The sequence below is a fragment of the Pseudarthrobacter phenanthrenivorans Sphe3 genome, assembly GCF_000189535.1.
Classification (GTDB): Bacteria; Actinomycetota; Actinomycetes; order Actinomycetales; family Micrococcaceae; genus Arthrobacter; species Arthrobacter phenanthrenivorans.
In genome coordinates this window covers 3,794,432-3,906,397 of the sequence record NC_015145.1, presented here as the reverse complement: position 1 = coordinate 3,906,397, position 111,966 = coordinate 3,794,432, and the positions used below count along the sequence as shown (strand labels likewise).

Genomic DNA, 111,966 nt, shown 5'->3' with positions numbered 1-111,966 from the left:
GAGGTGCACCGATGAGCCCGGGGATGGAGTCGGTGGCGGCGCTCAGCGGCTCACTTCCCGGCCAGATCCTGCTGGCCCTGGGGCAGACGATTGTGGTGGTGTGCGTCTGCTTCGACATGGTCCGTGCACTGTCTGTTCCGAGGTCACACCGCCGCTACCTCGCGAGCACCGTCTTCCGGACCCTCGCAGTGCCGTCCATCATTGCGAACGGACTGACCGTCCTGATTGCCCTGGTGCTGGCGTCCTGGATTGACGTGGTGATGGGGATGTTCGTGCTGGTGGCCATCATCTTCCGCCTCCACCACGACAAGGACGAGGACAACTGGTGGAAGGGCAAGGGCAAGAAACTGGCCCGTTGGGCCCGCCGGCAGCTGTCCGGCCGCACGGCCGCCGCGCCCGCCATGGGGTAGGGCCGGCAGGTGGTGCCGGATGGTCAGGTTGGGCGGTGGTCTCCGCCGCGCATCCGCATGGCCACCAGTGCGCCGGATGCCGCGGTGATGGCGGCAACGGCCGCCACCGCCGCCGGTATGCCGTAAGCGTCCGCAAGTATGCCTGAGAGCAGCGCCCCGACGGCGAAGCCCGCATCACGCCACAGCCGGTAGATGCCGATGGAGCGTGCCCGCCACAGCGGGTGGGCCACGTCGCCGATGGCGGCCAGCAGCGTGGGATACACCATGGCCGTACCTGCGCCCAGCAGGACGACGGCGGCGAGCCAGGTTTCGAAGTCCCGTCCGACGGCGACCATCGCCAGTGCGGCGGCCTGGAGGAGCATGCCCCCGGCGATGAGCGGTTTGCGGCCGATCCGGTCCGAGAGCGGGCCCGTCACCAGCTGCCCGGCACCCCAGACAGCGGGGTATACGGCGGCGAGGATTCCGACGCGTTCCAGGCTGAGCCCTCCTGCCGTCACAAAGAGGACGGGGAACAGGCCCCACGCCAGTCCGTCGTTGAGGTTGTTCACCATGCCGGCCTGGCTGACGGAGGACAACGACTTGTCGCGGAAGCTGGTCAGTGAAAAGACCTCCCGGGAGCTGAGGCTGCCGTGGGTTCCGGCGTGGCTGGAGATATGGTGGGCGGCCTCTGCCTTCACGTGGTGATGCGTCTCCCGGACAGCCAAAACGGACAGTCCGAGGCCGATGGCGATGAACGCCGCACCGAGGAGGAAGGGCCCGGGGCGCAGGCCGAAGGTGGAGGCGATGTAGCCGGTGGCCAACGCAGTTCCGGCAACGCCAAGGTAGCCGGCCGCTTCATTGAGCCCCATTGCCAGGCCGCGGCGTTCCGGTCCCACCAAATCCATTTTCATCATGACGGTGGTGGACCAGGTAAGGCCCTGGCTGATGCCCAGGACAACATTGGCTGTGACGATCAGGGCCCAGGAGTCTCCGAAAATCAGGAGGAACGGCACCGGGAGGGCAACAAGCCAGCCTGCGATGAGCACAGGCTTGCGGCCGTAGCGGTCGGACAGGGTCCCGGCGAAGTAGTTGGTGGCGGCCTTGGCTACCCCGAACGCCAGGATGTACGTCAGGGCGCCCGTGTAGTGATCCAGCCCAAACACTTCCTCGGCCAGGAGCGGCAGTACCGTCCTTTCCTGCCCAAGGGTGCCGCCCACCAGTGCGTTGACCGCCACAAGAAGCATGAACTGCGCCAGGTTTTGACGCAGCCCCAGGCTGATGCCTGGCGGGCCGCCGGCGTGATGGCCGATCGTTCGTCCCTGCATGGTCTGGCTCCGTTCGTGGCGGGTGGCATGAAGGTGCCCGGGCGCGCTGGGGAACGCGCCCGGGCTTGTTGCCCGGGCCGGAGGGGGGTCCGGCCCGGGCAGTCTGGGGGTTACTTGGCCGCGACGGCGTTCTGCCGTGACTGCTGCCACATGTTCCAGCCGGCGTAGCTGCCGTCCAGTTCGACGACGTCGTACCCGGCCCTGCGCAGGGCGCTGGCCGCAACGGAATTCCGGACGCCTGACTGGCAGTAGGTCACGATGGTGCCTTCGGTGGGCAGTTCGTCCAGGTGCCACATCACCCGGCCGCCGCTGAGCTGGTAGGAGCCGGGGATGTGCCCGGAGGTGTGCTCCGTCTTGTTGCGGACGTCCAGGATCATGACGGCGTCAAAGCCTTCCAGTTCCTCGGGCTGGATCAGCTTCGGGGTGGTCATGGGGAGCCCTTCAATGCTGGTGACGTAGCCGGCGACGTTGTCGATGCCGACCCGTACCAGGTGGTCCCACATGTCCATGGCCTGTTCCTGGTCCTGGGCCAGGAGTACCAGCGGGTTCTTGTCCGTCTCGGGGTTCACTACCCAGGCGCCGTAGCTGGCCACGGACTTGCCGGCCGGTACGTTCAGGGAACGGGCTACCGTGCCTTCGTGGACCTCGCTGTTGGGACGGGTGTCGATGAAGGTCAGGGTGTCCTCGGCCAGGCCTGCAGCAACAATGCCTTGTGAGAGTTCAGGCAGCGGCGTCCGCTCACCCATCACTGCGGGGCCTTCGCGGTTTTCCCGCTTCATGCGGCCGAAGTAGGCGTGGGCGTCGGGCTGGCCGTCGAGGAGTTCGTTGATGAAGCCCTGCTCGTCGTTGGCTGCAAGGTAGGGGCCCCACCAGGAGTAGAGCCGCTCGTAGCCAACCGTGGAGGAAGGGATCGCGCCGAGTGCCTTGCCGCAGGCGCTGCCGGCGCCGTGGGCGGGGTGGACCTGGACGTAATCCGGCAGGGTCAGGAACTTGTCCCGGAGGCTGGCGAAGAGCTGCTTGGCTCCCTCGAAGCGGGTATCGATGCCGCCGGCGGCTTCGTCCAGCAGGTCCGGCCGGCCCAGGTCGCCGGAGAACACGAAGTCGCCGGAGAGCAGGTAGCCGGGCTGGTCGCTGAAGGCGCCGTCCGTGACCAGGAAGGACAGGTGTTCCGGCGTGTGGCCGGGAGTATGTACTGCCTTGATGGTGATGTTGCCCAGGGTGATCTTGTCACCGTCGTAGAGGCGCTCGCCGTCGAATTCGTACTGCCAGTCCGGGCCGCCCTCACCGGAAACGTAGATCTTCGCGCCGGTGGCGGCAGCGAGTTCACGGGTGCCGGAGAGGTAATCGGCGTGGATGTGGGTTTCGGTGACGGCCACGATCGTCATGCCGTTCTTTGCGGCAAGGTCCTGGTACACGGCGATGTCGCGGCGGCCGTCCACCACGATCGCTTCACCCTTGGCCTGGCAGCCAATCAGGTAACTGGCCTGGGCGAGGTCTTCATCGTAAATGCGCTCGATAAGCATCGGGTGCTCTCCTTCGGTTGAAAGGGGGTTAGGTTTTCGGTTCTGCATTCAGTATAGATACCCCCGGGGGTATCCTGCAAGCCGACTGCGGCCTAGGGGGATTGTCTCTGGAACAGCCGGTGCAGGAGCCTGCGCAGGCCAGATGGGGAATGGCCCCGTTGTTGTCGGGGCGGGTTTTCCGGGGCAGGTTGGTACGTCACCGGGTGCCCTGCGCGGTACCACTCGGTTATACCGCCGGACACGTTGACCGTTTGGTATCCGTGGCCGGTAAGGATCCGCGCGGCCTGGCTGCTGCGCTTTCCGGACCCGCACATGAGGTAAAGCGTGCCGCCGGGCAGGTCGGCAAGCCGGGAGGGCAAGTCGTCCAGCGGGATGTTCAGGCTCCCGGGGACGTGCGCGGTGGCATGCTCTTCCCGGCTCCGCACGTCCACCAGCGTGGCGCGGGGCCACACCGTGGCGAATTCGTCTGCCGTTACAGTGCGGTAGGCCTGGCCCTCTGGTATCCCATCAGGCGTTCTGGTGTCCGGCCTGGGCGCGGAGTTCATCCATGTCCAGGTTCTTTACGGCCTGGATGACCTCTTCCAGGCCCGTGGCGTTGAGGGCGCCTGGCTGGGAGAACACCAGGGTCTTGTCCTTGAATGCCATCAGGGTGGGAATGGACCTGATGCTGGCCGCGGCGGCCAGCGCCCGCTCAGCTTCCGTGTCCACCTTGGCGAAGGTGATGTCCGGGTGGCGTTCCGCTGCGGCGCCGTACGTGGGCGCGAACATCCGGCAGGGTCCGCACCAGGCTGCCCAGAAATCAACGAAGACTATCTCGTTGCTTTCCAGTGTTTCAGCGAAGCTTTGCTCGGTGACGTCGATGGTTGCCATGGTTTTGCTGTCCTTTCGGGGGTTAGCTGCGGTGATTGTCTTGGGCGGTGGCTGAGCGGGCTGCAGGGTCAGCTGGTGGGGAGGCCCGCGCGGGTCCACGCGATCATGCCGCCGGCCATGGTGTCCGCGCTGAAGCCGGCTCCGTTGAGGGCGTCGGCCACGCGGGCTGAACGGTTGCCGCTGCGGCAGACCGCGATGACGGGGACTGCGGGGTCCAGTTCGGACAGGCGTGCCTGCAGTTGGCCCATGGGGATGTGCAGGGCGCCGGGGATCATGCCCTCGGCGACCTCGAAGTCCTCGCGGACGTCGAGGATGCGGGCGCTGGTGCGCCGCTGTTCTGCTTCGGTGACGGTAATTTCAGCCACTGGTTTCTCCTTTGAAATGGTGATGTTGTTCAGCGGACCGGCTCGCCGGCCTGGCGCCAGGCGGCCATTCCGCCGCGGATCGAGTAAGCCCGGTATCCCTTCGCCGCGAGCAGCCGGGCGGCCGAGGCGGAGCGGACGCCGGACGCGCAGATGGCGACGACTGGCCGGGTCTTCTGGATTCCCGCGGTGCTGGCCTGCAGCCGGTCCAGCGGGACGTGCTTGGCCTGGGGAGCCCGTCCGGAGCGCCATTCCTGGGCGGAGCGGACATCGACCAGGGTGGCGCCCGAGGACAGGAGTTCCTTGGCCTCGGCAACCGACACCGTTGTGTAGGGCTTGCTGAAGGCCCGCTTCAGGGAGCTGATAAAACCCATGATGTTTCTCCTTGGGAAGGGGTAGTTGGTTTAGGCGGGTGAGGGGATTTTGCTGCGGCGGCCGCTGCGGTTGCGAAGGGGGCAGGAGCTGATGAAGAACCAGCAGACTCCCGCAGTGGCTGCCGTGAGGGCGGCGACGCCGGCTGCGATGAACCAACGCAGGTCGGCCGGTGCCTGCTGGACAAGGACAAAGGTGCCCATCGCCAGGACGAACCAGCCGAAGGCCTTGCGAAGCACGGCCTCCGGGATCCGGCCGGCGAGCTTTGCGCCGATGAGCGAGCCAACGACTGCTGCCGCCGTGACACCGAGGGTGACACCCCAGTCGAGCTGGACGGTGGTGAGGTATCCGGCAAGTCCCGCGAAGGACTTCATCGCGATGACCACCAAAGACGTGCCCACGGCAACGGACATCGGCAGGCCGCCCAGCAGTGCCAGGGCCGGCACCACGAGGAATCCGCCGCCGGCACCCACCAGGCCTGTGACCAGCCCGACGACCGCCCCGTCCAGGAGCACCCTGCCAAGGGGAAGTTCGTGCTTGGCCGGTGCGGCGCCGTCGTCGTTCTTCCTCTTCCGGCCGCGGAGCATGGCCACGGAGGTGGCCACCATCATGACGGCGAAGGCGATGAGCAGGATCTGGCCGGGGATATGCCCGCCGAGCAGTCCGCCGACGAACGCGCCGGCCATGCCGGCGGCACCGAAGATCAGGCCAGTCCGCCACATCACCCTGCCCCCGCGGGCGTGGCTGAACACGCTCACTGCCGAGGTCACGGCGACGACGAACAGCGACGCCGCGATGGCCTCCTTGGCCTCGAAGCCGGCCACGTAGACCAGGATCGGCACGGTCAGGATGGACCCGCCGCCGCCCAGGACGCCGAGCGAGAGCCCGATGACCACCGACAGCGCAAGGACCAGGATGAGGGTGAGGGTCATGATGCCTTGGCCTCTGCGTTCACCTCGGTGTTGACGGGCAGGGCAAGGATGGCGCTTTCGCGGGTGGGTTCCTTGGCGGCCTTGTTCCACGGCATGGCCGAGATGGCCTGGCCCATAGCGCAGGTGTTGGTGGCCGCTGAGAACGTCAGGCCGGTGCCGATGACCCCGGCAAGCGTCCGGATCTTCGGGGAGACGAACTTGCCCCCGGCCAGGCCCAGGACCACCAGGGAACCGGCCACAAGGCGGACCTGGCGCTCAAGGTCCCAGCGGTTCTTTCCCTTGACCACGTCGCCGCCGGCAGCGGCGAAGCCGGGTGCGCCGCCCGTCAGGACGTAGGCGGTGTCAATTCCGGCCTTGGCAAGGCGCTGGCGGGCCTGCTCGGCGCGCACGCCGGACTGGCAGACCAGGACCACGCGGGAACCCAGCCGGGCGGCGAGCTCGTCCGTATGTTCGGACAGCAGCGGCAGGGGCACGTTGTAGGAGCCGCGGATGTGCATGGACTCGAACTCGGCGGCGGAGCGGACGTCGATCACCACGAGGTCCTGGTGCTCTTTGATCCAGGACTGGAGGGTCTCAGGGGCGAGTGCGGTGAAGGCGGTTGCCGTGGAAGGGGAAGTCATTGCTGGCCTCTCGATAGGTGAAGGGTGAATACCCCACCGAGTATTGCACATACCCCCGGGGGTACACAAAACACCCCAAGGGGTATATAGTTGGAGCCAAGAACCCCCACCTACGGAGACCCCATGGAACTCGACTCGACTGAACTGGCCCCAGTGGTCAACCGCCTCAAGCGCGCCCAGGGCCAGCTTGCTGCCGTGACCCGCATGCTGGAGGAAGGCCGGGACTGCAAGGACATCGTCACGCAGCTCGCCGCCGTATCGAAGGCGCTGGACAGGGCCGGCTTCGCCATCATTGCCAGCGGCCTTGAGCAGTGCATTGTCCGCGAGGACAACACCATGGACAGGAAAGAGCTGGAGAAGCTCTTCCTCTCCCTCGCCTGACCGGGCGGGAATGTGCCCGCCTGACCGGGCGGGAATTTTGAGGCTCCGTGCCGGGCGCAGGTCCCCCAACCTGCGCCCGGCACGATCGTTTCCCACGGCTCGTCCCTGCGGCAAGGGTCGAGGCCCTGGACGTGGCGGTGGCGTGAGATCGCCCACCTTATTATGAGCAGATCAAATTAAGCCGGTAAGATTGTTGATAGGCCACCGAAGCCCTTGAGTGCCCCGCGGGTGAACCGTCCCCGCTGCAGCAACGCCGGCGCCCACCCTCCCTGCAGGCACCCCCGCCCCCTCCCCGCACCGTGCAGGGATTGAAGTATGGGCAGCGGCACTCACCTGGCACGCCAGCAACCAATCCGCGACCACGAGGAGAACCCCCATGACCTTGCTCATCGAACGCCCTGTATCCCATAACGCCAACGCGACCCGCCTTGACGCTGCCCCGCGCCGGGACAGCTACATCACCCTGCCCAGTGCGGCGGAAGCTTCATTCCCCGCCGCAGGAAGCTATGTCACTCTGCCGGCGGGCCTCACCGCCAATGGCAGCAAAGCCCAGGGCAGCTACGTGACCCTCCACTCGGCTCCGCTCGGAGAGACGGAGATCAGCTACACCCGCGTGGGCTAGAAGCAGACGCGACGGCGCCCGCCAATCTTCCCGATGGAAGGTTGGCGGGCGCCTTTGTTGTGCCTGCGTTCCGGTCGTGGCCGGGGTCAGGGTGTCTTTTCCCCTCGCGGCCCCTTTCGCCAGCCTGCTCGCCGTGCCTTGTAGTCCAAGTCACAGGTGGCGTACAGTGGTGCTCAATCGGTCGTTTTCTCATATGGAAACCGAAATTCTATTATCGAACACCGTTCCTGGCCAGGCCACCACACAACGAAGTGAGGATTCCCGTGCAGTTCCACCACCACGGTTACGTATCAGGCGACCCGCGGGTCAAGCCTGCAGCAGGGGTAGGCGTCAACCGCCCTGCCGACCTCCCGGACGAAGTTGACGTGCTGATTGTGGGCACCGGACCTGCCGGCATGCTCGCCGCCGCCCAGCTTTCACAATTCCCGAACATCACCACCCGCATCATTGAACGGCGGCCCGGCCGGCTGGCCATCGGGCAGGCGGACGGCATCCAGGCGCGCAGTGTGGAGACCTTCCAGGCCTTCGGCTTCGCTGAAAGGATCACCGCCGAGGCGTACCGGATCACCGAAATGGCATTCTGGAAGCCGGACCCCGCAGACCATACCCGCATTGTCCGGGCGGCCCGCGCTGTGGACGACGAGATGGGCATCAGTGAGTTTCCGCACCTGATCGTCAACCAGGCACGCGTCCTGGACTACTTCGCCGAATACGCAGCGAACTCGCCCTCCCGATTGACACCGGACTACGGCTACGAGTTCCGCGGCCTCGAGGTGGGTGAGGGCGAGTATCCGGTCACCGTCACACTGGCCCATGCCTCCGGCGCCGAGGAGGGGAAGGAGCGGGTGGTCCGTGCTAAATACGTCATCGGTGCGGATGGTGCCCGCAGTAAGGTGCGGGAGGCGATCGGCTGCCACCTTGCCGGCGACGCCGCAAACCATGCCTGGGGCGTCATGGACGTGCTGGCAGTCACCGACTTCCCCGATATCCGCACCAAATGCGCCATCCAGGGCGAGAAGGGCAGCATCCTGCTCATTCCGCGCGAAGGCGGCTTCCTTTTCCGCATGTACGTAGACCTGGGGGAAGTGGACCCAAACAACAAGGGAGCGGTCCGCAACACCACCATCGAGCAGATCATCCACAAGGCCAACGAGATCCTGCACCCCTACACGCTGGATGTGCGGAATGTTGCGTGGCACAGCGTCTACGAGGTGGGGCACCGGCTGACGGACAGGTTCGACGACGTGCTGCCGGAGGACCGCGGCACGCGGACTCCGCGGGTGTTCATCACCGGGGACGCCTGCCATACCCACAGCGCCAAGGCCGGCCAGGGCATGAACGTCTCCATGCAGGACGGCTTCAACCTGGCCTGGAAGCTCGGGCACGTGCTGGAGGGCCGCAGCCCGGAGAGCCTGCTGTCCACCTACTCCGAGGAACGCCAGGTGGTGGCCAAGAACCTGATCGACTTCGATAAGGAATGGTCCACCATGATGGCCAAGAAGCCAGAAGAGTTCGAACACCCCTCGGACCTGGAGGACTTCTACGTCAGCACCGCAGAGTTCCCCGCCGGCTTCATGACCCAGTACACGCCCTCGCTGGTCACCGGAAGCTCCGCCCACCAGGACCTGGCCACGGGCTTCCCCGTGGGCAAGCGCTTCAAGTCCGCGCCCGTCATGCGGGTGGGCGACACCAACCCCGTCCACCTGGGCCACCACGCTACGGCCGACGGCCGCTGGCGGATCTACGTCTTTGCCGACGCTCCACTCCCAGGGACCGGCTCAGCCGCCGACAAATTCGCCGAGTGGCTCGCGAACTCGCCGGAATCGCCGCTGGCCGCGACGCCGTCGGACGCTGATCCGGACGCCTGGTTCGACGTGAAGGTGGTCTACCAGCAGCCGCACACGGCCGTTGACATCAACGCGGTTCCGGCGGTGTTCAAGCCGCAGGTGGGCCCGTTCAAGCTGACCGACTACGAGAAGGTCTACGCCACCGACCCCAACGCGGACATCTTCGAGCTGCGCGGCCTGGACCGCGGCGGCGTGGTGGTGGTGGTCCGCCCAGACCAGTACGTGGCGCACGTCCTCCCACTCACGGCGACAGCGGAACTGGCGGGGTTCTTCGGGCCCCTCCTGAAGGGCCAGGAGTCAGGTCAGCCGCTGACGGTCTGACCTGTCCTGTAGTCTGCGGCTGCGTAGACGCCGAGGATCCGCACCTCGGTGGTGAAGAAGTCCAGTTCCTCGAGGGCCAGCGTCAGCGGCAGGTCCTCGGGGTGGCCTTCGACGTCGGCCATGAACATGGTGGCGGCGAACTCGTTGCCCACCATGTAGCTCTCCAGCCTGGTCATGTTCACGCCGTTGGTGGCGAAACCGCCGAGCGCTTTGTACAGGGCGGAGGGGACGTTACGGACGCGGAATACGAAGCTGGTAACTGCCGGTCCGGGAAGTGCGTCCCGGGCGGGCAGTTCCTTTTCGCGGGCAAGGACCACGAAGCGGGTGGTGTTCGAGGGGTCGTCCTCAACCCGTGACGCCAGCACCTCCAAGCCGTAGATCTGCGCGGCCAGCGGGGGAGCGAGGGACAGCTTGCGGGGATCGTTCCATTCTGCCACCTCCCGGGCAGACCCGGCGGTATCGCCGGCGATGACCGGTTTGAGGTTGTGTTCGCGGATCAGCTTCCGGCACTGGCCCAGGGCGTGGATATGGCTGTGGACTTCGGTGGCACCCTCAATGGTGCTGCCCGGGATGCCAAGCAGGTCGAAGTGGATGGGGAGGAAGAACTCGCCCACGATCTGCAGGTTGGACTGGGGCAGCAGGATGTGGATGTCCGCTACCCGGCCGGCAATCGAGTTCTCGATGGGGATCATGGCAAGGTCCGCCTCGCCGCTGGACACGAGTTCAAACGCGTCTTCAAAGCTGGCGCACGGGACGCTTTCCATGTCCGGGAACATCTGCTTGCACGCGATATTGGAGTTGGCGCCGGGCTCACCCTGGTACGCAATCTTCGAGGCCATGATCCGTATGGTTTCACGCGCTACGCCCGGCTGCCCAACTGGGTAGCGCTAAGTGTCGTTTTGGGCGGTCAAAACGACACTTAGCGCTACCTAGTTGGGAGGGCGCGGGGCTAAACGGGAGTGACGCGCAGCCAGACGTACTGGCGGGGCAGGAGCGTGACTCCCTGGTCCAGCTGCAGCGAGGCTTCGGAGAGAAGGTCGACGGCGGCGGGCAGGAATCCGCCGAAGGTCTCCGCCGCCAGGGACTGCGGGGAATCGCTGAAGTTGGCGAGCGCGAGGATGCGCGTTTCGCCTCCGGCGGCGGCGGCGCCGGCCGGGCGCTGGTAGGCCAGGACGCCGGGGTTGTGGGTATGGAACGGGATCAGCGTGGTCCCCTCGAGTTCGGGGGTGGCCGACCGGACCTCGATCATCCTCTGCAGTCCGCCATAAACGGCCCCCTCCGGCGTGGAGGGATCCGTGCGGCGGGCATACTGCTCCGCCGGGTAGTGGGGCCGGTGCACCCAGCGGCTGTCATCCTCGTGGCCGGGTTCCCGCGCGTAGCTGTAATCGTTGACCTGGCCCACCTCGTCACCCAGGTACAGGAGCGGAATCCCGCCGGTACTGAAAGGCACTGAATGGGCCAGGAGGATCCGTTCCACCGCCTCCGCCGGGTCGACCTCCATCCCGCACAGGGACGCCGTCGTGCCTGAAATCCGGCAGTCGCCGGTCTTCGGATTGTCCTGGAAGGGGACGCCGCGGGCGAAGCTGCCCGGGAAGCGGTTGACGTAGAAGGAGTTCAGGAAGCGGCGGTGGTCGAAGCCGTTGATGCCCAGTTCGGCGGCGTCCTCGTCCGCGAAGGTCCAGCCGATGTCGTCGTGGCTGCGAACATAGTTCACCCAGGAGGTACCGGCAGGAATGTTGTGCCGCCGCTCCAGGGCCTGGGCCAGGAGCGAGACGTCGCGGGTGGCCAGTGACTCCCAGATCAGCGCCATCTGCAACGGGTTGTAGGAAAGCTGGCATTCCGCCGGGTCGATGTAGAGCGCCACCTCGTCCGGGTGCACGATCGCCTCTGACTTGAACAGCAGCGACGGCGCCGCGAGCCGGCATACAGCGTTGAAGGCCTGGAGCAGGGTGTGGGCTTCGGGAAGGTTTTCGCAGGGCGTGCCCAGCTGCTTCCAGATGAAGGCCACGGCATCCATGCGCAGGATGTCCACGCCCTGGTTCGCCAGGAACAGCATCTCCCCGGCCATGGCGCGGAAGACGTCCGGGTTGGAGTAGTTCAGGTCCCATTGGTACGTGTGGAAGGTGGCCCACACCCAGCGGCCATCCTCCATCTGGATGAACGAACCGGCATGGTTCTCCGGGAAAATTTCCCGCACGTTCTGCTCGAAGGCGTCCGGCATGGTGCGGTCTGGGAAGATCCAGTAGTAGTCGCTGTATTCCGGATCGCCCGCGGCGGCCCTGAGCGCCCACTCGTGCTCGTCCGACGTGTGGTTGAAGATGAAGTCCACCACCAGGCTGATGCCGTTGCTCCGCAGCTCGGCGGCCAAGGACTGCAGCTGCTCCATGGTTCCCAGCTTCGGGTTGACCTTACGGTAGCTGGAAACAGCGTACCCGCCGTCGGAATGCGGTTCGGGCGCAAGGAACAGCGGCATGAGGTGCAGGTAGGTGAGGCCAAGTTCCTTGAAGTAGGGGATCTGTTGCCGGACCCCTTCCAGGCTCTCGGCATACCTGTCCACGTAGCAGACACCGCCGAGCATCTTGTTCGACTGGAACCAGTCGCTGTTGCCTTCCCGCTCGGCGTCCAGCGCCTTCAGCCCTGCGGGCCGGTCCTGCCACGACCTTGCGGACTGGACAACCAGCGCAGCGAGCTGGTCCGTCCAGTCCGGCCGTCCGCCGTACAGAGAGCCGAACAGGCCGGACAGTGTTGGGAAGTGCCGTTCCAGGCGCTGGTCGAACGCCGGATCCGGAAGCAGGCCGCGGCCCCGTTCACGCGAAAGCGCGGCCTTCACATGCTCCAGCGGCGTTTCCTCCACCCTGACGGATTCCTGCATGCCCACAGCCCCTTCCCACGTCCGCCGGGACTTCCGGCGGCACGGTTGCTATGGAAGTATGCCACGTCACACGCCAGCGCTGCCTTGCCCCTCGTCGTCGTCGTCATTTTGCGGCGTCAGGAGAAGCGTGGTGCCCTGGTACGCGGGCAGGTCCAGGAAGAAGCTGTGCAGGTCGTCAACGTGACCCACCGGTTCCCCGCTGAAGAGATCAGCCACACTGGAGCCTGGCGGCAGGTGCGCGGACTGGATGCTGCCTGAGATGTCCTGGCCGGAGAAGTTCAGCACCGTCACTGCCAGTGCCCCGTCGCCGAGTTCGATGACCAGGACCAGCAGCCCGCGGTGGGAGACGTCCGGGACGTCGAGCAGCTTGCCCGTGGCAATCCCGTTCTCTTCGCGCACAGCCAGGATCTGCTGGATCCGCCGGGCGAACGAGCGGGGGTTCTTCAGCTGCTCGGGAAGCGGGCCGTACAGGCTGCGGGCCCTGGGCATTCCGGACGATGACGTTGTTGCCTCGGGGCTGATGCCCATGATGTCGTGCGCCCCGCGGTTGATCCACCGGGTATCGCCCTGGGCGATAAGTTCCTCCACACTGCTGCGGTCCAGGACGGTTATGCCGGCCAGGTCCCAGCCGGACAAGGCGAAGACGCCGGGCTGCAGGGCGTTGTACATGGACAGGAGGATGTGGACATCGAGCACCTGGGCTTCCTGCTCGGGAGTGATGTCCGCAGGATCCTGGATTCCGAGCGCCGCCATGATGAAACTGACCGACGTGCAGGCGATGCCGTTGGTGGTGAAGACGGAGTTGTAGGGGGCGTTCGGGCCAGTGAGCCGTTCCCGCATGGTCTGCTGGACCTGTTCCGCCAACTGGGCGCCCGTCAGTTCCTGCCCGTTCAGTTCAAAGATCTCGTCCCGGTGCCCGGCGGCGAAGTGCATCAGCTCGTACGTCAGTTCGTCGTGGTTCTGCAGCGCGTGGACCAGGGACGCCTGGTCCACGCCGATCTCCATGGACAGGCGGAGCGTCAACCGGAGGAACTCGGTATCGGCGGTCACCAGTGCGTAGTGGTAGGCGGGCCGGGTAATGAAGTCGTAGGAGAGATCAGGGCCGGATTCCGAGGTTGCCTTGATGTCGTCAATGGTCAGGTTGAGCTCCTGGAAGGAGAAACCACCCACCTTGCGGATCATGGAGCCGATGAGCTGGTTTGCGGCCTGGGACAGGGGATGCCCTTCCGACCATCCCGGCTGCTCTTCAGCGCTCTTTTCCACGCCCAGGAAGCCGTTGGCATCGAGCCGGAGCGCCCCGGTGCCGAGGTCAACCAGCGAGTGCAGGGCGTCTCCCACCACCAGCCGCATCCCCGCGAAGGTGGGATCCAGCCAGTTGATGGACGGCTGGCCCGCCTTGAAGTAGTGGAGGTAAACCCAGCGGCGGGTCTTTCCCGTGGTGTCGATCACCGGCCGGGTTGCGCTCCAGTTGGTTTCCTTGACGCCGGGTTCATAGAAAATCACCCGCTGCAGCCGGCCAATGATGTATCCGGCCTTCTGCAGCGACTGCTCGGATTCAGGGCTCAGGTTCACCGAATCCTGCCCCTCCGGGACATCGGGCAGTAGGTGCCAGTCCTCCTCGGGGATATCCACCATGTGGTAGATCCCCGGGTAGTCCCGGAAGTTCATCTCGGCCAGGCGGAAGTCGGCACCCTTGCCCGTATGGCCGGGCACGATATCGTCAATGATCGTTCCGCCGTGGTCGGCCGCCACCTCGCACATCCGGCGGAACTCATCCTCGTCGCCGAAAACGGGATCGATGGCCATGCTGATCCTGTCGAAGTGGCCATCGACGCTGGGGGTCTGGGACCAGCCGCTGATACCGCCTGCCAGCTTCACCGGCCCGGTATGGATAGCCCGGATCCCGATCTCCCGGAAGGCGTCCCACATGTCCTTGTCGCCCAGGGCGGCGAGGAAGGACTCGCCGGGTTTGGTGATGAAGGAGAGCGGGTAGGCGGTGAACCAGACCGGGGCCTTTTCGACGGCGGCCCGCGGGTTGGGATGCGCATAGGCGTTCTGCCACATGCTGGCCTGGCCGGAGAGTTGCCGGGCCAGGACATTGGCATCGCCGAGCATGGCCTGGTTCCGCAGCCATTCAACATAGGCGGCGTTGCGGCCGTCGAACTCAAACGATGGCCTGGTGGCCAGGTACTGGCGCCTGCGGGCCACCGGCCTCAGGGCTTTGGGACGGGCCGGATAAAACTGCTCGTCGTAGTTGAGGTCCGGATCCACTGCCGAGCCAAGGGCGGTTGGCTCTCCGTGCTGGTCTTCGCCGGCCAGGGCATCGGGTCCAGGGATTCCCTGGCCCGTCATCGATTCGCTCATCTGTTCCTCTCCGAAGGTTGCTTCCGTGATCCGGGCAATGCCCGGACACCTCGCGCACTCTTCACCGTACCCCGGTAGAGGGACTATTCAACGGGTGTCCGTTGTGGCGCGGCTCCTTCGGTCAACGCCTGCGGGGGAATAGCCGCTGTTCCGCGCCGGGAAAGCACAAGCGCAGCCACAAAAAGGACTCCGAGGACGGCCGCGGCCGTCCCTGCCGCCTCGGGACCCCGCGGCCAGAGCCCGGCGAGCCCCAGGAAAGCGGGGACGGTTGCCGTGGTTTGGCTGGCCAGGACCAGCGACCAGCCGGTGAACCGGTCAAGCCGGCCCAGTCCCAAGGCCATGGAAGCGAACATCTGGCCCCAGAGAACCGCCCATCCCAGCCAGAGGACAGCGAGCAGGGGATCCGGAAGAAGCCAGGCGGCGGCCAGCAGCACGGCAACAACGGCAACCATGCCGCTAAACCAGCCCAGGCCCTTGGAGCCGAGGCCCAGGAGGGCGTCCAGGCCTGCGTAGGCATACGTGAGGCCGAACAGGAAGATGCCGGCTGCGGTCAACGGCGTCCCGGCGGAATTGTCCAGGGACAGGAGGACGACGCCGAGCACCAGTTGGGCGGCCCCCACCGTCACGCCCAGGACAGCTGCGTCACGGCGAGGCACGTGCCCCAGCGCGGCCAGGCCGTTCACCAGGAGCGCGGCACCGGAGAGCAGGAGGCAGATGTATGCCATCAGCGAACCCTCGGGAATCGGAATTCGTGGCATGGATTTCTCATGCAGTGGAATCTTGCTGTCACAATACGAACATTAGGGCAGGGTATTGTGTTGGCCTAACAGTGCCCAGTCGCAATCGGTTAGGTTGAAGAATAAAGCTATTGGACGGTGCTGCCTTTAAGTTGGCCGTCCTCTTTTCGGTCCACGGTAAGGAAAAATTCATGGATGCACGGCTGGAGGCCATCAGGGACACCGTCCTGGCAAGGAACCCGGGTGAAGCGGAGTTCCACCAGGCGGTGATCGAGGTCTTCGAAAGCCTGGGCCCGGTCCATGACAGGCATCCCGAACTCCTTGAGGCCGCCATCCTTGAACGCCTCTGCGAACCCGAGCGGCAAATCATCTTCCGCGTGCCTTGGACTGACGACCAGGGCCGGGTACAGATCAACCGCGGCTTCCGGGTGGAATTCAACTCGGCTTTGGGCCCGTACAAGGGCGGGCTCCGGTTCCACCCCTCCGTCTACCTGGGCATCGTCAAGTTCCTCGGTTTTGAGCAGATCTTCAAGAACGCCCTCACGGGCATGCCCATCGGCGGCGGTAAGGGCGGCTCCGATTTTGACCCCCGCGGCCGCAGCGACGCCGAAGTGATGCGCTTCTGCCAGTCCTTCATGACTGAGCTGTACCGGCACATCGGTGAATACACGGACGTTCCTGCCGGGGACATCGGGGTGGGCGGACGCGAGATCGGCTACCTCTTCGGCCAGTACAAGCGCATCACCAACCGCTATGAATCCGGTGTCCTCACCGGGAAGGGGATCTCCTGGGGCGGTTCCCTGGTCCGGCCCGAAGCCACCGGCTTCGGAACAGTGATCTTCACCCAGGAAATGCTGAAGACCCGCGGCACGTCCTTCGACGGCCAGCGCGTGGTGGTGTCCGGGTCCGGCAATGTGGCCATCAACGCCATTGCCAAGGCACAGGCGCTGGGTGCCGCGGTGGTGGCCTGCTCCGATTCGTCCGGCTACGTGGTGGACGAGTCGGGCATCGACGTCGCACTTCTGCGCGAAGTGAAGGAAGTTGAACGGGGCCGCCTGAAGGATTATGCGGAACGCCGCGGCGGAGTCTCCTACGTGGAAGGGGGCTCCGTGTGGGACGTGAATGCCACCGTGGCGCTGCCCTGCGCCACCCAGAACGAGCTCGACGGCGATGCTGCCGCGCGGCTGGTCCGCAACGGCCTCCTTGCCGTCGGGGAGGGCGCCAATATGCCGTCCACCCGTGACGCGGTGGCGGTGTTCCAGCAGGCCGGCGTGCTGTTCGGCCCGGGCAAGGCTGCCAACGCCGGCGGCGTTGCGACGTCGGCGCTGGAAATGCAGCAGAATGCCAGCCGGGATTCCTGGTCCTTCGAGCACACGGAGGAGCGGCTCACCGAGATCATGGTGGGCATCCATGACCGCTGCGCGTCCACCGCTGACGAGTATGGCGACCCGGGCAACTATGTTCTCGGAGCCAATATCGGCGGCTTCGTGAAGGTGGCCGACGCCATGCTGGCGCAGGGGCTCATCTAAGCCGCTGCCCGCCGTCGGACGCGACCCGTGCCGCACCTGCCCCGGTGCGCGGGGGGACGGTGATTTCCGCGACGCGTTCGAGGCGCGGGTGAAGGTGGTCGGCGGCGTTCAGCACGCCTTTTTGCCACCACATCTTCAACCCGTCCGGCACCACTTCAAGGCAGGCCAGGTTGTTGTCGAACCAGGGTCCCTTGATGCCGGACCAGCGGAACGGCGGGTCGGGCACCCGCGCCGACCGTGCTGCCAGCGCTCCAATGGGTGCGGCCATGCCGTAGGACATCACGGCCCCGAAGGACCGCAGCAGCCGCGGCAGGGGGTTGCGGATGGGCGAGCAGACGGCTTGGATTATGCGGCTGCCGGACGTCCGCTCCACCTCGGAAACATAGGAGAAGTGAACGTCGCCGGAGAGGAAGGTGACGGTTTCCGGCGCATGGCCGCGCAGGCCATCGGCAACCTCCACGGCCATGGCAGCCACCTTGCGGAAGCTGTCCTGGAACGCCGCCCAATGCTCCAGGTCCGCAGCCTGGCGCAGTTTTTCGCCAACGCGCGCCGCCCGTTTTCCCCAGGCGCCCTCGGAGACTGCCTCGTCCCAGGCCTCAAGGTGGTGCAGGCCCATGGGAAGCAGGAAGGGCAGTGATGTGGCCACCAGGAGATGCCGGAAGCCTCCGCGCATCCGCTCGTCCAGCCAGTTCATCTCGGCCTTGTCCACCAGCGCCCGCCGGTCAGGTGCCAGGTTTCGGGCAGCGCGGGAATCCACCACGATCAGCCGGACATCCCCGAAGTCCCGGCAGTAGCTCCACCGGTACGCCTCCGGATCCTTGTCCGCCTGTTCCGCGAAACGGTCCAGCTCGGCGCTCAGGTCCGGTTCACCGCCTCCGCTGTGGTTGGCCACTTTCTGCCAGAGGGGGTCCGCGGCACGCTCCCGCGGCGACAGGTTTCCCAGGTGCTGGTACACCCAGTACGAACCCAGCCCGGCCACGATCCGGTCATGCCACCAGTCAGCGTCCTGCATGGCCTCCCGCCAGCTGCGCGAGGCGTTCCAGTCATCCCGGATGTCGTGGTCGTCGAAAATCATGGCGCTGGGGAGCGTGGACAGCAGCCACCGGTTCGCCGGATCGGACCAGGCCAGGTAGTAGAGGTGGGCGTACTCCTCGTAGTCCTTAAGCTCCTCGCCGGGCGGCTCCTTGATGTCCCGGCGGTTCTTGATGAACTCCTGCATCTCCTTGCTGGTGGAGTCCGCATAGACCTGGTCCCCAAGGAACACCACCAGGTCCGGCCACGGCTCGCTTCCGCCGGAGCTCATCGCCAGGGCATAGGCACGCAGTGCGTCCACCCCGTGGCTCCGGTTCCCGGCCTCGTCATGGGGGACGCTGGTTCGGCAGGAACCGAAGGCCAGGCGCAGCGGCTTGTCGTCGGGCTCCAGCGTGGCGATCAAGGGCGGCGGAAACCCGCCGCCCGGTGGAGGCCAGGCCTGGATCCCGTCCACCGCAACGCTGTAGGGCGTTTCAGATCCGGGTTCCAGGCCCTGCACTTCCACCAGGGCGTAGTGGTGGCCATGGACGGCGAAAGTCCTGGCGTCCCACTCACCGGAGCCCGCGCTGACAGTCACGCGGGCAGTTCCGCGGGTCTCCACCCAGATGCTCGCCGAGGTTTCGTCCACGTACCGCATCATGGGGCCTAGCACCAGTGCCGGGGTAGTCATCTCTCAGTTGTACTCCCTTGGCTCCGCACCGGCTATGGGGAAATCCGCAGCAACTTCAAGGGCGGGAGGGAACTGCAGCTAGGCTTCCTCGAACCAGTTCCGCGACGGGTTGGTGACCTCCGGGACAGCGCGGCGCAGTTCGGGCTGGGCAGCCCACTTCACGCCGTTGGCCAGGACCCGCTGGATCTGCGGGTGGTGGTACACGGGGTATTCCTGGTCGCCGGGGCTGAAGTAGAAGATCCGGCCCTTGCCGCGCGTGAACGTGACACCGGAACGGAACACCTCGCCGCCGGCGAAGGAGCTGATGAAGATCAGGTCGTCCGGGTCCGGGATGTCGAAGAGCTCGCCGTACATCTCCTGCTCGGGGATGACGATGGGGCTGTCCACGCCTTCGGCGATGGGGTGCGAGGGCTTCACGGTCCACACGAGTTCGCGCTCGCCGTCGTTCCGCCACGCAAGCGAGCAGGTGGTGCCCAGCAGCTTGGTGAACACCTTGGCGAAGTGCCCTGAGTGGAGCACGATCAGCCCCATCCCGCCCAGGACGTGCCGGTGGACGCGTTCGACGACGGCGTCACTCACCTCGTGGTGGGCCATGTGTCCCCACCACAACAGGACATCTGTCTCTGCGAGCACCTCCTCGTCGAGGCCGTGCTCATCGTCGGTGGCCAGGACCGCCGTCGTGATTTCCGCCTCGGGGTAGTAGGAGCGGAGCCCCGCGGCGATGGCGCCGTGGATGCCCTCCGGGTAGATCTCGCCAATGTGGGACGGCTCGTTGATGGCCTCGTGGACACCCTCGTTCCAGACCCGGATTCTCAGTTTGCCGTTCATTAGAGCCGAACCTCCCTCTGCTCCAGCGCTGACTGGTAGCACGCGTCGATGATCTGTGCCCGGTAGAGCGCCAGGGACCCGTCATGCTGCCCCCAGACTGCCTCGCCGCCCCGGACTGCCGTGACGAAGTCTTCCACTACTGCATCGTGGGCGCGGCCCGGCAGCACCGGCGGAACGTAATCCGCGGATTCGCCGTCCTTGTCCGTGAACACCCTGAGCTGGCCGACGGGCGGGAAGGGCGCGCCCTGCACCTTGAGTTCGGCTCCGCCGTCGGTTCCGTAAATGGTGAAGTCCAGCAGATCGTCCGTCTCGCGGTAGGTGGCCCAGCTCGCCTCGATCAGCAGGGTTCCGCCGCCTTCCAAGCGTAGGAACGCGGAGGCGAAGTCCTCCACCTCGAACGCGTGGCTGGTGGCCTGCGCCGAGTAACGGCTTCCGCCGCCCCTCCCCTGCGGGCCCAGCTCCGAATGGGTGGCAGCGGAGACGGCCACGACCTTTGGCTCGCCCAGCAGGTGCAGGGCATAATCCAGCGCGTGGACGCCGATATCGGCCAGCGGTCCGCCGCCGGCGAGTTCCGGGTTGGTGAACCAGCTGCCCAGGGTGGGGATGCCGGAGCGACGGAGCCAGGATGCCTTGGCGTAGTACGGCCGGCCCAGTCCGCCGTCGTCAATGACGCTCTTTAGCGCCTGGATATCGCCGCGGCGGCGGTGGTTGAACGCGACGTCCAGGACGCGCCCCGCCTTGCGGGCCGCATCCACCATGGCCTGGCCTTCGACGGCGTTGCGCGCGATGGGCTTCTCGCTCAGCACATGGATTCCGCGTTCCAGTGCAGCGATGGTGATGGGTGCGTGGAGGAACGTGGGTACCGCCACGCTAATGGCGTCCAGGCCGCCGTGGTCCAGCATCTCTTCCCAGTCAGCGAAGGCGTTGGGAATGGAATATTCGGCCTGCAGGGAGTCGCGGAGTTCCTGCTCCATTCCGGCCAGCGAAACGATTCGTACGCCGTCCAGGGCGTGGTAGGCCATCAGGTGCTGCTGGCCGGCCCAGCCGATGCCGACCACGCCCACCCTCAGTTCCTCGGATCGCGGTTCTTCGCGGGAAGCGGCATGCTGTCCTGGGGACTGCTCGTGGCTCACGGATTTTCCTTATCTTGTGTGGTGTTACTGGTACTTGGGTTGGGTTTTCTAGCCTTTTACGGCACCGGCAGTCATGCCGGACACGATACGCCTTTGGCAAAGGAGCACAAGGATGACCAGCGGGACGGTGATGATCACCGACGCTGCGCTGATGGTGCCCAGCGGCTGGTCGAACTCGCTGGTACCGCTGAAGAACGCGATTGCCACCGGAACGGGACGGGACTCCGGCGAGGTGGTCAGCGTGACGGCCAGCAGGAATTCATTCCACACCGAGATGAACACGAGGATCGCGGTGGTTGCCAGGCCCGGGACAGCCAGCGGCAGAATGACCTTTCGAAAGGCCATGAAGGGCGTGGCCCCGTCAATGTACGCCGATTCCTCAAGCTCGCGCGGGATTTCCCTGAAGAAGGACGTCAAGGTGTAGATGGCCAGCGGCAGCGCGAAGGTCAGCTTCGGGATGATGAGGCCCAGCAGCGTGTCATAGAGCCCGATCTCCCGCCAGATGGAGAAGATCGGGGCCGCGATGGCGATGGCCGGGAACGTGGTGACCGAGAGGATCAGGGTCAGGATCATGGCCTTGCGGCGCATCTTGAGCCTGGCCAGGGCGTAGGCGGCGAAGGACGCGAACACCAGCGCCACCGTAGTGGTGACGACGGCGATAATCACCGAGTTGCGCAGGGCCAGGAGGAACTCGGGGTTCTGGAACACCGCCAGATAGTTCTCCAAGGTGGGCTGGCTCGGGAAGAGTTCCCCCTTGGACAGGCTGGGGCCGGTCTTCAGCGAAGTGTTGACCAGCCAGTAGAACGGTATGAGCGAGAAGCCCATCACGGCCACCACAAAGACCCAGATAACAGGGTGCAGTTTTGCCTGGCCCCGGAGCCGCCGTTTCGGTGCCTTGCGCTCGGTGGCCGGTGCCGCCGTCGCCCGCTGTGCTGTCAGGGTGCTCATTGTTCCTCCTTGGCCACTTCGCGGATGTTGCCGCCCGCGAAGCGGATGTAGACCACCGAAACTGCCATGACGGTGAGGAAGGTCAGGATGGACAGGGCCGATCCCTCGCCCACCAGGCGGTTTTCGCGCAGCTGGGTGTAGGCCAGCATTGACATGGACTCGGTGCCGTTGGCGCCGCGGGTCAGCACGAAGGGAAGGTCGAAGACGCGCAGGGCGTCCATGGTGCGGAAGATCGCCGCGAGCACAATCGCCGGACGCAGCAGTGGCAGGGTGATGTGGGTGAAGGTCTGCCACTTGCTGGCCCCGTCAAGTTCTGCTGCCTCGTAGGTCTCGGCGGAGATGACTTGAAGGCCGGCAAGGATGATCAGCGCAGCGAACGGCGTTGTCTTCCAGACGTCGGCCAGGATGATCACCGCCATGGCGTAGCCATGTTCGCCGAGCCACACCACATCCCCGCCAGGCAGACCCAGCATCGAAAGGACGTTCGTGACGAGTCCCAGGTTGGGCTGGAACATCGTTTCCCACGTGATGGCGCTGACCACCGTCACCACCGCGTAAGGCAGCAGCACAACGGTGCGCAGCAGTGCACGGCCCCGGAAGGCCAGGTTCAGCAGCAAGGCCATGGCCGTCCCAAGGACCAGTTCCAGCGAGACCGAGAGTCCGGCGAAGAGGAAGGTCTGGCCGAACGCAGCCCACCATTGGGGGCCGCTGAGGGCGCTGATGTAGTTTTCCAGGCCCACAAACCGGGACAGGCCTGCGGTGCGGACGCTGTACTGGTTCAGCGACAGCCAGAGCGCGTAACCAATGGGGACCGCCGCCACCAGGGCCATCAGGACCAGGGACGGGGCGGTCATCCGGAATGCGAGCCGCCGCTCCGCCCGGTCGCGGCCGCTCACGCCGCGGGTGACCACCCCGTGACTGTTCCCGTTACCGGGGGAAAGGGACTTGGTGGCCATGGTCAGAAGCTCGCCTTTGCAGCCTTCAGCTCTTCGGCCATCGTCTTCACAGCGTCTTCAGTTGTGGCGGTGCCGGAGAGCACGGCGTACACGTTCTTGTAGATCGCCTGCGAGATCTGCGGGTAAACCGGGGAGATCGGGCGCGGCTTGGCACCCTTCACAGAGGCGAGCAGTTCGGTGGCAAACGGCATCTTCGCCAGGACCTCGGGGTCTGCGTAGGCTGCCTCGTTGACGGGAGCCTGCGAGAAGTCCATGGCTACGTGCTTCTGCCAGTCCGGGGTGGTGGCGAAATCAATGAAGGCCACAGCGCCGGCCTGGTTTGTCGAGTGGGCCGAGATGGCCAGGTTCCAGCCGCCCAGGACGCCGGAGGCCTTGCCGCCTTCCCAGGCCGGAAGCGGGGCAACGCCGAACGTCCCGGCCAGCGGGGTGGCGTTGAGGAGGCGGTAGACGTGCGGCCAGTTGCGCTGGTATCCAAAATTGCCGGACTCGTAGGCCAGGCGTGCCGGGTCCTCGTTGTAAGTCAGCACCGCACGGTCCGCGGCGCCGTCCTTGAGGCCCTGCACCATGAAGTCGAGAACTTCACGGGTCTCCGGGGAGTCGATCTTGACCTCGCCGTTCTCGTCCAGCACCTCTCCGCCGGCGCTGTAGAGCATTTCAAGGAAGTTCACGGTGAGGCCTTCGTACTGCTTGCCCTGGTAGACGAAGCTGTTGCCCGGCGCACCGGCTGCCTCACTGTAGAGCTGCTGCCAGGTTTCCGGCTTGGCCACCTTGTCCTTCTGGTAGTAAATGAGCCCTGCGTTCGTGAAGAACGGGGAGGCCCAGTATTTGTCCTCGTACTTGGTGGTCTCGACGGTGGACGGAATGAGCCTGTCCTTGTTGGCCTCGACGAGGTTGGTCTGGTCCAGGAGCCAGCCCTGCGAGGCGAATTCCGAGGTCCAGATGACGTCGGTGAGGAAGATATCGCACTCGGTGGACTTGCCCTCAAGCCGCTGCACGGCCTGCGTACGGGCTTCATCGGTGGTGGCCCCGATTTCGGTGTATTTGGCTGTGACCTTGCCGTTCGCCTTGGTGAAGGCCTCTGCCGTGCCCTTGTAGATGCCGGAGGCGTCCTTGCCGCCGCACACGTTGAGGTTGCCGGCTGCGTTGGCCGCCGACGACGGATCGGCGGCAGCCGGCTGGTCGGCACCCGGGGTGGCCGCGCCGCCACCGCAGGCGGTCAGCAGCAGGCCGGCAGCCAGTGCCGCAGCTGCGGCAGCAGTAATGCGTGTGCGCCGCCCGGACGCGCCGCTGGCTCCGGTCTTGGACGCGCTGGGCAGGGATACGGCGGTGGTGTCCTCCTGCAACCGAGAGGAAGGTCGAATCAAGTCCACGAATGGCTCCTTTGCCTGGCTGGCTTCATTTTCGAGGTTGGTTTTGGAATCGATTCCACAGCAGAGGAAAAGCGGCGTCTGCTGCGTTTGGAATCGATTCCAAAGAAGTGTGACAGGAGCCACGTTGGGCTGTCAACCCTTGGCCTCAGCCGTTGGTGGAGTCCCGGACCACCAGTTCGTGCGGGAGGAAGGTCCGCCCGCGGCGGTACGCTTCCGGCTCGGTCATCCGTGCCAGGAGTGCTTCGAAAGCCACCTGCCCCATGGCGTAGGCCGGCTGTCTGATGGTGGTGAGCTCCGGAATGCACATCTCCGCCTGGATGGAGTCGTCAAACCCTGCCACGGCAATGTCCTCCGGAACCCGCAACCCGGCGTCGGTAATTTCACGGACGCAGCCTGCAGCCACTGTGTCGCTGCCGCAGAACACGGCGTCGGGCAGGGGGCTCAAGCCGAGGAGCTCCTTGGCCAGGCGCCGGCCGGCATGGAAATCAAAGTCCCCGTCCGTGAAAAGCATGTGATCGGGAGACAGCCCGGCTTCGGCAACAGCCCTGCGGAAGCCTTCCTCGCGGAGCCGGCCGGACCGGGCTGCCCTGGTGCCGATCATCGCCATCCGCTGACCGCCGGTCCTGATGAGGTGCCTCGTGATATCGAAGGCTGCCTGCCGGTCGTCGATGGATACGCCGAATGCTGCCTCAGCGTCAGCGATCTCGCAGACCTGGACCACGCACAACTGCTCCGCCATCTCCTCGACGTCTTCATCCGGCATTGTTGGCGAAAACATGATCAGCCCATCCACCGAGCCGTTTCGCAGCATGTCCACCAATTGCTGTTCCCGTTCCCGGTCCCCGGCTGTTGGGGCGATAAGGGTGACGTAGCCGGACAAGGCGGCAGCATCCCCGGCGCCCCGGAAGACTTCGCTGATGACCGGCGAGTATAGGTTCTTGGCCAGGGCAAGGATCCGCATGGTGCGGTCCCGGCGCAGATCGCGCGCGGAAGCGAGGGGCCGGTAATTGAGCTGGCGGATGGCCGCGGCCACCTTTGCCTTGCTCGACTCACTGACGGCCGGACTTCCGTTGAGGACGCGGGAGACGGTCCCCACGGAGACGCCAGCAGTCCGTGCGACGTCCTGCACTGTCGCTCGCGCCATTAGTATTCCTCCCGCGGCCAGAGGCGAGGTTCCCCCCAGCCGGGTACCTCGCTGTACCGGCGCCGTGCACATGCCGTGCTGCCGGGTTTTTCCTCAGCTTAGCCGCAGGCCGGAGGCCTGCCGGCATCCGCTGGGCGGTGGTGCTGCTCCCCGGGCCGCCCATGCCGTCACGCGGGGCACGCTTTTGGCCTCCCCGGCCGCTCCGGCCGCCGTGATCCCGGGGCCGCTGTCCATCGAGGCCCCTAAAAACGTGCTTCGTGTGACAGGGGGTGCCCAGAAGCGTCAGATGCGAACCATGCATTCCGGGTCCTGCTTTCACGCGTGGTTTTCCCTGCTCCTGCTTCCAGCGGGACGGCTGAAACTCGGGCGTGGATGACTGAAACCATCATTTAACACCCCGGAAACCCAGTCCAAAATGCCCGCCCTACAGTTGGAACCAGACGGCAATTGCCTCCCTCCGATGAACGTGGAACTGACTTCACGTCCTTCCTCCGGAGTGGCTCTGACGGGCACATTCCGTTCTCTCTTCGCATCACGAAAGGGGTTTCCCATGGATTCGGGAAATGTCGCTTGGGTTCTGGCCAGCTCCGCGCTGGTTTGCATGATGATCCCCGCCCTGGCCCTGTTTTACGGGGGCATGGTGGGATCGCGCCGCATTCTTAACATGATGATGATGTGCTTTGGCGGCGCCAGCCTGGTGGCCGTCCTGTGGGCGGTCTTCGGCTACTCCATGGCGTTCGGCAATTCCGTCGGCGGCTTGGGGCTGATCGGCGACGTCACGGAATTCCCGGGCATGGGACAGCTGCTCGCCGCGGATGAAGAGGCGTCCATCCCGGTCATCCTGTTCGCCGCCTTCCAGCTCTTCTTCGCCTGCGTCACCACGGCACTGGTTGCCGGAGCGGCAGCCGGACGCATGAAGTTCGGTGCCTGGATGCTCTTCGCCGGGATCTGGGCCACCATTGTCTACTTCCCCATCGCGCACTGGGTGTTCGCCTTCTCCTCCGCGGACGGCAGCGTGACCGGCGGCTGGATCGCCAGCGGCATCAAGGCCATCGACTTCGCAGGCGGCACCGCAGTTCACATGAACGCCGGCGCGGCCGCATTGGCCCTGGCCCTGGTCCTGGGCAAGAGCTCCGGCTGGCCAAAGGTGGAACACGCCAAGCCGCACAGCCGGCCGCTGGTGCTGGTAGGTGCAGGCCTGCTCTGGGTGGGCTGGTTCGGCTTCAACGCCGGTTCCGCGCTGTCTGCGGGCCAGTCGGCATCCGTCGTCCTCCTGAACACCGCCGTCGCTGCCTCCGCCGGCCTCCTCGCCTGGGCCCTCGTTGAGCGGCTCCGGCACGGCGCAGCCACCAGCATGGGCGCAGCATCCGGCCTGATCTCCGCCCTCGTGGCCATCACCCCCGCCTGCGGCTCGGTCAGCCCGCTGGGCGCCGTGGCCATCGGCCTGATTGCCGGAGCAGTCTGCTCCCTGGCCATCGAACTGAAGTTCCGGCTCGGCTTCGACGACTCGCTGGACGTTGTGGGCGTCCACCTGGTGGGCGGCATCCTGGGAACCCTGCTGATCGGACTCTTCGCCACCGACGCTGCTCCCAACGCGGTCAACGGGCTCTTCTATGGTGGCGGCGTTGAGCTGCTCGGTGTCCAGGCCCTTGCAACGGTCACGGTCCTGGTCTATTCCTTCGGCATCACCTGGATCCTGGCGAAGATCCTGGACAAGACCATCGGGCTCCGCATCAAGCCCGAGGACGAGATGCGCGGCATTGACCTTGCAGCCCACTCGGAGCTCGCATACCTCACGGATGAGGATCCGGTGGAGCTGGGCTCACCTCAGCGCGGCTAGCGAGGCGGAAGAACTCCGGGGCCACGAGCCCGGGGTACGAGTCAGGCAAAGGGCCAATCCCTGGACCGGTGCCAGCACCCGCTGGTTTATAGTTCCAGGGTTTGGCCCTTTGCTGCGCATCGGCTGCGCTGCCTGCCCAGGGGTTCTTGCTCAGGCGGCGCCTGTTCAGTGCTCGGTGCAGACCAGGGTGCCGTCCCGGACTTCCAGCATGGCGGCCCTGACATGGCTCAGGCGGGTTTTCGGGGCGGGCGCCATGGTGTCGATGTCCTCGCCGCCCCAGTGCGGGTGGGTGAAGTAGGCCAGCAGTGCCTGCTCCGTCCCGTCCTCCCGCGGCTCAAGGGGAACCACATCCGCGTGGCGGCCGACGACGGGCCGCCCGTCAACGCGTTCCGGTTGCGTGAGGATGAGCCCGTCCAGGTGCTCCTGCCGGGCCCAGCTGCCCGCGGCGTCCTCCGAGCGATACACGGCCTGGCCCCGCCATTCGTCCACGATCATCCAGTAGGTGCCTCCAAGCCGGAAGACCTTGGGCCCCTCATGCGGGCGGCCGGGGATCGCCACTCCTTCCAGGATCCACGATGCCGGGTCCGCGGGCGTGTCGCTGACCGCACTGTAGGTGTTGGAACCGCGTGCCTCGTCCTTGTACCAGAGCCGGTAGCGGCCGTCCCCGCATAAGGCGACGGCGGCGTCGATGACCCTGGGCGAATCGAGGTCCACGGAGCCGAGGTACTCCCAGTTCACCAGGTCGCTGCTGGACAGCTGGACGATCCCGGCCGGGCCCGTCCAGTCCTTCCGCACCCCGTCCAGGACGGTCAGGTACATGATCCACTCATCACCAATGCGCACGACGTCGGGCGCCCAGAGGGTGGCGGGACCTTCAGTTCCGGGCGGCACCAGTCCGTCCAGGGTCCCTGCGTAGGTCCAGCTGGCTCCGGCGTCGGAGGAGCGGGCAACGCCGATGGCCGTGCCATGCACCCACTCCACGCCGCCCAGGTCAGGGGCAGTGGCCCGGCGCTGGGTGTAGAGCAGGACCCATTCGCCAGTGCGGTGGTCCGGAACCAGGACAGGGTCGGTGGGGCCGTCCCAAACGGGATCGCGATAGGGGACGGTGAAGGCGTCCGCGCGCAGGGGGAGCACAATCTCTCCAACGTTGTAGGTCCGTGGGACCTCCAGCTTATGCCACAGCCCAGGAACCTCTCCTGAGATGCACCCCAGCTAGCCGTGCGTCTTTTGCCGGCCGTTGTTCCGGGCCCGGTACGCGTAGACGAGCAGCCCGATGCCCGCCAGGATCATGACCGTCAGCACCACGACGTCCGCGGCGATAAGCAGTGCCGTGGACTGGAGTGCAAAGATCATGCCCAGAACCGCGAGGACGGAGGCGGGAATCAGGGGCCACTTCATCCGGCTTGAGCGGCCGCCTGACTGGACCGGGACAACGGAAAGCACGCCGAAGGTGGCGGCCAGGCCAAGGAACAGGACTGCTGCCGTGGGCGTGCCCTGCAGCTGCTGCGGAATGGCCACGACGACTGCCAGCGTGAGCATCACCCCGGACGGGATCAGTGCCCACCAGTTGGCCGGCTGGCGCAGATAGACCGCGGCAAATCCGGCTGCCATGAACAGGAACAGGAAGCTTGCGCCCGCTCCGCCGTCAGTGAACTGGGTGGCCGTGATGACCGCAGCCAAACCCAGGAACACCGAGCCGGGGATTGCCGCCCACCAGTGCTCCCGGCTGCGCAGGAAGAGGGACAGGAACACTGCTCCTACTGCTGCGAAGATCAGCGCCGGCACATATGCGGCGCTCTCCATTACGTCGAGCAGGTCCATCAGTAACAGCACGCCGACCGAAATCAGGACGATGCCCGTGATAATGCTGGTGTTTGCCGATGTCACGCTTTGCCTCCCGGAACTGGCCAGGCGCCCCCGTCGCTCTGCTGATCCCAGCGTAAGGTGGCGCCGGGAGTGGGGCGTAGGGCACAAAGCCCCCTGATTCCGGGACCGTGGTGCCAGGACAGCCCTGCGCGGGGCCTACTCCTTGAACAGTCCGGCCAGGTCCTCGGCGGTGATGGCGCCGCCTGCAAGGGCGTCGCCTTCCATCACGTCGGAGAACAATTGGGACTTCCGGGCTTTCAGCGCCATCACCTTTTCCTCGATCGTGTCCTTCGCGACCAGCCGGTAGACCATCACGTTCCGTGCCTGCCCGATCCGGTGCGTCCGGTCCACGGCCTGCGCCTCTGAGGCCGGGTTCCACCAGGGGTCCAGCAGGAACACGTAGTCGGCCTCGGTAAGGTTCAGCCCAAATCCGCCGGCTTTGAGCGAGATCAGGAACACCGGCGCGCTGCCGTTCTTGAATTCATTGACCACGTCGGCACGGTTGCGGGTGCCGCCGTCGAGGTAGCAGTACTCGATCTTTTCCTCGTCCAGCCGCTCCCGGACCTTGCCCAGGAATCCGGTGAACTGGCTGAAGATCAGCGCCCGGTGACCCTCAGCCACGAGGTCCTCCAGCTGCTCGAACAGCACGTCCAGCTTGCTGGAGCGGACAGCCGAGAGCGAGGGGTCCACCAGCGAGGCGTCCAGGCTCAGCTGCCGCAGCAGGGTCAGCGACTGGAAGATGGTGAACCGGTTCTTGTTGACGTCCTCGATCAGGCCCAGGATCTTTTGCCGCTCACGCTGCAGGTGCGTCTGGTACACCTTCTGGTGGCGCGGGTTCAGCACCACCTCCAGGATCTGCTCCTGCTTGGGCGGCAGGTCCTTGATCACCTGGTCCTTGGTGCGGCGCATCATCAGCGGACGGACCCGACGGCGGAGCTTGTCCAGCTGCCCCTTGTCGCCGTTCTTTTCCACCGGCTTCTGGTAGTACTCCGCAAACCGCTTGGGGCTCGCGAACAGTCCCGGCGCAACAATGGAGGTGAGCGCCCAGAATTCCATGAGGTTGTTTTCCAGGGGCGTGCCGGTGATGGCCAGCTTGAAGGCGGCGGGAAGTTTGCGCGCGCACTGGTATGCCTTGGACTGGTGGTTCTTCACGAACTGGGCCTCGTCCAGCACCAGCCCGGCCCAGGTGCGGGATGCGTAGGCCTCGTAGTCAATCCGGAACAGGGCGTAGGACGTGATCACGATGTCCGCACCGGCCAGCGCCTCGGCAGGGACTTTGCTGCTCTTCGCGAAGGTCTCACTGACCGTGTGGACCTTCAGGCCGGGAGCGAAGCGCGCGGCCTCCGCGGCCCAGTTGCCCACTACGCTGGTGGGGGCAACCACCAAAAAGGGGGCACCGGCGTCGGACGTTGAAGCGTCCGCTGCCGCCAGCGCGAGTTCCTTTGCCGCGCACATCAGGGCGAGCGCCTGCACGGTCTTGCCCAGGCCCATGTCGTCGGCCAGGATCCCGCCCAGGCTGTGCCGGTAGAGGAAGGTGAGCCAGTTGAAGCCTTCCAGCTGGTACGGGCGCAGTTCCGCGTTGAGGCCCGCGGGCAGCGGCAGTCCGTCCGTGCCGCCTTCCAGCAAACCCCCCACAGCAGAACGCCAGGCGGCCGCCTGCTCGTCCACGATGCCCAGCTGCGCCAGCTCGTCCCACAGCCCGGCCTGGAACCGGCTGATCTGCAGCGGTGCGTCCTTGTTGTCCTGCAGCGAGCGGGCCTCCTCGATGAGCGCGCGCAGCTGGTGCAGTTCGGGCAGGTCCAGGGAGAAGTAGGCGCCGCTGGGCAGCAGCATCTTTGTTTGGCCGGCGGCCAGGGCGGAGAACACCGCGGCGAAGGAGACCGGCTGGTCCTCCAGGGTGATCTGGATGCCGAGGTCGAACCAGTCGCGCTGCTCCGTTGCCTTGGTGGAGATGGAAACCACCGGGGCTTCCTCTGCCTCGCGGTAGTCCGCGATGTCGCCGGCGGTGTCCACCTCGACGTCGGGAGCTTCCCGCAGCCGCGGCAGCACTTCCTCCGTGAAGGCGAGGGTGTCCAGGCCCTTGAGCTCGGCGGATGCGGCGAGCCGGGGGGTGCCCCAGCCGTCCGTGGCCGATTCGCCCAGCGCGGGAACTACGTCCCAGGGGTGGCCGATGCCTTCCAGGATGCGGGCCTCGGCGGTGTCGTCCCTGTAGCCGTGGTCGCCGGGATGGCGCCAGAGCGGTTGGGCGGTCACCAGGTTGCCGGTTTTGTAGTGCCATTCCCAGTGCAGCCGGACCCGGTGGTCGGCGCCGTAGTTGGCGAGCAGCGACAGTGTGGGGATGGCAAGGGCGGGCAGTTCCACGGATTCGTCCCGCGCGGTGACCCTGGCGGTCTGTTTGAGCTTGGGGTAGAAGCCGGTGAGGAAGCGCGATTCGTCCTTGGCCGGAATATGCAGGGTGGTCCCGGCTGTGACGAAGGCCAGCAGTTCCTCACTCAGGCCGTTTTCCAGCGGTGCAAGGGTGATGGCGCCGTCCGGGTCGGGGACACCAGGCAGCGAGGCCTCGCCGGTGGTGTAGAAGATGCCGTGGGCCGGGCGGCCGATCGTTCCCACTGCCGCGGGATCAATCTCCACGCCCTCAACGGCGATGGTGGGGGCAAGTTCCAGCCCGCCGTCGTTGTCCTTTGCCCCCGCACTGCCGCCTGCCGGTTCAGTTCCGGGGGAGCCGTAGCGGGCCAGGTTAAGGCCGACGGCGGCGGGCGCCTCGGCGAGGCGGACCGGCTCCGTGCCGCGCGAGTGCACCAGCGCCAGCCCGATCTTCCGGGCGTCGGCCAGCATGCCCCACAGGTTTTTTCCGGCGTACGAGTTCAGGCCCAGCCAGAGGCCGGAGGAGTTGAAGGACCGTCCGGCCGCCGCGGAGTGCCCGGCCAGGAACTCCTGCATCCACTCCACGTGGGACGGGTTGCATTCGCGGCGGAAGTTCAGGTAGCTCAGCGTGTTCCAGGAGACGTCGCCGCGGATCCACTTGCCCTTGGCACCCATGATGACGGGACGTGCCTTCAGCTGGCGGACGCTGCGCTGCGGATCCCGGCGGCCCGTGTAGGAGAAGTGCGGGGCCGGTTCTTCGATTTCGAACTGCAGCGCCAGCGGAACGCCGCCGGTGGAGGGGGTGTTTCCCGGCTGGGTGATCAGCGGGCTGAGCGCCTGCTCCCAATCGGACAGCGCGGCGCCGGAGGCGTTGCGGGAGAGCTGCGTGGCCGTGGACGGGGCCAGCAGCTGGACCCGGATGGCGGGGTTGTCCTCGGCGGCAAAGAGCAGCGCCGCCACATGCTTGCAGTCCTTGCGGACCGGGCAGCTGCACACGCCCACGGTGCAGCTCCAGCCGCCGCCCTTGCGGACCAGCTTGGCGGTGGTGGAATAGGGGACCTCTGCGCCGCCACGCACCTTGCCCAGCATGAGCCCGGTGGCAGCGTCGAAGGACATACCCGAGACGCGGCTACCCATGGCATAGGCCAGTCCGGCCGCCAGGGAACGGTCGTTAATGGCGGGGGTCTGAATTGCCAGTGCCGCACTCTCGTCCGGTTGGGATGGCATGGAGCGCGCTACTTTCAGCAGGCCACGGCAGGGCAGTGGCCGGTGGTTGGTTATCTGATCCATCTTAGTTCGCCTGCGGGGCGGAGGGCGCCGCCCGGCTCTTTGCGGGCGGCAGGACGGGATCAGGTGGACAACCAGGGACACAAACGCAGCCGGAATGCCGCAGCCGGCCCGGGAGGTGGTGGGGCGCCGGCCCGCACCACCACCCGGCCTGCTAGCTCTGGTGCACCGGCGCCCAGGCGCCCGTCCCCACGGCTCCCCTGGCGGGGGCGCCGGCGTCGAACCGGTCGAGCCGGAAGGCGGCGAGTACGGGAGATGGCGTTCCGGTAAGGATTTCCTCTGCGAGGAGCTCACCGAGGATCAGCCCCAGCGTTGCGCCCGAATGGGTGAAAACCGTGTGCAGGCCCGGTATCGAGGGCACCGGGCCCACCACCGGTTCACCGTCGCCGGGAATGGGTTTCAGGCCTGCAGCCACCCGCTGGGCGGTCAGCCGGGGATTCCCCGCGAGTACCTTCGAGGCTTCCTCGAGCAGGCCCTGGACGGACTCCTCGGGAACCGTGAAGGATCCGTCATCTTCGATGATCACAGACTGCTCTGCCCAGTCCGCGTCAAGTACCAGCCCGCCGTCAGGCGTGGGCCGCACAGCGACGCGCGGGGTGTTCAGTACGGTCTGCACATTCACGTCGAGCGGTTCGGTGAACACCACGAAGGCGGCCGGCGTGGCATCTGGAACCGTTACACCCAGGGCTGCGAGCTGGGCCGGGACCTCACCGCCGGTTGCCAGCACCACCTGGTCGGCTTCCAGCCGCCTCCCGTCGCCGAGGATGACGCCGACGGCGGCGCCGTCCCGCACATCCACCCGAACATCCCCGGCATCCTTGATGATCACCGCCCCGTTGTCCGCTGCCTCGGAAGCCAATGCCCTAATGAAGTCGGGCATGTTGACCCAGCCTTCACCAGGGTTGTAGATGGCACCCTCGTCGGCCACCGCAGCGGCGTCCACATCCGGGGCGATCCGGGCGACGTCCCTGCTGTCCACCCAGACGGAGTGGTATCCGCCCGAACGCTCGAAAGCGAAGGTTTCGCGGAAGGTTTCGTCTGGGCCGGCCCATTTCAGCGCACCATCGAACCTCAGGTAGTCGCGGCTTTCGGGGTGGTGCGCGCTCCAGGTGCGGTAGCGGTCGATGGCGAGCATCCGGAGGTAGTGGTACTCGGCGGATCGCGCTCCGGAGGAGTTGAGCCATGCGATCGAGCGGCCGGAGGCTCCGCTTGCCAACGGACCGGACGTGACGAGTGTGACGTGCGCGCCTCCCTTTGCCAGGTGGACGGCGGTGGAAACGCCAAGGATTCCGCCGCCGATGACGGCGATTTTCCTGGCGGGGCTTGCGGAGGACATGGTGTCTCGCTTTCCTGGGTTGGAAGGTACGTGGTTGGAAGGTGTGCCGTGGCGCGATACGTCATGCGAGGGCATGGACTTCTTCAATGACTTTCAGGACGTCGACGGCGTCTGACGGGTCAACAGGGACCGGCCCGCCGTGCAGGAGGGCGCCGGCAAGGAGCCGGTAGAACTGGGGGTACGCGCCCCGCTCGGCCGGCACGGCCGTTGAGCGGCCGTCGACACCCAGGAGCCCCCAAGACTCCTGGGGCTCTGCGCCATACGTCGGGTCCGACGGCGGGAGTCCGGCGTCGAGGGCGGGTTCCTGGCCGTCCAGTCCCCACTTTGTGTAGCCGGCGAGGGAGCCCAGGACGTGGAAGCGGGGGCCCGCCTTGGCGGCCATGCCGTTCATCCACAGCCGGGAGCGCACCCCCGAGTCATGCAGCAGCGACACGAACGCTTCCGTGTCGGCCGCCTCCGGGCTCAGTCCACGGTGCGCTGTTTCGCCGTAGCTGCGCGCCACGGGGCCGAACAGTTGAACGGCCTGGTCAATAAGGTGGGCACCCAGGTCGTGGAGGATTCCTCCGCCCTCGGCTGCCGTGGCCGAATCGCGCCAGTTCCCGAAGCCCTCGGGGCGCCACCATTCGAACCGGGATTCAAAGGTCCGGACCTCGCCCAGCGCGCCCTCATGGAGGAGCTTGCTGAGGGTGAGGAAGTCCGAGTCCCAGCGGCGGTTCTGGAAAACCGTCAGCTGCACGCCGGCGTCGGACGCCAAGGCCAAGAGTTCCTGCCCCTGGGCGGAGGTGGTGACGAACGGCTTGTCCACCACCACGTGCAGCTTGTGGGCGATCGCCCTCGACGCCATGCCAAAGTGCGTGGCCGGCGGGGTTCCCAGGACCACCAGGTCGAGGTCCGCCGCCAGCGCGAACATGGCCTCCGCCGTCGGCACGATTCGCGCGTGCGGGTAGCGGGCAGCCGCTGTGGCGGCGCGTTCCGGGTCTGCGGTGACAATGACATCAAGCGAAAAGGAGGGATCTGCCTCAATCAGGGGTGCATGGAACACGCGTCCGGAGATGCCAAAGCCGACGACGGCGGTACGGATGGGTCCCTTGCCTGCGGACCCCATCAGAGGACCTCGGACAGGAAACGCTGGAGGCGCTCGCTGTGCGGGTTGTCGAAGATCTCCGCCGGCGTGCCGGCCTCCACCACCTCGCCTTCGTCCATAAAGACCACCTGGTCGGCCACCTTTCGGGCGAAGCCCATCTCGTGCGTGACCACCACCATGGTCATTCCCCTCTTGGCCAGCGACGCCATCAGGGTCAGGACTCCCTTGACGAGCTCGGGATCCAAAGCGCTGGTGGCCTCGTCGAAGAGCATCACTTCCGGCTCCATAGCGAGTGCGCGGGCGATGGCGACGCGTTGCTGCTGCCCGCCGGAAAGGTCCCGGGGGCGGTGGTCGGCGCGTTCGGCGAGGCCCACTTCGGCCAGTCGGAGGCGTGCGCGTTCCCGCGCCTCGGCCTTGGACATCTTCTTGACGCTCCAGAGGGCGAGTGCCACGTTTTCCAGTGCGGTGTGGTCAGGGAAGAGGTTGAAGTGCTGGAACACCATGCCGATCCGGCTGCGCAAAATGTCGGGGTTGACGTTCAGCGCACTTTCACCGGCGAGGACAACGTCACCGCTCTTGGGCTCATGCAGCCTGTTGACGCCCCGCAGGAGGGTTGACTTGCCTGAGCCGGACGGCCCGATGATGCAGGTGGTGGTGCCGGGTGCCACGGCCAGGCTGACGTTGCGGAGGACCTCGATGTCCCCGTAGGCCATGGTCAGGTTCTTCAGCTCCAGGCTGGAGCCGTGGAAGGTTTCGATGTCAGCGGTGGGATTCGCGCTGGTGCTGGTGATCATGTGTTGCTCCCGGTGGTGAGCGGCGAGGCCGCGTCGAGTTCCTTGACTTCATTGAGGCCGCTGGTGGGGGCCGAGGGGCGGCGCTTTCCTGCCCGGAAGCGGCTGTCGAAGTAGTTGACAAGGTGGGTGAGCGGCACGGTGATGATGAGGTAGAAGACGCCCGCCATCACCAGGGGGGAGAGGTTCCCGGAGAGTACCGCGGCATCCTGGCCAACACGGAAGAGTTCGCGTTCGCTGACCAGCAGCCCCAGGAAGTAGACCAGCGAGGAGTCCTTGACGATGGCGATGAACTGGTTCACCAGGGCCGGCAGCACGCGACGGATGCCCTGCGGGATCACCACCAGTGCCATGGATTTGCCGTAGGTCATGCCCAGGGCACGGCATGCTTCGCCCTGGCCCTTGTCCACGCTTTGAATGCCGGCGCGGAAGATTTCGCCGATGTAGGCGCTGGCGATCAGGCTGAGGGCGATGATGCCCAGGGGGTACGGCGAGGGGCCGAAGATCGACTGGCTGAGGCGGGCAAAGCCCTGGCCGATCAGGAGGATGGTCAGGATGGCCGGCAGGCCGCGGAACAGGTCCGTGTAGATGCGGGCCGGGATGCGCAGCCACTTGGACGGTGAGATGCCCATGACAGCCACCACCATGCCGAGTACGACGCCGATCACGGTGGCGGCAACGGAGATGATGAGGGTGTTGAGGAGGCCTACCGCCAGGAGCTGGGGCAGGACTTCAGCCATGGCGCCGAAGTCGAAGAAGGTGCGGATGATGGTATTGAGCCAGTCCATTGAATGCTCTCAGGTGTTAGTTGTTCCGGTAGCAAGCCGGGCGGGCCGTGGCGTGAGGCGTCGGCCCGCCCGGACATGCCCATGGTCTACTTGCTTGCTGTCGGGGCCGGGGTTGCGGTCCGTTCTGCCTTCGGGAGGTACTGCTCGGGCATCGGGGAACCCGGGAACCACTTCTCGTAGAGCTTCTTCCAGGTGCCGTCCTCCATGGCTTCGGCCAGGCCCTTGTTGAGGGCCTCCTTGAGGGCGGTCTTGCCCTTGGCGACGGCGAAACCCGCCGGCGCGTCGAAGGACGGGATATCCGCGGCGCTGACCAGTCCGAACTGTTCCTGGTAGGACTTTGCAGCTTCGTAGTCCAGGAAGTGTGCATCCACTGAACCGCTGTTGACGGCAGAGATTGCAGTGTTGTTGTCCGGGAACCGGACCAGGCTGGCCGAGGTGAAATTCTTCACTGCATAGGCTTCCTGCAGTGTCCCCTGCACTACGCCCAGGCGTTTTCCGGAAAGGCCGTCCGCGTTGCTGATGCCGGAGGACTTGGTGGTGATGACGGTGAGGTAGCCAGCCAGGTATCCGTCAGAGAAATCGACAGTTTCCTTGCGCTTGTCCGTGATGCCGATGGCGGCCACTCCGGCGTCGAACTGCCCGTTGGCCACGGCGGCCAGCAGGCCAGAGAAGTCCTGTCCGGTGAAGACCACGTTGTCTACGCCGGCGCGGGAGGCAACGTCCGTAAAGAGTTCCACGTCGAAACCGGTGAATTTACCTTGGGCATCCGTGAACGTATAGGGCTTGGAATCGCCCAGGCTGGCAACCCGGATGGTCCCCGGCTCAATGAGGCCATAAGGGTTCTCGGCCGGCGAGGAGGAGGCGGTTGAGGAGCCGCCGCAGCCGGAGAGTGCCAGGACAGCGGCAACAGCCGCGGCAATAAGCGCTGCGGGGCGCACAGTAATTCGAGTATTCACAGCGAGTTTTCCAATCGTGAGGATGCGGGAGATGGAGGATCAAGATCCGCCGTGGCGGGTTTGCCGGAACCCTTGCTGAGTCCGGTCTCAATGCCTAGGATTGAGACCGGACTCACATCGATGGATAGAAATGTAATCGACGCCACTAAGGGCGTCAAGAGTCCGTTACGAAAGGCCGACATGAGTACTGATACTTCCCGCCGACGCGACGTCACTGTTGCCGACGTCGCCAAAGCCGCGCAGGTATCCAAGGCCCAGGCAGCCCGCGCCTTGGGAAACTACGGGGCTGTGAGCGACGACGTGCGGGAACGGGTGCTGGCTGCCGCTGAGCAGTTGAACTACCGGCCCAACGAGCTTGCCCGCAGCATGAACACGGGGAAGTCCAACACCATCGGCGTAGTGGTGGGCGACATCGAAAACCCGCACTTCGGCCTGGCCACCCGTGGAATCACGGACACTGCCAAGAAAAGCGGCTTCAACGTCATCCTGGTCAACACGGACGAGGACAGGGCGGCGGAGGTGGACGCCGTCAGGGTGCTGCTGGACAAACGGGTTGACGGGCTGATCGTGGCCCCTGCCTCCTCCGTGGAGACCCAGCACCTCCAGGACGTCCACAGCTCGGGAAGGCCGCTGGTCCTGCTGGACCGCAAAGCGCAGGGTCTGGCGGTGGACACGGTGGCAGTGGACATGGAAAGCATTTCCTACGAATCAACCCGCTACCTGATCGGGGCGGGACACAGCCGGATCGCCTTCATCTCCACCCTTCGGACGGATGACTCCTACTCCACAGGTTTGTCCCTGGGCTCCTCCCAGATTTCGGACCGGCGGGACGGGATCATGCGGGCGTTCCGGGAAGCGGGCCTAAGGCAGCCTGATGACCTGGTGCGCTTCAACGCCGACGGACCGGAAACCATCAAGAAGATTACGCGTGAACTGCTGCAGCGGCCTGATCCCGCAACGGCCATTATTGCCTCGGACGGCCTGATCGGACTCAGTGTGGTGGAGGCCATCCAGGACCTCGGACTCGCCATTCCAAACGACGTCTCCTTCCTCATGTATGACGACTTTGCATGGACTCGCCTTACCACGCCTCCTTTGACGGTGATCGCCCAACCCGTTTACGAGATGGGCGTGGCAGCAGCCGAGGCCCTCATCCGGCAGATCCAGGGCAGGAAAGGACCGGCGGACAAACCTGAATTCGCCGCGACCCTCGTCAAGCGCGGATCGGTGGGCAAGCTGTCCGGCGGACAAGGCAGCCACGATGGCCGGCGGAAGGAAAACCCGCCAGCGACATAATCTTCGCCGGACGTTCATTTTTTCCTCAACGGCGCACTGACCCGGCCCACGTAGCGTGAAAAGAGTTCGAGCAACACCCGCAACAGCCGTGAGGATTGCCATGATCACCAGCCAGCAGCCCGTCGTCCTGACCAGCAGCAGCATCGACTCAAGCGACGAGGACGTCGTCGAAGCCAACGTCAGCATCGTGGATGCCATGCACGCCGCCCTGCTCCGCACCGAGGAAATGTCGCCCGTCGCCGTGCGCAGCTACTACGTTGACTTCTACCTCACCCAGGTGCTCGAGGGCGGCTTCGCGCAGTACGTGTTCACCGCCGTCGACCGCTCCGAAACGGACACCCTGATCCGTGAGGGCATGGCCGGAATGGGAGCCGACGCCCACCTGGACCTCTTCAACCGCGCAGTGGAGGCATTCGACGGCCTGTCCGAGGCAGACGAGGAGCACTACCTGGACGGCGGCCTGGACGACTCCGAGGACACGCCCGACGGCGTCCTCCGGATGGAGGAGCTCGATGGCGAGTTCGAGGAGCTGCTGGAGAGCGAAAACATCACCGCGCTCAACGCCGCCTGGCTGCGGGCCCAGCCAGAACTGCTGGTACTGGACGACGAAGAGATCGGCGCGTATATCGAGCGGCTCGCGGAACAGATCCCGGACCTCCCCGAGCGCCAGGCGCAGGCCGGCGCAGAGGCATTGGAGGACGCCCCGGACTTCGAAATTATCATCCGCGAACTCTGCAGCATCGCTGGATACGAGTTGATCGGGATCACCATGGGCGACCCCAACTTCGTGCACGGTGGCGAAAAAACCCTCGCCTGGCACTTCTCCACCGACCACGGCGACTTCCTGATGGTCGAAGAAGACGACGAAGCCTTCATGATCAACCCGGAAACCCGGGAAATCGTTGCCGCAGTGGAGTTCGAAGAGGCGGATGCCGAGATGGTCGAAGCCTAGGGCCGGTTCCGGTTTCCTTCGCCGGATTCGCGGGAAGGCCGCGGGTTCGCTGGAAATTTACAGCGTCCCCGGGGCCTTCCGGCGTCTTCGGGCGGCCGTGCTCCGAGCCCTGTCAGCTGTTCTGCTCCAAAGCCATTGCCAGGATGTCCAGCAGCCCGTCGTCCACCTGCTCTACCGACGTCAGGCGGACCTTGCGGGTGAATGGATCGTCCGCCCGGGTCCTGATGGCCTCGATGCGTCCGTCCGCAGGGGCATCGAGCCGGAGGGTGACATCCACGGCCGTATTCGTGGTGCGGGTGACCTGGGCGAACTTGCGCCGCGGGCTGTGGAGCGACACATAGCCTTTCCGCATCTGGATGGCCACGCCGTCGGTTGCGGACGCCCAAGCCAGGAGGGCGTCCGCAATCGGCCGCAGCCGGGGGTGGCTGGCGTACTGGCCGTCGATCAGCTCATCCGCGTCCCGGAGCATGAACTCCGGGTAGCCGAACATTTCCCACGACACCGCGTACTGCGCGTACCCCGTCACCCCGAAGGTGTCGCGCATCCAGGCCCGGAGTTCGCTGTCGTTCTCTATGCCGGCGGCCCGGGCCTTTTCCGCCCAATGGGTGGTGTCCTTGCCGGTTTTCCGCAGCAGCAGCGCCTTGTTGCTGTCCACCATCGCTTGCCAGGTGCCGGCCTTCTTGGGGGACGCGGGGGCTTGGTTTTCATGCTGTTGGGACTGGTCACTGGGCATGCCTCGATCGTAGTGCGGCAGGCTTTGGCAGGCGCGCAGGAGCGGTGGCAGAAAAAGGTTTCCGGGCACCCGTAACCTTTCTGCTGCCGCCGGCGATGTAGGAGGTGATGGGTCCGCACGCCGGGCCCGAAACGAACGTGTTATCTAGGTTTTGGAGTGTCTTATGTCGTTGTTCACCGTTCTCGCCACCAGCAAAGTCGCCGCCGGAGTACTGGCTGCCGGCACCATCGCCGTGGGCGGAACCGGCGCCGCCGCTGTTTCCGGTGTCCTCCCCGCCGAAGCACAGCAGACCGCCCACGATCTGTTCGGCGCACCGGCCCCGCAGCTGGCAGCTGAAGCAGCAGCGGAGGGCCAGGCAACTGCCGAAGCCGCTGCTGATGCTGCCGCAGACGCCAACGCTTCCGCGGACGCAGACGCCGCAGCCGCTGGTGACGCCGCCGTCACTGACGAAAACGTCTCCGCCCAGGCTTCTGCCTCCGCAACCGCGGGCACGGCAGTTGACGCCGCCGGCGCCGCAGCCTTCGGCCTGTGCACCGCGTTCACCAACGGCGGCCTGAACGCCTCCTCCGAGGGCTTCTCCTCCCTGGTGATCGCCGCTGAAGGCGAAGCAAACGTCGAAAGCTTCTGCGCCGACGTCGTTGCTGAAGCTGACGCCGCCGCGGAGGCCGGTGCTGCTGCCGCCGGTTCCGCCGCCGTTGACGTTGAGCGCCCTGAGCTGCCTGCCGCTCCGGCCGTGCCTGCCGTTCCGGGTGTAGACGGCGAGCCCGCCGTTCCCGCTGTCCCGGCTGTCCCCGCCGAGGGCGGCAACGTCGTGGACGCTCCCGCAGTTTCGGTCCGCTAAGGACTGTTGGCTAGGCTGTACTGCGGGAAACGGCACGTTCCGTTTCCCGCAGTACTGCACTTCCGGGCTGCGCGGACCCCATTAAGGGCCCTCCGACAGACCCGGAACGGTTGCCTGCAGGCAGCACGCAAAATCACGGGAACTGGCAGTCCGAAGCGGAAACCCGGACAGGCGCGAGGCGCGTCCGGGGATGGAGGAGCCGCTGGTGCTAAGCACGTTGGCCCAAGAAGAGATCGACATATTCGACAGTGCGGCCGGAACAGATCCGGCGGCGCTGTTCGGTGCTGCCTATCGGTCCTTTGCCGGCCCAGTGCAGGGATACCTCAAAGCCCGCGGGGTGGACGATCCTGAAGCGGTGACCCAGGACGTGTTCCTGGCGTTCTACCCAAAGATTGACGGCCTCACCGGCGGGCTCCAGGGCGCCAAGTCACTGTTGTTCTCCATCGCCCACGCGCGGATGGTGGACTACTACCGCAGGATTGAGCGACGGCCGCAACTGAGCCCGTACGATCCGCAGCACGATGCCAGGACCACGCCCTCGGCGGAGGACCACGCGGTGGACCTGAACGGCGGAGCGGCCGCCCTGCTGGAGGGACTCAGCGAGGAGCACCAGGAAGTACTGGCCCTCCGCGTGGTGGCCGACCTCTCCCTCGAACAGGTGGCCCGCATCATGGGCAAGAGCACCGGAGCGATCAAGCAGCTCCAACGCAGGGCCCTTCAAAACCTCAAGGCACAAACGCTTCAAAGAAACCAGGCGAATTCATGAGTGACAACGCAGCATCCCGCAGTGACGGGTTCGTTGACCAGCTGCTGCTGGAAGCAGGACTGGACGACGACGGGCAGCTACGCCCTGCGCTGCTGGAACTTCGCGCCTTCGCCGGGCCCGCTCCGGAACCCTCGGCCGAGGTCGCCGCGCTGATGGCTGGAACCGCGTCCGCTGGCGCAGCCCCCGCTGGAACCGCGTCCGCTGGCGCAGGACAGGCTGCCGCCCTTGATGAGGTGCCCCCGGTGGATGAACTGGCGGCCCGCCGTCGGACCAGGCGCCGGGTTGCACTGACCACACTGTCCGTGGCCATCTCGCTCGGTGCCGGTGGAGCCGTTGCCGCTGCCTCGGACCAGGGGTTCCGCGACTCTTTCACGCACATCAACCAGGCCATCACGTCCTTCGTGACCGGTGCAGGCGCCGCTCCGGCCGGTGACGAGGCGGTGGAACCAGCGCGTCCGGCAGAGGTTCCCGCCGCCCCGGCCACGGATCCAGCCATGCCCGCGCCTACGCTGGCTGCGGAACGTCCGGCTGTCCCGGCGCCGAGCGGCCCCACAGCTGCCGACGGCGTCCCGGGCCAGGCAGCCGTACCGGACAAGCCTGCCGCCGATCCGTCAAAGACCCTCCCCAGCGCCGTTCCGGGGGATATCACGGAGGGCATGGGACGCCCCACCGTCCCGGTCCCTGAACCTTCAGACCTCCCGCTGCCCGACTCGCTGCCCGCAGTCCCGCTGCGGTAGGGGCAAGGCGGCGCGACCGGCACAACTGCTGCGGCGCCGGAAACATAAGCCCTACCGGTTCATTCTGGCCAGCTTCGCCCGGACCATCATGAACACGCCGTAACAGATCAGGCCTGCGCCCACCGCTGCCAGGAGATATACCCCCAGGGGCTGGTCCCGCAAAGCACGCAGGCCGCCGTCGAGCCCGGTGGAGTCTTCCGGATGGGCCTGCAGCGTGGCTATGGCGATCAGCAGCCCCGTCAGCAGCAGTACGGTTCCTTTGGCCACGTAGCCCGTCACGCCGAGGACGGTCACCGCGGTCCGTGCCGTGGGGGATGCGGGCATGACCAGGTGCTTTTCGAAGGACTTCCTGAGCCCGCGGATGCCATAGACCACGCCCGTCACAGCGATTGCGGCCCCCAGCAGGACCAGCAGCGCCACGCCACCGGGAGCTTTCATGACCGAGACGGTGAGGTCGCTGGCAGCCCGCTGGTTGTCGCCGCCTGAGCCCGTCCCCGTAGCGAAGGACATCAGCGTCAACGCGAGCCCGGCAAAAACCAGCGCCTGGGCGCCCGCTTTGGCTTTCTTCCCGGCTTTTTCCTTCGAAGGCAGGTGGTTGTAGTCGAAGATCGCATCGCTGGCCTGCCACAACGCGAGTGCCGCGCAGGCCGCGAAACTCGCCCACAGGAGGAAGGGGCCCGCAGGCTGCGTGGCGAGTTCCGCCACGGCGCCGCTGAAATCGGCGTTCCCCGTTCCGCCAAACGCAAGCCGGATGGCAATCGCACCCACCAGCAGGTGCAGGATACCGCTCGCCGCAAAGCCGGCCCTCGCCAGCATCTCCAAGGTCCGCGAGTTGGTGACGTTCTCTGCCGCGTCAACGGCCTGCTTCAGTTCTTTTTTGATGGCGGTTCCTTTGTGCGCGTGCTGTGCTGGCGTGCGCCCCCTGCACACTAGGGCAATCGTGCCACGCTGGGGCAGTGCTGGAACAGTGGGCGCCGTCCCGCCCTCCGTTCGGCTGCCTGGTGCTTCTTACAGCCCGGCCATGGGGAGGAATGCCCATCGCGGGCGTCCATCCGGCGTGCAACCATGTGACGAGCGATTGTACGGTGCCGGCTCTTGCACGATCCCAACTGACTGAGGATCCGCGTCACCCGGCCCCGTGAACTTCTTCCCGGGGGACACCATGACTTTTTACGGCGCTGATGCCGGCCAGTTGCGGGCTTTGGCCAGGGCGGCTGACCAGGCGGCCACCCTGCTGGGCAGCCGGGCACTCTCCCTGCACAGCCAAATCCAGTCGGCGCCGTGGAAGGGTTCCGACGGCGAACGCTTCCGCCAGGACTGGAGCAGCAGCCACCGGCCGGGCCTGGACAAGGTGGTGTCAAGCCTGCGGGAGAACTCCCGGATCCTGCTCCGGCACGCCGAGGAGCAGGAGAAGGCTTCATCCGGTTCCATCAGCGGTGGAGGAACAGGCGCCTGGGACCGGATCGCCTCCCTGGCTGACCAGGCCCGGGAGTGGTTGAGGGAACAAGCCGTAGCCGCCGCCGCGGCAGCGGAACACCGCCGGGAACTGCAAACGGGCATGGAGCACATGCTCGATGCCAGCCCCGAAGAGCAGGCGGCATGGTGGAAGGGACTCTCCGCTGCCGACCGGATGTACCTGATAGAGGGCGGGGACGAGGACCGCGCCTTCGCCAACGACCTGATGCGCATGGACGGCGGAATCCCCGCCTCCGTCCAGGAGCTGGCAAGGGAACACCTCCAGGAACTGGGCAAGGTGGACATCCCCGTCTACTCCGAGACCGGCACGGCCTCCATCGAGGCTCGCGTCGCCTGGGTGCACGGCGGCGCCGAAGTGGGGACGGAAGTGGTGGAAAATGCCGACGGTTCAGCCACCGTGAAGGTGTACGGGAACATGGGCTTGGGCGTGAATGACGCCAGTGGAGCCGCAGGCGCCACCCTCAACGGACAGGTCTCCCGGGAATACACATTCGGCAGCGTGCAGGAAGCCATGGCGGCCCGGGAGCAGATGTACCGGGACCTGCCGCCGGATACTGCGGGCGAGATCAAGGACGTGGCCGGCAACCCGCCCGGGTACATCCTGGACACCATCAACGACGCTGCCGGTGACAACGGATCCACGGGCCAGGCGGACAAAGCCAAGGGGACCTACTCCCTGTACGCGGACGCGGATGCGGGCGCCGCCTCGGGCTCTGCGTCGCTGGACCTGGCGTACGAACGGAACCTCACTGACGGGACTGCAACAGCGAGCGGCGAGGTCTCCGCCCGGGGCAGCCTCAACCTGGACGGCCGCGTGTTCGAGGCTTCGGGCAAGGGCGGGCTCCAGGTCAGCATGGACAAGCACCACGCCATCGATTCGGTATCCGTTTCGATGGAGGGCACCGTTGCCCATGGCATCACGGCGGGCACGGACTTCAAGGCTGCCGGGATCGGCTCCACGGTCACTGCGGGCACCCAGGGCACGGTGCGGATCGACGTGGACTATTCCGCGGAGAACAGGCCGGTGATCGACAGCTACCTGCGCAACGTTGCGCTGGGGAACGAGTACGCTGCAGCCCGGGATGCCGCCCGGCTGTATGAGGCAGGCTCCGCCACCGTGCAGGTCAACAGCGTGGTCACCGCGTCCAGCACCGCCGGGCTGGATGTAAAGCTGGGCGAGGTGGATGTCAGCACCGAAAACCGGGCCACCACCAATGTGGCCACGTACTATAAGGTGCCCAACGACACCCGGCTCGAGAGGCTGTGACCATGACAGTGCACATCGAATCCCCGCTGGGTTTTACGGCAGACTTCCCCGGGCACACCCAGGTCCTGGCTGATTCCGCTGCCGGGCCCAACAGTGAACAGTACGGCTTGCCCGGCGGCGTCCTGGTCACGGTCATTATGGACGACGCGTCGGTTCGGGACGCGCCGCAGGCAAACGGTTGGGCGCACGTGATGGCAGGGTTCTACCGGGACGAACGGGCCGGTGCCGTCCTGGCGGAGGGTGAACTGGACCTGCCCGGGAAAGCCGCCTACGCCGTAGTGGTGGGATATAACGACGGCGGGGGCTCGCCAAAGATTGCCGCCGCGGCAGGCATATGGGAACGCGGGCGGTTCATCGGCGTCGTGGCCATCTGGCCAGCTATTGACCCTTCCGTGGAGCCGCGGCTGGGCATGTTGAAGGAGATCGTGGCCCGCATCAGCCCGGCCTGACAGCCTGTCCCTAGCGCCGGCGGTAGCAGAGATCGAAGATGAGCCGCCCGGCCTCGTGGGCCTTGGCTTCGAAGCTGGTCCGGATTCTTCCTTCGAACCGGGGCGCCCAGCCTCCTGTTTCATCGATGCCCTCGTTGGGCCCGGTGTGCTCGGTGCTGACGGGGGCCCGGCCCTCGCGGACCGGGGCGCCGCCCACCACGGATTCGACGCCGGACTGCCACACCTGCGTCAGGGGGCTCTCCGGTCCGCGGCGTTCGCCGGTGTGCAGGTTCTCGAAGTCGTTGGAGCCGGCCAGGACGTCGCGGACATGGACGGCATAGTTGGACCAGTCGGTGGCGATCCGCCACAGCCCGCCCGGCTGCAGGGCACGGGCGGCAAGGTCTGCGAATTCGGGCTGGATGAGGCGCCGCTTGTGGTGCCGGGACTTGTGCCAGGGGTCGGGGAAAAAGACCCACAGTTCGCTGACGGAACCGGCCGGGAGCATGGTGGCCAGGACCTCCGGGGCGTTCGCCTCGACCACCCGCACGTTCTTCAGCCCCCGGCTGTTGATCTTGATGATGGTGTTGGCCAGGCCCGGGGTATAGACCTCCACCGCCAGGAAATCGGTGTCCGGGTTCTGCTCTGCGGCGTGGCAGACGGCGTCGCCCAGGCCGGAGCCGATCTCCACGATAAGGGGCGCTTTGCGGCCGAACTCGGCTTCGGCGTCAAACGTGTAGTCAGGGTGGACGGAGGTGTTCGCAACGTGCCGCGGAACATCCACCGCCCATCGTTCAGCGTGCTCTTCCCAGGCCGCCTGCCGGCGGCCCTGCAGGCGCGTGCCGCGGCGGACGAAGCTGACCGGGCGGCCGCCGTAGGTGCCGAAGGAGGCCTGCGTCCCCGGCGTTACGGCCCTCGGGACATGCGGCTGCTGGGGGTTTTCTGGGGATTCACTCATCCCTTCCAGAATAGCGGCGCGGGGACTATGTCCGGCTCACAGTTTCCCCAACTGGTCCAGCCCGGGACCTAAGGCCAGGCCAACCACTAGACCGGCGGTGCACAGTGCAACGGCGGCCATCCTCCGTCCGGGCGTTGCGCGTGGTTGGCAGTACATGATTGGAATGGACAGCGCCAGAGACGGCAGCGAAAAAAGGAGGGGCAGGCTGAAGAACACCAGAGGTGCCACCCAGGGGGCCTCCGAGGGGCCGTTTGATGGATAAGTGGCAAGCATGGCAAATAAGGCCAGTGGAGCTGTGATCGTCATGCTGGCCAGGGCAAGGCCCGCCAGAATCAGGCTGGCTGTTGCTTTGCGGACGGTTTTGGGGTCTTGGGGTGCCGTGCTCTCCACCGGGACTACCCCAAGCGGCGGCATCGCGGGCCCACGTGGTTCATTCGGTTGCTGACTGTCCATCTCTCTCCTGACGCCGGTGCTGGTCGCTGAGCTGCCCGCATCTGCTCCGGGTTGCAGCTGCGGGTTCCAACGTAGGCGTGGGACAGGCCTGCCGGAAGGCGCCGCGGGCCCTATGTGGATATCCAGGGAGCCGATCCAGCCTGCAAGAATGGGCGGATGAGGGAAGCGACCGACGCCGAGGCAAGGGACTCCCGGGCTGGTGGCCCTGGGCCGAAAGAGCAGCCGGGGACCCTGGTGGACGCTGAGGTCGATGAAACTCCGGCGCCCGCGCCCACCCGGGTGGCCAGCCGCCGGCAGCTCGCCTACCTTGGACTTTGCCTGGTCCTGATCGGGCTGAACCTGCGCACGGTTTTCTCCAGCTTTTCCGCAGTCCTGCCCGAGGTGTCATCCCAGGCGGCACTGCCGGGGTGGGCGGTAGTGGTATTGACCACCGTGCCGGTCACCCTCCTGGGGGTGTTTGCGCCGCTCGCGCCTGTACTCGCCAGGAGGTTCGGCGCCGAGCGCGTGCTCCTCGGTGCGATGGCAGTACTCACCGCGGGTCTCCTGCTGCGTCCCGCCGGACTGGGGCCGGCGGGTACCGCCGCCGGGCACCTGCCCGCGCTCCTGGCCGGGACGGCGGCATGCGGGGCAGCCATTGCGCTGTGCAACGTCCTGCTGCCCGGGCTGGTGAAGCGGGACTTTCCGCACCGCCTGGGCCTGATGGGAGGTCTCTACACGACGGCCATCTGCGCGTCGGCCGCGTTAGGTGCCGGCTTCACGTACCCGGTCTTCGCGGCAACGGGGGAGTGGACCCTGGCTTTGTGGTTCTGGGCGCTGCCCGCCGTCGTCGTCCTTCTGTTGTTCCTGCCGGTGGCACTCCGCCAGCCACGGATCAGGCACACGGCAGTGAAGGACGGCGTCAACGTGTGGCGCTCCGCAGTGGCCTGGCAGGTGACCGTATTCATGGTGCTGCAGGCCATGATGTCCTTCAGCGTTTTCGCCTGGCTTGCCCCGATCCTGCGCGAACGCGGGGTGGACGGGGCAACTGCCGGGCTGATCGTCTCAATGTCCATCGTGCTGCAAATGCTCGGCTCGCTGTTCGCGCCCGCACTCGCCGCCAGGTTGAAGGACCAGCGTGCCATCAACACGGTGGTGGCGCTGATGACCGGGGCCGGCTTTGCGCTGAGCATATTCGGACCGCTGGAGCTGGTCTGGGTGTGGGCCGGGCTGCTGGGGCTGGGCCAGGGAAGCCTCACCGCGGTGGCCCTCACCATGATCATGCTCCGGACCCGCGACGGGCACACGGCCGCCCACCTCTCCGGCATGATGCAGGGCGTGGGCTACGGCGTGGGCTCCACCGGCACCCTGATGGTGGGCCAGCTGCACCAGGCCACAGGATCCTTCACCGCCGCCGGCATTCTCTTCCTCGTGGTCGGACTGCTCGCCGGGATCTTCGGATACCGCGCCGGCCGCAACCGGTTCGTCGGGTAGGGGCCAGCCGTCATGCAGGATCCGGTAGTGCCTGCCACCCACCCCGCGGTGGGGATCCTCCGGGGACAGTATCTCTGGGTGACGGTTGGCACGTGTGCCCTGGTGTTCCTGGCCGCCTTCGAGTCCCTGGCCGTCACCACCATCATGCCCCTGGTCAGCCGGGAGCTCGACGGCGCCGGGCTCTACGCCCTCGCCTTTGCCGGCCCGCTGGCCACCGGGGTGACCGGCATGGTTGCGGCCGGAAACTGGTCCGACCGGCGCGGACCCACCGCGCCGCTTTACGTCTCGGTGGCCCTCTTCGTGGCAGGCCTCCTGATCGCAGGGACCTCGGCGTCGATGCCGCTGCTTGTCACCGGACGCCTGGTCCAGGGCCTCGGCGGCGGCGCCTTGACCGTTGCCCTCTATGTACTGGTGGCCCGCATTTACCCCGCCGCCCTGCATCCAAAGATCTTCGCGGCCTTCTCCGCGGCGTGGGTCATCCCGTCGCTGGTGGGGCCGTCTGCCGCCGGGATCGTGGCGCAGGTCTTCAGCTGGCACTGGGTGTTCCTGGGCGTGGTGGGACTGGTCATCCCGGCGCTGGTGGTGATCGCGCCCGTGCTGAAGGGACTGGAACCCCCTCGCGAACCGGCCGGGGGGCACCCGCTACCGCCCTGGGCTCCGGGCCGGCTTGCCTGGGCAACCCTCGCGGCGCTCGCTGTCCTGGCGCTCAACCTGTCACGCGAGCTCCGGATCCCCGGCGTTCCTGCAGCGCCGGCACTCGTTGCCGTTGCCGCCGTCGTTATTGCCCTGCTTGCCGCCCGCCCCCTGGTTCCGAGGGGCACCCTCACCGCCCGGCGCGGCCTGCCCAGCGTGATCCTGGTGCGCGGGCTCGCCGCGGCCGCGTTCTTCGGTGCCGAGGTGTACCTGCCTTACCTGCTGATCGAGCAGTACGCCTTTTCGCCCACTTTCGCGGGCCTCACCCTGACAGGCGGCGCGCTGGCATGGGCGGGAGCCTCGGCAGTCCAGGGGCGGCTCGGCAGCAGGCTGTCCCACCGGCGTGCGGTGGGCATCGGCGCCGTGATGGTCCTCGGAGCGGTGATCCTCGCCCTGGCCACCACCGCGCTTTACTGGCCGGCCGCCGTCGTCATAGCTGGCTGGATCTTTGCCGGCGGTGGCATGGGGCTGCTGTATCCAAGGCTCAGCGTCATGACCCTCGCGCTCTCCACCAAGGAGAACGAGGGCTTCAACAGCTCTGCCATGTCCATCGCGGATTCACTGGGCGGCGCGTTGGCGCTCGCCACCACCGGCATCGTGTTCACGGCATTTACGACGACGGCGGAATCCTTTGCCGGGGTCTTCGGACTCGCCGCCGTGGTGGCCGCAGCCGCGGCCATCATTGCCCCACGGGTCACCGCCAAATCCCCGAGGGAAGTCAGGGGAGCCGCGTTGCCCGCACCACCACGTCGGCGATAGTGGCATGCTGGCCGTCAGGCCCCGTGACGGGGCGTTCCCGGCTCGTCTGGACTTCCAGCTGCCATTCGGGGCTGTCGAGGCCCAGTTCCCGGACCACTTCATCAGCGGTGTAGAACATGCCCTTGTGGTGGTGGTGCTCGCTGCCCCACGGCGGGAGCCGGTCCGGGTGGTGCCCCACCACCAGCAGGGTCCCGCCGGGTTTTACGGCCGCCGCGGCTGTGCGGAGCGGCCCCTGCCAGGCGAGTTCCTGCGAGTGCAGGAACTGCGACGTCACCAGCTCGAAGGTCCCTTCCGGCCGCCACTGTTCCAGGTCAGCCTGCTGCCAGGTGATCCTGCTGGCAATTGTTCCCTCGGCGGCATGGACGCTTTCACGGGCGAGCGCGGCCTTCTCGTGGGAACGCGCCCGTTCCAGCGCGACGGCGGAGACGTCGACGGCCGTGACCGTCCAGCCCTGCTGGGCCAGCCAGATGGCGTCCGCACCCTCCCCGCAGCCCAGGTCCAAAGCTTTGGCCGGCCTCAGGCCGCCGGCCTCCCGGACCAGCTGCGGGTTCGGTTTTCCGCTCCAGACCTGGGGCTTGGCACGGTACCGCTCATCCCAGACCGCCGCGGCGGCAACACTCGTTGCGGGACCGGCCGTCGTGCCTTCGGCGCCCGGTCCCCCGGCGGCCGGTCCGTCCTCAAGGCCAGTGCCGCCGTCGTGAGTTGCCAGGTGCCATTCAGGATGCTGCGCTTCATGCCGGTGGGCTGCGTGTTCGCTCATGCCTCAACCCTGCCCCGGGGGCACCGTGTTGGCAACGCCCCAACCAGGTAGCGCTAAGTGTCGTTTTGGGCCCTGAAAACGACACTTGGCGCTACCTAGTTGGCAACGGGGAAGGGCCGGGGGAAGCCGGACGGGCAAGGGGAACGCGCCCGGGATGCTAGACTGGTGGAACTTGATGTGCAGTGATGCCCAGGTTTTCGTGTTGTGGAGGTCCTCCTCCCTGCAGAAACTGGGCTTTTTTCATGTGAGAGGCACATCCTGCGTCGATGAACGCGTTCCATTTGGTCCCGGCCGCCGCTTTGAATAAGCGGCAACAGGCTGGTTGATCACCTGAATTTTCTTCGGCGAACCCCTGGGCCAACCGGCGTCGGGGGCCGATATCCGCACGGATACCGCCTGAAAGACCTTTGACTTTGACTACATTTGCTGCCCTCGGCACGCCCAAGGCCCTTGCCGACACCCTCACCGCCCAGGGAATTGAAACTCCGTTCCCCATCCAGGTGAAGACCCTCCCCGACACACTCGCGGGACGCGACGTCCTGGGCCGCGGCCGCACCGGCTCCGGCAAGACCATCGCGTTCGCCATCCCGCTGGTGGCACGCCTCGCCGAGCGCGAAGCCCCGTACTTCCGCAAGCCCGGCCGCCCCATGGGCCTGGTCCTGGCACCCACCCGCGAACTGGCCACCCAGATCAACGCCACCATCGAGCCGCTGGCCAAGGCCGCCGGGCTGAACACCACCGTGATCTACGGCGGCATCTCCCAGGCACGACAGGAAAAGGCTCTCCGTGCCGGCGTCGACATTGTTATCGCCTGCCCCGGCCGCCTGGAGGACCTGATCCGCCAGCGCATCCTCACCCTCGAGGCCGTGGAAATCACCGTCCTGGACGAGGCCGACCACATGGCCGACCTCGGCTTCCTGCCCGTGGTGAAGAAGCTTATGGACATGACCCCCAGCCAGGGCCAGCGCCTGCTCTTCTCCGCCACGCTGGACAACGGTGTGGACAAGATCGTCCAGCGCTACCTGTCCAACCCCCTGACCCACTCGGTGGATGACCCGCAGGCAGCGGTGACCACCATGGAGCACCACGTCCTGGTGGTCAACGACCAGACCGTCAAGAAGCAGCTGATCGTGGAGCTCGCTTCCGGCGCCGGCCGCCGCGTCCTGTTCATGCGGACCAAGCACCACGCCCGCAAGCTGGCCAAGACCCTGACCGACGCCGGGATCCCCGCCGTGGACCTGCACGGCAACCTCTCGCAGAACGCCCGTGACCGCAACCTCGCCGAGTTCTCCAATGGTGACGTCCGCGTCCTGGTCGCCACCGACGTCGCCGCCCGCGGCGTGCACGTGGACGACGTCGAACTGGTCATCCACGTTGATCCGCCCACCGAGCACAAGGCATACCTGCACCGGTCAGGCCGCACCGCCCGCGCCGGTTCCGACGGCACCGTTGTGACCATCACCCTGCCCGAGCAGCAGACCGATGTGAAGAAGCTGATGAAGGCCGCCGGCGTTGACGTCAGCTTCGAGCGCGTCACCGCCACCTCACCCATCGTGGCTGACCTCGTGGGCGAAATGGCTGAAAAGATCGATCCGCGCACCCGCGCAGCGCTGCTGGCCAAGAAGGCCGCACAGCAGGGCGGCGGCACCTCTACAGGCGCCAATGCCGAGCGCAAGCGCGCCCGCCGCCAGGCTTCACCGGTTGCCGGTGGACGCGGCGGCCGCGGTGGACGCGGCAAGGTTTCCGCCGAGCCTGTCCGCACCGATGTTCCGCGCGCCGAGCGCCGCGCAGCTGCCTTCGAAGGCCGCACCGAAGCCCGTGCAGCGTTCGACCGCGTCGCCGAGCAGAACGAGGACCGCGCCATCGCGGCTGCAGCGGCACGCCGCAACGCCCGTGGCCGCGGCACCGCATCCACCCACCGCAACGACGTTCCCGCGGCAGGTGGCCGTGCATCGGCCGGCCGCGGTTCCGACGGACGTGCGGAATCACGCGTGACCCGCAGCGAAGCACCCCGCGGCGGCACCGGACGCCCGGCCGGCTCAGGCCGTCCGGCAGCCTCGGGCGGCCAGCGCAACGGCCGCCCCGCAACCGGGCAGCGCGCCGCAGCAGGTGCCGGTGCAGGTACCCGCAGCGGCGGTTCACGTGCAGGTGCAGGTGCGGCCGGCGGCGGGAACAAAGCCGTATGGTCCTCCAACACCGGCGGCACCTCCGGCGGGTCCTACGGTTCAGGCAACGGTGGCGGCTCAGGCCGTCCCGCCCGCAGCGGTCCCCGCCGCGCCTCGGCTCCGGCATCGAACGAACGCCGTGGCCGCTAACAAGGCCCCATAACGTCCATCGATTGCTCCGCACCTGTCGTTTAGAAGGTCCATAACGGCAGGTGCGGAGCAATCGATGTGGTTGTTACCAGCCCCGCTCCCGCCACTCCTCAAGGTGCGGGCGTTCGGCGCCGAGCGTCGTCCCCCTGCCGTGGCCGGGATGGACGACGGCGGAGTCCGGGTAGGTGCCGAACAGCCGCTCCGTGACGTCGTCCAGCAGTTGGTTGAAACGTCCGGGATCCTTCTGGGTATTGCCGACGCCGCCGGGGAACAGCGAGTCGCCGGAGAAGATGTGCGTCAGTCCCCGCGGGTCCTGGTACACGTAGGCGATTGATCCGGGCGTGTGTCCCCGCAGGTGGACGGCGGTCAGCTCGAACCCGTCCACGGCAACCGTATCCCCGTGCCCGAGCCGTCTGTCCACTGGAACAGGCAGCGCATCGGCGTCGTCCGTTCCTGCTGCGGTGGGCGCACCGGTAGCCTCCACCAGCTCCTTCAGCGCCCGGACGTGGTCCCAGTGCTGGTGGGTGGTGGCGATAAGCACGAGCTTCGGCGTGGCGGATGTGTCTGCAGTTGCATCATCCAAGAGCCGTTGGATGGCCGGAAGGTCGTCCGCGGCGTCAATCAGCACCTGCTCACCACTCGCTTTCGCAGTCAGCAGGTACACGTTGTTGTCCATCTCGCTGACGGAGATCGTGCGGATGGTCAAGGCCGGCAGGTCGTACAGAAGTGTGTCCATGGCTCTGAGTCTATTCACGCCCCTCTGACACCCAGTTGGGATCCGCTGAGCGGGAGCCGACGACGGCGTCCGAGGCTTCGCCCAGCGCGTCCAGTTGCGCCGGGGTCAGGTCCAGGACCAGAGCGCCCAGGTTCTCGTCGATCCGGTCCCGCTTGCGGGTGCCGGGGATGGGAACCACTGGCAGGCCCAGCTGCCTGCCCTGGGCGAGCAGCCAGGCCAGGGCAACCTGGGCAGGTGTCGCGTCCAGTTCGTTAGCCACGGACCGCACGGTGTCCACCACCGCCTGGTTGGCACCCGCCGCGTCCGGAGCGAAACGGGGGATCCGGCGTCGGAAATCCTTTTCACCCAGGCTCGAGGCGTCAACGGTGCCGGTGAGGAATCCCCGGCCCAGCGGCGAGTAAGGCACAAACCCCACCCCAAGGGCGGCGGCAGCAGGAACAACATTGCGTTCCACGTCGCGGCTCCAGATGGACCATTCACTCTGGACCGCCGCAATCGGGTGGACGGCAGAGGCTTCTTGAAGCTCCTGGGCGGTCACTTCGGACAGCCCCAGGTGCCTGACTTTGCCCTGCTGCACAAGCTCCGCCATGGCCTCCACGGTTTCCACAATCGGAACGCGGAGGTCACGGCGGTGCATGTAGTAGAGGTCGATCGCGTCAGTGCCCAGCCGCTGCAGGCTGCGGTCCACCGCCTGCCGGATGTAGGCGGCGTCGCCCCTGATGTCCGTGTAGCCGTCCGTCGGTGTTCCCACCAGCCCGAACTTGGTGGCCAGCTGCACCTCGTCCCGCCGCTCCTTGAGCAGCCGGGCGATCAGTTCCTCATTGCTGCCCCCGCCGTAGATGTCCGCGGTGTCAATAAAGCTGACACCGGAATCGACGGCGTGATGCAGCGTCCGGAGCGCGTCCTCCTGGTCCACCTCCCCATACACCGGGGTGAGCGCCATTCCGCCGAAGCCGAGGGGGCTGACCCTGAGGCCGTCGCCGAGGTCCACAGTTGTTGGCATGGGTTCTCCTGTTCGTCCACTGTTGCTGGGTTCAAGTTTGCGGGGCGTGGGCTAATTCCAGGGGATGATCCGGTCCGCGGCCGGGCGGGTGGCCTGGATCAGCACCGCATTCGCTTCGTCCGGTCCGGCCGCCCAGGCCTCGGCAGCAGCCCTATCCATGCCGAAAGAGACGTGCCTTTCCACGAGCCGGGCCAACCGCAGGACGGGTGGCGTGTCCACGAACCACACCTCGTCCAGCTGCGCCCGGACGTCCTTCCACGGCTGCTGCTCCATCAGGAGGTAGTTGCCCTCGGTGATGATGAGGGGCACCTCGGCAGGGACAGCGATCGATGCCGCCACCGGCTCGTCCAGGGTCCGCCGGAATTCCGGGGCGTAGACCACGGGCTCATCCCGGCGCACTAGGCGGCGGAGCAGCGAAAGGTACCCGCCGGCGTCGAACGTGTCCATGGCCCCCTTGCGCTGCCGCAAGGGCGTGCCATCGATAATCGCGTTGCCCAGGTGGAAGCCGTCCATGGGCACCACCACTGCCTGCCCCGGACCAAACTGCTGCCGGATCCATTCCGCGAACGTTGATTTCCCGGAACCGGGCGCCCCGGCAATGCCCAGGATGACCCGTGTTCCCGGCACTAGCCGGCGCCGGAGGGCCTCCGTTGCTTCGGCTATCTCGGGTGAGTCCATGGCAAAAGCCTAAACCGGGGCCCGGACATGCGCTGAGTCTCCCCACCTTTGGTTCGGCACAGGCAGCGGACGACGGCGTTTTGCCGGGACACGCCGTCGTCCGTCCGTATAGGCTGGGAGACTCAGCGGTGGGAGATTCAGTTGGGCGGCCGGAGGCCAGGGGCACCCGGCCGGCTTTGCCGGGCGCTAGCCGGCCTGGAACACCGCCACGGTGCGGGCCGGGACGGTGAAGGTCCCGGTTGCCGGATCATGGGCGGCAGTCCTGACCACCGGGTCGCTGCCCGAGGCCTGGACCGGGTGGAGGCCGTAAGCGGTGCCTGTGGTGCCGGCGACTGCCTGGCTGACGGCCTCGTCGGCGGCGTTGAACACCACCACCAGTCCGGTGAGGTCCTCGTCCACGTCCGGGCCCACCGAGTCGTCGATCCGCATAACCACCACGCCGGGCGCCTGGTCCGGGCCCGCAGTGGGGAACGAGACCTTCTGCTGCACCAGGGCGGCGTCACCCAGGCGGAACAGCGGCGTGCTCTTGCGGATTTGCAGCAGTTCTGCCGCCCGGCTGCGCGCCTCGGCGATCGCGGCGGGTGCAGGCTTCAGCGTGGGGTCCGCCAGCAGCGGGCGCAGGTAGCCGTACTTGTCCTCGTTGTCGGCCTTGGGCGGCAGTCCGCGGCCGAAGCCGTTGGAGGCGTCCGTGTGGTCAAGGATGTTGAACCAGTCGCCCGAGTCGTAGCTGTTGCGGTCCAGGGATTTGCTGCGGAGGGATTCCCCGCCGGCGTGCCAGAACGAGATGCCCTGGCTGAAGGCCGTGGTGCTGAGCGCGAGGGTCTGCATCCGCGTCCGTTCCGCCATGGGGGTGTCCTGCGGCAGCTTCAGGGCAAAGGCATCAAACAGCGTCTCGTTGTCGTGCGCTTCCACGTAGGTGACGGCCTCCTGCGGATCACTGGTGTATCCGGCGGGGGCGCCGTTGTACGGCACGTCCGAGCCCTTGACGGTTGCACCGGTGCGGTCAACGAAGGAGTAGTCCTTCAGGTTGCCGGTCAGGCCCACCTTGATCAGGTCCTGGGCCAGGAGCAGGGATGCTTTCTGCTGTTCCGGGGTGCCGTTGGCAGGGGAGCTGTTGGGGTCGGTGAACAGGCCCGAAGCGAAGCCCTGGACCCGCGGGTCGGGGTCGAAGGGGCCGCCGCCGCGTACGGCGTCGCGCAGCCGGTCATTGAACGTGCCGATGCCGGTTCCGGCCATGTTCTCCTGCGTGGCCTGGACGAACCTGGCGTTGTTGGCCACCTCGCCGAAGTTCCAGCCTTCGCCGTAGAGGGTGATGTTCCTGCCGTCCACACCGTCCTTGGCCAGGGTCAGCCCGTCCAGGGCTGCCCGCACGTCCAGCATGTTCTGCTTGGAGTGGTGGCCCATGAGGTCGAAGCGGAACCCGTCCAGCTTGTAGGTCTTGGCAAGCGTCACCAGGGAATCGATCATGAGCTTGCCCATCATCGTGTTCTCGGTGGCCGTGTTGGCGCAGCAGGTGGAGGTCTCCAGTGAGCCGGTGGTGGCGTTCAGGCGGTGGTAGTAGCCGGGAACAATCCGGTCAAGGTTGTTGGACCCGGACTGGCCGGCGCTGGAGGTGTGGTTGTAGACCACGTCCTGGATGACGCGTGCCCCGGCGGCGTTGAGTCCGGCCACCATTTCCCGGAACTCGGTGATGCGTGCGGTGCCGTCCGGGTTGGTGGCGTAGGAGCCTTCGGGGGTGGTGTAGTGCAGGGGATCGTAGCCCCAGTTGAAGCCGTCCTTGGAGGCAGTTTCTGCGACGCAGGCCTGTTGTTCCTCTGAATCCGCGGGCAGTGCCGCGAGGTTGCAGGCGGGTTCGAGCTGTTCGCTGCGCCGTTCCTCGATGGTGCCGATGTCGTTCACCGGCAGCAGGTGGACGGCGTTGAGGCCCGCTGAAGTCAGTTCACGGAGGCGGCGCATGCCGTTGCTGTCCTGCTGTGCGAAGGCTTTGTAGGTTCCCCGGTGTTCCTCCGGGACGGAGGCATCGGTGATGGAGAAGTCGCGGACGTGCAGCTCATAGAGGGAAAGGTCCTCCGGCTTGTTGAGCGCGGGCTTCTGCAGCTTCTTCCAGCCCTCGGGGGCCAGGGACTTGTCCTCCACGTCAACAAACAGGCTGCGTTCGGAGTTGGCGGAGAGCCCCACGCTGTAGGGGTCGGTGACGAGGTTCCGCTCCACCTTGCCGGTTTCCGGCACGAAGACCTCCACCTCGTACAGGTAGTAAGCGCCGCTCCATTCCTTCTCCCCGGTCAGCGACCAGACGCCATCCGCGCCCGGTTCCATGGCCCGGCTGGCGACAGGCTCGCCGCCCGAACCGGCAGCGTAGGTGTGGACAGTGACACTGCGGGCAGTCGGCGCCCACAGGGCCAGCCCGGGGCGGTTGCCCTTCCACGTCAGCCCGAGCTCCTGGCCGGCCGCGCCCTGGTACAGGGTGTCCATGACGCCGGGGACCTGGACGCCGGTGGCTGCGGTGACCTTGCCGTCGGCCCCAACGGCGGCAACCAGCAGCTGGCCCTTGAGCAGTTCCTTTGCACGGCCGGCATCAGTTCCGGCCAGCCGCAGCGAGGTGAAACCGGCAAGGTGGGGGTACCTCGCTGCCAGTCCCGCCTCCAGGCTGCCGGCCGTTTTCTCAAGTGCTGTGTAGCTGCCGCCGGTGACCTGACCATCCGCCACCGCCAGGCCGCCGTCGGGCCCGCTGTAAAGCCGGTAGGTGGTTCCCTCCGCCGAAGGGGCCTGCCAGGCGATGGTGTCCGCCGACAGCCAGTGGGCACCGGCCTCCGCCCCGAGCGCATCAGGCACGTCGTCGCTCAGCGTGTGGCTGGCGTGGTCATAGGTGAAGGTCACTGGACCGCCGGGTGCGTTGAGCACCAGGTCGCCGCCGCCGGCTGCTCCGCCGGCACCGTAGTTCTCGTCCCAGGAGTTGTTGAGGGCAATCTTCATGCCGTAGGTGCCGGCAGGAATGTCGAAGGTGGCCCGGTACAGCGTTGCCGAACCCTCGACGGGCTGCAGCCTGCTGGCCGTGCAGTCGGGCTGCCAGTCCCCTGGGCAGCCGATTTCGGACTGCAGGGAGCCAACCAAAGCCACGGCCTGGGGGACTGCCGTGTGGTCCGCGGACGCCGGGAGGGCAAAGCTGCCCAGTGCCAAAGGCGTGGCACAGGCGGCGGCCAGGGCCGCGGCGAGCTTCCTTCTGAGGGCGGGGGAGAGCCCGGAGGTGGTGGGGTGATGAGTCATGGAAGACCTTCCTTGGAGACGCCCCGGCCGTCAGCGGTGAGGAGCGGGGTACCCCTGAGCCTAGAATTCGTTTCACGCAGCGTCAACTGTTTGCTGAAAATTTCACGTTCTGTTTTCATGAAGCTACCGGTCTGCTGTCCGTACACTTGAAGGCACCAAGACTTCCGGACTGCTGTTCCGGTGAAGGAGCCACATGAGCACGACCGGGAGCCGGACCCCACCCGCCGCAGCCGAACGGCCAAAACTGGAAGACCTTGCACGGAAGGTCGGCGTCAGCATCGCCACCGTGTCCCGGGTGGTCAACGGCCGGAAGGGAGTTTCACGGGAAATCCGCCAGGCAGTCCTGGCGGCCATGGACGATCTCGGCTATGAACGGCCCGACCGGTCCCGGGGCGATGTCAGGGGCCAGGTGGGCGTTATTGTCCCGGACCTGACCAATCCCATCTTCCCCGCCATCGCCCAGGCCGTGGTTTCCCTGCTCTCGCAGGAAGACTTCATTCCCGTCATCTGCGCGCTGCCCGGGGGAGGGCGGTCGGAGGACGAATACATCGAGATGCTCGTGGCGCAGGGAGCGGCCGGCATCATCTTCATCTGCACGGCGCACGCGGACGGCCAGGCCAGCCTGGAGCGCTACCACCGGCTTCGCGGCCGCGGCATTCCGTATGTGCTGGTCAACGGCCCCCGGGCGGAACTCGGCGCGGCGTCGGTCGCCAACGACGACGCAGCGGCCATCAGCACCGCTGTCCAGCACCTTGCCAGCCTGGGCCACCGGAAAGTAGGGCTGGCCATCGGCCCGCACCGCTTCGTCCCCAGCCGGCAGAAGCTGGCCGGCTTCCGTGCAGCGCTCGCCGAATTCCTGGACACTGACGATCCTGCGCCCCACATCGCCACGAGCATGTTCACCGTGGAAGGCGGCCAAAGCGCGGCCAATGAGCTCCTGGACTCGGGCCACACTGCGATCGTGTGTGCCTCCGACGTCATGGCCCTGGGCGCCATCCGCGCGGCACGGGCAAGGGGGCTGCGAGTGCCGGAAGACGTGTCGATCGTGGGCTTTGACGATTCGACGCTGATGGCCCTTACCGACCCGCCGCTGACAACGCTGCGGCAGCCGGCTGCGGCGATTGCCCATGCTGCCGTCCATGCTCTTGCAGCCGACATCGCCGGTGAACAATCCACCCACTCGCCGGTGGTGCTCGCTTCCGATCTGGTGCTGCGGGGTTCTACCGGTCCTGCGGCAAGGCCTTCAGGCCGGCAGCGCAGCCAACGATCCCCGCAATGAAAAACACCTTGAGCACGCTGAAGGGTTCCACGCCCGTGGCCATTGCCCAGCCAACGGTCAGCGCGGCGCCAACACCTACCCAGACGGCGTAGGCCGTGCCCAGCGGGATGTGCCGGATGGCCATGCCCAGGCCCAGCATGCTCAGCGATGCCGTGACGGCGAAAACAAGGGTGGGGAAGGGCCTGGTCAAGCCGTCGGACAAGCCCAGGGCCGTGGCCCAGACTGCTTCCAGGACTGCCGAGGCCAGCAGGACCAGCCAGGGAACGGAACGCTCGAACATCACGCCACCACCTTCAGGCCAACCACGCACACAGCGATGCCGGACAACAGGAACAGCCGCGCCGCCGTCGGACGCTCCACCCTGGTGACGATGGCGTACGCGGACGTGAGGACCACGCCCACGCCCACCCAGACGGCGTAGGCCGTGCCCGTGGGAATGGCCTGCATGGCGATGGCGAGGCCGCCGGTGCTGGCAGCGACGGAGACCAAAAACAGGGCGGCGGGGGCAATGCGCCGGCGGCCTGTGGCCTGCGACGCGCGATGCAGCGCTGCGGCCCACACCGCCTCAAGGGCGCCGGAAAGGATGAGGATCAGCCACGACATGATGAGTCCTTTGGCCAGTCTTGTCGTGTGCCGGGTACTGAACCGTCGTCCGGAGGCCCTGGTGCCGGGCCTTGTTTCCAGCGTAGCAACGGCCGACGGCGGCGGGCCACCTTGGTGCGCAACCTCACCATCCCTCGCCCACCCCCCAACTGGGTAGCGCTAAGTGTCGTTATGGGGCGCCAAAACGACACTTAGCGCTACTTAGTTGGGGGAGGGGCTAGAGGGCGCCGCCCGCCGCTTCGGGGGCGGCGCTGTCCCGGCCGCCGTCGCCGATTGTTTCCCGGGCGATGAAGTTCTCGATGTCGAAGAGGTTGTCCGCCCGTTCCGCGATGTTCAGCAGGGTGGTCATGGACGCCACCTCCTCCACCTGCTCCTTCAGGAACCAGAGCATGAACTGCTCGCCCAAGGCATCGTTCTCGCCGCGCGCTGCCCGGAAGAGGTCCTCAATGTTGCGGGTAACTTCCTTTTCCTGCTGCAGGGCCAGGGCCAGCGGCTCGGTGACGGAGGCGAAGTCGTTGCGGACGGCCGGAACGCCCGGAATCGTGAACGGAATGTCCCGGTCCAGCATGTACTGCACCATCATCATGGCGTGGTTCCGTTCCTCCACGGACTGCCGGTAGAAGTACCTGGCCAGCTGGGGGAGGTCCTGGTTGGCGAACCAGGTGGCCACGGCAATGTACTGCTGGGAGGCGGTGAACTCATTGCCGATCTGGGTGGACAGGAGTGCATTGAACGAGGAAGTGGTTATAGCCCGAGTCTAGGGACGGCGGTGGTGCGGTGCCAGAGTGGGCTTGCTTTGCAAAGGGCAGGCTGTCCTGCTTTCCGTCCGCGCAGCCCCCTTAACCGGTCCGCTGTGCCAGCAGCTGTTCGATCCGCTCCGGTGCGTAGAGGCTCTCCTCCACCAGCTTGCACAACCCAACAGCGGTGGCGGTTCGGCTGTCCGCCGGAACAATTTCCAGGTCCACCAGGGAAGGTTCGAAAGCGTCGTCAAGGATCTGCTGACGGCAGGCGGCCAGGAACTCCGGAAGCACGCCCACGAGTCCTCCGACCGCCACCCGGCCAGGGTTCAGTGTTCCCACCGTCGCCGACAGCGCGCGACCCAGGACCCGTCCGGCATTAGCGACGGCGGCGCGTACTTCGGGGTCCTCGTCGTAGGCGTCAACAAGCTGCCGCAGCGTCCCGTAGTGGGCAAACCTCGGATCAGCCAGCAATGCGCGGCCGGACGCTACGGCCGCCAAGCAACCATCCCGGCCGCACCGGCAGCGCTTGCCGGCGGCTTCGGGAATGCGCACGTGGCCTATGTCTCCGGCAGCACCATGGGCTCCGCGGACAAGCGCGCCGCGGACGATGATGCCGGAGCCGACGCCGGTGCTGACTTTGACCGCGACGATCGACTCGAGCGGGCCCCGAACCTCGCCCACTGCCATGGAACGGGCATCATTTTCCAGCAGGACGGGGCAATCGAGCTTGGCTTCCATCACTTCCTGCAGGCGTTGCAGGTCCCAGTGGGCGAGGACGGTACGCTCCAGGCCCAGCTTGTGGAGGGGGTCCACGGGCGCGGGCAGTCCAACACCCGCGCCCACCGGTTGCTTGCCATCGAGCAGCCGGAGGGAGTGCTCGATTACTTTGCTGACCACGTTCTCCTGGGGCTGGGTGATGTCAATCGGCACCCTGCGGGAGGCCAGGATTTCGCGGCCCAGGGATACGATGTGGATTCCCGCGTGCGTGTGTCCCACCTCGATGCCGAGGACCAGCTTGTTCCGGTCATCGAAGCGCAGAGGGCGCGGCGGCCTGCCGCGTTGGGACGTCAGCGGCGTCGATTCATAGACGAGTCCTGCCGCGAAAAGTGCATCGAGCCGCTCATAGAGGGTTGACCGCGCCATGCCGGTGAGCTCAAGCAGGGCAGCCCGGCTGTATCCGTCCGGTTTCAAGCGCAGGAGCTGCAGGAGGTGTCCGGCGCTGGTGGCGAGCCCGACGGGCGGCTGGCCGGAACCCGCTACGAGCGTCCTTTGCTGGGTCATGGCTTGCTCCCTTTGGGCCGGAACCGGGGCGCTGGCAGCGCCGGGTCATTGACGTGTTCTGGATCACACAATTATGATCGATCATCAGACAAAAATACTATCTGCCCTGCCAGCAGGAGGCTCCCATGTCCGATCTTGCTCACTTTGACGTCAGCCGACGGGCCCTGCTGAAGGGAGGCCTGGTGGCTCTGGCAACCGGACCACTCCTCGCGGCCTGCGGCGTGAATACCAGCGGAAGCGGAGGCGAGGGCTCGGTCAACTTCCTGTCCACCCAGTTCTCCCCGGTTGAAGAGCGGCAGAAGTACGAAGCGACGCTGAAAAAGTACGCCGGAGATATCCAGGTGGCCTACAACCCGGTTGACACCGGCGTCTTCAATACCACCCTGAAGTCCCAGCTCGCGGCGGGGAAGGTGGAGGTAGGGATCGCGGGAGGCCTCCACAGCGACCTCATCCCCTTCGCCACGCAGTTCGAGGACCTCACGTCACTGACCAATGACCTTTCCTCCGCCGGATTCTCGGATGACCTGCTGGAGCTGGCCAAACTTGGCACGGACGCCCCCCGCTATATCCCATGGATCCAGGCCACCTACGTGGTGGCAGTCAACAAGAAAGCCCTTGACTGGCTTCCCTCAGGGGCTGACGTCAACAAGCTCACCTACGAGCAGTACCTGGCGTGGGCGCAGGCTGCCAAAACGGCAAACGGGCGCCCCGTCTTCGGCATTCCCGCCGGTCCGAAGGGCCTCCATCACCGCTTCTACCAGGGCTTCCTCCTGCCCAGCTTCACAGGCGGGCAAATCACGACGTTCCGCAACGCGGACGCCGTAACCGCCTGGACCTACATGCGCGATCTTTGGGCCAACACGAACCCCGCCTCCGCCAACTACGACTTCATGCAGGAGCCCCTGGGCAACGGCGAAGTCCTGGTGGCCTGGGACCACGTGGCCCGCCTCATCAATGCTGTGCAGGACAAGCCTGATGACTGGCTGATGGTGCCGGCGCCGTCCGGTCCCAAGGGCAAGGGCTACCTGCTGGTGGTTGGCGGTATGGCCGTACCGCAGGGTTCTCCGGAGAAGGACAAGGCATTTGAGCTGATCAAGGCGCTGTCAAAGCCCGAGGCCCAGATCGAGACGTTGAAATCCAATGCCTTCTTCCCCGTGGTAAAGACGGACATCGGCGGCGACCTGCCAGGCGGCATCGCCCTGGAGGCCAAAGCGGTCAAGGCCCAGCAGGAAGCCGAAGACGCTATCCTGGCGCTCCCGCCGGTGGGCCTTGGCGACAAGGACCCACAGGTTTCGCAGCTGTTCAAGAACTGCTTCCAGGAGATCTGCCTCAACAACGCCGATGTCAAGGCAACCCTGGACCGCCAGGGCGCGGAACTTGCCAGCATCATGGAGACGCTCAATGTTCCGTGCTGGGCGCCGGACCCCGACGCTGAGCAGTGCAGGGTGGCCTGATGGCTGCCCCCGACGCCCCCGCTGCCGCCAGGCCCAAAACCCGGCCGGCCGGTCCCCGCGGCCGTCCACCCCGGAGGAAAAGCACCTCGACAGCCATGCTGCTGATCGCCCCGTCCATCATCTTCATGACGCTGCTCTTCGGCTGGCCCATGGTCAGCGGCATCCTGCAGGCGTTCGGCGGCCCTGAAGGGCTGACGACGTCGAACTTCTCCCGGATGGTGCAGGACCCGTACTTCTGGTCCTCCGTGGGCAACACCCTCCTGCTCATCGTGGTGATGATTCCCATCCAGTTCGTCCTGGCGCTCGCCATGGCCCTGCTGATCCGGGCCAAACCGAAAGGGTCCTCGGCCTACTTCTACATCTGGGCCATCCCGCTCGCGGTCAGCGACCTCGCGGCCGGCCTGGTCTGGCTGACGGTCTTCACGGACCGGGGGTACCTCAACTCCCTCCTGGCCTCTTTCGGGCTTGAACCCGTTTCCTGGCTGGCCTACGACAACTACGCCTCGATGTTCATGGCCGTGCTGATCGCGGAGGTCTGGCGTGCCACATCGCTCGTCTTCGTGATCGTGGTGGCAGGGCTGCAGTCCATTCCCAAGGATTATGAGGAAGCCGCCAGCGTCTTCGGCGCCGGGTTCTGGGACCGGCTCTTCCACGTCACCCTGCCGCTGCTGCGTCCCAGCCTCCAGACGGCACTCATCCTGCGCACCATCCTCGCCTTCCAGACCTTCGCCGTGGCGCTGGCTCTCACAGGCCAGAACTTCCCGCTGGTGGTTGGCGAGACGTACCGCTGGTACACCGGGCTGCAGGACGCGAACGTCGCCTCCGCCCTTGCCCTGGTGGTCATGGCGGTCTCCATGATCACGGCCGTGGGCTACCTCAAGCTCCTGAAAGACCAGTCGGAGGCCCCGCGATGAGCCACGCCACAACCAACAAGACGACGGCTCCGGACACCCGTCCGCAACCGGAGGTGGACCGCCGGCCGCTCGCCCGGCAGCGCCGCAACCGGGTACTGCTCCAAGTAGGGTGCATCCTCATCACGCTCTTCATGGCCCTCCCTATCTACCTGATTGCGCTCTCGGCCACGTCCAGCAGGGCAGCCCTGCAGGAATTCCCGTTGAGCTTCATCCCGGACAACTTCTCCCTCGAAACCATGGAGACGTTCCTGCAGTCCACCGGCATCCTGGGCGGGCTCATCAACTCGGTCCAGGTGGGCATCTTCACCCTTGTGCTGTCCCTGATCATCGGCGTGCCCGCCGGGTACGCCGTGGCCCGGTTCGCCTTCCCCGGCAGGGATCCGTACCAGCTCTTCCTGCTCTTCACCCGTGCCCTGCCCATCGTGGTGCTGTCGGTGCCGCTGGCCCAGCTCTTCCTGCAGACCGGGCTGTACGACAGTGTCCTCGCCGTCGTCCTGCTCCATACTGCACTGGCGCTGCCCACCACCATCCTGATCACGTCCTCGGTGTTCCTGGGCGTACCCCGGGACGTGGAGGAAGCGGCCCGGATTTTCGGCTGCAGCCCGCTGCAGGCCTTCCTCAAGGTGGTCATGCCCATGGCCATCCCGGGCATCGCGGCGGCGTCGATTTTCACCTTCGTCATGTCCTGGAACGAAGTCCTGGGCGCGTCCATCCTGACGCTGAACCAGCGCACCCTCCCGGCCCAGGTCCTGAGCTCCCTCGCCGAATCACCGCTGGCCTATCGGTTCGCCGGCGGCTTCCTGCTGGTGATCCCGGCACTGATCTTCATCTTCTTCATGCGCCGCTACCTCACCAACATGTGGGGCTCCACCATCCGCTGAGTGCGTTCCAGAGAGGCTGTTCCATGGCTGACATCTCGATCAAGGGTCTCAAAAAGACCTACCCGGGCAGTACCGAGCTGGCCACCAACAATGTTTCCCTTGATGTTGCCGAGGGCGAGTTCATGGTGCTCCTGGGGCCTTCGGGCTGCGGAAAAACCACCCTGCTGAGAATGGTGGCGGGACTGGACTTCCCGGACGAGGGAAGCATCTCCATTGGCGGCAGGGACGTGACCTACCTGCCGCCGCAGGACCGGAACCTCTCCATGGTGTTCCAGTCCTACGCCGTCTTCCCGCACCGGAAAGTCCGCACCAATATCGGCTTTGGCCTGGTGATGAAGAAGCTCCCGCGGGACGAGATCGAGCGGAAGGTCGCTTGGGCTGCGGACCTGCTGCAGCTGACCCCCTACCTTGACCGCTACCCGGCCCAGCTTTCCGGCGGGCAGCGGCAGCGCGTCGCCGTCGCCCGGGCCATCGTCATGGACGCTGACGTGCTGCTCATGGACGAGCCGCTGTCCAACCTCGATGCCCTCCTGCGCCTCGACTTCCGCGCCGAGCTGAAAAAGATCGTCCAGCAGCTGGGCTCCACCACCCTCTACGTCACCCACGACCAGGTGGAGGCCATGAGCCTCTCGGACCGGGTTGCCGTGATGAAGAAGGGGCAGATCGCCCAGTTGGGCCACCCCATCACCGTTTACGAAGAGCCGGCGGACCGGTTCGTGGGAGGGTTCATCGGCTCACCGCCCATGAACTTCCTGGAAGGCCGGGTCACACAGCAGGGTGCCCTGGAAGTCGCCGGGCAAAGCACGGAGGCCCCGGAGTTTCTGGCGCATGCGGCGCGGACCGGCGGCCTCCCCGTGATGGTCGGCATCCGGGCCGAGAACATCTACCTGGAGCAGAGGGGAACCCCGGGGACGCTGGACGCCACGGTGGAGGTGGTGGAGCCGCTCGGCCACGCCACCCTGCTGACCGTGGACCTGGGCGGGCAGATCATCAAGGTGCAGGTTGCTTCCACCGTGCGTTTCTCTTCAGGCGAGAAGGTTGGCCTGAGGTTCGACCAGTCCGCAATCCGATTCTTCGACACCGAGACGCAGCTTGGGCTGACGGCATGAGCGGGGCGCCCGGGGAGGCCGCATATCCCATCCGGGACCTCGGCGAGCTCGGCCAGCGGGCCAGGGATGTGCTGGCAGCCAACGACCTCGGCACGATGGTTACGGCGGCCCCGAACCTCTATCCGCACATGTGGAGCTGGGACGCCGCCTTCGTCGCCGCCGGGCTGTCAACCATGAGCGTGGCACGGGCGCTCCAGGAACTGGACTACCTGCTGGCCGCCCAGTGGAACAGCGGCATGATCCCGCACATCGTGTTCTCCGATGTCCCCGGCTACTTCCCGGACGTGGAGCGTTGGGGCACGCGCGGTGCCTCGCCGGAGGGCGTGCAGTCCAGCGGCATCTGCCAGCCGCCGGTACACGCCACGCTGCTGCGCCGCATTGTGGAAAGGGCGACGGCGGCCGGCGGCGAGGATGGCAGGCTCGCCGAGGAGTTTGCGCGCCGCACACTGCCCCGGTGGATCGATTGGCATGCCTGGCTCCGCAATACCCGCGGCGGTGATGGCTCTGGCCTGCTCACGATCTACCACGGATGGGAATCGGGAATGGACAACTCGCCCCGCTTCGACGGGCCGTACTCCAGGGTCCGTCCGGGGGAGATGGAGCCGTTCGTCCGCACAGACACCCTCAAGGTCACCGACCACAGCCAGCGGCCCAGCGACGAGGAGTACAGCCGCTACCTGTGGCTGGTGCAACAGATGGCCGATGTGGGTTTTGACGATGCCCGGCTGCCCAAGGTGATGGCCTTCCAGGTCAAGGACGTCTTTATGTCGGCGATTTTTGCCGCCGCCAACGAGGACCTCGCCGTGTTGGCCGAACAGTTCGGGCATTCGGAGGAGGCTCCGCAGCTGCGGCAGTGGTCCCAGGAATTCCGTCAGGGGGTCGACGCGACGGTGGATCAGGGAACCGGGCTGGCGCGGGACCGTGACGTCCTGACGGGAGAATGGATCGGCCTGCCCACGATTGCCGGGTTTGCGCCCCTCATCTCCACCGGGAGCCAGCCCCTCCTGGACAGGCAGCTCGGCATTTTCGAGGGTCCTGACTGGACAGGTGATCCGCGCCTGGCTTTTCCCCTTCCCGCCTCCACCTCCACCACCTATGAGGGCCTGAAACCGCGGCAGTACTGGCGGGGACCGGTGTGGCCGGTGATGAACTGGTTCCTGGCCCACTGCCTGCGGAGGCGCGGCGACGAAGAGCGCTACCGCCAGTTGCGGGAAGCCTCCCTGGCACAGCTGATGGAGGGCCACTTCGGGGAATACTACGAGCCGTTCACCGGCGAGCCGCTGGGCAGTATGGATCAGTCGTGGACTGCGGCGGTGGCGCTGGAATGGCTTGCCGATCCTGAGAGCAGCTGACGGGTGGAGGCGCGGCCGCCGCTAGGTGCCCGCGGGCGCCGGGGTCCCGCCGGCCGGCCGCCGGTGCGTCTGCTTATCGCCGGGGGAGGTGCCAGGGGCGCCGCCTACGCAAGGCTGGCTGTGGCCACTGGGCGGGCCATCGTGGTGGGCCTGGCCGAGCCGCGGCGGTTCCTGCGCGAGAGCCTGGCCGCGGAGCTGGATGTGCCGGAGGCGGCACTTTTTGAGGACTGGCAAACAATGCTCACAGCTCGGCCGCCTGCTGACGGGATCATTATCGCCACACCGGACCGGGAACACGGTGGGCCCTTTGCCGCCGCTGCAGCCTTGGGCTACCGGATCCTCCTTGAGAAGCCCGCAGCTGTTGACCCCGCCGGCTGCGCCGAGCTGGAACGCGTGGCTGCGGAAACCGCAGCCAACGCGACGGTGTGCCACGTGCTGCGGTACACCCCCCTGACGGTACTGCTCAAGCGGCTCCTCTCTGCCGGGGCGGTGGGCCGGATCATCTCGGTTCAGCATCTGGAACCAGTTGGTTACTGGCATTTCGCCCATTCGTATGTCCGTGGCAACTGGCGCCGCGAGGAAGAGTCCAGCCCGTTCCTGCTGGCGAAGTGCACGCACGACGTCGACTGGCTCTCCTTCGTCATCGGAAGCAGGCCCCTGCGCGTTTCCTCCTTCGGACAACTGGCGCACTTTCGTCCCGAAGGCGCGCCGGAGGGCGCGGGCCCGCGCTGCACAGACTGCCCCGCGGAACCAAGCTGTCCGTATTCGGCGCTGAAAATCTACGCCCCGGGGCGGCCAGCCAACGGCGGCAAGGCTGATCCGGCACGGGCATACTTCGCCGAAGTCGTCGATCCTGGCGGCACCCCCGCGTCGCTCCTGCACGCCCTGGCCACGGGACCCTACGGCCGCTGTGTGTATTTTTCGGACAACGATGTGGTGGACCACCAGGTGGTGAACATCGAATACGAGGACGGCACCACAGCCGCGTTCACTGCCACAGCCTTCACCGCCGCCGGTCCCAGGCGGACCCGGATCTTCGGCAGCCATGGCGAGATCTCGGTGGAGGCGGGATCAATCTCGGTGTACGACTTCCTGACCGGGACAAGCACTGTCCACCCGGTCCCGGCGGCCGTGCCGGAGGTGCGGGGCGAAAAGCACGAGGGCGGCGACCGGGGCCTCGTTCAGGCGTGGGTAGCGGCGCTGGCCACCGGTGACTGGTCGGGGGTGGTGTCAGGACTGGAGGAATCCCTCAGCAGCCACGCCGCAGTCTTCGCCGCCGAGGAGGCGCGCCGGAGCGGCGCCGTTGTGCACGTGGGGCCGCACAGACTCAGTCAGTGACCTCGTCGATCGAAACAACAGCCAGGAAGCCGCGGCCCAGGAGTTCAGGGGTTTCGGTGTCCGAACCCACCACGGCGTCGTACCGCGCCAGGGGTTCCGGTTCGGGGCCGGCATCGGACGCAGTGGCCTGGCCCTGCAGCAGGATTCCCAGCTGGCCGGCGAACAACGGGTGGGCGCGCTTTTTGGAGAGCTCGATGATGGAGGTGAAGCCCTTGAAGGTTCCCTCCCGGGTGATGACGTTCAGGTTCCGGACATCCCCGGTGGGCAGGGTGCAACTGGTAGCCGCACCGCCGGGGAACCGGAAGGGACGGTACTTTTCCAGGGGCTGCTCGGCGCCATCCACGGTAAGCAGCAGCAGCTCTCCCTCGATGACGGTGAGCACCCGTTCCATGCCCGGAAAGGGCGAATAGTCCCCGGCCTTGGTTACGTCCGTGAGGCTGACCCGCCAGTCCCAGTCCTGCGCCGAACCAGCCGCCGGGTGGCTTGCCACCTGGCGCGTTACGCCGCCGCCGTTTCGCCATGGTTGGGGCTTGAGGCCTGCAAAGCGGATGATCTCCATCTGCCCAGCCTAGTTGCCCGGCCTCGGCAGCTCCCATCGTGGCCTGCTAATCTCCTCCGGGGGGACAACGCGAAAACAGCCTGAAGGAGCCGGGAATGTTCGTCAAAGTATGTGGTCTCAGCACGCCGGAATCCATCCGCGAAGCGGTGGACGCCGGAGCGGACGCCGTGGGTTTCGTCCTCACCGCAAGCCCGCGGGTGGTCTCACCGCATCAGGTTTCCGCGCTGCTGGCCGAAGTGCCCGCCAGGGTTTCGCCGGTGGGGGTGTTCCGTGACGAGCCGGTCGCCGATGCCGTGGCCATTGCCCGCGCTGCCGGCCTTGAATGGATCCAGCTGCACGGCGCCCGTTCCCGTGCGGACGTAGCCACAGTGCACGACGCCGGGATGAAGCTGATCAGGGCCGTCACCACGGGTGCCACCGCGGAAGAGTTGGAGGACTGGGGCGAGGACCTGCTCCTGATTGACGCCGCCGTCCCCGGCTCGGGTGAGGCGTGGGACTACGCCTCCGTCGCTGCCCTGCCCATCCTTGAGGGGCGCCGCTGGCTGCTGGCCGGCGGACTGGACCCCGCAAATGTTGCGCAGGCCTCGGCCGCGGCCCACGCCTGGGGCGTAGACGTCTCCTCCGGCGTGGAGGCATCCCGTGGGGTCAAGGACCTGGCAAAGATCCGGGCGTTCGTGGAAGCCGCAAAGGCAGGAGCAAAGGCTTAGGTGCGTTAACCCCGGTTCCCGCCCTGCGACGGCCTGAGCTTCAGGGGCGGGTCAGGGGAGACCCTTAGCTTTTTGTCAGAGGCCCCGGGGCACAATGGATGAATGAAGACTCTGCTTAACATCATCTGGCTGGTTTTTGGCGGCTTCTGGCTGGCGCTGGGCTATTTCCTGGCCGGCGTCATCTGCTGCCTGCTGATCATCACCATCCCTTGGGGCATCGCATCGTTCCGGATCGCGGCCTACACCCTGTGGCCGTTCGGCCGGACGGTGGTGGACAAGCCGGGCGGCGCGGGCGTCTTTTCGCTGTTGGGCAATGTCATCTGGCTGCTGGTGGCCGGCATCTGGATTGCCATCGGGCATGTGGTGACCGCCTTCGCCATGGCCATCACCATCATCGGCATCCCGCTGGCCATCGCCAACCTCAAGCTGATTCCGGTCTCCCTGATGCCGTTGGGGAAGCAGATCGTTCCCACCAGCCAGCCCTTCGTTCCGGCCTACCGTTAAGCGGAGGCTTCAGCCCGGAAACGGACTGAAGACCCCATCCGTCAGGAGTGCCACGGCTGTGCTGTCGTCCAGCTCGGCTGCGATATCCACGTCGCCGCCGTAGCCGGTGCCGGACAGCTCCAGCCCACTGGCGCACCCGTGCAGCATCTCCCGAAGCCGCGGTTCCGCGGCCTCGAACACTGCGGCGGCAGCCACAGCCTCCGGCGAATACCCGTGCCTGCCCACCTCGGCTTCGTAGCCACCCTTGCCAGTCGCCCCCAGCCCCGCGATGAATGCGCCAGCCCCGATCTGGTCCTCCACTGCCGGGCGGAGGGTGCCGTCCGGCCAGCGTTCGCCCGCGGCAATCACTGCGATCACTGCGTTTTCCGGCAGGTTGGCCGCCACCCAGTCAGCCGTCGCGCCGGCATTGCGCAGGCAGACGGCAGCCACCAGGGGCACCGTGCCGGCCAGTTCGTGGCACAGCGCGGAACCGTTCGGAGAGGGCAACACCACGCGTTCCAGTGTTTCCGCTGCCCGGAAGCTGGCGGGGGAAAGGCTGAGTCCGCCGCCGTTGCGTGGGCCTGCGAGCTGAGCACGGTGATGCGCGGCGAAGTCCTCGGCCCGGGTGTCCTTCCACGGGAACGGGAAAACGCTGGCGCCCCGGTCCAAGGCGACGCTGACGCACGTGCTGAAGGAGAGGACATCCACCACCACGGCGAGGTCCGCGCCGGACGCAACCGTCGCGGCGCCGTCGAAGCCCCATTCCAGCCGGACTGTGTAGGGCAACTGCCGGTGTGCCGCACTCGCTGTCAACGTGTGCCGGGAGTTCGACGTGGAGGCGTTCACGCCAGTTCCCCCGTCAGGTTCCGGTGCGCCGCATCCCGCCACAACTCCTTGGCCCGTTCGGTATGGAACAGGGGGTCAAGTTCCAGCAGGCGGCGGACGACGGCGGCCCGTCCGGCCGCGAAGTCGGCGTCGCCAATGTGCGCGTAATCCTGCCGGACGGCCGCCACGTACCGCGCGTACTCGTCTGGTTCCCCGCCGAGGACGGACAGGTCTGCATCGCAGAGGAGGGCGCCGTCGTCGTCCCCTGGCCCGGGGCGGTGGTCCGACGTGAGCCGCACCAGCCGCGCTACCTCGGCCACCTCGGCGTCGGGAAGCCCGGCGGCCTCCAGCCGGTCCTCCGCCAGGCGGGCCGATTCCTCCTCGTCCTGGCCGGCCACGCCGCGGTACACGGCGTCGTGGAACCACGCAGCCAGCACCACTCTGCGGGGCGGATCGGCGGGGTCGGTGAGCAGATCGAGGGATTCCAGGACCGAGAGCAGATGGGTGCAGCCGTGGTACCGGCGGTGCGGCTCGCTCCAGCGGTCCAGGAGGTCCAGGAAGAGCGCGTCGTGCCCAGGCATGATGGTCTCCCACCGGTTGAACAGCGGCACTTTGAGCGACTTGTTCCGCTGGCGGGCGGGGATCCGCAGCCCGCTGGCGATCAGTTTCCGCACCAGGATCCTGGCCTCCACTGGAACCGCCCCGGCAGCCACCAGGTCCGGGTAGCGGCGTTCGGCGACGTCGTAATGGTCGCCGTCGAAGGCCCGTTCGGGGATTCCGGCCGCCGCGGCGAAGCCATGCAGCTCCGCCAGCGACTCGTCCGAAACGAGGTGCGAAAAGTGTGTCCCGTGGGCAGGCCATAGGGGCGGGTCGATGTAGATGGCCATGGGGGAAGTCTAGTGCTGCACCTCGGCACCCTCGCTGTGCCTTCCAGCCCAGTTGCTTTCGAGCAGCACGTCCGCCGGCCGCCCTTACAACGGAAAACCGGGCGCCTGGGAGGGGGCAACTCAGAAGTAACTGGGCTGGAACGCACGGGGCAGGCTGAAGCTTCGGCGCGAGGAGCTGATCCGGAAAAGCGGAAATCGAACCCTTATATGTCCGCAAATGCGGGTTAGCATGATCGCATGGGTCTTATCCGCGTGTCCGAAGCTGCCCGGTTCCTGGGCGTGAGCGATGACACCGTCCGCCGCTGGACAGAGAACGGAAGCCTGACACCCCTGAAGGACGACGCCGGGCGGCTGGCCGTGGACGGGCTGGAGCTGGCACGCCACGCGCAGAAGCTGGCGCAGCTTCCGGACGATCCGCACCGGACCGGCAGTTCGGCGCGCAACCGCTTCGTGGGGCTGGTCACCGGCATTACGGCTGACAAGGTGATGGCGCAGGTGGAACTGCAGTGCGGACCCTTCCGGGTGGTGTCCCTCATGAGCAGTGAGGCCGTCCGGGAACTGGGGCTCGAACCAGGCTCCGTGGCAACGGCCGTAGTCAAAGCCACCACCGTCATTATCGAAACCCCGCAGGGCAAGGGGGCAGCGTGAGGGCAGTCCGGAAAGCAGGGGCAGTGCTGGCCGCGGCGATGATGCTGGCCGCACTGGCCGGCTGCGCCGGCAGCGGTGCCGGTAACGGGGCCGGCGGCAGCACGGACAGGACCCTCACTGTTTTCGCCGCCGCTTCCCTCAAGGGCAGTTTCACCGAGCTCGCCAGCCGCTTTGAGGGCCAAAACCCGGGGACGTCGGTCACCCTGAGCTTCGCCGGCTCCTCGGACCTGGCAGCCCAGATCGGCCAGGGGGCTCCTGCCGATGTGTTTGCATCGGCAGACACCACGAACATGGACAAGGTGCAGGAAGCGGGCCTGCTTGAGGGTGCGCCCAGCATCTTCGCCACCAACACCCTGGCCATCGCGGTTCCGCCGGGGAACCCTGCCGGGATTGGCTCCTTCGCTGACCTCGCGAAAAAGGGAACGAAACTGGTGGCGTGCGCACCCCAGGTGCCCTGCGGCGCTGCCGCGGCCGCGGTGGCCCGCAGCAGCGGCATCAAGCTCAGTCCGGTCAGCGAGGAAAACTCGGTGGCCGATGTCCTGGGGAAGGTGGTCTCCGGCGAAGCTGACGCAGGGCTGGTGTACGCCACGGATGTCCGCTCAGCGGCCGGGATGGTTGAAAGCATCCCGTTCCCGGAGGCGGCCGGAGCGCCGAACACGTACCCGATCGCGGCTTTGGCCGGCAGCGCCAACACGTCTGCCGCGGGCAAGTTCCTGGCCCTGGTCACCGGGCCCGAAGGGCAGGAAGTCCTGGCACGGGCCGGCTTTGGGCCGGGAAACACGGTAGCCAGATGACCGGCTATACCGGCATTCCCCGCTGGCTCCACGCGCTGGCGGTCCTCGCCGCGCTGCTGGTGGTCCTCCCGCTCGCTGCCATGGTGGCACGGGTCAACTGGGCCAACTTCCTGCCGCTGGTCACCTCCGAATCCGCGGTGGCGGCGCTGGGACTGAGCCTGCGGACGTCCGCCGCCAGCACCGCCCTGTGCGTTGTCCTTGGTGTGCCGCTGGCATTGGTGCTGGCCCGCGGCACGTCCCCGCTCCTGGGCCTCCTGCGCTCGCTGGTGCTGCTCCCGCTGGTCCTGCCGCCGGTGGTTGGCGGCATCGCGCTGCTGTACACGTTCGGCCGTCAGGGGCTCCTGGGTGGGGCGATCGAGGTGCTGGGGCTGCAGATTGCCTTCTCCACCGCCGCCGTGGTCCTGGCCCAGACGTTTGTGGCCCTGCCGTTCCTGGTGGTGAGCCTCGAAGGCGCCCTCCGGACCGGCGGCCACCGCTATGAGGCGGTAGCGGCAACGCTCGGCGCAGCACCGGGGACCGTCTTCCGCCGCGTCACGCTTCCGCTGGTCCTGCCCGGGCTGGCCTCGGGGGCGGTCCTTTCCTTCGCCCGGAGCCTGGGCGAGTTCGGGGCCACCCTCACGTTCGCCGGCAGCCTCCAGGGGGTGACCCGGACGCTGCCGCTGGAAATCTACCTGCAGCGCGAGACCGACCCGGACGCCGCCGTCGCTCTTTCCCTGGTGCTGGTGGCCGTGGCCGTGGCGGTGGTGGCGCTGGCCTACCGGCGCCCAGGCAGCACGTCACGCCGCCTTCAAGCGTCAGGACGGCGTACGACGGCGGCCCCCGCCACGGGAAGGTACGTTCCGTGACGTTCTCCTTCCAGGCGGCCGTGGCGGAGCGCGGCTTCGACCTCACCTTTTCCCTGGGCCCCGCCGAAACCGTGGCCGTGATGGGACCCAACGGCGCCGGAAAATCGACGCTGCTCTCCATCATTGCCGGGCTGCTGCGCCCGGATACGGGCCGTGCGGAACTGAACGGGCGGGACCTCTTCCACCTGGGCGGCGGCCACAACCGGTGGATCCCGCCGCACCACCGGCGCACGGCCCTGCTCGCGCAGGAACCACTGCTGTTCCCGCACCTCAACGCCGCGGACAACGTCGCCTTCGGTCCGCGGAGCGCAGGGATGCCCAAAGCAAAGGCCGGGGCCGAGGCCAGGCAGTGGCTGGCGGAAGTGGAGGCCGCAGAGCTTGCCACCCGGCGTCCTGCGGAGCTCTCCGGCGGGCAGGCGCAGCGGGTGGCCGTAGCCCGGGCGCTTGCGGCAGGTCCCGGGCTCCTGCTCCTTGATGAGCCGATGGCCGCGCTGGACATCCATTCCGCCCCGCTGCTCCGTCGCCTGCTCAAACGCGTCCTGGCGGAAAGGCCCGCCATTATAGTGACCCATGACGTCCTGGATGCGCTCATGCTCGCTGACAGGGTGCTCATCCTGGAAAACGGGCGAATTGCGGAAGAAGGCCCCACCCGCCCGGTCCTGCAGCGGCCACGCAGCGCCTTTGCGGCTGGCCTGGCGGGCCTGAATTTTGTCCCCGGGAAGCTCCAGGATGGCGGAATCCTGGCCGGGCAGGGCCGGCACATCGCCGGTCATGCTGAGGACCCCATTCCCACAGGCCAGGCAGCGGCGGCCGTGTTCCCGCCGTCGTCCGTTTCCGTCTTCGTGGATGATGCGCACGGAAGTCCGCCCAACTCCTTCCCGGTCCGGATCACGGACCTGGAGCCCCATGGCGACCAGGTCCGGGTACGGGCGGAGGGTCTTGCCGCTGACATCACTCCGTCCGCGATGGCCGATCTGGGCCTGGTCCCTGGGATGACGGTGCACTTCGTGGTCAAGGCAGCCTCGGTGTCCATCCATCCGCTGTAGGCGCAGGGTTTTCCAGTTCTGCCGAAACTAGGGCCGGTGGCCCCTTCCGCCGTGGCTCCAAAGCTGTTTCGCTGTAGGCAAACAATCCCCGCAAAACTGCCCGGACCAAAGTTGAGCGTAGTACACTCAACTTAAGAAAAACTGCCCCCGAAAGGAGCCCTCTTTGGACGTCAAATTCACCACCAAGAGCCAGGAGGCTCTTTCGGCTGCGGCCATGAACGCCTCCACCGCAGGCAATCCGCAGGTGGAGCCCGCGCACCTGCTCAAGGCGCTGATGGACCAGCGCGAGGGCGTGGCTGTTGCCCTGCTGCGTGCCACCGGCGCCGATCCCGATTCCGTCAGCGTGCAGGCAAGCAGCGCCATCAAGGCCCTGCCGGCCACCTCCGGCGGTTCCAGTCAGCAGGCGCAGCTTTCGCGGCCTGCGCTGCAGGCCATCCAGAATGCCAAGGAAGAGGCGGACCGGCTCGGTGATACCTTCGTCTCCACGGAGGTCCTCCTGCTCGGCATCTCGGCCGGCAACGACGCTGCCGCCCGCCTGCTGCGTGATGCCGGCGCCTCCCACGAAGCGCTCCGCGCCGCCCTGCCGGGTGTCCGCGGCGACCGCAAAGTGGACAGCCAGGATCCGGAAAACACCTTCCAGGCACTGGAGAAGTACGGCACGGACCTCACCGCGATGGCCCGCGCGGGCAAGCTGGATCCGGTCATCGGCCGGGATTCAGAAATCCGGCGCGTGGTCCAGGTCCTGTCCCGGCGCACCAAGAACAACCCTGTGCTCATCGGTGAACCGGGCGTTGGCAAGACCGCCGTGGTGGAAGGGCTGGCACAGCGGATGGTGGCCGGCGACGTCCCGGAGAGCCTGCGCGGCAAGACGCTCATCTCCCTGGACCTCGGCTCCATGGTTGCGGGCGCAAAATACCGCGGTGAGTTCGAGGAGCGGTTGAAGGCAGTCCTCGAGGAAATCAAGGGCTCTGAAGGCCAGATCGTCACCTTCATCGACGAGATCCATACCGTGGTGGGGGCCGGTGCCACCGGTGATTCCTCCATGGATGCCGGCAACATGCTCAAGCCCATGCTGGCCCGGGGCGAGCTGCGCCTGATCGGCGCCACCACCCTTGATGAGTACCGCGAAAACATCGAGAAGGACGCGGCCCTGGAACGCCGCTTCCAACAGGTGTACGTGGGCGAGCCCAGCGTGGAGGACACCATCGGCATCCTCCGCGGCCTCAAGGAACGCTACGAGGCACACCACAAGGTGTCCATCGCGGACTCCGCCCTGGTGGCCGCGGCCACGCTGTCCAACCGCTACATCTCCGGGCGCCAGTTGCCGGACAAGGCTATCGACCTCGTGGATGAGGCCGCGTCCCGCCTGCGGATGGAGATCGACTCCGCGCCGGAGGAGATTGACCAGCTGCGGCGCCAGGTGGACCGGCTCACCATGGAAGAGCTGGCGCTGGAGGGCGAGACCGACGCGGCGTCCGTGGAGCGGCTGGCTGCGCTCCGCGCCGACAAGGCGGACAAGGAAGAGGAACTCTCCGCCCTGAACGCGCGCTGGGAGGCTGAAAAGGCCGGCCTTAACCGGGTGGGCGACCTCAAGGCCAAGCTCGACGAGCTGCGCTCCGCCGCGGACAAGGCACAGCGCGAGGGTGACCTGGAGACGGCCTCACGCGTTCTGTACGGGGAGATTCCGGCGCTCGAACGCGAGCTGAACGCCGCTGCCGAAGCGGAAGCCGCAGTGACAGACAAGCCCGCCCAGATGGTGGCCGAGGAAGTCACGGCCGAGGACATCGCCGAAGTGATCTCCGCCTGGACCGGCATTCCCGCCGGCCGCATGCTGCAAGGCGAGAGCCAGAAGCTGCTGCACATGGAGGAGGAACTCGGCAAGCGGCTGATCGGCCAGACCAAGGCTGTCACGGCAGTTTCCGACGCCGTGCGGCGCGCCCGGGCCGGCATCAGTGACCCTAACCGCCCCACCGGTTCGTTCCTCTTCCTGGGCCCCACCGGCGTCGGTAAGACCGAGCTGGCCAAAGCCCTGGCGGACTTCCTGTTCGACGACGAACGCGCCATGGTGCGGATCGACATGTCCGAGTACAGCGAGAAGCACAGCGTGGCCCGGCTGGTGGGTGCGCCCCCGGGCTACGTGGGCTACGAGGAGGGCGGCCAGCTGACTGAAGCGGTCCGCCGTCGTCCGTACTCGGTGGTGCTGCTGGACGAGGTGGAGAAGGCCCACCCGGAGGTGTTCGACATCCTCCTGCAGGTGCTCGACGACGGCCGCCTCACCGACGGCCAGGGCCGTACCGTGGATTTCCGCAACGTGATCCTGGTGCTGACCTCCAACCTCGGCAGCCAGTTCCTGGTGGACCAGACGCTGGACGCCGAAGCCAAGCGGAACGCGGTCATGGCCACCGTCAACGCCTCCTTCAAGCCCGAGTTCCTGAACCGGCTGGACGAAGTGGTGCTGTTCGATGCCCTGAGCGTCGAAGAGCTGGCCCATATCGTCGAGCTGCATGTGGCGGAGCTGGGGCGGCGGCTGTACGAGCGGAGGCTCAGCCTGGAAGTCACCGACGGCGCCAAAGCCTGGCTCGCCCTGTCCGGCTACGACCCCGCCTACGGCGCCCGGCCGCTGCGCCGCCTGGTCCAGCGCGAGATCGGGGACCGGCTCGCCAAGGCCATCCTGGCCGGGGAGATCAGCGACGGCGACACGGTGCTGGTGGACACGGCGGCAGACCTGGGTGAGCTTTCCGGGGGTGGCGTGGACGCCCTCACGGGCGTGCCGACGTCGGGTCTGTCAGTTCGGCGGAAGGCCTAACGGGATCAGGGCAGGACGCTTGCGTTGATGACGTTCCCGCCGGGTGCGGTCACGTAGCAGTCCACCCGGCGGTCCCCCGATTCCCAGCTGGTGGTGCTGGGGAAGCTGCGTTCGTAATTCAGGGCGTAGTCGTTGGCGGCCGGGCCCAGCCTGGCCGCCTGGCACGCTTCGAGCGCCTTGGCTTTCAGTGCCTCAGCCCCGGGGTAGGACTCCTCCCCGGGGTAGCGGTACAGCGCCACGAGCTGGGCGGAGTGGGGTGTATCGCAGGGCACCACGGTGGACGCCAGCGCCTCGGGGTCGAAATCCTTGAAGCAGTCACCCAGTGCATAATCCGGGGGCTGGACTCCCTCCCTGGGCAGCGGCAGCGGTGTGGCGGGCGGGGTGGCAGTAGTTTCCAAGACCCCGGCCGCAGCGCTGTCCGTGCCCGTGTCCGGTCCCGAGCGCAGCCACAGGGCAAGCCACACCAGCGAGCCGATAACGGCGAGCAGCACGGCAATGAAAATTGCGATCCACATCTTCCGCCGGTCGATCCGTGCAGGGCGGCGTTCCCGGGGGCCCTGCGGTTCCATGTGCGGGTGCAGCACCGGTTCGGCAGCGGGGGCCGGCACACGGGGGATTCCTGCCGTAGGTGGGGCCGCGGGCTTTGGCGGAACGTCCTGGTGGTTCACGGGGTGCATCCTCCTGCGTTTTCGCCGCAATGGGCAGCCGGTCTGCGGCCTGTGCATCAGCAGTTGTTTAAGTGACTCTACCGAAGAAAAAAGCTGGAAACTCGCGGTTCGGGGCCAGGAATGGTAACGCAAACCACCTCAGGGGGCCGTTCGTGGCAAGCGGGGGCACCCGAAAGCATGTAATCTAGGTGTACGACAAATTGACCAAACATTCCGGGGCCTCACCTACGCCAAGGTGACCACCTCCGGTCCAAGTACAAAAGGGGGTCACGCCATGGGGCGCGGCCGTCAAAAGGCAAAAGCTACCAAGCAGGCTCGGGACATCAAGTACTACTCCCCGAATACTGACTACTCGGCACTTCAGCGTGAGCTGACGGGCCCAAGCAGTCGTGCCACGAGCCATTACGCGAATGAGCCGGTTGAACCGGACTATTCGGCTTATGTGGATAAGTACGCGGATGATTTGGAAGAAGACGACGACGAGGTAGACACCCGTCGCATCGGCTAGTTGTCGCAAGGTGCTGTTGCCGTAACCGGACAGCCCTGTGACGCCGCAGCACCAACGGATCCGGGATGCCCGGTCCAGGTCCCAAGGGGGCCGGTGCAGCGCTTCTTTTTCGGCACCTGGATCCAGCAGGATCATACGCGGGTGCTGACTTCAGTTATTGGGCCCGCTGCCCGCGCCGGAACCGGTGCAGGCAGCGGGCTTTCTGCTGCCACGGCCAGCCAGCCCAACCGCCAGTACCGACGCCAGGACCAGGGTGCCCGCCGGGGCCAGCACCGCCCAGGGGGCACGCTCAACATAGCCAATGCCTTCGGCCAGGATCAGTCCCCATTCGGGCGAGGGCTGCTGCGGGCCGAGTCCTAGGAAGCCGAGAGCCGCCAGTGCCAGTGCGATCCCCGGGAGCCGGAGCATGGCGTGGCGCAGGAGCGGCCGCGCCACTGCGGGGAGGATATAGCGGAACATAATCCGCGCCTTGCCCACCCCAAGCACCGGCAGGATCTTCACGTAGGGCTGTGCGCGGGCTTCCTGCGCCAGGGCTGCCGTATGCGCTGCCAGCGGCGCCCAGCTTACAGCTGCCACGGCCAGGGCCGCGCCCTGTGCCGAGGGCCCTGTAACTGCCGCAACCACCAGGCCGGCGAGGATGGGCGGTGCCGCATTGGTCACCTCAAGCGGCCCGGCAGCAGCCAGCGGGAAAAGCCCGACGGCGATTCCCACCGCCAGGCAGACCAGCACCACTGCCAGTGCGGTTCCCAGCGTCCCCACGGCTCCATGCCCCACGCGTGCCAGCAGGTCCCGCCCGCTGGCGTCGGCACCGAAAGGAAGCGACCAAGTTGGAGGGGCCAGCCGCGGGTGCGCCGAGCCGAAGGGGTCGCGGAGTAGCCCTGCAGCAATAATGAGCAGGAGCATGGCCCCGGCCGCTGCCGGCGCAACCAATTGCCCGCGGTTCCCCGCACGCGTTGGTTCGGGAAGCGGCAGTGTGCCCAAGCGGACGGCAGGCCCGATCAGCAGGTACCGCACCGCCGTCGCCAACGTTCCCACCAGCAGGGCGAGTGCCACCAGCGCCAGCATGCCTGCCTGCAGCGTGGGAACGTCCTGGGCGCTGGCGGCGCCCAGGAGCGCCCGGCCGAGCCCCGGGATGGAGTAGACCTTCTCCACGGCTACAGCTCCGCCCGTCAGCCCGATAAGGACCAGCCCGATCTGCGGGAGCGCCGCCGGCAACGCCCGGCGGAGGACGGCTCCCGTCAGCCGGGCGCCTCCCGCCCCCGCCATCCGCCACGTCGCCACCCACTTCTCGGCGAACGCTGCCCGGATGGCATCGGACACCAGCAGTCCGATCAGGCCGCCGGCAGGGATTCCAAGTGACAGGGCCGGCAGGACGGCGAACTCCGGGCCCTTCCAGCCAAAGGGCGGAAACCAGCGGAGCCAGATGGCGCCCAGCACAAGCAGCATGGCGGCCAGCAGGAATTCCGGCAGGGACGTCAGCGCGGCAGGCAGGGCTCCCGACGCCGGCCTCCGCCGGTTGCGCAGCCCATCCGCCACCGCGGGACAGCAGATCAGCAGGGCGACAATTGCCGCCATGGCGACGGCGAATCCCATCAAGGTTACTGAGACACCCAGTGCGGCGCCGATGCCCGGCCCCACAGGCGTGTTGCTGATCCATGACGTCCCCAGGTCGCCGCCCGCAACGCCCCGGGCCCAGGACACGAAGAGTGCGATGGGCCCCTGCTCAAGGCCGAGTTCCGTCCGGATGGCAGTGAGGGCTTCGGGGGTGGGCTCCCGGTCGGAGTACCTGGCCCGGAGGATGGTGTACTCCGCTCCTCGGCCCGAGAACCAGGGCATCATGCCGATCAGCACCACCAGGGCGAGCAATGCCAGGAGGCGTGACGCGGTGACTTTCAGTAGGGCCGGGCCTCTCATCAGCCAGCGCCGCCGGCAATGCGGGTTGCGCTGGTAATCAGCGCACGCTCACGGGGATCCCGCTCCACTCCGGCCACGCCTGCCGCCTCGCCCTGGATGACGCGCTCGTGGAGCAGCGGGATGGCGGCGTCGCGCGCCAAAATCAGGCTTTCCGCGGCGGCGATTGCTGCGCGGCGACCGGGGCCGGCGGGGACACCGGCCGCCTTTTCGAGTGCAGCGTCCACAGCAGGGTCGCAGAACTGGGAGATGTTGAAGGACCCGGCGCACGAGAAATCGCTGTACAGGTAAGCCACCGGGTCGCCGGAATCCAGGACCGTGGCGCGGGAGAGGATGAAGGCGTCGAACTTTCCGGCCAGGGCGTCCGCCTCGATGTGCTGGTACTCCCGGACGTCCTGTTCGACTGTGAAACCGGCCGCTTCCAACTGCTGCTCCAGCTGGACCGCAACCTCCGGCAGTTCAGCGCGGTCGGTGAAGGTGCCGAGTTTGATGGGGGTCCCCTTGACGGCGGCAGCGGCAACCCGGGTGGCCAGGACGGCCTTGTAGGAGTCGCTGTCCCGCTCCCCGGCAGCCCAGGGGAGCGCCGGGCCCAGGAGCCCCGCGGCTTTGTCGGCCCGGCCTTCGTAGACCCGCTCCACGATAGTGCCGGCGTCGACGGCGGAGCGGGCTGCGGCGCGGACAGCAGGATCGGCAAACGGCCCCGATGCCGTGTTGAGGTACAGGGTATTGGTCCGCGGCATGGGCACCTCGTGCACCAGGTCCGGGTCGATCTGCGCCACCTGCCCCACCGGAATGGCTTCGACGATGTCCGCGTCACCGGTCCGGATGGCTGCAGCGCGAGCGGTTCCATCCGGGACGAACTGGACGTCCACGCCGTCGGCTTCCGCTTTCCCGCCCCAGTACCCGTCAAACCGGTCCAGCCGGGCCGAGGTGGTACCTTCCACCGATACGAGCCGGTAGGGCCCGGTGCCGGCATTGACCGGACTTACCACGCCACCGCCCTTGTATGCCGAGGACGCAAGGATGGCCAGCTGCGGGCTGGAGAGGCGCTGGGGCAGGAGCGGATCGGGCGTGGTCGTGGTGATGGTCACAGTGTTGGCGCCGTCGGCCCGCGCCGTGAGCTGTACCCCGTCCAGGATCCGTGGCTTGGGGCTGGCCTGCGCTGCGGCGGTGAGGGACGCGGCCGCTTCCGCAGCGGTCAGGGTTGTCCCATCGTGGAATTCAACGCCGTCCCGCAGGGTGAACTGCCATGAAGTTTCGTCAATCTGCCGCCACTCGGTGGCCAGGGCCGGTTTCGCCTCCCCCAGTTCGTCGAGCTCCACCAGGGTCTCGGCGGCCTTCCAGCGCGACAGCTTGAACGCGTCATCGCTGAGCGGTGACAGCCCGGAGCGCGGCGGCTGGAGCATGGCGAGTTTGATGCGGCCGCCGGTGTCCGTGCCGTCCGCAGCCTGGCCGGTCCCGGCGAAACATCCCGTCAGGCTGCCGGCCAGCAGCAGGGCCGAGAGGGTGGCGATACCGGGGGTTAGTCTCGTCTTGGGCACGTTGATTACCTGTTTCTTCAGATGGATGGGGATGGTAGGCGCCGCGCGGCGGCCTGGTTCAGCGAGGAGCAGGCAAAAGCCTGGAAAGTCCGACGGCGGGCACCACCGTGAGTGCCGCCATCACCGCCCACGGCCATACGGCGTCCGGCCCTGGCTGGCTGGCACCCGAGTACAGGGGCCCGAGGACAAAGTTGCCCAGGAGCACAGCGCAACCTCCCAGGCTCGCCAGGAGGCCGTAATAGATGCCGGACCTGCGGCCGCGGGCGAAGTCCAGGACCAGCGGCATGGCCACCGGCCCGATGCACATATGCCCCAGGCAAAGCCCCGCCACGAGCAGCAGCGGCGGCAGCAGCTGGAGCGGGCCGCTGGCGGGAAACTGGGCGAATACAGCCATGGTGGCGAAAGCCAGGCCCTTGATGGTGAAGCCCGCCGTCAGGGCCCGGCCGGGGCCCATCCTGTGGGTCAGGCGGGAGACGGGCCACTGCAGCCCGACGGTCAGGAGGGACGCGACGGCGAACAGGCCGGCAAGTGCTGCGGGCCCAGCACCGCTTCTGGTCAGTTCGATGGGAAGCCCGAAGTAGAGCTGGTTGTATGCCAGCAGGTTCACGCTGTAAAGGGCGCCGAAGGCAACAAAGCGCTTGTCCCGCAGCATCACGGCGATCCCATCGGTCCGTGCTCCTGGCTTTTCATCTGCCGGCACCATCTGCCTCGTGCTCGGCACCCGGGCGGGCACGTGGCGCCACAGCACAACGCTCATCACGGCGAAGACTCCAGCCCCGGCAAGAGCTGCCCAGCTGAAGGAAACATCGAGCAGCACGGCTCCCAGGAGGGGGCCGGCCACGGCGCCAATCTCCCCGCAGATGGCGAGGAGCGCAAAAAGTGCCGGTGCCTTCCCGCTGCTGTCCCGCCGTCGTTCTTCTGCCTGCCCTACCAGGGACTCCAGTGCAGGTGAGAACAGCGCGCCGCCCATCCCGGTGAGGACAGCGCCAAGGAGGAAGAGCGGAAAGCTGCCGGCCATGGCCAGGGTGAGGTAACCGGAGACGCGGACCAGGCAGCCCACCAGCATGGCGTGCCGCGGGCCCCACCGGTCCGTGATCATGCCGCCCACCAGGAAGAGCCCCTGCTGGCTGAACACCCGGGCGCCCAGGACTACGCCCACCGCTGTGGCCGTCATGCCGAAGTCCTGCGTCATCACCAGGGCAAGGAACGGAACTACCGAGTAGAAGCCGATATTGAAGATCAGCTGGCTGGCGAGCAGCAGTCCGGGGGCGGGCCCGGGCCTCGTTGCCGGTTGTTCTGCTGTGCGGAGGACGGTCACAGGGCGGTCCCCGGGACGATTTCGGGGAGCCGGAGGCCTTTTGATGCCTGGACGAGGGCGGCGGTTGTGGGACTTGCGGGGTTTGCCAGCACCTGGTCCGTGGGCCCTTGCTCCACAAGACGGCCCCGTGAGAGGACGGCGGTCCTGCTGCACATCCGGGCGGCAGTGGCGAGGTGGTGCGTCACCAGCAGCAGCCCCAGTCCCTGTTCGCGCACCAGCCGTTCCAGCAGAGTGAGGACGGCGTCCCGAAGGGGGAGATCCAGGCCGCTGACAGGCTCGTCGGCCAGCAGGTAGGCGGGCTGCACCACCAGGGCGCGGGCGATGGCCACCCGCTGGTTCTGGCCGCCGGACAGCTCGCCCGGGCGGCGCTGTGCCAAGCCTGCCGGCACCTCGGCCCGCTCCAGGGCCTCGCTTATGAGCGAGCGGTGGTTTCCCTCCACCCGGAGCTGCCGCAGCGGCTCGGCCAGGAGTTGGGAAACGGTCATGCGCGGATCCAGGCTGCCGGCGGGGTTCTGCGGGACGTACTGGACGGCCCGGCGGTACCAGCGCAGCGAACGCACCGGACCCGGCCGTACTTCACGGGTGCCGAGGTTCAGTGTTCCGGACGAGGGCTTTTCCAGTGCCAGCAGGATTCGGACCAGTGTTGATTTACCGGAGCCTGAGCTTCCCACCAGGGCGGTGCTTGTTCCGGGCGCCAGGTGCAGGCTTACGTCGTGGAGTGTCTGTGGCGGCTTTCCCCCAGCCAGGCCGCGTTTGGGGTAGGCGAACTGCACGTTCCTGGCTTCCAGCGCGCTTGTCATGCCGCCATTGCCGTTCCTGCAACACGCTCCAGGAGGCTGTCTCGCGAGGCTGACTGGACCAGCCGCCGGGTGTAGGGGTGCTGCGGGTTCCGGAGCAGGTCTGCCATCGGCACCTCTTCCACGATCCGCCCGGCCTCCATCACCAGGGCGCGTGTGCACAGGGCTGCTGCTGCTGCCAGGTCGTGGGTGATGAACAGGAGGCTGCGACCCTCCGCCCCCCACGCGCCGAGGGTCGCAAGGACCTTTCGTTGGGTGACGGCGTCCAGTGCGGTGGTGGGTTCGTCCGCTATGAGGATGGTGCTGTGGCAGGCGAGAGCCAGGGCGATGCAGACCCGCTGGAGCTGCCCGCCGGACAGCTCCCCGGAGTAGCGGGCAAGGATTTCCGCGGGGTCCTCCAGGCCGGCCTGTACCAGGAAGCCCGCCGCTTCAGCCTTTGCCTCCGCCCGGTTGCGCCCTGCCCTGCGCAGCGGAAGGGCTAACTGCCTGCCAACGCTCACAAAGGGGTTCAGGGACGACGCCGGATCCTGGCCGATCAGCGCGGCCTTCGCTGTTCCCTGGCGGGCGGCAAGGGTGATCTCACCCGTGGCCGAGATGCCGTCAGGAAGGGAGCCACACAGCGCCGCCGCCGTCAACGACTTCCCAGAGCCGGAGGCGCCCAAGAGGGCAACAGACTCCCCGGGATTCACGGAGAAGGTGAGGGGGTGCACCAGCTGATGGGTTCCACTGGACAGAGCCAGGTCTTTCACGGTCAGGGCGGGCGCATGCATGGAACGTCATTTCGTGGCAGGACTATCAGGGGTCAAGCCACATGCTATCAATAATCATTCGCAATTAGGCAACTTATGTAACCCCGCCTCTGACCGGGCCGGTCCCGTTAAACGCATCGAGTGCTCCGTTCTTGTCGTTTTGAGGGGTCAAAACGACAAGAACGGAGCACTCGATAAGGGTCTAGGCGTAGGCGTTCACCAAGCGGACAGCCCCGCCGTCCACGCCCTTGGCGCCCTGCACGTAATCGGGGCCGGACTTGAGGATGGAGTCTGAATCCTCGGTGACGGTGCCCATGACCCAGGACGGCAGGCCACGGTCGTTCAGGCGGGAAACCGCGGCGTCGGCGGCGTCGGCGGACACGATGGCCACCATGCCCACGCCGAGGTTCAGGGTGCGCTCCAGATCGGCCAGCGGCACGTTGCCCAGCTCGGATACCAGCTTGAAGATGGCAGGCAGTTCCCAGGTGGAGCGGTCCACGGTGGCAACGAGGCCCTGGGGGAGTACGCGGGCCAGGTTGGCGGCGAGCCCGCCGCCGGTCACGTGGCTGAAGCCGTGGACGGCGGACGTTCCGGTGACAGGGAACGCGCGGGCCAGGTCCAGGCAGTCAGCGGCGTAGACGCGGGTGGGTTCGAGGAGTTCCTCGCCCAGGGTGCGGCCCAGTTCGGAGACCTGGCGGTCCAGTGCCCAGCCGGCGTGGTTGATGACGCGGCGGACCAGGGAGTAGCCGTTGGAGTGCAGGCCGGAGGAAGCCATGCCGATCACCACGTCACCCGCGCGGACCCGGTCTGGGCCCAGCAGCTGGTCAGCCTCCACAACGCCAGTGGCTGCCCCGGCGACGTCGTACTCGTGCTCGCCCAGCAGGCCCGGGTGCTCAGCGGTTTCGCCGCCCACCAGCGCGGTGCCGGCCACGGAACAGGCCGCAGCGATGCCGCGGACAATGTCGGCGATGCGCTCGGGAACCACCTTGCCGCAGGCGATGTAGTCGGTCATGTACAGCGGCTCCGCGCCCACTACCACGATGTCATCAACCACCATGCCCACCAGGTCGAACCCGATGGTGTCGTGGATGTCCATGGCCTGGGCAATGGCGACCTTGGTGCCCACACCGTCAGTGGAGGTTGCCAACAGGGGCTTCTTGAACGTCAGGAGCTTGGAGACGTCGTAGAGTCCGGCGAATCCGCCCACCCCGCCGATCACCGAGGAGTTGTGGGTGGCCTTGACGGCACCCTTCATGAGCTCGACGGCGCGGTCCCCGGCTTCAACGTCGACGCCGGCAGAGGCGTAGGTGATGCCGGAGGTGTTGCCGGAGGCGGGGGCAGCGGAAGTCATACGGACTCTTTCTTGTCAGCGCCGGTGGTGGCGGCTACGTCTGGCACGAGGTCGGCGTCGGTCAGCAGGTTTTCAAATTCGGAGTCCGGCCCCGGGTCGCAGCCGGTGGCGCCCGACTTCTCCGCCGGATCCTCCTCGGAGTCCACGGCAAGGGCCGCTGTTGCGCCCGGAAGGGCCGACGGCGAGGGCTTCAGGCCGCCGAGGTCCTTGCGTTCCAGCAGGTTTTTGCCCAGCTTGTCCGAGCCGGGAAGCTCGATGGGGTACTTGCCCGTGAAGCAGGCAGTGCATAGCCGTTCGCGCGGCTGCCGGGTGGCGCCGATCATCCCGTCTTCGGAGATGTAGGCCAGTGAGTCGGCACCGATGGCCTGCGAGATCTCCTCAATGGTGGCGCCGTTGGCGATCAGCTCGGCGCGGGAGGCGAAGTCGATGCCGTAGAAGCAGGGCCACTGCACCGGGGGAGAGGAGATCTTGACGTGGACTGCGGCTGCACCGGCCTCGCGGAGCATCCGGACGATGGCGCGCTGGGTGTTGCCTCGGACGATGGAATCGTCCACCACCACAACGCGCTTGCCGCGGATGACAGATTCAAGGGCGTTAAGCTTCAGCCGGATGCCCAGCTGGCGCAGCGTCTGCGAGGGCTGGATGAAAGTGCGGCCAACGTAGGAGTTCTTGACGAAGCCGTGGGCGAAGGGGATGCCGGACTCTTCGGCGTAACCCACGGCTGCGGGGGTGCCCGATTCGGGAACGGGGATCACGATGTCCGCAACCTGGGTGTTTTCGCGGGCCAGTTGGCGGCCCATCTCCACGCGGGACTCGTACACGGAACGGCCGGCGATGGCGGCGTCCGGACGCGCAAGGTAGACGTACTCGAAAACGCAACCGGCCGGCGTCGGCTCCGCAAAGCGCTGGGAGCGTACGCCCTGCTCGTCAATGGCGATGAATTCGCCCGGCTCGATTTCGCGGATGAAGCTCGCACCAACAGTGGCGAGGCCGGACTGCTCGGACGCGACAACCCAGCCGCGTTCCAGCCGGCCCAGGACCAGCGGGCGGATGCCGTAGGTGTCGCGGGCGGCGTAGAGGGTGCCCTCGTCCATGAAGACGAAGCAGAAACCGCCCTTGATCTTGGGCAGGAGCTCGATGGCCGTTTCTTCAAGGCTCTTGCCGGGCTCGCCCTCCAGCAGGGCCGTGACCAGGGCGGTGTCGGACGTGTTGCCCTGTTTCATCTCGCCGGTGAGCTGGCCGCCATTGCGCTCCTGGATCATGGCGTTGAGCTCGGCGGTGTTGGTGAGGTTGCCGTTGTGCGCCAGGGCCACGGTGCCCGTGCTGGTGGCGCCAAGGGTGGGCTGGGCGTTGGCCCAGTGGCTCGCCCCGGTGGTGGAGTAGCGGCAGTGGCCCACAGCCAGGTGCCCGGTCAGGGTGTTCAGCGTGGTCTCGTCGAAGACCTGGGAGACGAGTCCCATGTCCTTGTAGACGTTGATCCGCTTGCCGTCGCTGGTGGCAATACCAGCCGACTCCTGACCGCGGTGCTGCAGTGCATACAGCCCGTAATAGGTAAGTTTTGCTACTTCTTCACCTGGTGCCCAGACTCCGAAGACGCCACAAGCGTCCTGCGGGCCTTTTTCGCCAGGGAGAAGATCATGGGAAAGTTTTCCATCGCCGCGTGCCACTGGTCGATTATCTCACGACATGGGGTAGGACTTTTCCGGCCGCCCGTTTGTGACCGTTTCCCTGCAGCCGGGCTACGGCTGCGGATCCGTGTCCGGTTCGGAATCCGGGACGGCTTCCACAACGGCCTTCTGCTGCCGCTTGATGCTCCGGCGGTCAAGACCAGGGCCACCACGGCTCCGAGGATGGCGCCACCGGCGGCAAACGCCACCATGAAGAACCCGAAGACGGCCCCGGCGTCGAAGCTTGGATTTTCGGGAACACCGTAGGCCATCACCGCTGCCGCCGCGATGCCCACCAGTGCGCCGAGGATGAGGAACGGCACATACTTGGGCGCGCGGCGGACGGTAATTTCGCGGCGTTCGGCAGCGGGTTGTTCAGAAGGCATGGATCAAGCCTACATTTTTCGGTGGCCTCAACTGCCGCGGTAGGTGGAGTAGGCGTACGGGCTGAGCAGGAGGGGCACGTGGTAGTGCTCGGATCCGGTCACCTCGAACACCAGGTCCACTTCCGGAAAGAAGGTGGCGGTCTGCCGTGCCGCGTAATAGTCCCCGGTGGCGAAGTTGAGCTTGTAGTGTCCGGCCTCCAGGTGCTCCGGACCAAGGTCCTGTGCCCGGCCGTCGGCGTCGGTGGTGGAATCTGCAATGTGGCGCCAGGTGCCGGCGTCGTTTTGGTAAAGCACGACGGCGACTCCCGCCGCCGGGCGTCCGGCGCCTGTGTCGAGGATATGGGTGGTGACGTGGGAGACGCTCATTCGGTGATCAGTCCTTCAAGCCGCAGGACGGCGATTTCACGCAGCTGCTGGGCCACGATGGTGTCTTCTTCCGCAGGGGAGTTGGCCAGGCGTTCGTTCAGCGTCCGCAGGATTTCAGGGGCGGTCCGGCCGGCGGCGCGGATCAGGAAGACGCGCCCGAACTTTTCCTCGTACTCCCGGTTGCCCTGGGCCAGGGCGTGGGCAACCGCGGTGTCTGCAGGGTCCACCCCGGCCTGCTCCGAACGGGACATGGACGCTTCGGCGGTGCCCGCCGTCGGCCGTTCTCCAATCCGCGGATGGTGGGCCATGGCGGATTCAACCTCCGCCGGGGTGAAGGGGCTGGCGGCCTGGGATGCGAACGCCAGGAGCGCATCCTTGCTGGCGAAGGGGCGTGCGCCGGCCACGGTATCCACCCACCTCGTGACGTCGATGCAGGGCCTGAGGGTTTCGGCGGCCAGGGTGGCATCCGCACTGTTGAATTCGGCTAGCTTCATGCTGGCTGGTTCCTTGGTAACGATCTGCTGGCATCCATGGTGACGGCTATGCGGAAGCCGGACTACCCGGCGCCTTGGGTCATCATTTCCCAAAGCTTCCGCATCATGGAACTGTTATTTCAGCATACGTAATATTCAAGAGCAGCTGTGCTGCCATGTCAAGGCGTGGCGGTCACGTGGGAGAGGCTGCTGCGGAAAATCTCCGATTGAAGATTGCGTCAATGCCAGACTGCAATTCCTTGGGGCTGAACGGCTTGCTGAAGTATGCATCCGCTCCGGCTTCCAGGCTTGCCAGCCGGTCCAGTTCACTTTCCCGGGCAGTGAGCACCACAATCACGGCATCGGAAAACCCGCGCAGCAGCCTGCATGCTTCCAGCCCGTCGTTGTCCGGCAGGTTTAAGTCGAGGGTGACCAGGTGGGGCCGCGTCCGGCGCGCTTCCTCTACTCCGGGAAGGGCTGCCTCCGCATGCGTGACGTCGAAGCCCTGCTTGCCCAGGACGCGTACCAGCAATCCACGGATATCTGCGTCATCTTCAATAACGACGGCACGGCGGGGTCCTGAGGGGGAGATCATGGGTCTACTTCTACCGCAATTACCCCCGCCCGGCATATTGCCCCGCTTCATATGAGCCGGATGACCTGCATGTGACGGGGCGATCTTGTGCAAATCCTTGGACCTGCTTGCCCGGACGTTGAGGTAGCCCGTCCACACTCTAAGACAGGCAGTAGCCTCCACGGATGTGGGTCAAAGACGACCTGCCGGGGGGCTGAACGGCTCGGAGAAAGTGCAGTACATGGAAGACATCAGCAAAGACCGGGCGCCCGCAGTCCATGCCGCTTTCTGCGCGGCGCTTGATAAGGGCCGGGCACTGCTGCGCGTCTATTTCCACCGGCGGAAAGTACGCGCCGCAGCCAAGGCGCTGGCCCAGGCCTTGGCGGAATCACGGGAGGTGTGGAGCTGGCCGGGAGACCGGCTTCCCGTCGGGGCGGAAATGTCCCAGCAGGTGGAGCGGCTGACAAGACGCCTCAAGCTGGAGACGGAAGCGCACATCCGGCTGGAAGCACTCTTTAAGACTGCGGACGGAGGACGTTCCGTACTGGCGCTTTAAGTGCCACACTTAGGAGCAATCGAGTGGCTGGGGGATACAGTCAGGAGATTGCAGTGGCTTGGTATACAGGTTGGGCGTACCTTATCGCGGGACTTATGACAGTCGACGCCCTGCTCTTGGCGCTGTGGGCCATCGATGAGGGCTGGCCCGGTAAATGGTGGAAAAAGCCCTGACCCTTCAGTCTTAACGAAGTTGTGGGCGGCCCGTCCGGACCGCCCACAACCGTGCACCACAATGCTGGACCGTTAGAGCCCGAGCGCGCGGTTAAGCAGGTTCGCCAGGCCGCTGGTGCCGTTGCCGTCAAGCAGGCCGGCCACAGAGCACAGCAGGTTGCCCAGCAGGTTTCCCGCGCCCGGTACCGCCGTGATGTCCAGCTGGACCTGGCTGAGGTCTACCACGAGACCCAGGACATTAAGGTTGAGGGGTCCCAGGTCGAGGTTGATGATGTCGCAGGCGGCGTTGGAGGTGCCGGCGTCAACAGTGGTTGTCACGGTCTGGCTGATGGGTGTGACTACACCATCAACGCTGGTGAAGGTGCCCTCAACGAGGCCCGTTACCGTCAGGTCGCCGTTCTCGGTACTGAATCCGGTGGGAACGAAGGATCCGGTAAAGCTGCCCACACCGTCGATCGTTTCGTTGATGGTGGCGGTGACATTTGCTACGTCAGCAGCGTTTGCTGCCGCTGCCGGGGCCGGTGCCGGCGGTGCTGCTGAGGCCGGCGCGGTAGCGCCAAACATCATTGCTCCGGACAATGCCACTGCTGCTATTGGTGCCAAAACTCGTGTTCGCATCTCTATGTTCCTTTCAGTGCCGGTTGACCGGCGCTTGAACCCCCGACGCTCCAGCCCCCATGCGGAACTGCCGGCGGAACTGTTGATTTGCTTGATTACAAACGCTTTACAGCGTCCGTAACGGCATTGCCATACCGGCATCACCGTTACTTCGACGCTAATACTAAGCATGCTGACTAGTCAAACCTGCGACAGGCCTTGACAGGAAGTAGGAAATGGGCGTGCAGCTGTTTTGACAGCCCTGCCGCCCCGTTTTTCGGCGCCAGCCTAAAACGCCAGGCGCATCAGGACCCGCGGAAATCCGTTGAGCACTGAAGTTGTGTCCGCGGCTTTGACGAAGCCTGCGTCCTCGAAGAGTTTCCTGGTGCCCACGTACGCCATGGTGAGGTCCACCTTGCTGCCGCCGTTGTCCACCGGATAGCCCTCAATGGCAGGGGCACCGTAGCTCCTGGCGAACTCGACGGCACCGTTCAGCAGGTGGTGCGAAATGCCCTTGCCTCGGTGCCCCGGACGCACCCGGATGCACCACACTGACCAGACGTCCAGATCGTCGATATGGGGGATCTTCCGGTTGCCGGCGAAACTGGTGCCGGCGCGCGGATGAACCGCTGCCCACCCAACTGCTTCGCCGTCGTCGTACGCCAGGACTCCCGGTGGGGGATCCTCTGCAACCAGCTGCCGCACCAGGTCTCGGCGCTCGGTTCCGCGCAGTGCCACATTCTGCCTGGACGGAATGCGGTAGCTCAGGCACCAACAGACAGTGGCGTCCGGCCGCTTGGGTCCCAGCACGGTCCTAACGTCTTCGAACTCAGTGGCAGGACGTACCTCGATCGCCATGCCGCCATCCTGTCACCGGCCACAAGAGGCGGCAACCTGGGATAGCAAGGGAGGGGAATTTTCCCTATCGGCTCCTGCTCTCCGTTATTACACTGGGACGCATGACCGAGCAGGAACCGGCACGGGAACGGGCCGGTGCAGCTTCCGACGGCGGGAACAGGCTTCGCGGGGACGGCAGGGCTGTGTCCGCGCCGGTTGAGGACGACGGCGCTCCGCACCTGGCCAACCCGGACGCCGTCGACACATCCCTGCGCAGTCCTGGGCGGCGGTTCCGCACGTTTAAAGGCATCCTGCTGAACACCGCAGTCGCCAACATCACCACAAGCTATTTATGGTTCGCACTCACGTTCTGGGTGTACCTCGAGACGCGCAACGTCATTGCCACGGGGGTGGTCGGCGGCGCATACATGCTGCTGATCGCCCTTTCCAGCATCAGTTTCGGCACGTTCGTGGACCGCTACCGCAAGCTCACCGTGATGCGCTTCGCAGCCGCCTTCACCATGGTGATGTTCGTGCTCGCCGGAGTGATGTTCCTGCTGACGCCGACTCCCCGCCTGCTGGACCTCGCCCAGCCCTGGTTCTGGATCTTCACCATGATCATCCTGATCGGTGCGGTGGTGGAGAACATGCGCAATGTTGCCCTCTCCACCACGGTGACCATCCTCATCGAGCCGGACCGCCGCGCCAACGCCAACGGAATGGTGGGCATGGTGCAGGGCCTGGCATTCATCGTCACGTCGGTACTTTCCGGGCTGTCAGTCGGACTGCTGGGCATGGGCTGGACGGTGGTCGTCGCCGTCGTCCTCACTGCGCTGGCTTTCGCGCACCTGCTGACCCTGCGCATGCCCGAGGAAGTACGGGTGGCCGCCACCGACGCCCACGGCTCGTTTGACCTCCGCGGCTCGGTCGCCGCGGTCATGGCCATCACCGGTCTGTTCGCGTTGATCCTGTTCTCCACATTCAACAACTTCATTGGCGGCGTCTACATGGCGTTGATGGATCCGTACGGCCTGGAGATGTTCCCCGTAGAGGTGTGGGGAGCCGTGTTCGCGCTGGGGTCCACCGGATTCATCATCGGCGGTGCGCTGATCGGCAAGTTCGGACTTGGCGCCAACCCGCTGCGCAGCCTGCTCCTCGCGGTGGTGGCAATGGGGTTCCTTGGCGCCGTGTTTACTATCCGGGAGTGGGCGTGGCTCTATATTGCCGGCATCTGGCTGTACCTGGTCCTGATCCCCTTCGTTGAGGCGGCCGAGCAGACGGTCATCCAGCAGGTGGTGCCGCTGCAGCGCCAAGGGCGGGTGTTCGGGTTCGCCATGGCGTTCGAGTCCGCGGCTGCACCCATCACCGCGTTTCTGATCGCGCCCCTGGCACAGTTCTGGATCATCCCCTACGCACGCTCCACCGAGGGCGCCGCCCAATTGGCCCCGCTGCTGGGCGAGGGCACCTCCCGCGGCATCGCCCTGGTGTTCCTGATCGCCGGCATCATCATGATTGCGGCGGCACTGCTGGCTTTCCTCACGCCGGTCTACCGAACGGTTTCCGAGGAGTATGCCGCGGCGGCGGCAGAGGCGAAAGCGGCGGCCAGCGACTCTTAACGCCGGACGCTCCCGCAGTTTTGGACTGCGGGAGCGTCGGGGAAAACCGGCGTTATGTGAGAGAGCGTTAGAGTCCCAGGGCTTCCTTGAGCGCTGCGACGTGCCCGTCTGCCTGGACCTGGTACTGCGCCAGGGTGACCTTGCCTTCGGGGTCCACCACGACGGTGGAACGGACGATGCCTTCAACGATCTCGCCGTTGACCAGCTTCTCGCCCCAGGCACCGTAGGCCAGGGCGACGGCGTGGTCGGGGTCGGAGAGCAGGGGGAAGGTCAGGGAGAAGTCACCGGTGAAGCCGGCCAGTGCTTCCGGGGCGTCGGGGGAGACGCCAGTGACCTCGTAGCCCTTGCCCTGCAGGGACGCCAGGCTGTCGCGGAAATCGCAGGCTTCGGTGGTGCAGCCAGGGGTGGCGGCCTTCGGGTAGAAGTACACGATGACGTTCTTGCCACGGTAGTCGGCCAAGGCAGTCTCGCGGCCCTGGGCATCCTGAAGGGTGAAATCAGGGGCCTGGGTTCCGGGCTGAAGCTTGGTGGTCAGGGTCTGGCTCATGGCATTCCTTTGGAAGTCTTTGTCAGGTAATGGCAAAACATCAAGTGAAGCGGCTTTCCGCTCAGTCATACAACTCCGGCGTCATATGCAGTATTCCGCCGGGCCGCGAACGGTGGCGCAGGAGCCGGGCACAAACTGGTATCCGCCGCCGCGGACAGTGGCCACGGCATGGCGGGCATTTCCCAGCTTCCGGCGGATCCGGCCCACGTACACGTCGATGGACCGGGCAGTGGCGCCGGGGAAATGCAGCGACTCCAGGAACTCCTGCAGTTCCTCCCGGCCCACAGTGCGGGACAGGTGCGTCACCAGGTAGCGGAGGACTTTGTATTCGACGCCGGTCAGCGGCACCGGCCTGCCGTCCAGCAGGACGGTTTCCGCCGCCAGGTCCACGGCCACCCGGCTGACGGGCCCGGCCGACGGCGGCAGCCGCGTGCCGCCGTCGTCCTCACTGGGTGCCTGGCCGGGACCGCCGGGGTTCTCCGCCGCGGAGGAAGGCTGAGAGGAGTCGTCTGCTGTTCCTCCCCCCGCGTCAGCGGAGACCCCGGACGTGGGAGCTCCGGCGGCAGGCCAATGGACTTCCGCCTCCGGAGCAGTCTGGAGGGCCCTGGCAAGGACCAGTTGGGCGGCACGCGCCAGGAGTTCCGGGCTGGTGCCTTCCGCCGGAACCACCCACACGGCCAGGCCGCGGGCAGCAGCTTTGGGCTGGACCATCCGCGGGCGGTGCGCCGTTCGCGGATGGTGGGCTTCCACTGCCATGGCGCGTCCCTAGACTCCGCCGCGGCGGATCAGCTTGCCCGTGGGGGTCTGGCCGTCCACCACGGCGCCGCGCAGGAACGTTTTGCGGACCACGCCGGACAGGGTCTTGCCGTCGTACGGGGTGATCGGGTTCTTGTGCTTGAGCTTTGACACGTCCACCACGAAGGCTTCGTCCGGGGCGAAGATGGCGAAGTCGGCATCGTAGCCCAGCGCGAGCTGGCCCTTGTTGGAGAGCCGGGCCAGGGCGGCCGGCTTCTCGCCCATCCAGGACACCACCTGCTCCAGCGGAATGCCGCGGTGCCGTGCCTCGCTCCAGATCAGGGACAGGCCCAGCTGCAGCGATGAGACGCCGCCCCACGCCACGGCGAAGTCGCCGTTTTCCAGGTCCTTCAGATCCAGGGTGGAGGGCGAGTGGTCCGAGACGATGCAGTCGATGGTGCCGTCCAGCAGGCCCTGCCACAGCAGTTCCCGGTTGGAGGCCTCACGGATGGGCGGGCAGCACTTGTAGGCGGTGGCGCCGTCCGGGATTTCCTCGGCCATCAGCGTCAGGTAGTGCGGGCAGGTTTCGACGGTGAGCTTGACGCCGTCGCGCTTGGCGGAGGCGATCATGGGCAGGGCGTCCGACGACGACAGGTGCAGGATGTGCGCCCGAGCACCAGTCCAGCGGGCACGTTCGATGACCTCGGCGATGGCCTTGTTCTCGGCGCCGCGCGGGCGGGAAGCCAGGAAGGTCTGGTAATGGTCGCCGCCGGGGTGCGGTGCACGGTCGATGGCGTGGGAGTCCTCGGCATGGACAATCATGAGGGAGTCGAAGGACTTCAGTTCGGCCATGTCCTCCTCCATCTCGTCCGCGTCAAGGTGCGGGAACTCGTCCACGCCGGAATGCAGCAGGAAGCACTTGAAGCCGAACACGCCTTCGTCGTGGAGGGCCCGCAGGTCGCCCTTGTTGCCGGGGATGGCGCCGCCCCAGAACCCGATGTCGATGAACGCCTGGTCCTCGGCCACCTCGCGCTTGAGCTTCAGGTTCTCCACGGTGGTGGTGGGCGGGACGGAGTTCAGCGGCATGTCGATGATGGTGGTCACGCCGCCGGCAGCTGCTGCGCGCGTGGCCGAGGCGAAACCCTCCCACTCGGTGCGGCCGGGTTCGTTGACGTGGACGTGGGTGTCCACCAGGCCGGGGATCAGGGTTTCATCGTCGGCCAGCTCAATGACCTCGGCGCCGGCAAGGCCGTTGCCCAAGGGTTCGATGGCAACGATCTTGCCGCCGCGGACGCCCACCTCGCGGGGCGCGATTCCGGCTGTGGTCAGAATGCGCTGGCCACGGATGACCAGGTCAAAACGTTCTTCAGACATGGAGGTCCTCCTTGGTATATGGGGTGCGGGCGAGCCGGTCGGCCGCCAGCCTCCCGCTGATATGGGTGCCCAGCTGCTCCAGAAGCGGCGCTGCCTCTGCTATGCACCTGTTTACATCGCTTTCGAGTTCCGTCAAAGAGTAGACGTCCTCGAAGCCGGCGGCTGCTGCCTGGCCAGGGGACAGGGTGGTCCGGCCGCATACCGCCACTACGGGAACTCCCTGCGCGGCGGCTGCCCTGGCAACGCCCATGGGGGTCTTGCCCAGCAGGCTTTGCTCGTCCAGGCTTCCCTCGCCGGTGATCACCAGGTCGGCGCCGGCCAGCCGTTCCGCCAGCCCAGTGAATTCGAGGACGACGTCGATCCCCGGGCGCCGGGCCGCGGCGAGGACGGCGATGGCGGCATAGCCAACGCCTCCGGCCGCGCCGGCTCCCGGGGCTTTCGCCGCTTTGATTGCCCTGTTGTTGGGGCCTTCAGGACCGATTTCCCTGGCCAGGACTTCGACAAACCTGGCCAGGGCGGCGTCGAGCATGTCGACGTCCTGTTGTGCGGCACCCTTTTGCGGGCCGAAAATCGCCGCGGCGCCCTGGGCGCCCAGCAGCGGATTGTCGACGTCGGATGCCAGCACAAAGCGTGTGTCCTTCAGCCGGGGTTCGAACCCGCTGAAGTCGATCCGGTCCAGGCGGGCCAGGGCGGCACCGCCGTCCGGCAGGTCGTTGCCCTCACTGTCGAGCAACCTGGCGCCAAGCCCCCGCAGGACTCCCGCGCCGCCGTCGGTATTGGCGCTGCCGCCCACGCCCAGGATGATGCGGTTGCAGCCGGCGTCCAGGGCGGCGGTGATGAGCTGTCCGGTGCCCAGGCTGGTGGCGGTTCGGGCCGCCGTCGAACACGGCCGCCCGTCCACCAGGGCACTTGCCGGGAGCAGGGCCAGGCCCGAGGCAGCAGCCATTTCTATGACCGCCTCATTGCCCCGGACGGCGAACTCGGCCGTCACGGGTTCGCCTGTCGGCCCGGCCACCACCGCTGTGCGGCGGGTGAAGCCGGAGCCGACGGCGGCGTCGAGGGTGCCCTCTCCGCCGTCGGCTACCGGGATCCGGACCACGTCAAGGTTGCCGCCCGCCCCGCGCTGCAGCCCCTTTTCCAGGTGGCTGCAGACGTCCGGGGCGGACAGGGATCCCTTGAACTTGTCCGGGGCAATGACGATGCGCATGGCTGTTTCTGTCTTTCCGGTTTCAGGCCAGCAGGGCCTAGGCCTGCAGCGCCAGGATGGCGGTTGGGGCGTCCGCGGCGGTCTCTGCCAGTTCCTCGAACTCGTTCACGGCGTTGATTTCCACGCCCATGGAGATGTTGGTGACCTTCTCCAGGATCACTTCCACCACCACGGGGACCTGGAATTCGCCCATCAGGGCCTTGGCCTTGTCGAACGCGGCGGCGAGGTCGTTGGGGTCCTCCACGCGGACGGCCTTGCAGCCCAGGCCCTCGGCCACCTTCAGGTGGTCCACTCCGTAGCCGCGGGTGTCCTCGGACAGGTGCGAGCTGTTGATGTTCTCGAACGCCAGGGACACGTTCTGTTCCATGTTGAACCCGCGCTGGGACTGGCGGATCAGGCCCAGGTAGGAGTTGTTCACCACCACGTGGATGTAAGGCAGGTTGAACTGCGCGCCCACGGCCAGTTCCTCGATCATGAACTGGAAGTCGTAGTCGCCGGAGAGGGCCACCACGGTCTGGTCCGGGTTGGAACGCGCGACGCCGAGGGCCGCCGGAGCGGTCCAGCCCAGCGGACCTGCCTGGCCGGCGTTGATCCACTTGCGCGGGCCGAAAACGTGCAGCATCTGCGCGCCGGCGATCTGGGACAGGCCGATGGTGGACACATAGGTGGTGTCGCGGCCGAAGGACCTGTTCATCTCCTCGTACACGCGCTGCGGCTTGATCGGGATGTTCTCGAAGTGCGTCTTGCGGTGCAGGGTGGCCTTGCGCTCCTGGCATTCGGCAACCCAGGCGCTGTAGTCCGGCAGGGACCCTGCGGCCTTGCGCTCTTTGGCGAGTTCAACCAGCCCGGCCAGCGCCGCACCGGCGTCGGACGCGATGCCCAGGTCCGGCGAGAACACGCGGCCTATCTGCGTGGGCTCGATGTCGATGTGCACGAACTTGCGGCCGGCGGTGTAGGTTTCCAGGCCGCCGGTGTGGCGGTTGGCCCAGCGGTTGCCGATGCCGATCACGAAGTCGCTCTGCAGGTAGTTCTCGTTGCCGTAGCGGTGGGACGTCTGCAGGCCCACCATGCCGGCCATCAGCTGGTGGTCATCCGGGATGGTGCCCCAGCCCATCAGGGTGGGGATGACCGGCACGTTCAGGGTTTCGGCCAGCTCCACCAGCTGCTCGGAAGCCCCGGCGTTGATGATGCCGCCGCCGGCCACGATCAGCGGGTGCTTTGCTGAGGTCAGCATGTCCAGGGCTTTCTCCAGCTGCTTGCGGGAGGCCTTGGGCTTTTCGACGGGCAGGGGCTCGTAGGTGTCGATGTCGAACTCGATCTCGGCCAGCTGCACGTCGATGGGCAGGTCCAGCAGCACGGGGCCGGGGCGGCCGGAGCGCATGAGCTGGAAGGCCTTCTGGAAGGCGCCGGGAACCTGGCCGGGCTCCAGGATGGTCATGGCCATCTTGGTGACGGGCTTGGCGATGGACTCGATGTCCACGGCCTGGAAGTCTTCCTTGTGCAGCTTGGCAACTGGGGCCTGGCCGGTGATGCAGAGCATGGGGATGGAGTCTGCCCAGGCTGCGTAGAGGCCGGTGATCATGTCGGTGCCGGCGGGGCCGGAGGTGCCGATGCAGATGCCGATGTTGCCGTCCTTGGCCCGGCTGAAGCCGTCGGCCATGTGGCTGGCACCTTCAACGTGGCGGGCCAGGGTGTGGCGGATGCCGCCGTGGGCGCGCATCGCGGAATAGAAGGGGTTGATGGCGGCGCCTGGCAGGCCGAACGCCTCGATGGCGCCTTCCTTTTCCAGGATGGCCACCGCTGCATCAACGGTACGCATCTTGCTCATGGTGTGCTCCTTGTTGTGCCCCTTTGGGGCGAAATCTGGGTGTTTTTGGGTGTGCTGAGGTAACCGCCGTCGTAGTTACGTCCGACGGCGGGTGCCCTGCTGGTGTTTCTTTGGCGCCTTGGCGCTGGTGCTTATTTCCTGCCGCTGAGCTGGAGGACCTGCTTGAACAGTCCGGAGTGGTCCAGTGCGCCGTCGCCCTGGTTGACGGTGGCGGCGACGAGCTGGGCGACGATGGCGCCCAGAGGGATGGCGACGTTGGCTTCGCGGGCCGCGGAGGTGACGATGCCCAGGTCCTTGTGGTGGAGGGCGAGGCGGAAGCCGGGATCGAAGTTGCGGTCCAGCATCTTCTGGCCCTTCTGATCCAGGACCTTGGAGCCGGCCAGACCGCCGCCGAGGACCTTGAGGGCGGCGTCTGTGTCCACGCCGTAGGCCTCGAGGAAGGCGATGGCTTCGCCGAGGACCTCGATGTTGACGGCGACGATGAGCTGGTTGGCTGCCTTGACGGTCTGGCCGGAGCCGGACGGGCCGACGTGGACGATGGTTTTGCCGACCGCGTTCAGGACGTCCGAGGCGGCGTCGAAGTCTTCCTTGTCGCCGCCGACCATAATGGAGAGGACGGCGTCGATGGCGCCCTGTTCGCCGCCGGAGACGGGGGCGTCGAGGGGGCGGATGCCGGCTTCGCGGGCTTCGTCGGAGAGGCGCTTGGCGACGTCGGGGCGGATGCTGGAGGCATCGATCCAGAGGGTGCCCTGCTTGGCGTTGGCGAAGATCCCGTCTTCACCGCTGACGACGCCCTCGACATCGGGGGAATCCGGCACCATGGTGATGACGACGTCGGCGTCCTTCACGGCGTCAGAGATGCTGGTGGCGCCCTTGCCGCCTTCGGAGACGAGCTTGTCGATTTTGTCCTGGCTGCGGTTGAAGCCGGTGACGGTGTGGCCGGCTTTGACCAGGTTGATGGCCATGGGCAGGCCCATGATTCCGAGTCCGATGACTGCAACGTTGCTCATGATGGTTCTCTTTTCTGGAAGTCTGTGCCTGGTTCCCCAACTAGGTCGCGCTAAGTGTCGTTTTGAACCTCCAAAACGACACTTGCTGCTACCTAGTTGGGTGAGGGCTGGGATTAGTTAGCGGGAAGCGTGCTCGCGGATGGCCCAGTTGAATGCGGTTTCCTGCGGTTCCTTGTATTCGAGGCCGATGTAGCCTTCGTAGCCGAGTTCGCGGCTGCGGGCGATCCATTCACCCAGCGGCAGGGTGCCTGTGCCGGGGGCGCCGCGGCCGGGGTTGTCGGCGATCTGGATGTGGCCGAAGTCCTTGGCGTGGTTCTCGATGACGGATTCGACGTCGTCGCCGTTGACGGACAGGTGGTAGAAGTCCGCGAGGAGCTTGATGTTTCCGGCGCCGCCCGCTGCCTTGACGCGGGCGATGACCTTGAGGGCGTCCTCAGCCGTGAGGAGCGGGTACCTGGGTGCGCCGCTGACGGGTTCGAGGAGGACGGTGCCGCCGATCCGGGCAACGCCTTCGGCCGCTGCGGCGAGGTTTTTGACCGCGAGTTCGTCCTGCTCTTCGGGGGTGGATTCGTCCTGCCGGTTGCCGTAGAGGGCGTTGAAGGCCTTGCAGCCAAGGCGCCCGCCGATTCCGGCCACCACGTCGATGTTGTCCTTGAACTCGGACTCGCGTCCTTTCCAGGAGACCAGGCCCCGGTCGCCGCCGGGCATGTTGCCGGCGTTGAAGTTCAGGCCGGTGAGCTGGACACCGGCGTCCTTGATGGCGTTCTCGAACTTGGTGATCTCGGCGTCGCCCGGGACTGAGGACTCGAAGGGCCACCAGAATTCGACGGCGTCAAAGCCGGCTGCCTTGGCTGCGGCAGGGCGCTCGAGCAGGGGCAACTCCGTGAGGAGGATGGAGCAGTTCACTGTGTACGTCATCGTAGGTCCTTCCAAGGAGGGCTTTGATCTATCTTCCCCTGCTTCCCGGCCCTTTCACCGTTTCCGCTTTGTGGAATTTAGATTCTGCTTTATGAAAAGTGTAGGGAAAGGTGGCGTGGGTCGTCAAGGGGGCGGTGCGCGGCGGTTGTGAGGCCAGTCCAGGGAGGTGCTGGAAAGCGACATTTAGCGTAATCAAAAAACATGAATTCTAGAACATGAAGATGCTTTCATCCATCAGATCAAAGTACCGGTGGTCCGCAGAAGAGCTGCGACCCGCATCCCTGCATGCCGGTATCGGCCCGCAATCACCCTGGGCCAGGAGTGCAGGGAGCTGAAAGAGAGCTACGTGTGATTGACCCCATCATCCTTTTCTTCCTGCTCGGTGCCGTGGCTGGCCTCCTGAGGTCAGAACTGCGCCTGCCAGCCGCGATCTACGACTTCGTCAGCATTGTGCTGCTGCTGGCCATCGGACTGAAAGGCGGCATTGAACTCGCCAGGCAGCCTTTCGCCAGCCTCCTGCCGCAAATGCTGGCAGTGGTTGCGTTGGGATTCTTCCTGTCGCTGGCGGCCTTCCCCGTCCTCCGCTTCCTGGGGCGCTTCAAACGCGCGGATGCTGCCTCCATCGCGGCCCACTATGGCTCCGTCAGCGTAGGTACCTTCGCCGTGGCCATCGCCTATTTCACCAGCCGTCAGATCGCCTTTGAGGAGCACATGCCACTGCTTCTGGTTTTGCTGGAAGTGCCGGCCATCATCGTGGGAATTGTCCTGGCGCGAGGCCTCTCGCGGGAGACCCGGTGGAGGTCTGTTGCCCATGAAGTGTTCCTGGGCAAAAGCATTGTGCTGCTTCTGGGTGGGCTGCTCATCGGTTGGGTGGCGGGTCCGGAAGGACTGTCCTCCATTGAGCCCTTGTTCTTCGACCTCTTCAAGGGGATCCTGGCTCTCTTCCTGCTGGAGATGGGGTTGATCACCGCAACCCAGATAGGAAGCCTTCGCCGCTACGGGGCATTCCTGATGGCCTTTGGGATTGGAATGCCCATCTTCTCTGCCGTGGTGGGGACTGCCCTGGGCCTGGTGCTGGGCCTTTCCGTGGGCGGCACCGCCGTCCTTGCCACGCTCGCGGCGAGTGCTTCCTATATCGCTGTGCCGGCGGCCATGCGCATCTCCGTGCCGGAGGCCAACCCCACGTTGTCCCTGGCCGCCTCGCTGGGGATCACATTCCCGTTCAATGTACTGTTTGGCATCCCGATGTACCACGCGCTGGCCGTCTGGGCCGAGTCGTTCCTGAAAGGATAAGGCGCTATGCAAAGCCACCCGCGCAAGCTGTTGACCATCATCACGGAAGCCGTTCTGGAAGCGACAATCACCCGCGATATCGAACTGCTGCATGCCCGCGGATACACCATTACTGATGCGAGGGGCAAAGGCCGCCGAGGCGTTCGGAGTGCCGGTTGGGATGCGAACAGCAACATCCGCATCGAGGTAGCCTGCCACGAAGAGACGGCGGACGCGATTGTGGCCCATCTGCAGGAGCATTACTACCAGGACTATGCCATGACCGTCTTTGTGAGCGACATCCAGGTACTGCGGCCGGAGAAATTCTAGGACTGGTTGGAACAGGCGAGTTCGGGGGAACGTTCAGTCGCCGGTCGTGTCTTCTGTGGAGGATTCCGGGGAGGACTCGGGCAGGAGTACGGCCAGGAGTTCATCTACCTTGTGGCCCGCGTCGAGCGGATGGCGGAAAGGGCGGCCGGTGGCGACCGTATAGCTGTTTCGCCGTCCTTCCCGTGTACGGGTGAGATACCCGGCCTCCACCAAGTCCGCCGTGATCTTCTGCGCCGCGCGCTCTGTCACGCCCACCCGTGCCGCAACATCCCGGATGCGGATCTGCGGATCGCGGGCGATGGCGAGAAGAACGTGGGCATGGTTGGTGAGGAAGGTCCAACGCGTCTCGCCGGCAGGGACGCTGGAGGTCCCTGATTCAAAATCCTGGGGTGCCATTTCAAGCACAATAGCCGATGCGGCCCGGCGTCACCGCTTCCCGCACCGCTGCTGCCGTTCCACGCTTCAAATTAAAGCGATCGTCCCCCGGCACCAGGGTACCGGGGGACGATCGCGTGAAACCGGTGGAGGCCTAGTGCGTCAGGTCCTTCCCCTTCGTTTCAGGAATCGTGAACACGAACGCCGCACTCACCGCGAGCAATACCACCGCGTAGATGTTGAACAGCTGCGGCATGCCCAGGCTGGTTCCCAGCCACTGCTGCAGGTACGGGGCGGTGCCGCCAAAGAGGGCGACGCAGATCGAGTAGGGTACGCCCACGCCAACGGTGCGGATCGACGTCGGGAACAGCTCGGCGTACACGGCGGGCACTATGGCCGCGCATGCAGCAATGAAGATCAGCATCACGGACATGCCCACTGCCAGCTGCCAGGCGGAGTCCTTCAGCAGCCATGTCATGGGGAAATGCATCACCGCGGAACCGATTGCCCCGCACCACAGGACCTTCTTCCGGCCGATCCGGTCGGAGAGCTTGCCCCACACAGGCAGCACTGCAATGAACACGATGTTGGCCACAACGCCGGCCCACAGCGCTTCGCCCCGGTCGATCTTCAAGGCGGTGGTTGCATAACTCGGCGCCACCACGCCCCAGATGTAGTAAATGACAGTCAGGCCCACGGTCAGGCCGATCACCTGCAGCGCCTGCTTGCGGTGGCGGACAATCTGAGGCCAGATCGGTGCGCGCTTCTCGGAAACGGACTCGCCTTCGAACGCCTCAGTTTCATGCAGCCGCGACCGCATGATCAGCGCGTACAGACCCATCGCAGCGCCCAACAGGAACGGGATGCGCCAGCCCCACGCGTTCATGGCCTCGGTAGTCAGGGTCATGTTCAGGACCGCGCCGAGCAACGTGCCGAACAGGATTCCCACCGTCCCGGACGTGTAGATCAGCGTCGCCCAGAATCCGCGGTGCTCGCGGGGAGCCATCTCCGACAGGTACGTTTGCGACGACGGCAGCTCACCGCCGTGCGCAAGGCCCTGGACGAGCCGGGCCACCAGCAGCATCAGCGACGCCCATGCGCCCACGCTTGCGAACGTGGGAGCAATGCCGATCATCAGGCTGCCCAGCGATGCGAGGCCGACGGCGAGCGTCATGGATGTCTTTCGGCCCACCCTGTCGCCGATCCAGCCGAAGAGGAAGCCGCCGAAGGGGCGTGCCACGAAGCCGACGGCGAAAATCGCCAGGGTGGACAGGACAGCTGACGCCGGATCCGCCTTGCTGAAGAGCTGGCTGGCGATGAAGGGAGTGAAGGTGGCGTAGATGGCCCAGTCGTACCACTCGACGGCGTTGCCGATTCCGGTCCCGACGATGGTCTTGGCGGTGGACACGCGACCAGTCTGCTGCTTATGCGCTGTGATGGACATGGTGACTTCCTGATAGTGGGTTTGAATGTACCTGGCGGCGGCGCTGCTGCCGGCTTTTACGAAGCTGTTGAAAGTGTTGCAAGTCGTGAGACAGCCAGCCCGGTGTAGAGCGCTGCCCCGTCAGCCAGCACGCCGTCGTCGAACGTTGCATAGGGCGAGTGGTTGAACGGTGAGGTGGCCGGATTGCCGCCGGGGGCGACGGCGCTGAGGCCCACGAAGGTGCCTGGCACCTCTGCCAGCACCCGCGAGAAGTCTTCGGAGCCGCTCAGCGGAGTGGCCCAGCGCGAGAGGCGGCGCTCGCCGAAAAGTTCGGAGATGACCTTCTCGGCGGTGTGCGTTTCGTCCTCGTCGGTGATGGTGAGGGGATATTCCTCCAGGTAGTCCACCTGGACTTCCACGTCGTGGGCGGCCGCGATGCCTTTCAACAGGCGGGGCACTGCCTCCATCATCTGCACGCGGGAGGCCTCGGAGAACGTCCGGATGGTGGCCTCGATGCGGGCGGTTTCGGGAATGACGTTCCGTTTGGTGCCGGCATGGAGTACACCGACGGACAGGACAACGGGATCGAACATGTTGAACTGCCGGGTCACCATGACCTGCAGGGCGGTGACCATCTCGGCGGCGACTGTCACTGGGTCCTTTGCGGCGTGCGGGGCCGAGCCGTGGCCGCCGGCGCCAAGCACGGTGACTTCGAGTCCGTCCGAGGCGCTGAGCATGACGCCGGGCTTGGTGCAGAAGGTTCCGTGGGGCTCCAGCGAGGAGAAGACATGCATGCCGTAAGCAGCCTGGACGCGGGTTCCCGCGGCGTCCAGGACACCTTCGCTGATCATGTAGCTGGCGCCGTCGAATCCTTCCTCGCCGGGCTGGAACATGAGGACGACGTCGCCTGGCAGCTGGTGCTGCTTTTCGGCCAGGAGGGTGGCGGCTCCGGCGAGCATCGAGGTGTGCAGGTCGTGGCCGCAGGCGTGCATGGCACCATCTGCGCGTGACGTGTAGTCCACGCCCGTCTTTTCCTGGACCGGCAAGCCGTCCATGTCGGCGCGGAGGAGCACTGTGGGACGCTGTTTCTCTGTGCCTGCGGAGGGGACCTTGCCGCCGCGAAGCACGGCGGTGACGGAGGTGGTGTCCTGGCCCAGGGTGATCTCGTACGGGAGGCCGTCCAGTGCCTGCAGGACCTTCTCCTGGGTCCGGGGAAGGTGCAGCCCGATTTCCGGGTGCCGGTGGAGGTCGTGGCGGAGGCGGATAAGGTCCCCCTGCAGTTCCTTGGCATCTTCGGTCACGGGCACTTGTTGCTCCTTGCATCGGTTTCCGGGTCTGTGGACTATTCTGAAGTGGCGTACTTCACATCATGTGAAAGCGCTGGAATTATTCTTGAACCCTGCGCTTTTGGCAGGATTCGTGCAGCTAGGACCGGAGGTGGCAGTGGAACTCAGCGAGGAGGACCTGGCGCTCATCCAGGTGCTGCAGTCGTCGCCGCGGCTGGGGTGGGCAGATGCAGCCAAGGTCCTTGGCGTGCACGCCACGACGCTGGCGGCCCGGTGGGAACGGCTTGTTTCGAACGGAGCGGCTTGGGTGACTGCCCATCTCGCGGGGGATCCGCATCAGATGCTCCTGGCCTTTGTGGCTGTGGACTGCGAGATGAACCAGAGGGACCGTGTCACCGCACAGCTGGCCGCCATCCCCCAGATCGTCACCGTGGAGGAGGCGGCCAGCAACCGGGACCTCATGCTCACGGTGATTACCGGCTCACTGGAAGAGTTCAGCGCAAAAGTGGTGGCGGAACTGAAAAATATCGAGGGGCTGGTCAAGTACCAGACGGCGCTGTGCACAAGGCTTCACGCCAGTGCCGATGAATGGCGGCTGAACGTCCTGAACCGGGCCCAGCTGGCAACGCTTCGGACGCTGGGCCACCAGGGCGGACCGGACGCGCAAAAGCCGGCGGCAGGCCAGCTTCCGCAAAGCCACCTGGACCTGTTGCCGTTCCTGGCCCGCAATGGCAGGGCAACGGCCGCTGAGATAGCGCGCGACTTGGGACGGCATCCGGCAACCGTGCAGCGGCAGCTCAACCGGGTCCTGGCGAGCGGCATCCTGCTGTTCCGCTGCGAAATCGCCCAGGGCTACTCCTCCTACCCGGTCACCTGCCAGTGGTTTGCCAATGTCCCCGCGGGACAGCATGAGGAAGCGGCTGCTGCCATCCGCACCATCAGCAATGTCCGGCTCAGCGCCTCCACCACCGGGCCCACCAACTTCGTGATCATCATGTGGCTGCAGTCCCTTGCGGACGTGATGAGCGCGGAACTCGCCCTTCAGCAGAAGGTCCCCGGCATCCACCTCGTGGAAAGCGTGGTGATGCTGCGAACAGTCAAGCGGGTGGGCTGGATGTTGAATGCGGACACCACCTCCAGCGGAGCAGTAGTGGTTCAGTCCGCGGCCCTCCCGGCCGCGGACTGAACGGAGCACTACTGGGACAGTTCGGCGGCCTCGTGCGCCTCGATGCGGCCCCTGCCGGCCGGAACCGGAGCGGGCAGCACCTTGCCCCGGGCGCTCCCGGGGAACGGCCTGCGGGACTTGGCGGGGTCCACCGACGTGGGCGGCGGGGCTTCGCCAGCCGGGTTCGCCGGGCGCCGCAGGTGCCAGTCCGTCACCGCCTGGTAGGCGGCAGCGACAGCGAGGAGCCGGTCCTCGGCGAAGGGCCGGCCGCCGAGGATGGTACCGATGGGAACGCCTGCCGGGTCGAAGCCGATGGGCAGGGCGAGTTCGGGCAGCCCGATGGCATCAAAGGGGTTGGGGCTGGTCTGCAGCACCACATCGCACTGCTCGAACAGGTCATCCAGCACCCGTTCCAGCAGCAGGACCTTGGCCCGCTGGCCCAGCAGGTACTCGTTCGCACCCAGCATTGAGCCCTGCAGCCAGCCGGTCACGGACACACCAAAGCTGCGCAGGTCCTTCCGGAGAACCGGCAGGACCTGCTCGCTGCGTTCCGGGAGCCGCACGTTGTTGAAGGCCGTGCCTGTCAGCGTCTCCCAGTCTTCGGGCAGGCTGACGTCCACTACCTGGATGCCGTCGATTCCGGCGAGCGTATCCAGGAAGGCCTTCCGGGCGGCTGACGTTGCTGATGATCCTGCCGTAAAGTCCGGGATGACGCCCACTCGGGTACCCCAGCGCATGGTCACCTTGTTGCCGCGCTTTACAGGGGAGGCGGCCTGGATCAGGTCCGGAACCGGCGGAAGCCCCACTGTCCGCGGATCATTGGCGTCCTCGCCCGCCATGGCGCTGAGCATGATGGCGGCATCCTTCGCATCCCGGGCGAGCGGGCCCGGGTGGTCCCGGGTGTAGCTCAGCGGGATGATGCCGTACAGCGAAACCCTGCCCATGGTCGGCTTGAGGCCTGTCAGGTTCTGGGCGTTGGATGGCGCCGTGATGGATCCACCCGTCTGGGTCCCCACGCTCGACGTTGCCATGCGTGCGGCCACCGCCGTGGCGGAGCCGGAGGAGGACCCGCCGGGATTGGTCTGCGGATTCCCGGGTGTCCACGCGTTGACGGTGGTGATCCGCCCGTCGGGTGTGGTGGCCCGGGTGGTAGCAAGCGGTCCCATCTGGGTCTTGCCAAGGACGATGCCTCCGGCTGCCGTCAACTTTGATACTGCCGTTGCATCAAATGGCGGGGTGAAGTCCTTGAAGATGAAGGAGTTGGCCGTGGTGGGATACGAACGGGTGTAGTAGTTGTCCTTAATGGCGAGGGGTATTCCGTGGAGGGGGCCTTTATGGGTGGTGCCGGCCAAGGCGCGCGCACTCGCCAGCGCATCGTCGGCGGCCACGAGGTTGAATGCCTGGTATCCGGCGTCGAAGGCACCCACCCGGTCCAGGTAGGCCTCCACCAGAAGTTCGGGAGACAGCCGCCCCGCCCTTATGAGGGTGGCGGCCTCGGCGATGGTGAGTTCCGTGATGTCCGCGAGGGCTTCCGGCCGGACGTCCCCGTAGGCGTCGGGGTTGATTCCGTTGGCCGGCGCCCTGCCTGCCGGTGATGCATGGGCGACGGAGGGCAGGGCCGTGGCGCCAAGTGACGTTGCTGCAGCCAGCACCGCGAACCTGTTGACGAATGACCTGCGGTCGATGGTGCGGTCCATGGGCTGGGTGTTCGTGCTGTCGGCGGTGTTGATGTTGTTGGAGGGGTTCATGCCGTCCTCCGCGCGGTATCAATCGAGGGGTAGAGCGAGGGCGGTGCCGCCTGCTGTGACAGAAGCGCCGGGTCGGCGCTGCCTGCCTCGCCGTTGAAGGGCAATTGGTAGGCGCCGAGTTCAGCAACCGTGGTTCGCATGAAGGATCGCAGGCTCGCCAGGACTGCCGCCTGCCCGGGGCTTCCCGTCTCCGGATCGCTGGCGCTTCCGGCAGGAAGTTGGTTGAGGTCGATGCCGAGCGCCGCCAGGCGTGCCCTGATCATGATGTCCAATTCGGCATCCGTGGGTGGAGTGAGGGGCATGATGTTCCTTTTCTACGGGGCCGTTGTGCAGCCCGTGCAGCTGAGACAAGGGCATACTTTCACTGGCTCATGCCGCTGTCGTGTCACACACGTTGCCGGAGTATTTCCTGGTCCGCAGCACAACAGGCTTAATACTTCCGCATCACGGACTTATCTTTCCGGAAACATGGGATCCCTAGCCTAATCCGTAACCTCGCGGCATCACGTGTGCCGTCGTCCCTCAACGAACAGGCCATGGCATGAACCCCCAGAAGTCCACTGCGGCGAGCTCTTCGCCAACAAACCCGACCCCGGCAAACACCAGCGCGAGGAAGCCCTTCTATAGCTCCCTCTTCTTCCAGATCCTTGTTGCGGTGGTCTCGGGGATCATCATCGGACACCTGTGGCCGGACATTGGAGCTGCTCTCCGCCCGCTCGGTGACGGCTTCATCCAGCTCATCAAGATGATCATCTCGCCACTGATCTTCCTCGTGATCGTCACCGGCATCGCTGCCGTGAGTGACGTCAAGGCTGTGGGCCGTACAGGCGTCAAGGCCCTGATCTACTTCACAGCAGCCACACTATTTGCCCTGGTTTTTGGCCTTATCGTGGGGAACGTGGTGGAGCCGGGCGCAGGTCTGAACATCGATCCGGCGTCGCTCTCGCAGGACGCCCTCAACGCGAAAACCGCCACCGCGCCACCGAAGGATGCCGGCGCCTTCATCCTTGGAATCATTCCCACCAGCGTAGTGGGCGCGTTTGCCAGCAACAGCCTGCTGCAAGTGCT

At 66.4% G+C, this 111,966-nt stretch carries 105 protein-coding genes, 1 pseudogene and 1 riboswitch (1 of these 107 running past the window's edge); of the genes and pseudogenes, 37 read left to right on the top strand and 69 right to left on the bottom strand.

The genetic code is table 11. The features are described 5' to 3' along the window. Nucleotides 1-23: 23 nt before the first annotated feature. Nucleotides 24-410, top strand: coding sequence for a hypothetical protein (locus ASPHE3_RS18135; RefSeq protein WP_013602656.1), 387 nt, complete (start codon nt 24-26; stop codon nt 408-410). Between the two features lie 23 nt (nt 411-433). Here ASPHE3_RS18135 and ASPHE3_RS18130 read toward each other — a convergent pair whose 3' ends face one another. From ASPHE3_RS18130 to ASPHE3_RS18095, 8 genes are all read right to left on the bottom strand, one after another. Further along, complete coding sequence (locus ASPHE3_RS18130) at nt 434-1,714, bottom strand: MFS transporter (protein ID WP_013602655.1); 1,281 nt, start codon at nt 1,712-1,714, stop codon at nt 434-436. Between the two features lie 110 nt (nt 1,715-1,824). Then, nucleotides 1,825-3,237 (bottom strand): MBL fold metallo-hydrolase, encoded by a 1,413-nt coding sequence (locus tag ASPHE3_RS18125; protein ID WP_013602654.1) that lies wholly within the window; start codon nt 3,235-3,237, stop codon nt 1,825-1,827. Nucleotides 3,238-3,329: 92 nt separating this feature from the next. Beyond that, entirely contained in the window at nt 3,330-3,782 is a 453-nt protein-coding gene (locus tag ASPHE3_RS21295; protein ID WP_013602653.1) for a rhodanese-like domain-containing protein, read from the bottom strand. Beyond that, a complete protein-coding gene (gene trxA / locus ASPHE3_RS18115; protein ID WP_013602652.1) occupies nt 3,745-4,107 on the bottom strand; it encodes a thioredoxin in 363 nt (120 codons plus the stop codon). Before trxA ends, ASPHE3_RS21295 begins: the two co-directional genes overlap by 38 nt. 68 nt (nt 4,108-4,175) lie before the next feature. Beyond that, the gene (locus tag ASPHE3_RS18110; protein WP_013602651.1) at nt 4,176-4,472 is read right to left on the bottom strand and encodes a rhodanese-like domain-containing protein; all 297 of its coding nucleotides are present in this window, start codon (nt 4,470-4,472) and stop codon (nt 4,176-4,178) included. 29 nt (nt 4,473-4,501) lie between these two features. Continuing rightward, a complete protein-coding gene (locus tag ASPHE3_RS18105; RefSeq protein ID WP_013602650.1) occupies nt 4,502-4,843 on the bottom strand; it encodes a rhodanese-like domain-containing protein in 342 nt (113 codons plus the stop codon). A 30-nt stretch (nt 4,844-4,873) separates the two neighbouring features. After that, nucleotides 4,874-5,773 (bottom strand): sulfite exporter TauE/SafE family protein, encoded by a 900-nt coding sequence (locus tag ASPHE3_RS18100; RefSeq protein ID WP_013602649.1) that lies wholly within the window; start codon nt 5,771-5,773, stop codon nt 4,874-4,876. Then, nucleotides 5,770-6,393 (bottom strand): rhodanese-like domain-containing protein, encoded by a 624-nt coding sequence (locus ASPHE3_RS18095; RefSeq protein WP_013602648.1) that lies wholly within the window; start codon nt 6,391-6,393, stop codon nt 5,770-5,772. The genes ASPHE3_RS18100 and ASPHE3_RS18095 overlap by 4 nt, the downstream gene beginning before the upstream one ends. A 123-nt stretch (nt 6,394-6,516) precedes the next feature. Between ASPHE3_RS18095 and ASPHE3_RS18090 the strand changes: the two genes are divergently transcribed. The 3 genes from ASPHE3_RS18090 (at nt 6,517) to ASPHE3_RS18080 (ending at nt 9,564) form a co-directional block, all read left to right on the top strand. After that, entirely contained in the window at nt 6,517-6,774 is a 258-nt protein-coding gene (locus ASPHE3_RS18090) for a metal-sensitive transcriptional regulator (RefSeq protein WP_013602647.1), read from the top strand. Nucleotides 6,775-7,150: 376 nt separating this feature from the next. Continuing rightward, on the top strand, nt 7,151-7,396 hold the full coding sequence (locus tag ASPHE3_RS18085; protein WP_013602646.1) for a hypothetical protein: 246 nt from the start codon (nt 7,151-7,153) through the stop codon (nt 7,394-7,396). Between the two features lie 263 nt (nt 7,397-7,659). Further along, entirely contained in the window at nt 7,660-9,564 is a 1,905-nt protein-coding gene (locus ASPHE3_RS18080; protein ID WP_013602645.1) for an FAD-binding monooxygenase, read from the top strand. Here the strand turns inward: ASPHE3_RS18080 and ASPHE3_RS18075 are convergent. The 4 genes from ASPHE3_RS18075 to ASPHE3_RS18060 all read right to left on the bottom strand — a co-directional run bounded on the left by ASPHE3_RS18075 (nt 9,546) and on the right by ASPHE3_RS18060 (nt 15,558). After that, nucleotides 9,546-10,403: a prephenate dehydratase gene (locus tag ASPHE3_RS18075; RefSeq protein ID WP_013602644.1), complete on the bottom strand. Its 858-nt coding sequence runs from the start codon at nt 10,401-10,403 to the stop codon at nt 9,546-9,548. The genes ASPHE3_RS18080 and ASPHE3_RS18075 overlap by 19 nt on opposite strands. Before the next feature lie 110 nt (nt 10,404-10,513). Next, nucleotides 10,514-12,436, bottom strand: coding sequence for an amylosucrase (locus tag ASPHE3_RS18070; RefSeq protein WP_013602643.1), 1,923 nt, complete (start codon nt 12,434-12,436; stop codon nt 10,514-10,516). Between the two features lie 66 nt (nt 12,437-12,502). Next, nucleotides 12,503-14,800 (bottom strand): maltose alpha-D-glucosyltransferase, encoded by a 2,298-nt coding sequence (gene treS, locus ASPHE3_RS18065; RefSeq protein ID WP_013602642.1) that lies wholly within the window; start codon nt 14,798-14,800, stop codon nt 12,503-12,505. Between the two features lie 83 nt (nt 14,801-14,883). After that, nucleotides 14,884-15,558 (bottom strand): AmiS/UreI family transporter, encoded by a 675-nt coding sequence (locus tag ASPHE3_RS18060; protein ID WP_322786489.1) that lies wholly within the window; start codon nt 15,556-15,558, stop codon nt 14,884-14,886. A gap of 170 nt (nt 15,559-15,728) precedes the next feature. Between ASPHE3_RS18060 and gdhA the strand changes: the two genes are divergently transcribed. Continuing rightward, complete coding sequence (gene gdhA, locus ASPHE3_RS18055) at nt 15,729-17,066, top strand: NADP-specific glutamate dehydrogenase (protein WP_013602640.1); 1,338 nt, start codon at nt 15,729-15,731, stop codon at nt 17,064-17,066. On the opposite strand, the gene ASPHE3_RS18050 is transcribed toward gdhA, so the two are convergent. The 7 genes from ASPHE3_RS18050 to ASPHE3_RS18020 form a co-directional block, all read right to left on the bottom strand. After that, nucleotides 17,059-18,768, bottom strand: a complete 1,710-nt coding sequence (locus tag ASPHE3_RS18050; RefSeq protein WP_013602639.1) for an alkaline phosphatase D family protein — start codon at nt 18,766-18,768, stop codon at nt 17,059-17,061. The genes gdhA and ASPHE3_RS18050 overlap by 8 nt on opposite strands. Before the next feature lie 78 nt (nt 18,769-18,846). Further along, the gene (locus ASPHE3_RS18045) at nt 18,847-19,596 is read right to left on the bottom strand and encodes a ThuA domain-containing protein (protein ID WP_013602638.1); all 750 of its coding nucleotides are present in this window, start codon (nt 19,594-19,596) and stop codon (nt 18,847-18,849) included. Continuing rightward, entirely contained in the window at nt 19,596-20,729 is a 1,134-nt protein-coding gene (locus tag ASPHE3_RS18040; protein WP_013602637.1) for a Gfo/Idh/MocA family protein, read from the bottom strand. The genes ASPHE3_RS18045 and ASPHE3_RS18040 overlap by 1 nt, the downstream gene beginning before the upstream one ends. A 48-nt stretch (nt 20,730-20,777) precedes the next feature. Further along, nucleotides 20,778-21,677, bottom strand: a complete 900-nt coding sequence (locus ASPHE3_RS18035; protein ID WP_013602636.1) for a carbohydrate ABC transporter permease — start codon at nt 21,675-21,677, stop codon at nt 20,778-20,780. Further along, nucleotides 21,674-22,633 (bottom strand): carbohydrate ABC transporter permease, encoded by a 960-nt coding sequence (locus ASPHE3_RS18030; RefSeq protein ID WP_013602635.1) that lies wholly within the window; start codon nt 22,631-22,633, stop codon nt 21,674-21,676. Before ASPHE3_RS18030 ends, ASPHE3_RS18035 begins: the two co-directional genes overlap by 4 nt. Before the next feature lie 2 nt (nt 22,634-22,635). Next, nucleotides 22,636-24,003, bottom strand: coding sequence for an ABC transporter substrate-binding protein (locus ASPHE3_RS18025; RefSeq protein ID WP_174266601.1), 1,368 nt, complete (start codon nt 24,001-24,003; stop codon nt 22,636-22,638). A 145-nt stretch (nt 24,004-24,148) separates the two neighbouring features. Next, a complete protein-coding gene (locus ASPHE3_RS18020) occupies nt 24,149-25,147 on the bottom strand; it encodes a LacI family DNA-binding transcriptional regulator (RefSeq protein WP_041652354.1) in 999 nt (332 codons plus the stop codon). Between the two features lie 550 nt (nt 25,148-25,697). Here ASPHE3_RS18020 and ASPHE3_RS18015 point away from each other — a divergent pair. Then, entirely contained in the window at nt 25,698-26,987 is a 1,290-nt protein-coding gene (locus ASPHE3_RS18015) for an ammonium transporter (RefSeq protein WP_013602632.1), read from the top strand. A gap of 165 nt (nt 26,988-27,152) precedes the next feature. On the opposite strand, the gene ASPHE3_RS18010 is transcribed toward ASPHE3_RS18015, so the two are convergent. From ASPHE3_RS18010 to ASPHE3_RS17975, 8 genes are all read right to left on the bottom strand, one after another. Beyond that, complete coding sequence (locus ASPHE3_RS18010) at nt 27,153-28,121, bottom strand: glycoside hydrolase family protein (protein ID WP_013602631.1); 969 nt, start codon at nt 28,119-28,121, stop codon at nt 27,153-27,155. 78 nt (nt 28,122-28,199) lie between these two features. Next, nucleotides 28,200-28,874, bottom strand: a complete 675-nt coding sequence (locus tag ASPHE3_RS18005; RefSeq protein WP_013602630.1) for a hypothetical protein — start codon at nt 28,872-28,874, stop codon at nt 28,200-28,202. Nucleotides 28,875-29,009: 135 nt separating this feature from the next. Beyond that, nucleotides 29,010-32,444: a DEAD/DEAH box helicase gene (locus ASPHE3_RS18000; protein ID WP_013602629.1), complete on the bottom strand. Its 3,435-nt coding sequence runs from the start codon at nt 32,442-32,444 to the stop codon at nt 29,010-29,012. Nucleotides 32,445-32,658: 214 nt separating this feature from the next. Next, a complete protein-coding gene (locus ASPHE3_RS17995; protein WP_013602628.1) occupies nt 32,659-33,840 on the bottom strand; it encodes an NAD(P)/FAD-dependent oxidoreductase in 1,182 nt (393 codons plus the stop codon). Nucleotides 33,841-33,901: 61 nt separating this feature from the next. Beyond that, nucleotides 33,902-34,945 carry a Gfo/Idh/MocA family protein gene (locus ASPHE3_RS17990; protein ID WP_013602627.1) on the bottom strand — a complete coding sequence of 348 codons (1,044 nt, stop codon included), beginning with the start codon at nt 34,943-34,945 and terminating at the stop codon, nt 33,902-33,904. Then, nucleotides 34,945-35,718: an amino acid ABC transporter ATP-binding protein gene (locus tag ASPHE3_RS17985; RefSeq protein ID WP_013602626.1), complete on the bottom strand. Its 774-nt coding sequence runs from the start codon at nt 35,716-35,718 to the stop codon at nt 34,945-34,947. Before ASPHE3_RS17985 ends, ASPHE3_RS17990 begins: the two co-directional genes overlap by 1 nt. Then, on the bottom strand, nt 35,715-36,503 hold the full coding sequence (locus ASPHE3_RS17980) for an amino acid ABC transporter permease (protein WP_013602625.1): 789 nt from the start codon (nt 36,501-36,503) through the stop codon (nt 35,715-35,717). Before ASPHE3_RS17980 ends, ASPHE3_RS17985 begins: the two co-directional genes overlap by 4 nt. Nucleotides 36,504-36,589: 86 nt before the next feature. Then, on the bottom strand, nt 36,590-37,459 hold the full coding sequence (locus tag ASPHE3_RS17975; RefSeq protein ID WP_041652352.1) for an ABC transporter substrate-binding protein: 870 nt from the start codon (nt 37,457-37,459) through the stop codon (nt 36,590-36,592). Between the two features lie 180 nt (nt 37,460-37,639). On the opposite strand from ASPHE3_RS17975, the gene ASPHE3_RS17970 reads away from it, so the two are divergent. Then, complete coding sequence (locus ASPHE3_RS17970) at nt 37,640-38,755, top strand: LacI family DNA-binding transcriptional regulator (RefSeq protein ID WP_013602623.1); 1,116 nt, start codon at nt 37,640-37,642, stop codon at nt 38,753-38,755. A gap of 100 nt (nt 38,756-38,855) precedes the next feature. Next, on the top strand, nt 38,856-39,707 hold the full coding sequence (locus ASPHE3_RS17965) for a DMP19 family protein (protein WP_013602622.1): 852 nt from the start codon (nt 38,856-38,858) through the stop codon (nt 39,705-39,707). Nucleotides 39,708-39,819: 112 nt separating this feature from the next. Here the strand turns inward: ASPHE3_RS17965 and ASPHE3_RS17960 are convergent, their stop codons facing one another. After that, nucleotides 39,820-40,440, bottom strand: coding sequence for a DUF5655 domain-containing protein (locus ASPHE3_RS17960; protein ID WP_013602621.1), 621 nt, complete (start codon nt 40,438-40,440; stop codon nt 39,820-39,822). 163 nt (nt 40,441-40,603) lie between these two features. On the opposite strand from ASPHE3_RS17960, the gene ASPHE3_RS17955 reads away from it, so the two are divergent. From ASPHE3_RS17955 to ASPHE3_RS17945, 3 genes are all read left to right on the top strand, one after another. Further along, nucleotides 40,604-41,281, top strand: a complete 678-nt coding sequence (locus ASPHE3_RS17955) for a hypothetical protein (RefSeq protein ID WP_013602620.1) — start codon at nt 40,604-40,606, stop codon at nt 41,279-41,281. A gap of 190 nt (nt 41,282-41,471) precedes the next feature. Further along, nucleotides 41,472-42,047, top strand: a complete 576-nt coding sequence (locus tag ASPHE3_RS17950; protein WP_013602619.1) for an RNA polymerase sigma factor — start codon at nt 41,472-41,474, stop codon at nt 42,045-42,047. Further along, nucleotides 42,044-42,784 (top strand): hypothetical protein, encoded by a 741-nt coding sequence (locus ASPHE3_RS17945; protein ID WP_013602618.1) that lies wholly within the window; start codon nt 42,044-42,046, stop codon nt 42,782-42,784. Before ASPHE3_RS17950 ends, ASPHE3_RS17945 begins: the two co-directional genes overlap by 4 nt. Before the next feature lie 51 nt (nt 42,785-42,835). Here the strand turns inward: ASPHE3_RS17945 and ASPHE3_RS17940 are convergent, their stop codons facing one another. Then, complete coding sequence (locus ASPHE3_RS17940; protein WP_013602617.1) at nt 42,836-43,714, bottom strand: DUF1206 domain-containing protein; 879 nt, start codon at nt 43,712-43,714, stop codon at nt 42,836-42,838. Between the two features lie 232 nt (nt 43,715-43,946). On the opposite strand from ASPHE3_RS17940, the gene ASPHE3_RS17935 reads away from it, so the two are divergent. Both ASPHE3_RS17935 and ASPHE3_RS17930 read left to right on the top strand, forming a co-directional pair. Next, entirely contained in the window at nt 43,947-45,527 is a 1,581-nt protein-coding gene (locus ASPHE3_RS17935; protein ID WP_041653268.1) for a hypothetical protein, read from the top strand. 2 nt (nt 45,528-45,529) lie between these two features. Continuing rightward, the gene (locus ASPHE3_RS17930) at nt 45,530-45,976 is read left to right on the top strand and encodes a hypothetical protein (protein ID WP_013602615.1); all 447 of its coding nucleotides are present in this window, start codon (nt 45,530-45,532) and stop codon (nt 45,974-45,976) included. A gap of 10 nt (nt 45,977-45,986) precedes the next feature. Here ASPHE3_RS17930 and trmB read toward each other — a convergent pair whose 3' ends face one another. Continuing rightward, nucleotides 45,987-46,910 (bottom strand): tRNA (guanosine(46)-N7)-methyltransferase TrmB, encoded by a 924-nt coding sequence (gene trmB, locus ASPHE3_RS17925; RefSeq protein ID WP_013602614.1) that lies wholly within the window; start codon nt 46,908-46,910, stop codon nt 45,987-45,989. Between the two features lie 36 nt (nt 46,911-46,946). Continuing rightward, nucleotides 46,947-47,363, bottom strand: a complete 417-nt coding sequence (locus ASPHE3_RS17920; RefSeq protein ID WP_041652349.1) for a hypothetical protein — start codon at nt 47,361-47,363, stop codon at nt 46,947-46,949. Nucleotides 47,364-47,519: 156 nt separating this feature from the next. Between ASPHE3_RS17920 and ASPHE3_RS17915 the strand changes: the two genes are divergently transcribed. Further along, complete coding sequence (locus tag ASPHE3_RS17915; RefSeq protein ID WP_013602612.1) at nt 47,520-48,833, top strand: MFS transporter; 1,314 nt, start codon at nt 47,520-47,522, stop codon at nt 48,831-48,833. Between the two features lie 12 nt (nt 48,834-48,845). Further along, nucleotides 48,846-50,285, top strand: coding sequence for an MFS transporter (locus tag ASPHE3_RS17910; RefSeq protein ID WP_013602611.1), 1,440 nt, complete (start codon nt 48,846-48,848; stop codon nt 50,283-50,285). Here ASPHE3_RS17910 and ASPHE3_RS17905 read toward each other — a convergent pair. Next, a complete protein-coding gene (locus ASPHE3_RS17905) occupies nt 50,245-51,045 on the bottom strand; it encodes a class I SAM-dependent methyltransferase (protein ID WP_013602610.1) in 801 nt (266 codons plus the stop codon). The two genes, ASPHE3_RS17910 and ASPHE3_RS17905, sit on opposite strands and share 41 nt — an antisense overlap. 413 nt (nt 51,046-51,458) lie before the next feature. Here ASPHE3_RS17905 and ASPHE3_RS17900 point away from each other — a divergent pair, with 413 nt between their 5' ends. Further along, the gene (locus ASPHE3_RS17900; protein ID WP_013602609.1) at nt 51,459-53,360 is read left to right on the top strand and encodes a DEAD/DEAH box helicase; all 1,902 of its coding nucleotides are present in this window, start codon (nt 51,459-51,461) and stop codon (nt 53,358-53,360) included. A gap of 85 nt (nt 53,361-53,445) precedes the next feature. On the opposite strand, the gene ASPHE3_RS17895 is transcribed toward ASPHE3_RS17900, so the two are convergent. The 4 genes from ASPHE3_RS17895 to pulA all read right to left on the bottom strand — a co-directional run bounded on the left by ASPHE3_RS17895 (nt 53,446) and on the right by pulA (nt 59,041). Next, nucleotides 53,446-54,096 carry an MBL fold metallo-hydrolase gene (locus tag ASPHE3_RS17895; RefSeq protein ID WP_013602608.1) on the bottom strand — a complete coding sequence of 217 codons (651 nt, stop codon included), beginning with the start codon at nt 54,094-54,096 and terminating at the stop codon, nt 53,446-53,448. A gap of 10 nt (nt 54,097-54,106) precedes the next feature. Further along, nucleotides 54,107-55,099, bottom strand: coding sequence for an aldo/keto reductase (locus ASPHE3_RS17890; protein WP_013602607.1), 993 nt, complete (start codon nt 55,097-55,099; stop codon nt 54,107-54,109). A 51-nt stretch (nt 55,100-55,150) separates the two neighbouring features. Then, nucleotides 55,151-55,777, bottom strand: coding sequence for a nucleoside/nucleotide kinase family protein (locus ASPHE3_RS17885; protein ID WP_013602606.1), 627 nt, complete (start codon nt 55,775-55,777; stop codon nt 55,151-55,153). Between the two features lie 186 nt (nt 55,778-55,963). Further along, nucleotides 55,964-59,041, bottom strand: a complete 3,078-nt coding sequence (gene pulA, locus ASPHE3_RS17880; RefSeq protein ID WP_013602605.1) for a pullulanase-type alpha-1,6-glucosidase — start codon at nt 59,039-59,041, stop codon at nt 55,964-55,966. Nucleotides 59,042-59,234: 193 nt separating this feature from the next. Here pulA and ASPHE3_RS17875 point away from each other — a divergent pair, with 193 nt between their 5' ends. Beyond that, nucleotides 59,235-60,320 carry a LacI family DNA-binding transcriptional regulator gene (locus ASPHE3_RS17875; protein WP_013602604.1) on the top strand — a complete coding sequence of 362 codons (1,086 nt, stop codon included), beginning with the start codon at nt 59,235-59,237 and terminating at the stop codon, nt 60,318-60,320. Here the strand turns inward: ASPHE3_RS17875 and ASPHE3_RS17870 are convergent. The 4 genes from ASPHE3_RS17870 to ASPHE3_RS17855 form a co-directional block, all read right to left on the bottom strand. Continuing rightward, nucleotides 60,262-60,600, bottom strand: coding sequence for a DMT family transporter (locus ASPHE3_RS17870; protein ID WP_013602603.1), 339 nt, complete (start codon nt 60,598-60,600; stop codon nt 60,262-60,264). The two genes, ASPHE3_RS17875 and ASPHE3_RS17870, sit on opposite strands and share 59 nt — an antisense overlap. Then, complete coding sequence (locus ASPHE3_RS17865) at nt 60,600-60,923, bottom strand: DMT family transporter (protein WP_013602602.1); 324 nt, start codon at nt 60,921-60,923, stop codon at nt 60,600-60,602. Before ASPHE3_RS17865 ends, ASPHE3_RS17870 begins: the two co-directional genes overlap by 1 nt. A gap of 9 nt (nt 60,924-60,932) precedes the next feature. Next, nucleotides 60,933-60,998, bottom strand: a riboswitch (guanidine-III (ykkC-III) riboswitch). A gap of 142 nt (nt 60,999-61,140) precedes the next feature. Beyond that, nucleotides 61,141-61,671 carry a ferritin gene (locus ASPHE3_RS17860; protein WP_041652347.1) on the bottom strand — a complete coding sequence of 177 codons (531 nt, stop codon included), beginning with the start codon at nt 61,669-61,671 and terminating at the stop codon, nt 61,141-61,143. A gap of 91 nt (nt 61,672-61,762) precedes the next feature. After that, nucleotides 61,763-62,944: an ROK family protein gene (locus tag ASPHE3_RS17855; RefSeq protein WP_013602600.1), complete on the bottom strand. Its 1,182-nt coding sequence runs from the start codon at nt 62,942-62,944 to the stop codon at nt 61,763-61,765. Between the two features lie 125 nt (nt 62,945-63,069). Between ASPHE3_RS17855 and ASPHE3_RS17850 the strand changes: the two genes are divergently transcribed. The 6 genes from ASPHE3_RS17850 to ASPHE3_RS17825 are packed head-to-tail and all read left to right on the top strand — an operon-like array spanning nt 63,070 to nt 69,992. Further along, a complete protein-coding gene (locus ASPHE3_RS17850) occupies nt 63,070-64,398 on the top strand; it encodes an ABC transporter substrate-binding protein (RefSeq protein WP_013602599.1) in 1,329 nt (442 codons plus the stop codon). After that, nucleotides 64,398-65,312, top strand: a complete 915-nt coding sequence (locus tag ASPHE3_RS17845; protein ID WP_081459873.1) for a carbohydrate ABC transporter permease — start codon at nt 64,398-64,400, stop codon at nt 65,310-65,312. Before ASPHE3_RS17850 ends, ASPHE3_RS17845 begins: the two co-directional genes overlap by 1 nt. Continuing rightward, complete coding sequence (locus ASPHE3_RS17840) at nt 65,309-66,193, top strand: carbohydrate ABC transporter permease (protein WP_013602597.1); 885 nt, start codon at nt 65,309-65,311, stop codon at nt 66,191-66,193. Before ASPHE3_RS17845 ends, ASPHE3_RS17840 begins: the two co-directional genes overlap by 4 nt. Before the next feature lie 23 nt (nt 66,194-66,216). Further along, nucleotides 66,217-67,302 (top strand): ABC transporter ATP-binding protein, encoded by a 1,086-nt coding sequence (locus ASPHE3_RS17835; RefSeq protein ID WP_013602596.1) that lies wholly within the window; start codon nt 66,217-66,219, stop codon nt 67,300-67,302. Then, a complete protein-coding gene (gene ggh / locus ASPHE3_RS17830; RefSeq protein WP_013602595.1) occupies nt 67,299-68,654 on the top strand; it encodes a glucosylglycerate hydrolase in 1,356 nt (451 codons plus the stop codon). The genes ASPHE3_RS17835 and ggh overlap by 4 nt, the downstream gene beginning before the upstream one ends. 3 nt (nt 68,655-68,657) lie before the next feature. After that, nucleotides 68,658-69,992 carry a Gfo/Idh/MocA family protein gene (locus tag ASPHE3_RS17825; RefSeq protein ID WP_013602594.1) on the top strand — a complete coding sequence of 445 codons (1,335 nt, stop codon included), beginning with the start codon at nt 68,658-68,660 and terminating at the stop codon, nt 69,990-69,992. Here ASPHE3_RS17825 and ASPHE3_RS17820 read toward each other — a convergent pair. Beyond that, nucleotides 69,982-70,551, bottom strand: coding sequence for a HutD/Ves family protein (locus ASPHE3_RS17820; RefSeq protein WP_013602593.1), 570 nt, complete (start codon nt 70,549-70,551; stop codon nt 69,982-69,984). The two genes, ASPHE3_RS17825 and ASPHE3_RS17820, sit on opposite strands and share 11 nt — an antisense overlap. Nucleotides 70,552-70,646: 95 nt before the next feature. Between ASPHE3_RS17820 and ASPHE3_RS17815 the strand changes: the two genes are divergently transcribed. Next, entirely contained in the window at nt 70,647-71,258 is a 612-nt protein-coding gene (locus ASPHE3_RS17815; RefSeq protein WP_013602592.1) for a phosphoribosylanthranilate isomerase, read from the top strand. A gap of 102 nt (nt 71,259-71,360) precedes the next feature. Next, nucleotides 71,361-71,762, top strand: coding sequence for a YccF domain-containing protein (locus tag ASPHE3_RS17810; RefSeq protein ID WP_013602591.1), 402 nt, complete (start codon nt 71,361-71,363; stop codon nt 71,760-71,762). 9 nt (nt 71,763-71,771) lie between these two features. On the opposite strand, the gene ASPHE3_RS17805 is transcribed toward ASPHE3_RS17810, so the two are convergent. Beyond that, complete coding sequence (locus tag ASPHE3_RS17805) at nt 71,772-72,587, bottom strand: 2-phosphosulfolactate phosphatase (RefSeq protein WP_013602590.1); 816 nt, start codon at nt 72,585-72,587, stop codon at nt 71,772-71,774. Next, nucleotides 72,584-73,453 (bottom strand): DUF4031 domain-containing protein, encoded by an 870-nt coding sequence (locus tag ASPHE3_RS17800; protein ID WP_013602589.1) that lies wholly within the window; start codon nt 73,451-73,453, stop codon nt 72,584-72,586. The genes ASPHE3_RS17805 and ASPHE3_RS17800 overlap by 4 nt, the downstream gene beginning before the upstream one ends. Nucleotides 73,454-73,690: 237 nt before the next feature. Between ASPHE3_RS17800 and ASPHE3_RS17795 the strand changes: the two genes are divergently transcribed. The 5 genes from ASPHE3_RS17795 to clpB all read left to right on the top strand — a co-directional run bounded on the left by ASPHE3_RS17795 (nt 73,691) and on the right by clpB (nt 79,592). Continuing rightward, nucleotides 73,691-74,101 (top strand): TOBE domain-containing protein, encoded by a 411-nt coding sequence (locus tag ASPHE3_RS17795; protein ID WP_013602588.1) that lies wholly within the window; start codon nt 73,691-73,693, stop codon nt 74,099-74,101. Nucleotides 74,102-74,139: 38 nt separating this feature from the next. Then, nucleotides 74,140-74,895 (top strand): molybdate ABC transporter substrate-binding protein, encoded by a 756-nt coding sequence (gene modA / locus ASPHE3_RS17790; protein WP_049786147.1) that lies wholly within the window; start codon nt 74,140-74,142, stop codon nt 74,893-74,895. After that, nucleotides 74,892-75,740 (top strand): ABC transporter permease, encoded by an 849-nt coding sequence (locus ASPHE3_RS17785; RefSeq protein WP_013602586.1) that lies wholly within the window; start codon nt 74,892-74,894, stop codon nt 75,738-75,740. Before modA ends, ASPHE3_RS17785 begins: the two co-directional genes overlap by 4 nt. Continuing rightward, a complete protein-coding gene (locus tag ASPHE3_RS17780) occupies nt 75,737-76,786 on the top strand; it encodes a sulfate/molybdate ABC transporter ATP-binding protein (protein ID WP_013602585.1) in 1,050 nt (349 codons plus the stop codon). Before ASPHE3_RS17785 ends, ASPHE3_RS17780 begins: the two co-directional genes overlap by 4 nt. Before the next feature lie 163 nt (nt 76,787-76,949). Continuing rightward, nucleotides 76,950-79,592 (top strand): ATP-dependent chaperone ClpB, encoded by a 2,643-nt coding sequence (gene clpB, locus ASPHE3_RS17775; protein ID WP_013602584.1) that lies wholly within the window; start codon nt 76,950-76,952, stop codon nt 79,590-79,592. Nucleotides 79,593-79,597: 5 nt separating this feature from the next. On the opposite strand, the gene ASPHE3_RS17770 is transcribed toward clpB, so the two are convergent. Next, nucleotides 79,598-80,260, bottom strand: a complete 663-nt coding sequence (locus ASPHE3_RS17770; RefSeq protein WP_041653242.1) for a septum formation family protein — start codon at nt 80,258-80,260, stop codon at nt 79,598-79,600. 274 nt (nt 80,261-80,534) lie between these two features. Here ASPHE3_RS17770 and ASPHE3_RS17765 point away from each other — a divergent pair, with 274 nt between their 5' ends. Further along, a complete protein-coding gene (locus ASPHE3_RS17765) occupies nt 80,535-80,768 on the top strand; it encodes a DUF3073 domain-containing protein (protein ID WP_009359485.1) in 234 nt (77 codons plus the stop codon). A 150-nt stretch (nt 80,769-80,918) separates the two neighbouring features. Here ASPHE3_RS17765 and ASPHE3_RS17760 read toward each other — a convergent pair whose 3' ends face one another. The 11 genes and pseudogenes from ASPHE3_RS17760 to ASPHE3_RS17710 form a co-directional block, all read right to left on the bottom strand. Next, nucleotides 80,919-82,682, bottom strand: a complete 1,764-nt coding sequence (locus ASPHE3_RS17760; RefSeq protein ID WP_013602582.1) for an ABC transporter permease subunit — start codon at nt 82,680-82,682, stop codon at nt 80,919-80,921. After that, a complete protein-coding gene (locus tag ASPHE3_RS17755; protein ID WP_013602581.1) occupies nt 82,682-84,220 on the bottom strand; it encodes an ABC transporter substrate-binding protein in 1,539 nt (512 codons plus the stop codon). Before ASPHE3_RS17755 ends, ASPHE3_RS17760 begins: the two co-directional genes overlap by 1 nt. A gap of 58 nt (nt 84,221-84,278) precedes the next feature. Beyond that, on the bottom strand, nt 84,279-85,538 hold the full coding sequence (locus ASPHE3_RS17750) for an MFS transporter (RefSeq protein ID WP_013602580.1): 1,260 nt from the start codon (nt 85,536-85,538) through the stop codon (nt 84,279-84,281). Further along, on the bottom strand, nt 85,535-86,338 hold the full coding sequence (locus ASPHE3_RS17745; protein WP_013602579.1) for an ABC transporter ATP-binding protein: 804 nt from the start codon (nt 86,336-86,338) through the stop codon (nt 85,535-85,537). Before ASPHE3_RS17745 ends, ASPHE3_RS17750 begins: the two co-directional genes overlap by 4 nt. Continuing rightward, nucleotides 86,335-87,105, bottom strand: a complete 771-nt coding sequence (locus ASPHE3_RS17740; protein ID WP_013602578.1) for an ATP-binding cassette domain-containing protein — start codon at nt 87,103-87,105, stop codon at nt 86,335-86,337. The genes ASPHE3_RS17745 and ASPHE3_RS17740 overlap by 4 nt, the downstream gene beginning before the upstream one ends. Nucleotides 87,106-87,286: 181 nt before the next feature. Further along, a complete protein-coding gene (gene purM / locus ASPHE3_RS17735) occupies nt 87,287-88,435 on the bottom strand; it encodes a phosphoribosylformylglycinamidine cyclo-ligase (RefSeq protein ID WP_013602577.1) in 1,149 nt (382 codons plus the stop codon). Beyond that, complete coding sequence (gene purF / locus ASPHE3_RS17730) at nt 88,432-90,102, bottom strand: amidophosphoribosyltransferase (RefSeq protein WP_041652343.1); 1,671 nt, start codon at nt 90,100-90,102, stop codon at nt 88,432-88,434. The genes purM and purF overlap by 4 nt, the downstream gene beginning before the upstream one ends. Nucleotides 90,103-90,174: 72 nt before the next feature. Then, a pseudogene (locus ASPHE3_RS17725) lies at nt 90,175-90,488 on the bottom strand (hypothetical protein). 27 nt (nt 90,489-90,515) lie between these two features. Further along, nucleotides 90,516-90,854, bottom strand: a complete 339-nt coding sequence (uraH, locus tag ASPHE3_RS17720; protein WP_013602574.1) for a hydroxyisourate hydrolase — start codon at nt 90,852-90,854, stop codon at nt 90,516-90,518. After that, complete coding sequence (gene uraD, locus ASPHE3_RS17715) at nt 90,851-91,348, bottom strand: 2-oxo-4-hydroxy-4-carboxy-5-ureidoimidazoline decarboxylase (protein ID WP_013602573.1); 498 nt, start codon at nt 91,346-91,348, stop codon at nt 90,851-90,853. Before uraD ends, uraH begins: the two co-directional genes overlap by 4 nt. Before the next feature lie 172 nt (nt 91,349-91,520). Next, nucleotides 91,521-91,922, bottom strand: coding sequence for a response regulator transcription factor (locus ASPHE3_RS17710; protein WP_013602572.1), 402 nt, complete (start codon nt 91,920-91,922; stop codon nt 91,521-91,523). A gap of 220 nt (nt 91,923-92,142) precedes the next feature. Here ASPHE3_RS17710 and ASPHE3_RS17705 point away from each other — a divergent pair, with 220 nt between their 5' ends. Further along, a complete protein-coding gene (locus ASPHE3_RS17705; RefSeq protein WP_013602571.1) occupies nt 92,143-92,457 on the top strand; it encodes a hypothetical protein in 315 nt (104 codons plus the stop codon). Nucleotides 92,458-92,702: 245 nt separating this feature from the next. On the opposite strand, the gene ASPHE3_RS17700 is transcribed toward ASPHE3_RS17705, so the two are convergent. After that, the gene (locus ASPHE3_RS17700) at nt 92,703-93,248 is read right to left on the bottom strand and encodes an ABC transporter substrate-binding protein (protein WP_148258130.1); all 546 of its coding nucleotides are present in this window, start codon (nt 93,246-93,248) and stop codon (nt 92,703-92,705) included. 267 nt (nt 93,249-93,515) lie between these two features. Next, the gene (locus ASPHE3_RS17695; RefSeq protein WP_013602569.1) at nt 93,516-94,085 is read right to left on the bottom strand and encodes a GNAT family N-acetyltransferase; all 570 of its coding nucleotides are present in this window, start codon (nt 94,083-94,085) and stop codon (nt 93,516-93,518) included. Between the two features lie 101 nt (nt 94,086-94,186). Between ASPHE3_RS17695 and ASPHE3_RS17690 the strand changes: the two genes are divergently transcribed. Beyond that, the gene (locus tag ASPHE3_RS17690) at nt 94,187-95,680 is read left to right on the top strand and encodes an MFS transporter (protein WP_013602568.1); all 1,494 of its coding nucleotides are present in this window, start codon (nt 94,187-94,189) and stop codon (nt 95,678-95,680) included. A gap of 67 nt (nt 95,681-95,747) precedes the next feature. Here the strand turns inward: ASPHE3_RS17690 and bcp are convergent, their stop codons facing one another. The 7 genes from bcp to ASPHE3_RS17655 all read right to left on the bottom strand — a co-directional run bounded on the left by bcp (nt 95,748) and on the right by ASPHE3_RS17655 (nt 103,299). Continuing rightward, on the bottom strand, nt 95,748-96,227 hold the full coding sequence (bcp, locus tag ASPHE3_RS17685; RefSeq protein WP_013602567.1) for a thioredoxin-dependent thiol peroxidase: 480 nt from the start codon (nt 96,225-96,227) through the stop codon (nt 95,748-95,750). 81 nt (nt 96,228-96,308) lie between these two features. After that, nucleotides 96,309-96,983: a winged helix-turn-helix domain-containing protein gene (locus tag ASPHE3_RS17680; protein ID WP_013602566.1), complete on the bottom strand. Its 675-nt coding sequence runs from the start codon at nt 96,981-96,983 to the stop codon at nt 96,309-96,311. A gap of 9 nt (nt 96,984-96,992) precedes the next feature. Continuing rightward, nucleotides 96,993-98,336: an allantoinase AllB gene (allB, locus tag ASPHE3_RS17675; protein WP_013602565.1), complete on the bottom strand. Its 1,344-nt coding sequence runs from the start codon at nt 98,334-98,336 to the stop codon at nt 96,993-96,995. Then, nucleotides 98,329-99,543 carry a glycerate kinase gene (locus ASPHE3_RS17670; protein ID WP_013602564.1) on the bottom strand — a complete coding sequence of 405 codons (1,215 nt, stop codon included), beginning with the start codon at nt 99,541-99,543 and terminating at the stop codon, nt 98,329-98,331. Before ASPHE3_RS17670 ends, allB begins: the two co-directional genes overlap by 8 nt. Before the next feature lie 37 nt (nt 99,544-99,580). After that, nucleotides 99,581-101,371 (bottom strand): glyoxylate carboligase, encoded by a 1,791-nt coding sequence (gene gcl, locus ASPHE3_RS17665; protein WP_013602563.1) that lies wholly within the window; start codon nt 101,369-101,371, stop codon nt 99,581-99,583. A gap of 131 nt (nt 101,372-101,502) precedes the next feature. After that, on the bottom strand, nt 101,503-102,495 hold the full coding sequence (locus ASPHE3_RS17660) for a 2-hydroxy-3-oxopropionate reductase (RefSeq protein ID WP_259460327.1): 993 nt from the start codon (nt 102,493-102,495) through the stop codon (nt 101,503-101,505). A 3-nt stretch (nt 102,496-102,498) separates the two neighbouring features. Further along, nucleotides 102,499-103,299 carry a hydroxypyruvate isomerase family protein gene (locus ASPHE3_RS17655; protein WP_013602561.1) on the bottom strand — a complete coding sequence of 267 codons (801 nt, stop codon included), beginning with the start codon at nt 103,297-103,299 and terminating at the stop codon, nt 102,499-102,501. 348 nt (nt 103,300-103,647) lie between these two features. Here ASPHE3_RS17655 and ASPHE3_RS17650 point away from each other — a divergent pair, with 348 nt between their 5' ends. Together ASPHE3_RS17650 and ASPHE3_RS17645 are read left to right on the top strand one after the other, a co-directional pair. Next, nucleotides 103,648-104,592 carry a sodium-dependent bicarbonate transport family permease gene (locus ASPHE3_RS17650; protein ID WP_013602560.1) on the top strand — a complete coding sequence of 315 codons (945 nt, stop codon included), beginning with the start codon at nt 103,648-103,650 and terminating at the stop codon, nt 104,590-104,592. A gap of 6 nt (nt 104,593-104,598) precedes the next feature. Further along, the gene (locus tag ASPHE3_RS17645; RefSeq protein WP_013602559.1) at nt 104,599-104,901 is read left to right on the top strand and encodes a P-II family nitrogen regulator; all 303 of its coding nucleotides are present in this window, start codon (nt 104,599-104,601) and stop codon (nt 104,899-104,901) included. A 33-nt stretch (nt 104,902-104,934) separates the two neighbouring features. Here ASPHE3_RS17645 and ASPHE3_RS17640 read toward each other — a convergent pair whose 3' ends face one another. From ASPHE3_RS17640 to ASPHE3_RS17630, 3 genes are all read right to left on the bottom strand, one after another. Beyond that, a complete protein-coding gene (locus ASPHE3_RS17640) occupies nt 104,935-105,297 on the bottom strand; it encodes a helix-turn-helix transcriptional regulator (RefSeq protein WP_013602558.1) in 363 nt (120 codons plus the stop codon). Between the two features lie 133 nt (nt 105,298-105,430). Further along, nucleotides 105,431-106,720 (bottom strand): MFS transporter, encoded by a 1,290-nt coding sequence (locus ASPHE3_RS17635; protein ID WP_013602557.1) that lies wholly within the window; start codon nt 106,718-106,720, stop codon nt 105,431-105,433. Nucleotides 106,721-106,776: 56 nt separating this feature from the next. Then, entirely contained in the window at nt 106,777-108,006 is a 1,230-nt protein-coding gene (locus tag ASPHE3_RS17630; RefSeq protein WP_013602556.1) for a M20 metallopeptidase family protein, read from the bottom strand. Nucleotides 108,007-108,136: 130 nt separating this feature from the next. Here ASPHE3_RS17630 and ASPHE3_RS17625 point away from each other — a divergent pair, with 130 nt between their 5' ends. After that, the gene (locus ASPHE3_RS17625) at nt 108,137-109,171 is read left to right on the top strand and encodes an Lrp/AsnC family transcriptional regulator (protein WP_013602555.1); all 1,035 of its coding nucleotides are present in this window, start codon (nt 108,137-108,139) and stop codon (nt 109,169-109,171) included. A gap of 8 nt (nt 109,172-109,179) precedes the next feature. Here the strand turns inward: ASPHE3_RS17625 and ASPHE3_RS17620 are convergent, their stop codons facing one another. Together ASPHE3_RS17620 and ASPHE3_RS17615 are read right to left on the bottom strand one after the other, a co-directional pair. Beyond that, a complete protein-coding gene (locus tag ASPHE3_RS17620) occupies nt 109,180-110,898 on the bottom strand; it encodes an amidase (RefSeq protein WP_013602554.1) in 1,719 nt (572 codons plus the stop codon). Further along, nucleotides 110,895-111,200 carry a hypothetical protein gene (locus ASPHE3_RS17615; RefSeq protein WP_013602553.1) on the bottom strand — a complete coding sequence of 102 codons (306 nt, stop codon included), beginning with the start codon at nt 111,198-111,200 and terminating at the stop codon, nt 110,895-110,897. The genes ASPHE3_RS17620 and ASPHE3_RS17615 overlap by 4 nt, the downstream gene beginning before the upstream one ends. Before the next feature lie 239 nt (nt 111,201-111,439). Here ASPHE3_RS17615 and ASPHE3_RS17610 point away from each other — a divergent pair, with 239 nt between their 5' ends. Continuing rightward, nucleotides 111,440-111,966: the 5' end (the start) of a C4-dicarboxylate transporter DctA gene (locus tag ASPHE3_RS17610; protein WP_013602552.1), read on the top strand. It continues 910 nt past the right edge of the window; the window shows 527 of its 1,437 coding nt (coding positions 1-527); it begins with the start codon at nt 111,440-111,442; its stop codon lies beyond the right edge, outside the window.

Bases quoted from the DNA above. Each gene is read 5' to 3' on its own strand.
- ASPHE3_RS18135 (WP_013602656.1), top strand. From the start codon at position 24: ATGGAGTCGGTGGCGGCGCTCAGCGGCTCACTTCCCGGCCAGATCCTG.
- ASPHE3_RS18130 (WP_013602655.1), bottom strand. From the start codon at position 1,714: ATGCAGGGACGAACGATCGGCCATCACGCCGGCGGCCCGCCAGGCATC.
- ASPHE3_RS18125 (WP_013602654.1), bottom strand. From the start codon at position 3,237: ATGCTTATCGAGCGCATTTACGATGAAGACCTCGCCCAGGCCAGTTAC.
- ASPHE3_RS21295 (WP_013602653.1), bottom strand. From the start codon at position 3,782: ATGAACTCCGCGCCCAGGCCGGACACCAGAACGCCTGATGGGATACCA.
- trxA (WP_013602652.1), bottom strand. From the start codon at position 4,107: ATGGCAACCATCGACGTCACCGAGCAAAGCTTCGCTGAAACACTGGAA.
- ASPHE3_RS18105 (WP_013602650.1), bottom strand. From the start codon at position 4,843: ATGGGTTTTATCAGCTCCCTGAAGCGGGCCTTCAGCAAGCCCTACACA.
- ASPHE3_RS18100 (WP_013602649.1), bottom strand. From the start codon at position 5,773: ATGACCCTCACCCTCATCCTGGTCCTTGCGCTGTCGGTGGTCATCGGG.
- ASPHE3_RS18095 (WP_013602648.1), bottom strand. From the start codon at position 6,393: ATGACTTCCCCTTCCACGGCAACCGCCTTCACCGCACTCGCCCCTGAG.
- ASPHE3_RS18090 (WP_013602647.1), top strand. From the start codon at position 6,517: ATGGAACTCGACTCGACTGAACTGGCCCCAGTGGTCAACCGCCTCAAG.
- ASPHE3_RS18085 (WP_013602646.1), top strand. From the start codon at position 7,151: ATGACCTTGCTCATCGAACGCCCTGTATCCCATAACGCCAACGCGACC.
- ASPHE3_RS18075 (WP_013602644.1), bottom strand. From the start codon at position 10,403: ATGGCCTCGAAGATTGCGTACCAGGGTGAGCCCGGCGCCAACTCCAAT.
- ASPHE3_RS18070 (WP_013602643.1), bottom strand. From the start codon at position 12,436: ATGCAGGAATCCGTCAGGGTGGAGGAAACGCCGCTGGAGCATGTGAAG.
- treS (WP_013602642.1), bottom strand. From the start codon at position 14,800: ATGAGCGAATCGATGACGGGCCAGGGAATCCCTGGACCCGATGCCCTG.
- ASPHE3_RS18060 (WP_322786489.1), bottom strand. From the start codon at position 15,558: ATGCCACGAATTCCGATTCCCGAGGGTTCGCTGATGGCATACATCTGC.
- gdhA (WP_013602640.1), top strand. From the start codon at position 15,729: ATGGATGCACGGCTGGAGGCCATCAGGGACACCGTCCTGGCAAGGAAC.
- ASPHE3_RS18050 (WP_013602639.1), bottom strand. From the start codon at position 18,768: ATGACTACCCCGGCACTGGTGCTAGGCCCCATGATGCGGTACGTGGAC.
- ASPHE3_RS18045 (WP_013602638.1), bottom strand. From the start codon at position 19,596: ATGAACGGCAAACTGAGAATCCGGGTCTGGAACGAGGGTGTCCACGAG.
- ASPHE3_RS18035 (WP_013602636.1), bottom strand. From the start codon at position 21,677: ATGAGCACCCTGACAGCACAGCGGGCGACGGCGGCACCGGCCACCGAG.
- ASPHE3_RS18030 (WP_013602635.1), bottom strand. From the start codon at position 22,633: ATGGCCACCAAGTCCCTTTCCCCCGGTAACGGGAACAGTCACGGGGTG.
- ASPHE3_RS18020 (WP_041652354.1), bottom strand. From the start codon at position 25,147: ATGGCGCGAGCGACAGTGCAGGACGTCGCACGGACTGCTGGCGTCTCC.
- ASPHE3_RS18015 (WP_013602632.1), top strand. From the start codon at position 25,698: ATGGATTCGGGAAATGTCGCTTGGGTTCTGGCCAGCTCCGCGCTGGTT.
- ASPHE3_RS18000 (WP_013602629.1), bottom strand. From the start codon at position 32,444: ATGCCATCCCAACCGGACGAGAGTGCGGCACTGGCAATTCAGACCCCC.
- ASPHE3_RS17995 (WP_013602628.1), bottom strand. From the start codon at position 33,840: ATGTCCTCCGCAAGCCCCGCCAGGAAAATCGCCGTCATCGGCGGCGGA.
- ASPHE3_RS17990 (WP_013602627.1), bottom strand. From the start codon at position 34,945: ATGGGGTCCGCAGGCAAGGGACCCATCCGTACCGCCGTCGTCGGCTTT.
- ASPHE3_RS17985 (WP_013602626.1), bottom strand. From the start codon at position 35,718: ATGATCACCAGCACCAGCGCGAATCCCACCGCTGACATCGAAACCTTC.
- ASPHE3_RS17980 (WP_013602625.1), bottom strand. From the start codon at position 36,503: ATGGACTGGCTCAATACCATCATCCGCACCTTCTTCGACTTCGGCGCC.
- ASPHE3_RS17970 (WP_013602623.1), top strand. From the start codon at position 37,640: ATGAGTACTGATACTTCCCGCCGACGCGACGTCACTGTTGCCGACGTC.
- ASPHE3_RS17965 (WP_013602622.1), top strand. From the start codon at position 38,856: ATGATCACCAGCCAGCAGCCCGTCGTCCTGACCAGCAGCAGCATCGAC.
- ASPHE3_RS17960 (WP_013602621.1), bottom strand. From the start codon at position 40,440: ATGCCCAGTGACCAGTCCCAACAGCATGAAAACCAAGCCCCCGCGTCC.
- ASPHE3_RS17955 (WP_013602620.1), top strand. From the start codon at position 40,604: ATGTCGTTGTTCACCGTTCTCGCCACCAGCAAAGTCGCCGCCGGAGTA.
- ASPHE3_RS17950 (WP_013602619.1), top strand. From the start codon at position 41,472: ATGGAGGAGCCGCTGGTGCTAAGCACGTTGGCCCAAGAAGAGATCGAC.
- ASPHE3_RS17945 (WP_013602618.1), top strand. From the start codon at position 42,044: ATGAGTGACAACGCAGCATCCCGCAGTGACGGGTTCGTTGACCAGCTG.
- ASPHE3_RS17935 (WP_041653268.1), top strand. From the start codon at position 43,947: ATGACTTTTTACGGCGCTGATGCCGGCCAGTTGCGGGCTTTGGCCAGG.
- ASPHE3_RS17930 (WP_013602615.1), top strand. From the start codon at position 45,530: ATGACAGTGCACATCGAATCCCCGCTGGGTTTTACGGCAGACTTCCCC.
- trmB (WP_013602614.1), bottom strand. From the start codon at position 46,910: ATGAGTGAATCCCCAGAAAACCCCCAGCAGCCGCATGTCCCGAGGGCC.
- ASPHE3_RS17920 (WP_041652349.1), bottom strand. From the start codon at position 47,363: ATGGACAGTCAGCAACCGAATGAACCACGTGGGCCCGCGATGCCGCCG.
- ASPHE3_RS17915 (WP_013602612.1), top strand. From the start codon at position 47,520: ATGAGGGAAGCGACCGACGCCGAGGCAAGGGACTCCCGGGCTGGTGGC.
- ASPHE3_RS17910 (WP_013602611.1), top strand. From the start codon at position 48,846: ATGCAGGATCCGGTAGTGCCTGCCACCCACCCCGCGGTGGGGATCCTC.
- ASPHE3_RS17905 (WP_013602610.1), bottom strand. From the start codon at position 51,045: ATGAGCGAACACGCAGCCCACCGGCATGAAGCGCAGCATCCTGAATGG.
- ASPHE3_RS17895 (WP_013602608.1), bottom strand. From the start codon at position 54,096: ATGGACACACTTCTGTACGACCTGCCGGCCTTGACCATCCGCACGATC.
- ASPHE3_RS17890 (WP_013602607.1), bottom strand. From the start codon at position 55,099: ATGCCAACAACTGTGGACCTCGGCGACGGCCTCAGGGTCAGCCCCCTC.
- ASPHE3_RS17885 (WP_013602606.1), bottom strand. From the start codon at position 55,777: ATGGACTCACCCGAGATAGCCGAAGCAACGGAGGCCCTCCGGCGCCGG.
- pulA (WP_013602605.1), bottom strand. From the start codon at position 59,041: ATGACTCATCACCCCACCACCTCCGGGCTCTCCCCCGCCCTCAGAAGG.
- ASPHE3_RS17875 (WP_013602604.1), top strand. From the start codon at position 59,235: ATGAGCACGACCGGGAGCCGGACCCCACCCGCCGCAGCCGAACGGCCA.
- ASPHE3_RS17870 (WP_013602603.1), bottom strand. From the start codon at position 60,600: ATGTTCGAGCGTTCCGTTCCCTGGCTGGTCCTGCTGGCCTCGGCAGTC.
- ASPHE3_RS17865 (WP_013602602.1), bottom strand. From the start codon at position 60,923: ATGTCGTGGCTGATCCTCATCCTTTCCGGCGCCCTTGAGGCGGTGTGG.
- ASPHE3_RS17855 (WP_013602600.1), bottom strand. From the start codon at position 62,944: ATGACCCAGCAAAGGACGCTCGTAGCGGGTTCCGGCCAGCCGCCCGTC.
- ASPHE3_RS17850 (WP_013602599.1), top strand. From the start codon at position 63,070: ATGTCCGATCTTGCTCACTTTGACGTCAGCCGACGGGCCCTGCTGAAG.
- ASPHE3_RS17845 (WP_081459873.1), top strand. From the start codon at position 64,398: ATGGCTGCCCCCGACGCCCCCGCTGCCGCCAGGCCCAAAACCCGGCCG.
- ASPHE3_RS17840 (WP_013602597.1), top strand. From the start codon at position 65,309: ATGAGCCACGCCACAACCAACAAGACGACGGCTCCGGACACCCGTCCG.
- ASPHE3_RS17835 (WP_013602596.1), top strand. From the start codon at position 66,217: ATGGCTGACATCTCGATCAAGGGTCTCAAAAAGACCTACCCGGGCAGT.
- ggh (WP_013602595.1), top strand. From the start codon at position 67,299: ATGAGCGGGGCGCCCGGGGAGGCCGCATATCCCATCCGGGACCTCGGC.
- ASPHE3_RS17820 (WP_013602593.1), bottom strand. From the start codon at position 70,551: ATGGAGATCATCCGCTTTGCAGGCCTCAAGCCCCAACCATGGCGAAAC.
- ASPHE3_RS17815 (WP_013602592.1), top strand. From the start codon at position 70,647: ATGTTCGTCAAAGTATGTGGTCTCAGCACGCCGGAATCCATCCGCGAA.
- ASPHE3_RS17810 (WP_013602591.1), top strand. From the start codon at position 71,361: ATGAAGACTCTGCTTAACATCATCTGGCTGGTTTTTGGCGGCTTCTGG.
- ASPHE3_RS17800 (WP_013602589.1), bottom strand. From the start codon at position 73,453: ATGGCCATCTACATCGACCCGCCCCTATGGCCTGCCCACGGGACACAC.
- ASPHE3_RS17795 (WP_013602588.1), top strand. From the start codon at position 73,691: ATGGGTCTTATCCGCGTGTCCGAAGCTGCCCGGTTCCTGGGCGTGAGC.
- modA (WP_049786147.1), top strand. From the start codon at position 74,140: ATGATGCTGGCCGCACTGGCCGGCTGCGCCGGCAGCGGTGCCGGTAAC.
- ASPHE3_RS17785 (WP_013602586.1), top strand. From the start codon at position 74,892: ATGACCGGCTATACCGGCATTCCCCGCTGGCTCCACGCGCTGGCGGTC.
- ASPHE3_RS17765 (WP_009359485.1), top strand. From the start codon at position 80,535: ATGGGGCGCGGCCGTCAAAAGGCAAAAGCTACCAAGCAGGCTCGGGAC.
- ASPHE3_RS17760 (WP_013602582.1), bottom strand. From the start codon at position 82,682: ATGAGAGGCCCGGCCCTACTGAAAGTCACCGCGTCACGCCTCCTGGCA.
- ASPHE3_RS17745 (WP_013602579.1), bottom strand. From the start codon at position 86,338: ATGACAAGCGCGCTGGAAGCCAGGAACGTGCAGTTCGCCTACCCCAAA.
- ASPHE3_RS17740 (WP_013602578.1), bottom strand. From the start codon at position 87,105: ATGCATGCGCCCGCCCTGACCGTGAAAGACCTGGCTCTGTCCAGTGGA.
- purM (WP_013602577.1), bottom strand. From the start codon at position 88,435: ATGACTTCCGCTGCCCCCGCCTCCGGCAACACCTCCGGCATCACCTAC.
- uraH (WP_013602574.1), bottom strand. From the start codon at position 90,854: ATGAGCGTCTCCCACGTCACCACCCATATCCTCGACACAGGCGCCGGA.
- uraD (WP_013602573.1), bottom strand. From the start codon at position 91,348: ATGAAGCTAGCCGAATTCAACAGTGCGGATGCCACCCTGGCCGCCGAA.
- ASPHE3_RS17710 (WP_013602572.1), bottom strand. From the start codon at position 91,922: ATGATCTCCCCCTCAGGACCCCGCCGTGCCGTCGTTATTGAAGATGAC.
- ASPHE3_RS17705 (WP_013602571.1), top strand. From the start codon at position 92,143: ATGGAAGACATCAGCAAAGACCGGGCGCCCGCAGTCCATGCCGCTTTC.
- ASPHE3_RS17700 (WP_148258130.1), bottom strand. From the start codon at position 93,248: ATGCGAACACGAGTTTTGGCACCAATAGCAGCAGTGGCATTGTCCGGA.
- ASPHE3_RS17695 (WP_013602569.1), bottom strand. From the start codon at position 94,085: ATGGCGATCGAGGTACGTCCTGCCACTGAGTTCGAAGACGTTAGGACC.
- ASPHE3_RS17690 (WP_013602568.1), top strand. From the start codon at position 94,187: ATGACCGAGCAGGAACCGGCACGGGAACGGGCCGGTGCAGCTTCCGAC.
- bcp (WP_013602567.1), bottom strand. From the start codon at position 96,227: ATGAGCCAGACCCTGACCACCAAGCTTCAGCCCGGAACCCAGGCCCCT.
- ASPHE3_RS17680 (WP_013602566.1), bottom strand. From the start codon at position 96,983: ATGGCAGTGGAAGCCCACCATCCGCGAACGGCGCACCGCCCGCGGATG.
- allB (WP_013602565.1), bottom strand. From the start codon at position 98,336: ATGTCTGAAGAACGTTTTGACCTGGTCATCCGTGGCCAGCGCATTCTG.
- ASPHE3_RS17670 (WP_013602564.1), bottom strand. From the start codon at position 99,543: ATGCGCATCGTCATTGCCCCGGACAAGTTCAAGGGATCCCTGTCCGCC.
- gcl (WP_013602563.1), bottom strand. From the start codon at position 101,371: ATGAGCAAGATGCGTACCGTTGATGCAGCGGTGGCCATCCTGGAAAAG.
- ASPHE3_RS17655 (WP_013602561.1), bottom strand. From the start codon at position 103,299: ATGACGTACACAGTGAACTGCTCCATCCTCCTCACGGAGTTGCCCCTG.
- ASPHE3_RS17645 (WP_013602559.1), top strand. From the start codon at position 104,599: ATGCAAAGCCACCCGCGCAAGCTGTTGACCATCATCACGGAAGCCGTT.
- ASPHE3_RS17640 (WP_013602558.1), bottom strand. From the start codon at position 105,297: ATGGCACCCCAGGATTTTGAATCAGGGACCTCCAGCGTCCCTGCCGGC.
- ASPHE3_RS17635 (WP_013602557.1), bottom strand. From the start codon at position 106,720: ATGTCCATCACAGCGCATAAGCAGCAGACTGGTCGCGTGTCCACCGCC.
- ASPHE3_RS17620 (WP_013602554.1), bottom strand. From the start codon at position 110,898: ATGAACCCCTCCAACAACATCAACACCGCCGACAGCACGAACACCCAG.
- ASPHE3_RS17615 (WP_013602553.1), bottom strand. From the start codon at position 111,200: ATGCCCCTCACTCCACCCACGGATGCCGAATTGGACATCATGATCAGG.